This window comes from Pleionea sp. CnH1-48, assembly GCF_024124665.1.
GTDB lineage: Bacteria > Pseudomonadota > Gammaproteobacteria > Enterobacterales > Kangiellaceae > JAMXSB01.
In genome coordinates this window covers 1-115,343 of record NZ_JAMXSB010000008.1, presented here as the reverse complement: position 1 = coordinate 115,343, position 115,343 = coordinate 1, and the positions used below count along the sequence as shown (strand labels likewise).

Below are 115,343 nucleotides of genomic sequence, written 5' to 3'. Positions count from 1 at the left end.
CTCGCTTTACAAGATAAAGATTATCAGAATAAAAACGACTCTCTCGATTTTAAAGGGCAAGATAGCTTGTTGTATAAAGTATCTCTGCCCCAAAATGTTAATAGCAAGAAGTTATCAGTAAAAGCGACGGTTTATAGCCAGTCGATTCCTCCATATTGGTTGAAGCAGCGATTTGAATTAGCTCCTGATGGACTGGCAACGCAACGACTTTATTACTTAACCAGTCATCTTGATTTGTCGGGAACACCCATGGAAAACTGGAAGCTAAAGTTGGTTTCGAAAACGGCAGCGCTTACACCTTGATGTAAGCGCCCTTACTATCACCTGCAACTGATGCCTTGAAAGTTATGAGACGAGGTTCAATATTTACCTAAAAAGCTATCAGAGTGTCGAATAGGCTTCGGGTATAATAGCCGCCATTTAAATGGACGTGTAAATCTAGTTATGAAAATTGAACCCTCTAAATTGACTATTAAATGGATGAACTACCACGAGTATAAGGAGCAAATTCAATCGTTTCGCCAGTCAATTTATGTTGAAGAACAAGGTGTTGCCGAAGGTTTTGTAAATCCAGAAGAAGACAGTGAAGCGCTTCATCTTGGTGCTTTTTATGATGGTGAGCTGGTTTCGAGTATTTCGGCTTTTTTTCTTGATAAAAAAAGCCCGATTGGACAGCAGTATGGGAGTGCATCTGAATGGGGGCGTGCGGTTCGTTACGGTATGCGCATGGAGGCTCCCTCCATAAGAGGCAAAAATCTGAATGGGTTGCTATGTGCTTATCTAGGAAAAACTATCTACGAAATTATTCGACCTGACCGAACATTTGTTTTGCTCATTCCTCAACACCAGCATCTTGCTAAATTCTATATGAACTATTGGGGAAAGCAGTTTTATAAATCGATGTCAGAAGGTGATCTATTGGTGTGTGATGGAGGTGAGGCATTACTTAATCAGTATCTTATATGCCGACGGACACTCTATACTTTGACTCGTCGCACCTACTCTGATGTAGAGCTACCCAGCTTATTAACCTTTTTGCGCGAGAATCACCGTCATGATCTCGTCGCGGCTAAGAAGCTGGCAGAGGAGAACCTTTATGTTGCAGGTGTCGATCTTGAAAGTGAACTGCCTAGATTGTCTCAGCAAGCTGCTGCATTGTTTTCACTACAGTCGCCGATTTATGATTCTGTTCAGAAGCTACCAAACTCAGGTCGCTTACTTGATATTGGGTCGGGAGCCGGCGTCTACCTGAATCTGCTCAGTACCCATGATAAGTTTAAGTCGTTTTCTATCGAGGGGTTGGAAGGCTCGACTGAGCTTTACTTACAAGCTCAGAAAAGTTTCCCTGCCATTGGGTGGCACAACGGGAGTGCCTATCAAACACACCTTGAGTCAAATTATTACGACGTTTTGCATTGTGGTTTCTTATTCATTCATTTAACCAGTCCTGAACTCGCTATCGAAGAGATGGCTCGATTGTTAAAGAAACAAGGCTTGCTCTATGTTGTCGATGTTAATGATGCGACCTTTAAGGGGCCTAAAGCTCTTAGCAATGTGATAAAGGCGCATTGTGATCTGTATCAGGGTGATCGCCAGATAATGACATTGTTACCAGAAATGGCTCGACAAAATGGGCTTAAACTAGAACAGGACTTTTCTGTTCGTGTGGGTGTTCAATCGGGTGATGGTGTGAGGGAGTTAGATGTGGCTTTGAACAAAGAGAGCTTCCTGTCGATGTTTGACTTCGTTGGCCAGCGCGAGGAAGTATCAAAAGATTATTGGTTGGCAAAACAAGATGCAATGGCGTCGTCATTGTCAATGTCTATCAATATCCAGACGTTTGTTTTTGCTAACCGCTAGATTCTAACAGGCATAAAAAAACCAGAAAATCGATTTGATTTTCTGGTTTTTTAGAATGTGGTAGCGGGGGCCGGATTTGAACCAACGACCTTCGGGTTATGAGCCCGACGAGCTACCAGACTGCTCCACCCCGCAACTGGAAATAAGATTAATCACAACTAATCTTATTATTTTCATCGTCTTGTCTCGACGAGGCGCGTATAATACTGACATGACGTTTTGATTGCAAGTAATTTAACTAAATGCCTAAATTTATCATTACCTCTCCACCGGGATTCGAATACCTGCTGGTTGATGAGCTAAAATCCATCGGTGTGGAAGAGGCCAAAGAAGGCTTGACCCAGGTTCGATTCGAGTGTGACTGGGAAACCCTTTATCGTGTCTGCATGTGGAGCCGTCTGGCTAACCGCGTTCTTTATCCTATCGAAGAGTTTGACTGTCCTGATGATAACGCTCTGTATCGAGCGGTTCGAGATATTGATTGGGATCTTCACTTGTCACCAGAACAGACTATGGCCGTTGATTTTGTATCGCGTAAATCGAATATCAATCACGAACGCTATGGCGCTCAGAAAGTGAAAGATGCGGTAGTCGATTATTTTCGTGACGAATATGGCGAGCGACCGGATGTTGATCCCGACCAACCGGATGTGCAGATCCACTGCCGTCTAAACAAAGATAGGGCTACGCTGTGTATTGATCTGTCTGGCGGCAGTCTGCATCAACGTGGTTACCGCCTTAAGACAGGCGATGCGCCGTTGAAAGAAAATCTGGCTGCCTTGTTGCTGTACCGTGCCGGGTGGCCTGAGAAAGCGCAGGAGGGGCAGTGGTTTCTTGATCCTATGTGTGGTTCTGGCACTTTGGCGATAGAGGCGGCTATGATGGCCTACAAAGTTGCACCGGGACTGACTCGTAATTATTGGGGATTCCGTGGCTGGAAGCCTTTCCATCGAAACTTCTGGGAACAAATCGTTGCAGAAGCGATGGATATCAAAGACAGTTTGGTGGCGCCCGAGCATCCATTAATTATTGCCAATGACCAAGACTCTCAAGTGTTGGCTCTGGCTCGTCAAAATGCACAAAACGCAGGACTGGATAAGTTTATCGATTGGCAGGTAGGGCCTTTTCAGAATCTGCAACGCCCAGCCCATGAGGCACCTGGCCTGATCGTTACCAATCCTCCTTATGGAGAAAGATTGGAGCAGAAAGAAAAAGTACGGCATCTGTATCAAGAGTTGGGTAAGTGCCTTAAACAGAGTTTTGTTAATGATACCGCCGCTATTCTTTCGACTGAAAAAGAGCATGGCCATGCCTTAGGTATTCGTGCTCGCAAAATCTATCGGTTAATGAACGGCTCCATCGAATGCGAGTTACTGCGTTTTGAGCTGGATGAAAAGTTCTTCGTTGAGAAAACAAGTAGCCAGGACAGTGATCTACCCTGGGATCATCAGTTGTCCGAAGGGGCACAGATGCTGGCAAACCGAATACAAAAAAATCTCGCCAGCTTAAAAAGCTTTTTGAAACAGCAAAAACTCTCATGCTATCGCATCTATGATGCTGATCTACCTGAATATGCTGCGGCTATCGACGTTTATGATGGGCATTTGCATATCCAGGAATATGCGCCACCCAAAAGCATTAACGAGCATAAAGCCAAGCGCCGTTTACGAGATATAGAGCGTGTGGCTGCTGGTGTATTGGGCATTGCCAAAGATAAAGTCTTTGTTAAGACGCGCAGTAAGCAAAAAGGTAAAGGACAGTACGAAAAACAAAGTACCGAGAAACACGACTTAATTGTTGAAGAGTACCAGGCTCGATTGCTGGTGAACTTGTCCGATTACCTAGATACCGGCGTCTTTCTGGATCATCGTAAAACGCGCCAGATGATTGCCCGTTGGTGTAAAGACGGCCATTTGCTGAATCTTTTCAGCTATACCTCCTCTGCCAGTGTACAAGCGGCACTGGCTGGGGCAAAAACAACCTCGGTTGATATGTCGAATACCTATATTGGCTGGACAAAGCGTAACTTTCAGCTGAACCAGCTGGATTTGTCACAGCATCAGTTTATTCGAGCTAATTGTGTTGAGTGGTTAGAGCAGGCGGCTAAAGTCGGCGAACCTACTTATGATGTGATCTTTATGGATCCGCCAACTTTCTCGAACTCTAAGAAAATGGAGCAGCATTTTGATGTTCAGAAAGATCACATCAACCTGATCCACATGTCACTGAGACTGTTAAAGCCAGGTGGTAAATTAGTGTTCTCGAATAACTTTAAGAAGTTTAAGATGGAATTTAAAGCCACGGACAAAGTGACTTGCCGAGAGATTACCAAAGAAACCACTTCAAGAGACTTTGCCAAGAAGCCTTTGCATCGTTGCTGGGTGATCGAGAAAAAGCCTGCTTAGTCAGTATTTGAATGATTAAACGCCTGCGAGGTTATTCTATCGCAGGTGTTTTTCTACTTGTTTCTTTTGAGTTGTGGAGGTGGTACCCAACCATCGGTTAAGGTTTCCATAAAGGCTACGATTGCCACGACCTCTTCATCGGTCAGTTTGAGATCACCGAGTTCTTCGGTATTGATGTTTTCTGCTACCTCAGGCTGCTTGCCAATATGCTTATCAACATCTCGTTTGTTATAAAAGTCGACAACATCTTTTAAGGTGATCAAAGCGCCGTTGTGCATATAAGGTGCTGTAATAGCGATGTTGCGTAGAGTCGGCACTTTAAACTTTCCTTTTTGTGCCGCAGGGTTTTTGATGCGTGGATTCAGTGCTAATCCCTCGTCGATGTAATTGGGGCCGTCTGGATTAAAAGCTTTATCGACTTTATAAAAAGGTAGATCCCAGGTTTTGGGTGTGCCCAGATTATCGTAGCTAAAGTCGGTGAATAAAGGCGGCGGTGAATTGGGTTCTTGCTGGCTTGGATGGCATGCGGCGCAGTTGCCTTTTTTTTCATCTTCAAATAGCTCTAACCCTTTTTGTTCGAGCGCTGACAATTGTACTTTGCCTTTCAGATAAGCGTCATACTTTGAGCTAAAGCGTGGTGCAAAGGCTTCGCTGGATTGAAAAGCGGCTAATGCATTGGCTATAGCATCAAAGGCGCGGGAGGTATCTTTCCAGATATCAGCACCGTAGATCTTCTCGAAGTGAGTACCGTGGTAACGTCTAACTTTCGAGACAACTTGTGTTGGGCTTTCATTTGCCATTTCGACTGGATTTAAAAACGGACCTTTGGCTTGCTCTTCAAGTGTTAACGCTCGGCCATCCCAAAAGAAGCCGCCAATCCAGGTTTCGTCTTCGTCGTTGTAATGCCATTGCGGTGTGAAGGATGAATAGGTAATGGAAGGCGTATTTCGATTACCAAAACGAGTGACGATGACACCTGCTGTGACATTTAAGTCTCGAGTTGCATAACCGGATTGCGGTTGATGGCAGGTTGCACAGGATTGGCCAGCCGGTTCTGACAGTCGTACATCAAAGAAAAGTTGTTTACCTAATTGGATTTTGGCGTCTTGGTTGGTAGCGTTGGCAGAACTTGTACTGAGTATTAACAAGGATAAACAGCTAACTAGATTCACAGATGACCTTAGCAACAGGTTCATAAAACTTGGTCCAAAAAAATAACGGCCAACACGGGCGTGCTGGCCTTAAGGATTATTTTAAATAGTGAGCCGCCAAAGCGGTGATCGGAGCCGCAGTGGGCGTATCGTGTTGCCAGTTTCCACTTTCTACGCCGCTACCAGCTATATCTACATGGGTGTAAGCGATTGGCTTGCCAGAATGGATTCCGTGCTTGTCGAGTCCTGAAGCCGCAGATAAGAAGGCCATAGGGAACTGGTGACCTCGAGCGATGGAAACTGAAGGGCCGTTATTTGATGACAAAATATCATCGGCCTTACTGCGTGGACGAACCGTGTGCCAATCTTCACGACGTGGACGGCTGATCTCAATGCAGTCTCCCCACTGGTCGCCTTGAGTAGACAACTGTGCCGCCAAATGTTGTGAGCGAGCCTGTTCGTTTTCAATCAAAATCGTATATGGACCAGCAGCCAAAGCAGCGTGTCCTGTTAGCGTAGCGACAGTGAATAACTGAGGATTAGTTTCTTTGACGGCTTGTTCGCGCAGGTGAGACAACAAGTCGACCATAACTAAGCGACCTTCGGCGTCAGTGTTACCGATACGAACGCGCAATCCTGCATGGCTTTTTATTATTTCATCAGCCACGTAGCAATCGGTTCCAATGCTGTTTCTTACCGCTCCAATAGATGCTACGACCTTAATGCCTTCGGGTTGTAGTTCTGCCAGCATTTTCATAAAACCAGCAACTGCAGCACCGCCGCCTTTGTCACGGCTCATACCCGCCATGTGGCCACCCACTTTAATATCCGCTCCACCCGTATCATAAGTGACGGCTTTACCTACTAAGAATAAGGTTTGCTTAATTGGGCCTTTGCCTTCGTATTCAAAATGAATTACACGAGGTTGGTGACGAGTGACCGATTGAGAGGCGCGAGCGACAGCGGCCAAAAGTGGATAGTCTTTTTCAATGCGTGGTTGATCGTCAATAACATCAACTTTGACTGATGAACCAGCCAAGGCTTCTGCACACATATCGGCAAAACGAGGAGGTGCCATTCGTTCGGGTTCTGTTCCACACAAATCGCGAGCGAGACGCTTGCCACTTTCAAGACCGTTTAAAAAGTCAGTGTTCAAAGGTTTCTGGCTTAACAGGGCGATGTGGCTTATAGGCTCCAGGTTTTCATCTAAAGCTTCTCGTGCTTCCAGAGGCTGCCATAGTGCCTGACAGGCGCTTAGATAAGCGACTTCTAATGCATTGTCGTAGGCAGGTGATTGAGGCAAGCCATCAATAATTAAAAGCGGTTTTGTTACGCCTGCGGCACGAGCCTCTAATATGGCTTGGCGAGTCGCGTCACCGACCTGACGAACATCATCGAAATCTCGTGTTAAGTCGCCGCAACTTGAGTGGATAAGTCGTCCACCTGCTACTTTGGGGTGATGGATCACAACGCAACTGTTGCCTAGTCTTTGATCGACCTTTTGAGTTTCCTGGAGTATGGATTGCAGGTTTGCATCAAGTGATAGATTGGCATCAGGTGATACGATAATAACCGCATCATATTGAGTAGAATCTGCGTAAGCCTGAGTAATATCAGACTCGGCGGTTGCAAGTGGAAAAGCCATGCACGCTTCCTCATAATTATTGTCTTTGTTTATGTACCAAAGAAGCTAATCGCTTTGGCGTCAGAATACAAGGGTAAATTGACCTTGGGGGAAGTGGTCTGTCGAATGCTTACTGCGGGTAATGAGAGATATAAAAAAGGGAGAGCAGATGCTCTCCCTTGGCTTTCATAGAAGACTGCGATTATTCTGCAGTTTCAGCAACAGGTGCTTCAGTTGCTGGAGCTTCTTCTTTTGCTACAGGCGCTGCTTTAGCTTTAGCTGCTGCTTTCGCTTCGCGCTCCGCTTTTTTCTTGGCTGCTGCTTCAGCTTTTGCCGCTGCTTTTGCTTCACGGTCAGCTTTTTTCTTAGCTGCTGCTTCAGCTTTTGCCGCTGCTTTCGCTTCACGATCGGCCTTTTTCTTAGCTGCTTCTTTTAATTTAGCTGCTTTAGCCTTCGCTTTGTCTTTTGCTGCCTGCTTTTTTTGCTCTGCAGCTTCTTCTTTCGCTAGTTGCTTGCTGTGTGCTTCTAGGGCTTTCATCTGGCCAGAAACTTTTTTCTGCTCGTCTTTTGCAACTTTGATGTCGCCTTTTGCTGTATCAAGGTTAGCTTTAGCTTCTTTTGCTGCTACTGATAGCTCAGCAACTTTTGCTTTGTTGGTAGCAACGCTTTTTACGGCTGCTGGAGTTTTCTTCTGTTTAACTTTAGCTTGAGCCGCTTTCAGTTTTTCTTTGGCTTTGGCTAGGCGGTCAGCAGTAGCTTTGGCAGCTTTCTCTACTTTAACGATGTTTTTCTCTGCTGTTGCTACTTCTTTCGCTGCAACAGAAGCTAGATTAGCTGCTGCTTTTTCAAATTCTACTTTTGCAAGCTGTAATGCAGATACGTTAGCTGCTTTTTTTACCGCTTTTTTGGCAGCTGCTTTTTTAGGTGCTGCTTTACGAGTTGCTTTTGGAGCTGCTTTCTTAACAGCCTTTTTTGCTACTTTTTTTGGAGCCGTTTTTTTCGCTGCTTTAGGAGCTGCTTTTTTGGCGGCTTTCTTTTTTGCTACTTTCGCTTTTGCCATGGTTTTGAACCTTTATTCATTTGTGATTAAAATTTGCGCGCGGATTATAAAACTACTATAGACAAATGTGAATATGTTTTGTTATAGATGCGCCAGTTTAAATTAAAAATATTTATTTTTTTTGGCGAATTGAGAAAAAATCATGTCGTTTTTACTTTTTTCCACCGAAGGGTGTCATTTATGCGAAGAGGCGAAAGCCATGATTGACTATGCGCAGCAGCATGGTGATATTGATAAAATGTTGTCATTTGAGGTTGTCGATATAGTCGAAGAGCAACAATGGGTGAATAAATATGGCGAAAGAATTCCTGTGATCTTAAGCCAAAAATCTAACCGAGAATTAGGCTGGCCTTTTCAATATGGTGAACTGATTGAGTGGGTTCGTTCTCAAGAGGGTGACCTTTCGTAAATTGTCTCTCAAAGAAGTGTTTAAGACTATTGATTGATATCTCCTCGGGTCTTGAGTTTTTTATAAAGAGCTGAGGGTTTCTTTTGCATTCTTTCTTATCTTTCTAAAAGCGCTGCTGGATAAATCAATTTCGTATAAAAAATATCCTATCTCAACTCTATAATCTAACCCTTAGGCTAGACTTTAGTAAGGGTCGTTGTGCTTGACAAACAGTTGAATTGAACGTATGTTTCAAACACTTGTTTGGATTTTTGATTGAGCTGATGAGTAACCGACAATCTACCAAAGACAAAATTCTGGATGCTGCCGAAGGGCTCTTTGCTGAGCGTGGGTTTGCAGAAACCAGTCTTAGAACCATTACAACACGTGCTGATGTCAATCTAGCGTCTGTTAATTATCACTTTGGTTCCAAAAAGTCGTTGATTCAGGCCGTATTTGACCGGTTTTTACGACGTTTTAGTGATGACCTACAAGTAGAGATGGCTCGTTTGGAGCAACAGGTCGAAAAAGTGACGATTGATCAGGTGTTACATACCGTCGTTAAGCCATTATTGGCTATCGAGGGAATGCGACCCGATGGTTCGTCAGTATTTATGAAGTTGCTGGGCCGGGCTTATGCCGAAACACAGGGGCATTTACGACGATTCATGATGGAGAATTATGCTCCTGTTTTGAGTCGTTTTACCCGTTTGTTGCATAAGGCGTACCCCGAATTGGAACCGAAAGAGATGTTTTGGCGGCTTCATTTTATGTTAGGTACCGTCATATTTACCTTGGCAGGTAGCGATGCTTTGCGTGATATCGCAGCATCGGATTTTGGTGAAACGGTTAATTTATCGCAAACCATGGAACGCTTGTTACCGTTTCTTGGTGCTGGGTTACGAGCCGAAGTTTCTTTTTGATTTAGATATTCTGTTTAAGTTGGAGTGAAGTCATGATCGCGTTAGGGCAGTTGTTAGCACTCATCGCTGTAGTTTGGGTGAGTGGATATAAGCGAATGAGAACGGGTAATGCTCTTGCTATGGCGGCAGTTGCATTAGTTGTTATGGGATTAATCTGGGAATTCACATTAATACCATGGATTCTACTGGGCGCATTTGCTGCTCTGTATTTTCTGGAAGATTTGCGTAAAGATAAAATTACGCAGCCCATCTTCAAGATCTTTAAATCGTTACTTCCTCCTATGAACTCGACAGAGCGCGAAGCGCTTGAAGCGGGTGATGTATGGTGGGACGGTGAGTTATTTAAAGGTAACCCCGACTGGAAACAAATGCTGAGCTATCCTAAGCCAGAATTGTCGAAAGAAGAAAACGACTTTGTTAATCATCAGGTTGAAGAACTGTGTAAGATGGTTAATGACTGGAAAGTGGTTCACGAAGATAAAGATTTACCCCCAGAAGCCTGGGAATACATGAAGAAAGAAGGCTTCTTGGGAATGATTATCCCGAAAGAGTACGGTGGCCTTGGTTTTTCTGCCTTTGCCCACTCTACTGTTGTTTCTAAGTTAGCGACACGCAGTGGTTCATTATCAGTATCGGTTATGGTTCCTAACTCTTTGGGACCTGCTGAGTTACTTCTTCACTACGGTACAGAAGAACAGAAAAATCACTACTTGCCTCGTTTAGCAAAAGGCGAAGAGATTCCCTGCTTTGCATTGACCGGTCCAGAAGCTGGCTCTGATGCGGGCGCTATCCCTGATTTAGGTGTCGTTTGTAAAGGCGAGTTCGAAGGTAAAGAAACTTTAGGTATTCGTTTATCTTGGAACAAACGTTACATCACACTTGCACCTATCGCGACAGTATTAGGTCTGGCCTTCAAACTGCACGATCCAGAGGGCTTGTTGGGTGATGAAGAAGATTTAGGTATTACCTGTGCATTGATTCCTACTGACCACGAAGGCGTAGAAGTTGGTAACCGCCATTACCCAATGGGTCAGGCGTTTATGAATGGACCGACTCATGGTAAAGACGTGTTCATTCCAATTGATTGGATTATCGGTGGTCAAGAATACGCAGGTAAAGGCTGGCGCATGCTGGTTGAATGTCTGTCTGCAGGTCGAGGCATCTCGTTGCCGTCATCAGCCGCTGCGACAGGTAAATTGAGCTACCGCTTAACGGGTGCTTACTCTGTACTACGTCAGCAGTTCAAAACGTCTATCGGTCAATTTGAAGGTGTCGAAGAAGCTCTGGCTCGTGTAGCGGGTGATACTTATCAGCTAGAATCGATGCGTGTTATGACTGCAGGCGCGGTTGACTTGTCGTGCAAGCCTTCGGTTGTGACAGCGATTGCTAAATATCACATGACTGAGTTGGCTCGTAACATCGTAACCGATGCGATGGATATTCATGGTGGCCGTGGCGTTATCATGGGTGACCGGAACTACTTGTCATCTGGCTACATGTCGATGCCGATTTCTATCACAGTAGAAGGCGCGAACATCCTGACTCGTAACTTGATGATCTTTGGTCAAGGTGCTATCCGTTGTCATCCATTTGTTTTCCGCGAAATGCAAGCGGCTAACAACCCTGACGAGCGTGCTGGTCTAAATGAATTTGATTCATTGTTCTTCCGCCATATTGGTTACGGCGTAAGTAACTTTGTTCGTACTTTGAGCTTGAGTTTCACTGCGGGCCGTATTGCGCACAAGCCTACCAGTGGCAAAACCGCTTACTACTATCAGCAGCTGACTCGAATGAGTTCTGCTCTTGCTATGGTATCTGATATCTCCATGATGCTACTGGGCGGTGAGTTGAAGCGTAAAGAGCGATTGTCTGCTCGTTTAGGTGATGTATTAAGTTACCTTTACATGTCTTCTACAGTCCTTAAGTTCTACGAAGATAATGGCCGTCCTCTGTCAGATCTTCCTTATGTTGAGTGGTGTTTGCAGAAGAACTTGTTCTTGACTCAAAAAGCGTTCATGGACTTCTTCGATAACTTACCTGTTAGCTGGTTAGGTGCGACATTGAAGCGTTTGGTATTCCCTTATGGCCGTGCTTATAAAATGCCATCAGATAAGTTAGATCACAAAATTGTTCAGTCCATGCTGACAGATTGTGAGTTGCGTGACCGCTTGACTAACAACATCTTTATTGGTGAAGAGAATGACCCAGCTGGTCGTATCGAACATGCCTTTAAGAAAGTGTTGGCATCTGCTCCACTGGCATTGAAATTACGTGATGCTATGAAAGCGGGTAAGTTGAAAGCTGGCCGCACCAAAGAAGATACTATCGCAACTGCTTTGGCAACGGGGGTTTTCACTCAGGAAGAAGCGAATATGTACGCAGAAGCTGAAGCTGCACGACTTGATGCGATTCAGGTTGATGACTACAGCAAAGAGTACATTGCGACAGGTAAAGAAGGTAAGCCAAAAGCGAAATCAAAAGCTGCCTAATTACTGACTGTATTAAGTCATTCAAAAGCCCGTAAGAGGTGACTCTTACGGGCTTTTTGTATTTGAACTATACCCGTCGCCTTTCAAGATGCAGCGTTGTTTTCAAGTTGCAGCGCTGCGCGCACTCACCCCAATCACTTAGTGTGTCTAAGCTCAGGGGATTCGCTTGCTGGCCGCCTGCCTGCACCTTGAAATACTTTGGGTATATACCCGTCGCCTTTCAAGGTGCAGCGGTGTTGGCTGCGCGCACTCACCCCAATCACTTAGTGTATCTAAGTTCAGGGGATTCGCTTGCTGGCCGCCTACCTGCACCTTGAAATACTTTGGGTATAATTAACCCTAGATGTAAGCGTATTTTTCGAACTGTTGAAATCTCTTAAATGCTCCCCACTTAATACTTAATCTAAAAAATAATCTTGGTTACCACACGGCAATAAAGCCCTAAAAAGGCAGTGCCAAGATTGGCTTAACATAAAGGTATTTTGTGTATCCATTATTGATTATCGGTGTTGTTGCATTAGCGTTGGTGTTATGGGTTGCATTGCGCGGTGTTATAAAAGAAAGGCAACGACAAGGCATTCGCGAACAGCCTTTTCCGGCTGAGTGGCGTAAGATATTACGTCGTCGTATGCCGTATTTTTATTTAATGCCGGCTGATCTTCAATTGCAGCTTAAGCAACATATTCAAGTATTTTTAGCTGAAAAAGATTTTGTTGGATGCGATGGCATTGTGATTGATGATGACATTCGAGTCACCATTGCAGCTCAAGCCTGTTTATTAATTTTAAATCGTAAAACTAACTATTATCCCGCGTTAAAAAGCATCTATGTTTATCCATCGGCATTTGTTGCCCGTCATCAACATACTAGCGCAGGGGGTGTTGTTCATGAGCAGCGTCGGGTACTGTCAGGAGAATCCTGGAGCATAGGTAAAGTGATTGTCTCATGGCAACATACAGTCTCTGGTGCTCAAGAACCGGAGGATGGACAAAATGTTGTTATCCATGAGTTTGCCCATCAATTAGATCATGAAACTGGTGACACTAATGGTGTTCCGTTGCTGAACAAAGACATGAGTTATCAGCAATGGTCTGATGTATTTAATCGTGAGTTTGAGTTATTAAAACGAGAAATAAACAGCGGTATTGATACCTTATTTGATGCCTATGGGGCGACCAATCCAGCTGAGTTTTTTGCGGTGGCGACCGAAGTTTTCTTTGAGCAGTCGCAAGCGATGCTTAATCGACATCCTCAAGTTTATGGTTTGCTTTCGAAATACTTCAAAGTTGATCCGGTAAGCTGGTGCTAAATCAGAGCTTGAAAGGCGACGGGTATAAGTTAGCAACCGTCGAAGGTATGTCCAATCGTTGGCGGATCGCCATTTTCTGGATTGACGTAGTAAACAAAGCATAATTCATTTAGCAAATATCCTTCGGGCCAAACCATCACGGCACGACCAGAAGCCAAAGCACCAATGCCAGGGATGCTACGTCGATTACCAACACCGCAAAAAGCAAATCCAGAACAACGGGTATTTGGGCGGGTAAATCCTGAGGCAGCCGACAGTTCTAACAGATAGCGAAAAGCTCTGTTCCAGTGAGCTTCTGGATAGCCATTGAATAAACTGATGTTACGGCCATTGATATTGATGGTTCCATTGTCGACTTGTTCTAAGCCTGCTTTTAGATGAACCAGATTCGACATGGAATGAATGGAGCTTTCTACAGCAGACAGTGAAGCGCGACGAGCATCGGCTTTAAAGTCGGCATATTTCGCCAGAACGGCCAGTGTCAAAATGCCTAGAATGCTAATGACGACGATCAATTCAATAAGAGTAAATGCGTTGTTTTGAGTTTTTTGCATAACATCATCTTAATGTAAACGATACGGCTTGACCACGCTTAGGTTGATTTTTGATAGAGTCTGTTGGAATGTAGGATTGCAGATTAACTGGGTAGATTGTCTGATGGGTAGCAAAGTAAGTGCCCTTGGGCATAATGTACGCCATCCTGTTGCAGGTTGGTCAGCGCTTCAATGGTTTCTACTGATTTTGCTGTTGTGTGTACGCCGCCCGCTTTAGCTACTTCTACCATCGAATGAACCAGTTTTCTATCGATTGGATCCCAGGCAATATTTTGAGTGAAGAGACCATCGATTTTTATGCCAGTCACAGGTAGCTCTCTTACTTTAGAAAATAAACTAAAGTTGCGACCAAAATTATCAATCAAAATCCCTACCCCTATGTCTGCTAACACTTCTAAGGTGGGTTTGAGTTGATCTCGGTAGTGCAGCAGGTGCTGTTCACCCAACTCGATGTTGATGCGTTTGGCAACATCCTGATCGGCAAACAATCTATCAGCAATGAGTTGTTGTGTATCACTGTCCATTAAAGTGATGGCTGACAAATTAAGGTTAAAGGTGATGTCGTTATCCATCTCTTTTAAGGTTGACAGGGTGTCTTCGATAACCCAGAGGTCGATTTGAGTAATAAGATCGAAGCGCTCCGCATCACTCAGAAAAGCCCGCGGCATAAAGTTAGACCCATCAGTCTGACGGAGGCGAATAAATGCTTCGTATTGAGCAATAGGCAGGTTCGCCTGTAACCAGCTTTGTACGTCTTGTTTTTTGACTTCTGATAATTCACTGAAATCTGCGTTTGTTATATCGTAAACGGGTTGGTACTCAAGATGGAACAGGTTATCTGATAAGCCTTTTTCGATGCGGTGCTTCCAGCCAGAGTCGAGTTCTGAACTGATGGACTTTTTATCGTTATCAGTAAATATATGAACCTGGTTTTTTCCTGTCTGTTTGGCAACTTTACAAGCGTAGTCTGCATGCTCCAAGGCCAGTGACCGGCTTGTTGTTTGATAAGACAGAACATTCACGCCAATACTGCCAGACACTGGGTAGGCTTTGCCGTTGAACTCAAAATGAATATTCTCCAGTACCTCACGATAGTTGTTAGCCAGAGCGTCAAGAGATTCTCGTTTAATATCTCTCAACAAAATGGCAAATTCGTCACCGCCGAGGCGAGCGGCTAAGTCGCTGTGGCGCAGTCGCGAACGAATATGCTCACTGATCATTACCAGCAGTTCGTCGCCTGCACTGTGTCCGGCTTCATCATTAACCATCTTAAAGTTATCAAGATCGATATAAAGTAGTGCCGATAAATTGCTATTGTGTTTGAGTCGCAGTATTTCTTGGCCGAGTTGTTGTTCGAAGGACGAACGGTTCAAAAGTTGGGTAAGGTGATCATGATTGAGCTGCCAATTGAGCTCATCTTCTATGAGCTTTCTCTCTGAGATGTCTTTGAATACGACAACGGCGCCCAGATTTTCGTTGTTGCTGGTAAGCGGCTTGATGGTGCATTCGACATGAATCAGGTTATCTTCTGATGTCCAAAAAACCGTTTCCCAATCGTGTAGGGTATCGGCAAGCAAATAAGCCTGATAGAGATAATTGGTATCTTCGCTGATCGGATTGCCGTGTTCATCTTTGCCATGGAACAACTTATGCGCAGGCTGACCCAAAATACCTGCGTCATTACTGTAGCGTAGAATATGGCTGGCTGCCGGGTTAATAAAAATGAGATTACCTAGGTGATCAACACCATAGATGCCGTCACCTACGGAGGTAAGGATACTTTCAAAGTGGGCTTTTTGCTGAGCGAGATTGCGAGAGTTTCGTACTTGTTTAGCCATGGCTTTAACACGGGCCCGAAATAAGTTCGTTGACTCGTTTTTAAACATGCACTCGTGCGCACCAGCGTTCAGACATTCTTCTATCACATCGTCTTTATAAGTGCCGGTAAGAACACTTTTAATAATTTGGCGATGTCTTGGTGACTGAGAGAGTTTCTGGCATAACATAGCGCCATTTTCTCCCGGCATAAAATAGTCGATGATGGCGAGATCGAAGGATTTCTCCTGTACGATTTGCCAGGCTTGCTCTGCGTCTTCGGCTGTCGTTACATCAAAGTCGAGCTGTTTGAGCAGATTGCCGTATATCTTTCTGACACTTTTAGAGTCGTCCACCAACAAGACATGAATTCTGTCGTCATTGACGGCATCGGTACCTTGGGTTTGCTGAAACTGCAGCAACTGTTGGATCGCCGAAATGCTTTCTTGATAGTTGCGCCACAGCTGAACCAGCGTTTGTGAGCGACTCGAGATAGTGTTGATACCCGATTCTTCCATACTGCGGGCAAAGACCAGCGCTGGAACAGAACTAAGCTGATCCGAGGCGAACAACTCGACAATATGGGCGCGTTCAGACTCGTAGCGATTGGGCCAGCCCACAACCAACAGCTGAGGAGGGGGGCTGTCATTTTGAGAGAAGTGCGCACATAACAAGCGATAGCTATCGAAGCTGGTTACATGATAACCATGCTGCTGTAGCAATCTGTTTAGGCCAAAGCGTAAAGTAGGAGATGGCTCAACTAAAACGACTTCTGTCAAAACGATTCCATTAAAAAATTGTGATTTAGGTCTAATTATAACGAATTGATCAGAATTTGTAGAATGAGTTAGTCAATTTGAGGTCTAGACAATTAGACTGTCATCTACAACAATGAGTTAGGCGCCCGGTTTTGAGTCTTTTTTTGTGGTAAAAAAGCAAGCTTGTTCAGCTCTGAGTCATCTGCGGTGACTAAAATCCGGAGAAAGGTTTGGTTAACCTGGTTTAGCCTTATTAAGATGTTAATTTTGATAAGCTGCCTGAGCCGCAAGTTTAGAGCAATGGATAACAATCTGAGGATAAAAGAATGAAATTATTTAAGCTAACATTGGTTGCTGCCAGCGTTTTTAGTCTTACTGCCTGTAAAACTCTTGATCCTTATACGGGAGAAGAAAAAGTCAGTAACACAGTGAAGTATGGTGCCATTGGTGCTTTTGTGTGTGGGGCAATCGGTTCTCGTAAAAGCGGTAAACGCGCCCGTAATGCAGCGTTAGCCTGTGGTTTAATTGGGGCTGGTATTGGCGCGTATATGGATGCTCAAGAAGCTGATTTGAGAGAGCGCTTGCGTGGATCTGGTGTACAGGTAGCACGAGAAGGCGATAACATTCGCTTAATTATGCCAAATGGCATCACCTTTGCCGTTAATCAGGCGAATTTACAACAGCAGTTTCATGATACGTTAAATTCAGTATCACTGGTCTTAGCAGAATATGACGAAACGAATTTGCAGGTAGCTGGACACACGGATTCTTCCGGTTCAGACAGCTATAACTATGACTTATCGGTTAAGCGAGCGAATACAGTCTCTGGCTATCTACGCCAGCATGGCGTCCAGGGTGGCCGTCTGACCGCTATCGGCTATGGCGAAACTCGTCCGATTGCTGACAATGGTACTAGCGACGGTCGTGCCAAGAACCGCCGTGTTGAGTTGTTGATTACTCCTCAACCAAAATCTTAATGAATATGGGCCCGTTCTGGGCCCTATTGTTTTTCCCTTTAGGTAAATATTGCAATCATCCAACCTCTAGGCGACCTTCCTCTGATATGCTACTTTTAGAAGATACGTATGGTATTGATCCGTTCGGGGTACTTTGGCGGGTGTAAAATTCCAACTATCGCCAAAAATAATCGCTTTGTCTTACAAAAATCGGTTTATCAAAGGAAAGTTAGTAACGTTTTAACCTGTTCTATCTCAATATCATATTACAAACCCATTGATACTCGTCTTTTAGAAGTTCGAATTGAATCAGGATCTAGCAATGAAGAATAAAGTAGCTCTCGCTGTTGCCGCAGCGCTTCTCTCTCCCTATTCACTGTCTGTGCTGGCTGAGTCTGACTCTGGCAATGCTCAGGTTATGCCAGATAAAGGGCGCAAATACTCTGGCAAAGTTCAGCATAACGAGCGTTCAACTTATATGGTAGAGCTTGTTGGTGATCCTTTAGCGAACTATAAAGGTTCGGTTAAAGGTCTAAATGCTGTTCAGTCTTCTGCTAATAAAGTACAACGTGGCAGCCGTCTTATTACTAACTACAAGAGTGCTGCGAGTGTGGCTTATAAACAGCACCTGCTAAAGCAACAAACTCAAGTATTAGTAGAAGCCACTCGCCAGTTTAAGCGCAGTATCTCGCCAAGTTATCAGTATCAATATGCATTCAACGGTTTTGCTGTCGAGTTAACACCCAGCGAAGCGCGCAAATTAGAGCAGTTGCCAGAAGTAAAACAAGTTTCTGTAAGTAAACCCTATCACTTGCATACTGACCGTGGACCCACATTGATTAATGCTCCTTCTGTTTGGGACGGAACTGCAACGGGTGTTGCTGCTAAAGGTGAAGGCATGGTTGTGGGGATCATCGATACGGGTATCAACACCGACCATCCTTCTTTTGCCGAAGTCGATCCGGTAGATGGCTATGTTCATGTGAATCCTTTAGGCGCCAATGTCTTCTTAGGAGAATGTGTTAACGATGCCAGTCTTTGTAATAATAAATTGATTGGTGCCTATAACATGGTGAGTGGTGAAAACTCACCAGAAGACGCTGATGGTCATGGTACGCACGTGGCCTCTACAGCAGCTGGTAACCATTTGAGCTTTGATCTAGGCAATGGGAATTCTTACGATTTATCTGGTGTTGCCCCTCGCGCTAACATCATTGCTTATAAAGTTGAAAACGCACAAGGTACTATCGACCCTCCTGCTTTGGTCGCTGCGATTGATCAAGCGGTTGCTGATAACGTTGATGTGATCAACTACTCCATTGGTGCTTCGGCTCCTTTTGCTAATCCTTGGAATGACAGCGATTCTATCGCGTTTAAAAATGCCCGTAATGCGGGGGTTTTTGTGGCTACTTCAGCAGGTAATGATGGTTCTGGTGCGACTACTGTTGGTTCTCCAGCCAATGCGCCCTGGATTACATCGGTGGCGGCTTCTACTCATGACCGTGGCGATTATCCTGGCAAAAGTATGTCTAACTTCAGTGGTGGCTCGTCAACACCCGGTACTATGAATGGAACCAGTTTAACCGGCTCCATTACGGCATCGATTGTTTATGCTGGTGATTTTGATAACAGTGACCCTAATCCTGAACAGTGTTTGAGTCCTTTCCCTGCCAACACCTTCTCTGGGCAGATTGTTGTGTGTGACCGTGGTGAAATTGCTCGTGTAGAAAAAGCTGTTAATGTTCAGGCTGGTGGTGCAGGTGGTTATGTACTTGCCAACGTATCGGGCGGCAGCACATCATTAAATGATGACATTTATGTTATCCCTGGTATTCATATTAGCTCCGCTGATGGTGACACGCTTAAAAGCTGGTTGAGTTCTGGCGCAGGCCACACAGCAACCATTAACGGCACGACCGGACCTGTTGGGGTTGATGCTGCGGCGGCAGATATAGTTGCTGGCTTCAGTTCTCGTGGTCCGACCGGATTCCCTCAGGGCATTATGAAACCCTCCGTCGCTGCACCGGGTGTCAGTATTTATGCCGCAGATGTAGGACCTGTTGAATACGGCTTTAAGAGTGGTACTTCAATGGCGAGTCCACATGTTGCTGGTGCAGGCGCTCTGTTAAAGCAGTTAAACCCAACTTGGACGCCTGGACAAATTCACTCCGCTCTGATGACCACTGGCATCGTAGCGCTGAAAAAAGAAAATGGTACGACGGATGCCGACGCTAATGATATCGGTGGCGGACGTATTGATATCCCTGCTGCCGCTAAAGCGGGACTGTTGTTGGACGTGACCGATGCACAATTCATGGCCGCTGATCCAGCCGCAAGTGGCGATCCTTCTGCTCTTAACTTACCTGGTTTAGCTGATCACAGCTGTGTGGTGAACTGTAGCTGGACTCGTAACTTGACTGCGGTTGGCGCCAATACCTGGAACGTGAGTTTTGAAAACGGCACGGGTATGACTTTGTCTGCAAATTCAAGCAGCTTTACGTTGGCGCAGAATGCCAGCCAAAGCCTGGATGTGACGGCAAACGTAGTGGGCGTTGATGGTGAGTGGGCATTTGGTTCTGTGTTGTTAACACCAACCAACAATACGCATTCAGTAACGCGATTACCTGTTGCTACACGAATTTCTAACAGTAATTTACCTTCAACCAGTAACCTGTCGGGTCAGCGTGATGGCGGTAGCTTTACTTTTGAAAACATCGAAATTATTGCCGAAAGCACAGTGACTACCACTGGACACCTTGTGGCGGCGAGTACAGTAACGCAAACCATATCGCAAGACTCAGACAACAACTCACCTTATGATGATTTGAATGATGGGGTGTTTTTCCAGACGATTACTGTTCCTGCTTCATCGGAAGGTTTAATTGTTGAAACTCACAACTCAACAGCGGCTGATATGGATCTGTTTGTTGGTTTTGATAGCAACAACGATGGTCAGCCTTCTGAGGGGGAAGAGATTGCTCGCAGTACCACTGGTGATGCTAACGAGCAAATTATTTTGAATAACCCAACTGGCGGTAGCTACTGGATTTTGGTGCAAAACTGGGATGATACTAATGCTTCAGGAGATACGATTTCGATTTCGTCCGGTGCATTAGGAACTGCTGCCAGTAACGCATTAAGCTTCACTGCTCCTAGTTCAAGTGATGGCGCGACACCTGCCGATATCACCATGACATGGAGTGGACTGGATACTGAAGATTCTCGTTACTATGGTAAGTTGTCACTGGGTCGAACAGCGGGTGGCGAGGAGTTAGGTCGTAGCTTGTTCTCCTTTGTTCGTGGCTCTAATGATGTTTCTATTGCAGCGAGTAACACAGCTCCTGCGACAGGCACGGATTTTACTTACACCATTACGCTCGATCATGATGGTTCAGATACTCGTAACTATACCTTAAGTGCAACGATTCCAAATGGCATCACTGTGAATGCGAGCTCTTTAACAAATGGAGCTACATTAAATGGCAGTACCTTGTCATGGAGCGGTGCTGTTGCTGCTGCGGCACAAACGGTTAGCTTTACCGCTCAAGGTGATGCGTCACTTGCTGGTCAAGCTGTTGTACTGAATGTAGAACATGACAATGATGCAACAGGCACTACTGCGGAGACTGCATCTGTTACTGTTAACTTTGCCAGCAGTGGTGGTGGCAATGGTAACGGAAACAATAATAACTCTGGCGGCGGTGGTGGTGGCGCCATGAGCTTACTGTTGTTGCCATTATTATTGTTACGTGGTCGACGTCGTCGTTAATCACGTCTTAATTAAAAGAGCCGGTTTATCCGGCTTTTTTTATGCCTTTAAGTTAACCTTTACGTAAAGGAATACTTTTGAGTTGCTGGTAAGACCAATGTAAAAATTCTTAGGGATGAATGAAAAAACTGGGTTTTTAACGGAAAAAAGCGCTCTCTTATAATCTGTGATTATGAGGTTTGCCTTCTAAACCTGCTTATATCTAAAGATGATTGGCAGGTTTTTTATTAATGGTTAGCATCAAAGGAACTTAAAACTATTTTTAAAAAACAGTTTCATCGAACGGTCATTGCTTACGAGCGGTGATCGGTTTTTTTATTTCGCTCAATTTAGGAGTTTGTATCAATGTCTAACCGAGAGAAGTTAGTGATTTTCGATACGACTTTGCGCGATGGCGAGCAAAGTCCCGGTGCCACCATGTCTGTTACCGATAAAATCGAACTCGCTCTCTTACTCGAAGCTTTAGGTGTTGATGTGATTGAAGCCGGATTTGCAATGGCGAGTCCTGCGGATTTTGACGCAGTAAAAAAAATTGCCGCACAGATCAAAAGTTCTCGTGTGTGCAGTTTATCGCGAGCACGTGTTCAAGATATTGAAGCTGCAGCACAAGCGTTATCTGCTGCTGAGCGTTTTCGTATTCATACGTTTATTGCAACTTCAGATGTTCACATGAAGTACAAGCTCAAAATGTCGCCCGATGAGGTGATTGCTGCAACGGTTAAAGCGGTGCAGTGTGCGCGCAATTTTACTGACGATGTTGAGTTCTCATGTGAAGATGCTGGACGTAGTCGCAGTGACTTTTTGGTACGTGTCATCGAAGCGGCTATTGATGCCGGAGCTACCACGATCAATTTGCCTGATACGGTAGGCTATTCTATGCCACATCAATTTGGGCAGTTGATTGCCGAGATACGACAGCGAGTTATTAATGCAGATAAAGCTATTTTTTCGGTTCACTGTCATAACGATCTGGGTATGGCAACGGCTAATTCTTTGGCTGCGATTGAACAGGGGGCTCGACAGGTAGAGTGCACCATCAACGGGTTAGGAGAAAGAGCGGGCAATGCGGCATTAGAAGAGGTGGTGATGGCTGTGAATACACGTAAAGATGTGTTTCCTGTCTATACCGATATTAAAACCGAGCATCTTGTGCATTTGTCGCAAAAGGTCTCTGAGATTACGCAATTTGCTGTTCAGCCTAACAAAGCGATTGTCGGGCGTAATGCTTTTGCCCATGAAGCAGGAATCCATCAGGATGGCGTCATAAAGCATCGCGAAACTTATGAGATCATGCGCGCCGAAGATGTTGGGTGGAACGGTGAGCAAATGGTGTTAGGCAAGCATTCTGGGCGTCATGCGTTCCGTAGTCGTCTAGATCAGCTAGGCATTGCTTTTGCGTCAGATGAAGAACTCAATTGCGCGTTTAATCGCTTTAAAGAGCGAGCCGACTCGGGTGCGGGCTTGTCCGATAATGAGCTAAAGCAATTGGTTTTATAGAGTCAAAAAATGAGCAGAGTCTGGAGCAAGCTCTGCTTGCTTGAGGTTTTGTAGCATCAGCATTTGTGAAGTGGTTGGATTGAGGTATCATTAGGGACAATGATTATTCGTTCGGTCTATCTATGCAAGAATCTTTACGTTTAGCTTATCTGGATGCAATGGGAGTGCAGTTGTGGGTCCCTGGCGCCAGTGAGCAAGAGGTGCCTGTCGTTGTAACACAAGAGACAGCGCCTGCACAAACTGCTACGACACCTGATGCTCCCTCCGTTGCTGGCTCAAGTACGCCAGGTCGACCTGAAGCGGTTGTTCAGTCTTCTCAACCAGCCGCCGTCTCTAAGCCTGCACCAGTTAAGGAGCCAGTGAGCGAAGAACTTGCTCAACCTGTTAATGTCGAGAAACCTCTTGATCGTGGCTATGCCGTTATACCTCCGGGAACACGCTGGAAAGCGAATGGGATTGGTGTTTTGTGTCGGCACGAAGTGGGGCAGCCTGCTGGCAGTTTCGTTAATCACGGGCGTCCTTCGAAAACTCTGGCTAATCTACTGAATGCTATTGAATACTTTGTAACCGAAGCGGTAGAAGAAGATTATTCTGAATCATTGTTTTACGCTCAGGTGACGGGAGCTGGGTTAAGTGACGCATCGCAAGCCGTTGCTCCGTTGCTTGAAGAGCATCCTCCCAAAGCACTATTGCTGATGGGGGCTGCAACGGCCAATCAGTTGACAGGAGAAGAGCGCTCTCTGGAAGAGTGGCAAAGTCGACAATGGACACTGGCCGATTCTACGCCGTTTATTGTGACCTATCATCCTTATGATATTTACCAGTCTCCATTGCTAAAGAAGCATTTGATGTCGGAGTTAGAGATGCTTCGCAGCATGATTCTTTGAATGGGTAGTTGATCCGTGGACTTGGTTTCTTCATTGTTTTTTCGGCTCGCTGTGGAATCGGATTTGGCTGATGTGGTTGCCAATGAAGAAGCATCCTATGAAGTGCCATGGCGACGGCAGATGTTTCTCGATTGTTTTGCCGAGCAATTCGAATTTTGGGTCATTGAGTATCAAGGACAGGTTGTCGGCCACATCATCTGGCAGCATGTGCTTGATGAGAGTCATTTATTAAATATATGTATTGTGCGTACTCACCAAGGAAAAGGCTGGGGACGTGAAGCCATGAGCTTTTGGTTAGACTCGTCGATTAACGACGATAAGTCTGTGCTACTGTTAGAAGTTCGTTTTTCTAACGAACCAGCCCATAGTCTCTATTTATCGCTGGGGTTTAGAGAGGTTGGGGTGCGCAAAAACTACTATCGACTACCTGATGATGGCAAAGAAGATGGTCGGGTAATGGCGAAAACTCTATGTAGCTCTGAGTCTTCATAGAACAGTTTGGCTAGTGAAAGGAAGCTGTGGCCGGTTTATGCTTCTGGCCTTGGTGAGTTGTGCATGGCTTATGTTAGCTATTTTAATGAGGTCTGATATAATTTCGCCCTTCTCATCATGGCGGATCTGGATTTATACCCGTCGCCTTTCAAGGAGCAGCGGTGTTGGCTGCGCGCACTCACCCCAATCACTTAGTAAAGCTAAGTTCGGGGATTCGCTTGCTGGCCGCTTATCTGCACCTTGAAATACTTTAGGTATATAATACAAAAGATCAGATTGGCTTATAAATCACTGAAATTTTTAGGTATCTCATGTCTCAACAAGCTGCTGAAGTCGCTAAGCGTAGAACCTTTGCGATAATATCCCACCCCGACGCCGGAAAGACCACCATGACCGAAAAGCTGTTGCTTTTGGGGGGGCAGATTCAGGAAGCCGGTACCGTAAAAGGACGCAAAGCTTCAAAGCATGCGACTTCTGACTGGATGGAACTCGAGAAACAGCGTGGTATCTCGGTAACTACCTCGGTCATGCAGTTTCCCTATAACGATAGAATCGTTAACTTGCTGGATACTCCCGGTCACGAAGATTTCTCGGAAGATACTTACCGTACTCTGACAGCAGTAGACTCTGCGGTGATGGTGATTGACAGCAGTAAAGGTGTTGAGCAACGAACGATTAAATTGATGGAAGTTTGTCGCTTGCGCGATACTCCTATCGTTACCTTTATGAATAAGCTGGACCGTGATATTCGTGATCCTATCGAGTTAATGGATGAAGTAGAAGACGTCCTGAAAATTGCCTGTGCGCCTGTTACCTGGCCTATTGGGATGGGTAAAGAATTCAAAGGTATTTATCACATATTACAAGATAAGATTTATCTTTATGAATCGGGTCTTGGTCATACTATTCAAGAAGAAAAAATCATTGAGGGTATTGATAGCCCAGAAGCGGAAGAACAACTGGGCGATTTTCTTGCTGATCTGAAAGATGAGTTAGAGTTGGTACTCGGAGCGAGCCACGAGTTTGAGCTTGAGGCGTTTTTAAAAGGTGAATTAACGCCTGTGTTCTTTGGTACTGCTTTAGGTAACTTTGGCATCACCCAGTTGCTAGATGGCTTTGTTGAGTGGGCACCTGCGCCACAGCCGCGCGCAACGCACACTCGAGATATTGAGGCATCGGAAGAAAAGTTCTCTGGATTTGTATTTAAAATTCAGGCCAATATGGACCCACAACACCGTGACCGTATTGCTTTTATGCGTATCTGTTCTGGCAGCTATAAAAAAGGCATGCGTATGCGTCATGTTCGATTAAAACGAGATGTACAGATATCAAACGCAGTGACCTTTTTGGCGGGTGATCGAAGTAACCTGGAAGAAGCATGGGCTGGCGATATTATTGGCTTGCACAATCACGGTAATTTGCAGATAGGTGATACCTTTTCGGTGGGCGAAGAGTTGAAGTTTACCGGGATCCCTAATTTTGCCCCTGAGCTGTTCCGACGCGTGCGTCTTAAAGATCCATTAAAAGGCAAAGCGTTGCAAAAAGGCCTCATACAGCTGTCCGAAGAGGGCGCAACTCAGGTTTTTCGTCCAATGAATAGCAATGATCTTATTCTGGGCGCTGTAGGTGTGCTACAGTTTGATGTAGTAGCGCATCGTCTTAAGACAGAGTACAACGTCGATTGTATTTACGAGCCTATCAATGTTGCTACGGCCCGTTGGGTTGGTTGTGATGATGAGAAGACGTTGGAAAAACTAAAAAATAAAGCGAGCGATAATTTGGCGCTTGATGGGGGCGATAACTTAACCTATTTGGCACCGTCGATGGTGAACTTGAATTTAACCAAAGAAAGGTTTCCCGACGTTGAGTTTTATGAGACTCGAGAACACTAGATATGACTGATCCAGACCATCAGTATCACTTATTTGATACTCATTGCCATCTCGACTTTCCTGAGTTTAATAGCGATCGCAAGAAGCTACTCAGTGTTGCCGAAGAGCATGGCTTATATGGTATGGTGGTTCCTGGTGTTAAACGCAATGGCTGGCGTTTTATTCGTCAGCTTTCAGCGTTGCATACTAACGTTCATTCTGCGTTAGGATTGCATCCTATGTTCATTGATGAGCATACCGAGCAGGATCTTCACGATCTTGAGCTGGCTCTGTCAGTTGGACCTTTAGCGGCTGTCGGTGAAATTGGATTGGATTATTACAATGGCCGTGACAATCAAACTCGACAAGAGAAGTTTTTTCATCAACAACTGCACATGGCAAAAGATTGTCACTTGCCCGTTATTTTGCATTCTCGCAAAGCCCATGAAGACGTACTGAAACAAATCCGTATGTTAAATTACACCGAAGGTGGGGTTGTGCACGCATTTAATGGTGATCTCAACCAAGCCAAGCGTTATTGCGATGCGGGTTTCAAATTAGGGGTCGGTGGCGCGATTACTTATCAACGCGCTGTTAAACTGAGAGCGATGGTCAAAGAGTTGCCTCTTGATAGCATTGTTTTAGAAACCGATGCGCCAGATATGCCCCCAGCGACATGTAAAACAAAGCGCAATACGCCTTTGCATATTTTTGATAATTTTCGAGCGCTGTGCGCGTTGCGAGAAGAACCTCCGTTGCAGATTGCCGAACAGTCAACGCACAATGCTTACAGTGCATTGAGAATTAAAAACAATCATGAGTGAGCACTTTCACAGTATTGTTTGTGGAATTGCGTTATAACAGCATGCCACTCCGAAGTGAGTGTTAAAAGTGATTGAGAGCTGTTTGGGTAAGCGCTAGAAGTAAATAATACCATTCCTCAATCAATCCGTTTTGGAGTCTACATAGTTTTCAGTAAGCTGTTTAATAAGCAAAGCTTACGATCATTTAAGGGCCAGTGCATGACTGCTGATCGACAAATCATTCCTATTAAGTTTCTAGAAAAAATGTTGGTTGACGGATTGATCGACAAAAAACAGTTTGAAACACTCCGAATTAAACTCCGGACCATGGGCGAAGGTAAGCACCCCATTGCTGGAGTTGCCTCTCTTAACTTAAAACATGCCAGCCAGCCTCACCAAACACTGACGGATGAGTTTTTAACCGAGTGGTTTGCTAACAAATGTGGCATGTCTTATGTTTTTATTGATCCGCTAAAAATTGATGTGGATTCCGTCACTTCTGTGATGTCCAAAGCCTTTGCTCAGCGCCATAAAATCATTGCCTATGATGTTAACGATACCACGGTCACTGTTGCGACAGCAGAACCTGGAGTGAAGGGCTGGATGAACGGCTTGCAACATGCGGTGCGCAAAGACATAAAGCGGGTGATGGCTAGTCCAGTGGCGATTGAGCGTTATCAGCGGGAATTTTATGCTTTGTCTCAATCCATTAAAGGGGCAAAGCAGGAGAATTATCAAGAGTCTAACGTTGGCAATCTGGAGTCTCTGATTGAGCTAGGCAATCTGGGAGAGGTAGATGCTAACGATCAGCACATCGTACAGATTGTTGACTGGCTATTACAGTATGCTTATTCTCAACGAGCCAGTGATATTCATATCGAGCCGCGTCGTGAACAAGGCATTGTTCGGTTTCGTATTGATGGGGTGTTGCATAAGGTTTATGAGTTACCAGCCAATATCACCAGTGCGGTATTAGCGCGTTTTAAAATACTAGGACGAATGGATGTTGCCGAAAGACGCAAACCGTTAGATGGACGTGTTAAAACACGTACTCCCGATAATTTAGAAATCGAACTACGTTTGTCTACATTACCTACTGCCTTTGGCGAAAAGCTGGTGGCGCGTATTTTTGACCCGGTGGTGTTGACGCGTGACTTCTCGCAGTTGGGTATTGATGGGAAGCTGCAACGACAATGGTTATCTATGGTTAGCCAGCCGAATGGGATTGTATTAGTAACAGGCCCAACGGGAAGTGGTAAAACAACCACCTTGTACGCGACTTTGCAATCCATTGCAAAACCCGAAGTGAATGTTTGTACCATTGAAGATCCTATCGAAATGGTAGACCCTAAGTTAAACCAAATGCAGGTTCATCATGATATTGACCTGAGCTTTGCAGCAGGTGTCAGAGCCTTATTACGTCAAGATCCTGATATCATTATGATTGGTGAGATCCGGGATAAAGAAACGGCTGATATGGCAGTTCAGGCCTCGTTAACGGGCCACTTGGTAATCTCTACCTTGCACACCAACGACGCCTCTTCGGCTGTGACTCGATTGATTGATCTGGGCGTTGAACCATTTTTGGTGAATGCGACGTTACTAGGTGTAATGGCTCAACGATTGGTGCGAACACTTTGCCCACACTGTAAGAAAACCACTCGAGTGGATGAGAAAATGTGGAAGTATCTGGTAACGCCTTATGCGCTTCCCGTTCCTAAAAAAGTGTGTGCTCCGGTAGGATGCAATGAATGTCGTCAAACGGGCTATTTAGGACGGCAGGGGATTTATGAATTTTTAACAGCAAATCCAGCCATGAAAAAACTGATTACTCGAAATTGTGATGTGGCTCCGATTCGAGATCAGGCTATCAGCGATGGTATGAATTTGCTGCGCGTCAGCGGTGCTATGAAAGTAGCAGAAGGCTTGACGACGATTGAAGAAGTATTGAGAGTGGCATCTCCAGAAATGGAATCCTAGGTGGCCCCGGTTACAAGACAAGAGGAAGAACCAATGAAATTAAACAATAATAAAAATGTACTGATAACATTAATGAGTTCGCTACTTATTATTTCATGTACAGCCAATGAACCACCTTCATACAATGATGGAGAAAAATTTTTACCAGAACCAGAGTTGATTGAAATCAGCGAGTTAACGGGCAATAAAAGTTGCCAAACGAATGCTGAGTGCAAATCGATAGGATTAGGTGCGCGCCCATGTGGTGGTCCAGATAAATACTTGATTTACTCACAGACAGCAACCGATGTAGATGCTCTTAAAGAGGTTGTTGCTCGATATAATAAGAGAAAGCGCCAAGGTAATGAAAAAAGCGGTGCTGTTGGTATTTGTGTTGTTGCTCCTAAGCCTTTAACAGAGTGCATACAAAACAGGTGTCAAAGTAGTGCAATAGCTAACTCGACTCACTAACTTCTATATAATGCCTCTCTGTTCGAGCATAAGAGAGGCATTTATTCACTACAGCGACTCTTTTGTATGATATGTTCGTAAGTCCTAAATAGCCCCATTACAAATACAATTCCCACGCCATCGGCAACCCAGTCAAGCCAACTAAAACTTCTGTTAGGAAGTTGATGTTGAACTATTTCGATCATTAGTCCAAGTAATAAAAGCGAGCCGAAAAGTTTCAAGGCCGAAATATTTATAAAAGCATTTTTGCACAGCCAGGTAACGCCTGCAAAAGCAATAAAATGATAAAGCTTATCGATATTTTCGATAGCCAGTGATGGGGCTGTTATTGGGGTGAGTGTGAGGTACAACAACAAAAGGATGGATAAAAACGCACCGAGTTTCCAAACTGTGTGTCCTTTCTGGGGGATAAAGTTCAGCATAGTCTTTCCCAAAAGATTTTTTTGATGCGGGCTATTAAGTTGAAGAGGGTTGCATTTTATGAGACTTGAGATGGTATCTCAAATGGATTTTGAAAGCTTGGGGATTATGCCAATGCAAACAATAAGTGGTAGTCATTGGTAGTGTAAAAGGCGTTGGTTTTATTTCGTTTAGTAAAGGCATAGATAACAATGTATTCATACCTTGTTTGTCGTTGTAGGTGATTCTAAAATTGATTGGATCTGAAGTCTTGAAGCTCACAGTGAGTTGTTGGTGTTTTTGCAGTAAAAAGCAACGTTTGTAGTTAAGCGATGAATCAATAGCAACACGCTTCTCTTTGTTTGTAGAATGCGCAGGAGTCGTTAGTGTTGAGCCTAACAATAGTAACGTTAAATAAGCAGGCACCGCTAAAAAATTTGTCATAGCACTATCAACTTTACTCATGAATAGTGAACCACCATAACACTAGACAAATTAGAGTATCGTTTGTTCAAAACTAACAAGAGATGATGACCGGTGCTATTGGTAACCTGCAGATAGTTGTTGAGGAATTGATTGCTCAAAGGTGTCGTTTAGTATTTTAAATTTGGAGTAGTGCTGAGCATCGTGTTCTTTATCGAGAATAAAGTTAATCAGCCGTAAACTTGATACGGAGTTATGTTCGGAAGTACTGGGGGCGGTATAAAGAATACTGAGCGTTAAGGTCGAAGCTTTATAGGAGCAGTTAATTTGAGTGACCTGAGGACAGTATTCGTCTTTGTCGGACAGATAGGTAATTTTTTCTTTGTCATCCGTTGTGAGTAAGTAAGGATGCTTTATCAACAAAAACTGAATGACCATGGCTTCAATATTAAGATCCCAGGCCGTTACATTTCTGTACTCGAGGTTGGTTTTAATCGCATTTACAAATTCATGAAACTTAACAGACATAAAGAGTTCTCCTATCACGAATTATTCAGTTTAGCGGCCTTAATCAAAATAGAAAGAGACTATTTCAGATTGAGAATCAAGGCTTCTAAACGTCATGTTTCAATATAAACGAACTTGATGAACGAAAGAAAATCTGCACCGGCTGATTTTTAGAATTTAATGTTCTTAAAATGTGCGGTGATGAATAAGACAAGCTATCTCTTTGATAATCCTATATAAAAAAACAGCCAGCTTAAGAGCTGGCTGTTCATTGGCTTAACTTAAAAAGTTAATTTTAAGGCTGCCATTCACCACTAAGGGTTACACCTGAGTAGCTGCGGTAGGCCCGGATACTGATATGGTAGGTATCAGCAGTAGGGTTGTTGAAGCTACAGGTTTCATTGTTACCGTTTTTATAAGGACGGCAATCATAGCTTGAAGTGGTTGGTCGAGAGCCACGACGCACATAAAGGTCGGCGTCACCACTTCCACCCGCAATGTTAACTGTAAAGTTAGACATTCCAGCTGGGATATCGACTGTGTAATGTTTCCACGAGTAGATTGAGCCAGACAGGTTAGCTTCGTTAAAGGAGCCGCCGTTACCGCCGCCTCCACCGCCGCCTTCAGTGAAGGAACCGGTTAAGCTGGTGTTAGAGAAGGAAGTATAACCACGAACCATGACATGGTAAGTACCCGCCTGAGCATTGCTAATGTTACAGGTTTCGTTATTACCATTCAGATAAGGACGACAATCATAGCTTGAAGTGGTTGGTTGAGAACCAAAACGTACGTACATATCGGCGTCACCAGAGCCTCCAGACATCTGGAAGTTCAGGCCAGTTGCACCAGCTGGAACGTCGAGAGTGTAGTACTGAAGCGAGCCTTGAGCACCAGAGATACCCGTTTTAGCTACGCCGTTGGTGAGCTCATTGCCACCTCCGCCGCCGCCACCGCCACCACCGCCGTCGCCGTCACAGCCATCAGCGAGGTAGTCGAATGCCGCTTTTGCGCGCACAATACCATAACCATATTGAGTATCACGTCCTACACTGCCACGGTCTTCTGCCGTTGCATTTAAAGCGTTACGGATTTGAGTCGCAGAACAGTCAGTGTAATGACTCCATACTAGCGCAGCCACACCAGCAACATGAGGTGTTGCCATTGAGGTTCCGCTGATAGTGTTATAACCACCGCCAGTCCAAGTTGATTGTACGCCAACACCCGGTGCTGCGATCTCTACTTGCGAGTTATACTGCGAGAAAGATGCGCGGTTTTTGTTGGAGTCTACAGCTGCTACTGACACAACGGAGTTGTAAGAAGCAGGATAAGACATGCTGCTGTTACCACCGTTACCCGCGGCCGCGATTGATAAAACACCTGCGCTTAGTGCGCTGTCAAAGGCGTTTTGCTCGGTTGTGCTTGAAGCACCTCCACCTAAGCTCATGCTGATTACATTGGCACCCGCTGCACGACATTGATTGATTGCAGCAACCAGATCTGAGCCATAACCCCAGTTTCCTGAATTATTAAATACCTTAATGATGTGCAAGCCTAATAAGCCGCTTGGATTAACGCCAACAACACCTTTGCTGTTACCGCCAACCGCAGCAATCGTACCTGCTACGTGTGTACCGTGACCATGGCCGTCTTCGTACCAGTTACCAGTGTCACTTCCTGAACCGTTGTTGTCGTCACCAGTGACACCGTTTGAAATAAGATCTTCGTGAGAACGATCATAACCAGTATCGGTGATACAGACTTTACGGTTACCAGTTAACGAGTCACTTACCTGATTCGCTTGAACCATAGTGATGCCATAAGGAGTACTTTCCGCGCTGATGCGACGAATAGGATCAACCTCAATTGACATGTTTGGTTGCTGCTCTAACGACTTCAACTGACGTTGAGTCATCATTACTGCTACAGATTTCTGCTCAGAAAGAAAACGCTTAATTTCACCAGCTCTGCCTTTTAAAAAACTACTGGCAGCCGCTTTATTGAAAACAGACACTCCCTGTGAATTTTTAGACATGAATTGCTGATCGTTATTAAAAGTAACGATATAACGCTTTTCAGCATATTCTGGTAATTGGATATTGCCATCGAAACCAATTTTGTTCAGTTCTGTTGGCGACTGCGCAAGTACAGCGGAAATTGATCCTGCGATTAAAGTCGTCATTAAAACTTTAGATCGGGTATTTACCATGAGATTTAACCTCATATCTTGTTAATTATTATATTGACTTTTTAATAGGTCCTACGAGCAATCACTTGCTCAATTGCAAAATTGAACATTCACTAAACAAAATCAATGGTAAAATTACCAAAAAATAGTATGTGGGTACTTACTATTTTTAGTGGGATATCACTTTTAAAGTATCTAAGTGTTTAAAAAAATTGAATTTTATGTGAAATATTCACATTTTTGAGATGGCGAGAGATGGGGGGAGGCATTTTCTGACAATTTAATATGCAATCTCCATGCGAGCTAATTTACTTTTAATTGAAAGTGGTTTTTATCTCATTTTGAATTTTAAGGGTTTCTAATTTAGTGATTTCTCATATTAAACAAGGGCTTAAATGTTGTCTAAAATATGTTCAATTTTTGAGGTTTAAAAACTATCTCTAAATGAGTAGTTGATAAGCTGTCTAAATCACTCGAATTAATAATGAAGGTTATTGAAATCTAATCAAAACAGAATTAGAAACTTTGATAATTTGGTCATGTTTTTAGTTTAATCATCTCTATTTTGGAATGGCAAAAGAGAAAGTCTTTTAAAAAATTGCATTATTTTCTAAAGATGGATTTTGCCAGGCCGATGAAACGATATGGCACCGATGATGAAGGAACAACCATCATGATAGAATCTTCTCCATTAAAAGGTCTTGTTCAAGACGGTTCACTGCTGACTCCACAAAATAAAGGGCGTATCGAACCTGGAAGTTTCAGCCAGCCGAGACAAGCCCCAAGTATAAAACCTGACTCTACATCCGGTTTTGAGGTGTTTAACAAAGCGCTCAATGATCGTATTTTGCAGCAAGCGGGTAGTCCTTTTGTTAGTAAGCCTTTTGACTCTCGATTTACATCACCATCCGCTGAACCTTTAAGCTCTGAGCAGGCTGCTAATAATATTCTGAACTTTATCCAAAGCCGTATTCAGGCTGATAAGGCGGCTGGAGCAACAGATGAAGAACTTAATCAGCGTTTAGATGAAGCGCTTGAAGGCTTTAACAAAGGATTTGAAGAAGCTCGAGGCATTATTGAATCCTTGGGATTATTGAATGATGAACTGTCTGCGCAGATTAATGATACCTATGACCGTGTGACCAACGGGATCGATGAATTACGTGACGATATAAATGGCACTCAAATCGCACCAACGGGCAGGCTGGGTATTGCCGAGTCTTATGAAGAAACTCAGTCGTTTGATTTAGAATTGGTGACTCAAGAAGGGGATATTGTTCAAATCTCATTTGCCGAGGCTTTCTCTTCACGCAGTGCTGCTTTTTATGAGAGTTCAGCGGACAAGACTGAGTTTGGCTATACCGAACAGGTTCGCTTTGAAAGCACTTTCGAGTTGTCAGTTCAGGGAGATCTTAATGAGGAAGAGCTGGAAGCTATCAATGCGGTATTGGCCGATGTTGAGAGTTTGGCTCAGGATTTTTATCAGGGCAATTTGGACGAAGCCTTTAATAAAGCGTTAGAGCTGGATATTAATCGTGATGAGTTAAAAAGCCTGGATCTGAATTTACAACAGACACAAACGTATCAGGCCATTGCTGCTTATGAGCAACAAAGTACAGGCAGTAACCGCCCTGCTATTGCAGATATTAATGCTTTGCTTGATCGAGTAGATAAGTTGTTCGACAACGCTGCGCAATTCAGGCAACCGCTAGAGTTGATCGATAATGTGGCGCAGGGTGTTGATGAATTATTGTTTCAAGGTCCTGCTGTGGAACAGGAGCTTTCTTTTGCCGATGCATTAACACAGTTGCTGCGTCAGTTTAGTCAGAATGAAGAAAGCGAGTAGATAAACAAAAGCCACCGATACTTTTAGTAACGGTGGCTTTTTATTGAGCGTTGATTAAGTCAACTACATATTGTCTAACTGAGCTTTTTGTTCTTCCAGTTTAGATAAAACGCCTTCTACTTCGGCCAGTTTTTCTTTCTCTTTGGCAACAACCGCTTCGGGTGCACGATCAACAAAGTTCGGGTTAGACAGTTTGCCAGCCAGGCGAGCTTTTTCTTTACCAATTTTATCCAGCTCTTTGGTTAAGCGTGCCTTTTCTGCTTCAACATCGATTAAGCCTGCCATTGGAATGAGTATTTCCATATCGCCAACCAGTGATGTGGCCGCCATAGGCAACTCATCGTCGGCTTCTGTCCACTGAATAGACTCAATCTTGGCAAGCGTTGACAAGAAAGTTTCGTTTTCTTGTAGGCGTCGTTTGTCTTCGGCATTACCGTTGTGTACTAACAAAGGCACTGTGGTTTTGGGAGAGATGTTCATTTCGCCACGAATGTTTCTCACGCCTTCTACGACCAGCTTAACCCATTCAAGATCGGCAACCGCCGCTGAGTCTACTCGAGACTCATCATAACTTGGGAAGCTCTGTGTCATGATCGTTGAGCCATCGTTACCTGCCAATGGAGCCAGACGTTGCCAAATTTCTTCTGTTAAGAAAGGCATCATTGGGTGCGCTAAGCGTAAGATGTTATCGAGTACGTTCACCAGTGTATGTCGAGTTCCGCGCTTGGCGGCGTCGCTGCTTGCGTCAGAGGATAAAACGGGTTTGGATAACTCGAGATACCAACCACAATATTCATTCCAGATAAAGTCATACAATGAGCTGGATGCCAAATCAAAACGGTATTCAGTGATATGTTTTTCGTAATCAGCGATAGCGGTTTGTAGTCGACCCCAGATCCAGCGATCTGCAAGAGCCAGTTCCATTTCGCCGCCGTTTTGTCCGCAATCTTCACCTTCTGTGTTGCTTAATACAAAGCGTGCAGCATTCCAGATTTTATTACAGAAGTTTCGATAGCCTTCTACGCGGCCCAGATCGAAATTAATATCACGGCTGGTTGAGGCTAGCGCACAGAAAGTAAAGCGCAAAGCGTCGGTGCCGTAAGATTCAATACCGTCAGCAAACTGCTTGCGCGTGCGCTTGGCAATTTTTTCTGCCTTCTGAGGCTGCATCATGCCGCCAGTGCGCTTTTCGACAAGTGACTCCAAATCGATACCGTCAATCAGATCGATAGGATCAAGCACGTTACCTTTAGACTTAGACATTTTCTCGCCGCTTTCGTCGCGGATAAGACCTGTAATGTAAACTTCTTTAAAGGGAACTTTGCCAGTGAACTTCAGCGTCATCATGATCATTCGGGCAACCCAGAAGAAAATGATGTCAAAGCCAGTGACAAGGACCGATGAAGGAACAAAGGTTTCTAGCTCTTTGGTTTCTTCTGGCCAGCCCAGTGTTGCAAATGGCCATAAAGCAGAAGAGAACCAGGTATCCAGTACGTCATTGTCTTGAGAAAGCTCAACACTCTCGTCCAGATTATATTTTTTGCGTACAGAGGCTTCGTCTTCGGCAACATAAACGTTACCTTCGGCATCGTACCAGGCTGGAATTCGGTGACCCCACCACAACTGACGGCTAATACACCAGTCTTGTAGGTTATACATCCACTGGAAGTAGGTTTTGCTCCAGTTTTCTGGCACAAATTTGATATCGCCTTGCTCTACTGCTTCGATAGCTGGTTTCGCCAGGGATTCAACGGCAACGTACCATTGATCCGTTAAGAAGGGCTCTACGACTTCGTTACTACGATCGCCACGTGGTACCTGTAATACGTGATCTTTAATGGAATCCAGTAAACCTTTTTGCTCGAAGTCTGCGATGATTTTTTTACGCGCATCAAAGCGATCCAGGCCAGGGTAGCCTTCAGGTAACCTGCCATCGAAATCTTCTAAAGTTTTGCCTTTATAGTCAAAAGCTTCTGCTGTTGTTCGAATAGAGGCGTCTTTAGAGAAAATATTGACCAAAGCAATGTTGTGACGTTTACCTACATCGTAATCATTGAAGTCATGTGCCGGCGTAATTTTTACACAGCCTGTTCCAAACTCCATATCCACGTAGTCGTCGGCAACGATAGGAATCTCGCGGTTAACAAGAGGTAGCATGACGGATTTGCCAACCAGCTCTTTGTAACGTTCGTCGGCTGGATTGACCGCAACGGCTGTATCACCCAACATGGTTTCTGGACGCGTTGTTGCAACTACAATGTAGTCTTTGCCGTCGGCTGTTTTGGCGCCGTTAGCCAGAGGATAGCGGAAATGCCACAAGAAGCCTTTCTCTTCGTGGTTTTCTACTTCCAGATCAGAAATCGCGGTGTGGAATTTAGGATCCCAGTTAACAAGGCGTTTGCCACGATAGATAATGTCTTCATCAAACAATCGTACAAAGACTTCTTTAACGGCATTGGAGCAATTGTCATCCATGGTAAAGGCTTCGCGACTCCAGTCGGTAGAGTTACCCAGGCGACGCATCTGCTGGGTAATGGTGCCACCTGATTGATGCTTCCACTCCCAGACTTTTTCAATAAACGCATCTCGACCCAAATCCTGACGCTTAATGTTTGCGGCAGCCAACTGGCGCTCTACCACCATCTGTGTGGCGATACCGGCATGGTCTGTTCCTGTTTGCCATAAGGTATTGTCACCTTTCATACGATGGTATCGAGTAAGCGTGTCCATGATGGTGTGTTGAAAAGCATGCCCCATGTGCAGGCTGCCGGTGACATTGGGTGGTGGTATTAGAATGCAATAAGGATTGCCTTCTCCTGATGGAGCGAAGTAATTATTCTTCTCCCAGTTGTCGTACCATTTTTGTTCAATGCTCTGCGGGTTATATGCTTTTTCCATTCTCTTTAGCTCTTAGTGCCGTCGGTGTTATTAGTTCTTCGCCAAGCCAAATGACAGACGAGTCCCCATGTTTATGTCCATCGTCTTTCAATGAACATAGAATACAAGTAGACCGCGTATTCTACGGTTTCCTGCGGCAGCTAGCCAGTGCTAATAGTGAACTATTTTACGTTGAGTTTGTGTTGAGAGAGCGCTGATGGTCTTAGGGATTGAGACGAGGGAAATGAGATTAAAGGTTCGCCAGCGGAGACTGGCGATATTATGAACGATTTTATCCCTGAAAGTGCTGTAGAGGGTAGCCTCGATCACGATAGTATTTAAAACGTTCTCTGGCTTTTGCTTTGGTGTCTTCGTCACCGTGGGCAAATTCGACAACCGTAGCAAATTGACCATGAAATCGTGGGATTTCATCAGACAGGTTAATCAGCACGTCCGGTCGGATTTCGGGTTCCTGTCCATAACCAATTTGGATCGGAGGGAGTAACCCCGAGGCTTCGCCACTGATTAAATGAGGCAAAAAGCTATTGGCTTCGTGAGTCCATAGCAGCTCATCCATGCGTTCAGCGGCACGTTGATCCTGAGTATGAACAAAAACACGCTTGTTGTCGTTGTAAACATTTTGAATAAGCTCTACAGCGCGACGAAAAGCCGCATGGGGCTTTTCGTCCTGTAGAATGTAAAACTCCACTTTCGTCATAAGATATGTCTTAAGCAGATTTACTTTGTGAGCGGTCAATCAGGTATTGGGTCAGTAATGGAACTGGACGTCCAGTAGACCCCTTAGCTTTGCCACTCTTCCAGGCTGTTCCTGCAACATCCAGGTGAGCCCAGTGATACTTCTTGGTATAACGAGCCAGGAAACATCCCGCGGTAATGGTGCCTGCAGGACGTCCACCGATATTAGCCATATCTGCGAAATTGGTGTTGAGTTGTTCCTGGTATTCGTCCCACAGTGGTAAGCGCCATGCGCGATCACCAGCTGCTTCGCCAGCATTAAGCAGATCGTGAGCCAGCGGGTTGTGAGTGCTTAAAAGACCTGAAGCATGAGCACCAAGGGCAATAACGCAAGCACCTGTCAGGGTTGCAACGTCAATCACAACATCTGGGTCGTATTTTTCTACGTAGGTTAGGGTGTCGCAAAGTACCAGACGACCTTCGGCATCGGTGTTTAGAATTTCTACGGTTTGTCCGCTCATGGTGGTGACTACATCACCTGGACGACAAGCGTTTCCGCTCGGCATATTTTCTGCGGCAGCTACTGCCATAACCAGGTTAATCGGCAAATCCAGTTGAGTTGCCGCAACGAAAGCACCGAAGACACCCGCAGAGCCACCCATGTCGAATTTCATTTCGTCCATGCCTTCGCTTGGCTTAATCGAAATACCGCCGCTATCAAAGGTCAGTCCCTTACCAACCAGTACGATAGGTTGTTGGTTCGGATCGGTGGCGCCTTTGTACTCCAGGCAGATCAGTTTGCCTGGTTGTGCGGAGCCTTGGCTGACAGCCAAGAACGCACCCATGCCCAACTCGCGCATATCCTCTTCTTCGAGAATATTGCAATCAATCTTGTCGTTTTCGGCAGCGATTTTTTCTGCTTGCTCGGCCAAGTAGGTGGGATGGCAGATGTTCGGTGGCATATTGCCCAGATCTTTTGCGAACTTTACACCTTCTGCAACGGCCAGCCCTGCGCTAATGGCCTGTTCTCCAAGAGTCAGATCGCGGCGGGTTGTCACATTAAAAATAAGTTTGCGCAGCGGACGTCGCGCGGTGTCGGTCTTGCTCTTTAATGTGTCAAAGGTATAAAGGCAATCTTGAGTCGCTTCAACAGCGTGTTTTACTTTCCAGTAAATATCGCGGCCTTTGACGTTGAGTTCGCTCAAAAAGCATACCGCTTCCATAGAACCCGTTTCGTTTAATGTGGTAATGGCTTTGGCCATTACTTTTTTGTATTGGCTATCACCAAAGTCGCGTTCTTTTCCACAGCCGATCAGCAGTACGCGATCACATAGGGTATTGGGGACATTGTGAAGCAATAATACCTGACCTAGTTTTCCTTCAAGATCGCCACGACGCAAGATATTACTGATGTAGCCTTCGCTGACTTCATCCAGCTGTTCGCCAACCTGGCTAAGCTTGCGTGGTTCAAAAACACCAATGACGATGCAGGCACTACGTTGCTTTTCAGGACTGCCGCTTTTTACACTAAACTCCATGCGAGTTCCTCTAATGTTTACTCGTGAAATAACTTAGAAGCACCTATTTTTTCATGTTATATTAGGTGCTTATTGAACGAATAACGTCTAAAAATACCGATTTTAGACCAAAACCAATGAAAGTTCACCAAAAGTATAAGTTTTATTAGTCTTTTCGACAATGCCTCTAAATTGCCCGGCTAGATAACAGGAGTGGGCTTGGTGAGGGCTGGTGTTTGGTCTTTTCGTGGTGGATTTAATGATATAGGGCAGTTTTCGTGCGACTAAGGCGATATCTTAACAAAGCAGTATTATCTTCTACTCTCTCTATCACATTTATCTTGATGTTGATTTTTTTGAGCCAACGCTTCGTCCGCTTTTTGGGGGATGCCGTTGAGGGCAAAATAGCATCGGATGTGTTGCTGTCATTGGTTGGTTTGCAAGTTCCTGCGCTGATTGGCTTTCTTTTACCTTTGGCGTTTTTTCTGGGGATTTTGTTGGCCTTTGGTCGTTTGTACGTTGATAACGAGCTGGTCGTAACCCGTAGCTTAGGCGTAGGCGATAAAATGCTGGCGCGCTTTATCGCACCGTCCATTATTGGCCTGGCACTGGTCGCATCGGTTTTAACGCTCTTTTTAACGCCCTGGTCGATTCAAACTCAGCAGCAATTGCTCTCGTTGCAAGATTCTGGTTCAGAATTAAGGTTGTTGGGAGCTGGACGTTTTCAGGAAACCGCCGACAAAAAAGGCATTATGTATGTGGCGGAAAATGGTGAAGACGGAGAGTTCAAGCAGGTCTTTTTTGCTCGTTTAGCGGATGAAGAAAAAGAATTACCCTGGGCGTTAGTTAGCGCGGAGCAGGGAAATTATTGGCAGGATGAAAAAACGGGTCAGCATTTTCTGGTGCTTAATAACGGGGTTTCTTATCAAATACCTGGGCAGGGTGGAGAATGGACGCTAACCGAGTTTGCTCGCTACTTTATGAATATCCCAGAGCAAGATAAAAGTCAGCGTCGTCTTAAAGTAAAAGCGGTCGCAACGACAACCTTGTTGCAAGAGCTGTCTGACGAGCATTGGGCCGAAATTCACTGGCGTTTGTCTGTTCCAATCAGTATTCCTTTGTTGGCATTGCTTGCGGTTCCTTTATCCAGAGTTCAACCGCGGCAGGGTAAGTTTGCTCGCATGCTTCCGGCGATTATCATTTATATGTCTTACGCCGTTCTGATGCTGGCAACTCGAGGTGCGATTGAAGATGGCAAGGTGCCTGGCGTTCTTGGTTTTTGGTGGATTCATGGTCTGCTGGCGGTATTCACTTTGTGGCAGTATCGCTCACAACATAAAAAGATAAAGAGGAAGAAGGTGGTGTCTGTGAAGGGAGAGGCTAATGAATAAGTTGTCTATTCTGGATAAGTACATCGCGCGAAATGTGATCACTAGTGTGACCTTTACTTTATTGATACTGGTTGGATTGAGAACCTTGTTTTCTTTGCTGGATGAAACGGGTGATCTCGGCAAGGGCAACTACGAATTTATTGATGCGACCTATTATGTGTTGTTGCTGATCCCAGCACGTATTTATGAGTTGTTTCCGATGTCGGTGTTGATTGGTGGGCTATCTGCGTTGGGTGTTATGTCAAGTCAGTCAGAACTAACGGTAATGCGCGCTATTGGCATTAAAACTCAAAGTATTGTTGGCAGTACACTTAAAGCGACCTTGGTGTTGATGTTTATCATCATTATTGTCGGAGAGTTTATTGCCCCAGTGGCTAGTCGAGAAGCTCAACAGTTGCGTGCGGCAGAAATCAGTGGCGGTCATATCACTCAGTCAAAAACTGGTGTTTGGGCTCGCAGTCAAAATGATATCTTGCATATTAAGCGCATTGTTTCCAGTGATGAATTAGTCGGTGTCACATTATTTCGACTCGATAACAAAGCCCGTTTGCTTGAGATGGTGTCAAGCCCAGAAGCCTTTTTTAATCAGCAAACCTGGGTGTTACAAAATGCTGTTAGTCGAAAGCCGGGTGAAACAGAAATTGAGCAACAGACTCACAGTGTGTACATGTGGGAGGGAGAGCTTGATCCACAGCATGTTGATGTGCTGACGGTAGAGCCTGAGATGTTGAATTTGGCTGGGTTGTTAGAGTATCAGGATTATCTGGAAAATAATCAGCTGGACGCTGGACGTTACCAACTGGCTTTTTGGCGTAAAGTTGCACAACCCATCGCATTGATTGTCATGATGGTGCTTGCCAGCTCATTTATTTTTGGCCCTATGCGTTCAGTCAGTATGGGCGCGCGTTTGATGTCTGGCATTGTCGTAGGTTTTGCATTCCATATTGCCAGCCAGTTTTTTGGTCCCATCAGTTTGGTTTATAACCTGCCTCCGTTTTTAGGGGCGATGATGCCATTATTACTATTTGGCGGCATTGCGATTTTTCTGCTGAAGCGGGCCAGCTAAATTGAAGTGAATGCTTATGGAGTAGCCAACGTGTCGTTGGCTAAATCAATGGCTTCTTTTCTTCGGCAGTTTTTTCCATCTTTGGCAGTTGGACAACGTAGGTGTCCATGATGACATCATGCCATCCTCGGTTTTCACCATCAAAAAACGCCCAGAGATTGGCAATGCCACCGCATGATAGTAAGCCTCGCAAGAAGGCGTCTTTCCAGCTGAGTAATTGACCGTCTGCTCGTACTAACTTAATGCGCCAGGTTCTGTGGCCGACGGTTTGCCCCGCTTTTTGCCAACACCATAGGTAGTAGTAGCTAACGCTGCCTGCAAGATAGAGTATCCATAGTGGATGATTTCTCAAAGCGACAGAGACGTCGTGAAAAGCAACGCCGAATAAATGACCAATCAGGCTAGTGATGGCTAAACCCACAATCATAAATAATACCAATACGCCAAATGCTGGTAATAGGTCATAAACCCACGCAAAGAGACGTTTCCAGGGGCTGGCAGGTGAAACTTGAAGCTTATTAGAGGGTGTTGTCATGAAGTTAGTTGAGTCGCAAAAAAGAATCAGCGTTTTAGTGTATCAAAACGAGCCATTTTCAACCAGAGCGTGGTACAATTCGCGTCATTTCGATAGATAGGTAGGGAAACTACTGGTTAAGCATAAGAAACGATGTTTTTTTAGCCAGTAATGATGTTCTTCTACTTATTACTTAATATCAGCCAGATTTAGGAAGAGAGTATGGCTCACAATAGAAAAGTTTCCGTTGTTGGACTAGGTTATGTTGGATTGCCCGTGGCAGTGGCTTTTGGCAGATCTCAGCAGGTAATTGGCTTCGATGTAAATCAGGAGCGCATTGAAGAGTTAAAAACAGGTCATGATCGCACCTTAGAAGTTGAGTCGAGTGAGCTGAAAGAGGCGGATATCTTATTCTCTTGTCATGCAGAGGATTTGCGTAAGGCGGATTTTCATATTGTTGCTGTACCAACGCCTATCAATGAGGCTCGTCAGCCCGATTTGCGCCCAATGTTAGCGGCTTCTAAAACCGTTGGTGGACAACTGAAGAAAGGAGACATTGTTGTTTTTGAATCGACAGTGTATCCCGGTGCAACTGAAGAAGATTGTGTGCCTATTTTAGAACGTGAATCGGGCCTTAAGTGTGGTGTTGACTTTACCGTAGGTTACTCTCCTGAGCGAATCAATCCTGGTGATAAAGAGCACACCTTTACCAAAATTACCAAAGTCGTATCTGGGATGGATGCAGAGACCTTGGAGATTGTTGCTGATGTCTATTCCAGTGTTGTGACGGCCGGTGTTCATAAGGCGACAACGATCAAAGTGGCAGAAGCCGCTAAAGTGATCGAAAACACTCAGCGAGATCTGAACATTTCTTTGATGAATGAGCTGGCGATTATCTTTGGGCGTATGGATATTGATACGTTAGATGTGTTGGAAGCAGCAGGAACCAAATGGAATTTCTTACCTTTCCGTCCTGGACTGGTTGGTGGACATTGTATCGGTGTCGATCCTTACTACTTAACCCATAAAGCTGAGCTTGTGGGTCATCACCCCGAAGTTATTTTGTCTGGGCGTAGAATCAATGATGGCATGGGTGCTCATATTGCACAGTCAGGAATTAAAAAGTTAATTCTTGATGGCAAAGACATTAACTCTGCCCGTATTGCTGTATTAGGACTTACTTTTAAAGAAGATTGTCCTGACTTAAGAAATTCAAAAGTTATCGATATTATCCATGAGTTGCAGACTTATGGTATTCAGCCTTTGGTGCATGATCCTATGGCTGACAGCGCGGAAGCGAAAGAAGAGTATGGCGTTGAGCTCGTTAATGACGAACAGTTAAAAAATATTGATTTGGCTTTCGTTGCCGTTGCTCATAAAGAGTATCGTGAGTTATCAATGCAAAGTATTAAAAACATGATGGCTGAGACCGGTCATGTTTATGATGTGAAGGGTGTCTTCAGTCGTGAACATTTTGCTGAAACAGCATTAAAATTATGGCGTTTGTAAGAAAAGCATAAGCGAAGGGTTATTCGATGAAAGTTTTAGTTACTGGTGCTGCCGGCTTTATTGGTTCTAATGTAAGTCAGTATTTGTTAAGTCGTGGCGACGAGGTTGTTGGTCTCGATAATATTAATGATTACTACGACGTTCGCTTGAAAGAAGCTCGTCTTGAACGCTTGCAAAAAAATGAACGCTTTTCTTTTGTGAAAATGGATGTTGCCGATAAAGACGGTATGGCAGAGCTATTTAAGAAAGAAGGCTTTGATAACGTTATTCATTTAGCAGCGCAAGCGGGTGTTCGCTACTCATTGGAAAATCCCCATGTGTATATGGAATCCAATATCATTGGAACACTGAATATCCTTGAGGGATGCCGCCACAATAATGTGAATCATCTGGTGTATGCTTCATCGAGTTCGGTGTATGGCGCTAATACCTTACAGCCGTTTTCTGAGCATCATAATGTTGATCATCCTGTCTCATTGTACGCTGCCAGTAAAAAGTCTAATGAGCTGATGGCCCATAGCTACTCTCATTTATATGGTATGAAAACCACGGGGCTGCGCTTCTTCACTGTGTATGGTCCCTGGGGACGTCCCGATATGGCCTTGTTCTTGTTTACCAAGGGAATCATCGAAGGCACGCCTATCGATATTTTCAACAATGGCGATATGATCCGAGATTTCACTTACGTCGATGATATTGTTGAAGGTGTCGTACGTTCTATGGATAATCCTCCTGGAGCAAATCCAGAATGGAGTGGTGATAAACCCGATCCTGCGACTAGCTACTGTAACTATCGCGTATTCAATATCGGCAACAACAACCCGGTTAAATTGATGGATTTTGTTGAAGCCATTGAAGAAGCCGTTGGTAAAAAAGCGATCAAAAACTTGATGCCGATGCAGGCGGGTGATGTACCTTCAACTTGCGCCGATGTATCTGAGCTAGAAAGCGTGACGGGCTTTAGACCGAATACTTCTGTTAAAGAAGGAATTGCGCGCTTTGTGAGCTGGTATCGCGAGTTTTACCAGGTGTAATAAATAAGAAAAAAGTCGTTAAGTAGGTGTTGCATTTAGGTGAGTTATCATTATAATGAGCGCCTCATCTGACGATGAAGCCAGAGTGGTGGAATTGGTAGACACAGGGGATTCAAAATCCCCCGCCTTTGCGGGTGTGACGGTTCGAGTCCGTCCTCTGGTACCAATTTTCTAAAAGGCCCATAACGCAAGTTATGGGCCTTTTTTTATGCTTATAAGTTTGTTTTGTTTATGGCCCTATAAGAGATTCATTGAGAATCCTTGCCTCTGTGTAAAACCTCTGTCTTAGTTGCATCTTAAAATGGAATTTGTGGTTGGTGTCTTAGTGTTACTACATGAGTTTTACTTCTTAACCCTAATGACAACACTGTAAGTATCATCGCGTTTTTCGGTCTCTATGCTCCAGGACATTTCTTCAACTATGCGTTTTACTAAATAATGCCCATGTCCTAACCCTTGATAAAAAGGTTTTGTTTGTTGGCCATCCAGAGCGTTTTCAAAAGATATAAGATTGCCTTCTGCTTTGATAACCATCGTTGAACTGTTGCTATGATAAAATGCATTATTGATTAGGTTTTGACATAAAAGACTGATCAAATGCTTGCTTCCCATCACATAGAAATGATCATCAACACGGATATCCAGATCAAACTTCACCTCAGGATGAATGCTATAAATTTTTAGCAGACACTTTTCTAAGATGGGTGTTAACTTGATTTTGCTAAAGTTAAGGTTCTCTTGTCTAGCGAGAGCTAGAAGCACATCAACGGTTTGCTCCAATTCATTTGATGCATGTTCAATGAGTTCTACTTCTGCCGTTTTCAGCGGCTGCTGGCGACTTAGCTGGATAGTGTTTTTTATAAGAGTCATTGGCGTTCTCAGCTCATGACTGACATCGCGGGTGAACTCTTGCTCTCGTTCTAGAAGCGAGGAGATTTTTTGCAAAGCGGACTCAAAAGAACGACTGAGTATGCCAATTTCATCGCGGCGTTCCGTGGGCAACGAAGGCCGGGCTTCACCGAATTTATATTGTTCAATTTTGTGACTCAACTGTTGTAGTGGTTTGGCACTGCGATTAGATAAAAACCAGGCTGAGAGTAGAGACAATATGAGCACAAGACTGGATATCACCAATAAAAAGCTCCAAATCATCTTGTTTAGTGTAGAAAGACCTTCTAACTTAGATGCGTTCAAAGTTATGTAAAATTGTTTTCCTTCAGGTGTAGCAAAAACTTCAATATGATAATTATCTCCATGAACGTAAAATTCTTTTTCGTATGGATTGTCCTGGAAACCTTGTAACACTTCGGCAGGCAATGCAGACTTAGATAAATAAGTTTGCATATAATCCGCTCGGGCTGGTTTTAATTCGTTGCTCTTGCTGTATTCTCGCAAAATATACTCTGCTTCGGTCGCAAGTAAATGTCTGAGGACTTCATCTTCGGTCACTGCTGCAAACAGCCAGGTCACACCAGTGAATAAAAGGCATATAAATGCAGCGAGACTGCCAAAGGTGATAAATAAGCGGTATTTTATCGTATTAATCATCTAACTTAATCAGTTTGTAGCCAATGTTGCTGATCGTTAGTATCAGTGACTGCTGTGCAACTTGTTGTGTTGCTTTGCGTAATTCATATATATGTGTTTTTAGGGAGTTACTCTCAGGTGGCTCGTCTCCCCATAACAGCTGTAGCAGTTCAGAGCGACTTACTGGATAAGGATATTCATCCAACAGCTTTGACAAAATAACAAAGCTTGTTTTGGTGGTTTTTATGGGTTGCCCATCCCACTCTACCTTAATTGCTTTTTTATCCAATCGCAGCTTACCTCGTTGTACGATAGAGTCTTGATGCAACATAGGCCGTCTTTTCATTGCTTCGCATCTAAGTGCCAACTCGCGTAAATCAAAGGGCTTTGTTAAATAGTCATCCGCGCCTTTGCCAAACCCGTTTGCTTTATCTTGAAATGCATCTCGTGCTGTCAACATAAGAATCGGGGTATTTGAAGTATCTTGCCGCTTGATTTGTTCGCACACGTCTAGCCCATCAATGTCAGGTAAGTTTAAATCTAAGATGATGACGTCAAAATTATTCGCTAACGCTAAATCAACGCCAAGTTTTCCTGTGGCTGCAAAATCCAGCTCCCAACCGTGAGCTTCAAGGAAAGTACTTATTTGTGAGGCAATGGCGTGATTATCTTCAACTAACAAAATGTTCATAGAACCTCTAGCTAGATTTAACAATAAGTAGCGCTGATATTATCAAATGAAAGGTCATTTTAGGGTAAACCCTTTTTCTTTACCCTAAATTGACCATGCTTATTGGATACTGGCATAAATCCGCAAATATGGAAATGATTATGAAACAAATAATCTTAACCTTAATCGCTATTATGACCCTAAGTAGTTGTTCTGTAGTCAACTATATGCGTATGAAGAATGCAAACAATGGCATTGAACCGATACTACCGACATCAGATAGTCGTCATTTTGAACAAAGTATGCAAGCGTTTTACATAGGAGAAAAACCTTACATTCAAGTAAAAATAAACGGAAAAGAGGAGCTTCTTTTTCTTATTGATACTGGCGCTTCATTTACTATACTATTTGACACAGAAAAGGTCTCTAAACTGCAACTTGAGCGAGGTTTCTCTCTCGAAATTGGTGGGTGGGGAGAGGGTGAGAGTTCACCGGCATATCAGACGCTGCTCAAATCAGTTTCTTTTGGTGGCGTGGGTTTTGAAGATGTAAAAGTAGCTTATATTCCTATTTCTACGACTCAGTATTACCTAACTCCCGACGAAGCTATCTATGATGGTGTGCTTGGGCATGACTTGTTAAGACACTTCAATTGGATGTTCGATAAAGAAGCCAGCAAAATAAGTATCGCTAACGCTTCTTTTTCATCGAACTCTAATGATGTGAAGATACCTTTTGATGTTTCTTTCTCAAAACTTAAAATGCCTGTAACAATGCACATTGGCGGAAGAGATTTTGAACAGCAGGTTTCTATAGATACAGGTAGTCGCCATTATTTTAAATTCAATACTGAATACGTTAAGAACCGTGATATTCAACTTCCTGATGTTGCGATTCAAGCTTCAGACTTTGGTCTTAGCGGAGAAGCCAAACACATGCGAATAAGGTTACCCGGTTTAAGTTTGGGTAACTTGAGATTAGAGGGGGTTAAAACTAATGTTATCAAGGCGGATGATGAGGATGATTATTGGGTCATAGGCAGCGCGTTGATGAACCAGTTTATTACTATCATTGATTACCAAAACAATATTATGACCTTTCGACCTTACGAGAAAGTTTCATTTTCTTCTCGATATAATCTTGCCGGACTAGACTTGCGTAAATTAAAAAATGACATGCTGGTAGTTCGTCAGGTTTATCCGGATTTGATTGCGAACCAACAGGGTTTTAAAGTTGGCTCGGTCATCACTTCTATCAATAAGGTGGATGCTCGTGAAATCACAGAGCAAGAATGGTTGGAAATGGTTTCTATACCAAACACATTTGAGTTTTGTTTTAAGCATCTACCCTGCACTAGCATTACCACAAAACATATTGAAGGCTACTCGACTAACTCGCAGATAAAAAGATGAAAGGATGAGGACCCTAAGAGCTAATTGTGCCTGGCTCACGGGAAGAACTCTGATGCTTGCTGGAGTTTAATTCTCCACCCTATGGGAGTGGAGCATTAAGATAAATTGGTTTTGAGTTATCTATTGATAATTAAATGCCTTGAGAGTGATTGCCTTTATATGAGAAGTATTATGAAGCCATTTAAATTACTTATTGTTTTGATATTAAGCTGTTTCTATATGATGGCTTATTCGGAAGATTATTTGAATACCATGCTACAACCAGAGCAAGTAGCTGAGGACCTCAATCAATGGATACAGTTTTTGGATAAAACTCATCCTCAACTTTCGTACACCGTGGATAATGTCGAAGCTTTCTATGGCGACGTAGAAAAACTTAAGTCAAGTATTACTCAGCCTATTTCTGTATTGGAGTTTTGGCGGTTAGTCTCTTCATTTAATCGAGCGTTAAATGATGGCCATACAGTGATCAACTTACCAAAGCTAAGGGAGTTAGCTAACCAACATGTGAGAAGTGGTGGTGGTCTGTTTCCCTACCAAGTGGTTTTCAGTAACAACAGGCTGTTTATCCGCTCTGAGCTTCATGGAAAACCAACGAAGTTTAAAGGGTATGAAATCACCAAGATTAATGGGCAGAACATCCGTGATTTTGTGGAGCCTCTGCTAGAGCGAACTAATGGTGATAGTAAAAGATTCAGGAAAGCTTTATTACAAAGGCGTTTTGCCACGTACATTTGGCTATATTATGGAAACATCAAAACTTTCGATCTGGTGATGAGAAAGTGCGGAGAAGAACAAAAAGTAACGGTTGTTGCGAGTCGAGAAGCATTCGCTCAGGATAAGACATTCTCTGATAACTTTAAATTCGAAATGCTGGATACTAGTAATGCATTGTTAACGATAAATACTTTCAGTTGGGGCGAAGATTATGCAGATGTTATTGAATTTTTGCATTTATCATTCTCCAAGATAGCGAAAAGCAACATACAGCACCTTATCATCGATATACGAGAGAATGGCGGTGGCGATGATAAAATTTGGATTGACGGTATCTTACCTTATATTGCAGATAAAAAATGGAGAACAGGCAGCCACTATAAAGTTAAGGTTATAGAAGGTCGAGCTCGTGAAGGGCAATCTGTCGGTGACGTTATTGAGGGGCAGAATAGCTTTAAAGAAGTTAATTCGGATGTCACTGAGTTTAAGGGAGATGTGTCTGTTTTGATCAGTGACTTTACTTATTCATCGGCAATACTGTTTGCGAATGTTATTCAAGATCATGGCTTTGGACTGTTGGTTGGAGAAGCAACCGGTGGAAAAAGTGGGCAAACAGGGGGGACGCAAGCAACCAGCCTTAAATATTCAAAGTTAAGAGTAATAAGCCCGCGTTTCTACCTCGAAAGACCGAAAGGTGGGAGCAATAACAAATCTGTTAAGCCGGACATTATCATCGACTATGATAAAAATGAGCCCTTTCAATTGGTTAGTGAACTCATCAAACATCGCAGCTTAAATATCAAATCATCTAAATGGCAGACTAAGTAAGAGATTGATTTGTGATGACCGCATTTGCTCAAAGCTTATGTGGGATCATTGATGCACTTGAGCTGTGGCTAGTTTCTTTTGGACCCTATTCAAAATAGGCTCAGCTTGGATGAGCTTTTGATCTGAAACTAACTTTTCAGCCTTATGATAGTTTTCTAAGGCCTTTGTTTGGTTTTGTTTTGATAAATAGAACTCCGCTAGATCCATATACCCTTGAGCAATACCCATAGGGCATTGTATTAATTCTTGGTACTGCATTGCCGAGTTAAAATAAGTAAGTGCTGTCTCATAGTCTTCTTCTAACTGATGAGCTTTACCAAGCATAGAATGTGAGTAGGAGTAATAAAGCCAATCTTTATTGGATTTGGAGCGGCTTTCGGCTTGGATTAGTATTTGTTTGGATTTTTCGACCTCTTTTTTTGCCAGTAATAAGCTGCCTTTAAAATATAAAAATCTGTTTTCATACTGCTCGTAGGCAGGAGAGGTGCTTAAGCTTAAGGCTGTGTTAACCTTTTCTAGCGTTTTATCTACATCTCCTAGTTTTAACATGGTCGTTGATAACAAATATAAGGCGTAAACATTTTGACTATCATTGGCAACGGCACTTTCTAAAAATGCGGCTGCTGATTGGTAGTCGCCCAGCTCTATAAATTGAATTGCTCTGATCATTAAATCGTTTTGAAACTGCGTATTTAGAAACTGTGAATCAATCGATGAGCTCTGGTGTAAAGTCTCCTCAAATACGGATACCAGCTCTGCAATGCCTGCGTTAATGTTCTTGACGTTCACTGCTTTCGTAGCTAACGAATCCGGTCGGTAAATTGAGTAGATAATATTGTAATCACCAGGCACACCCGTTGTGGATGTCTTCAAGATGATGGAGGCGCCCGATTTCTTGAAAATCTTCTCTGCGTTGTCTCGACTTTCCATAGGGAGTCGACTAAGGATATCGATAATATCTTCTAGCTGAAAAACGGTGACATTGCTGTTGGGAGTGAGTTTGTTAATGAGTCCTTCCATAGCACCATAGCGGATCCACTTTTGGGAGCTATCTAATGATTGAACATCAAAAGGTAGAATCAGCACTCCTTTATGAGAACTTCGTTGGGCGAAAAGAGAGGGGCTTTCATCGACTTCTGTTGATGGAGGTGACGGACTCATGCTGAAGTATAAGCCGATCAGTATAACAACTGAAAGCAGAGCTAATAGTACTAGTTGCGGTTTTCTGCTGAAGGTTTTTTTCAAGTTTTGAGGTGGCTGCTTAGGCTCAGGACTCTGCTCAATGGTAGTGTTAGTCAAAGTCCAGCTATAGCCTCGCCGAGGAAATGTCTTTATCGCCTCTGCTATTCCTAGTTCTTTGCGTACTTCATTGACTGACTGAAAAACAACCTGCTCGTCAACGATAGAGCTGCCCCATATAGATTGGAGTATTTCGGCTTTGGAAAAAACAGTGTCCGGCTTTGAGGCTAATAGTAAAAGTAATTCAAAGGATTTTGGCCTAAGTTGCACTATTTGCTCATTGAGGAAGACTTCCCCCTTGTCTGGATAGATAACGCAGCTTACATCTGTAGAAGTCAAAGTTAATCCTGAGAAGTCAATTTTTAGCCATGATTTAGAACATTGTATAACATAACAGTAGTGGTTTGAATTGGAAGAGAAGTTTAAGGATGTCTTTAAAAGCTACTATAAAACAAAAGCTTAAGAGAATTATAGAGAAGTTTTAGGGAAATTTTAGAAGCTCATCATGTCTTTATAGAGGGGGAAGCTCCAACATCATCGGTATCTAACTTGATACCCGAAAGAGAGTCATTTAATAAATAGAGGAGATACCATGGTTAAAGAAAAACTCAGAAGAAAAGTGAAGCGTTTGCTCTCTCTTGTGCTCTCGATGATTGTCTTTCCTGCCATTACCCATGCGAGTGGTGATAAGTCCAACAAACCAATTGATTCCCCCATAACCGCTTTTACTCATGCGAATATTCTGGAGCCAAGTGTGGAGTTGCCAATACTCAATGCCACTATCTTGGTTGCTGAAGGGAAAATTCTTAAAATTCAACCTCACTCGGCACCGATCCCTCACCGTGCGAATGTTAAGGAGCTTGGGGGGAAGTGGGTAATACCTGGGTTGATTGATGGACATGTTCACTTGGCCCAGTCAGGGGGCGCATTTACCCGACCAGATGTTATCGATGCAACAAAAATTGTTCCGTATAAGGAAGAACAGACCTGGTTGTTAAACAATCAAGAAGAGATTCTAAAGGAGTATGTCAAACTAGGGATAACTTCAATTGTTGATTTGGGTGGGCCATCAGAATACACAAGTCAGTATAAAAGCTTCTCAATGAATGCTGAGTTACCACAGATATATTTTTCTGGCCCATTGCTCTCTCCGATGGAAATGCCACAGTTAAACGCCAACGGATTCACATTTTTGCAAGTAAAAAACAAAGAAGAGGCTGTCAATGCCGTTTATCAGCAACTTAAATTGGGAGCCCATATTTTAAAGGTAGTATGGAGCCAAGAAACCGGACTGTCATCGCAGCAATTGGCAGATTTGTATAAACCTGCCATTAAGATAGCTAAAGATAATAAGCTGGTAGTAGCGATCCATGTAGAGGAACTTGATAATGCAAAAAAAGCTGTTGAGGTAGGTGCTGACATTCTGGTTCATGGTGCTCTGAAAGAGCATGTAGACAATGAGTTAATTTCTTTAATGCGCAAGCATGACGTGACTTACATGCCCACCTTAACGGCATATCAACATTATTTTGAGTTTTTTAAAGGGACTTTAAGCTTTAGCCAATTTGAACAGATGCATTCTGTTGATGAAGTGATTCAGAGCTTTGAAGAGTTGAGTAAGAACCAAAGTAAGGCCGATCAGATGTTTCAAATTTTTCTTAAATATATGCCATATGTTGATGAGCATGAAGACGTTATTTCAAATTTGACTCAACAAGAGCAGGGGATCGTTTCGCAGCTGAGAAAAGTATTTTCGTCAAAATATTTAGACATTCAAAAACAGAACTTAAAAAAGCTCGTTGAATCCAGTGTTAAAGTGTCACTTGGTACTGATGCTGGCAACATTGGTACGTTACATGCCTCATCGTTACTCGGCGAAGTTGAAGCCTGGCAAGCGGCAGGCGTATCAAACAAAGATATTTTAAAAGCGATAACGAGTGGAAATGCTTCCGCTTTTCATTTAGATAAAGTTATTGGATCTATCTCGACAGGAAAACAGGCTGACTTCGTAGTTTTGGAAGCGAATCCTTATGAAGATATAACGACTCTGAGCCAACCTGTCCTTGTTGTCAAAAATGGCGTCCCGGTTTTTTCCAGAGAGCAAAAAGATCGTCAACCTTAAATCTTTATTTTCAGAGATACCATTTCGCTTTCTTGCTTTTTCTCTTTATGGTGTTGCCGTCATGTCTGGATGTCGATGGCAGCCAATATACGACGCAGGGAGGCTTTTTTACCCTTATCATTTTTTGCCAATGGATATGTTCGGAGCCCTCTTTAAGTCTGAGGAGAGTCACAGCTGGACAGGCACTTATCTAAATAACAGTAGAGTGTTCTCATAAATCTGAGCCTAAAGCAGAAGTGACATGCTGCTATTTAGGCCCATGTAAGAAAGGCTTATCTAATCAAGCAGCTCCCAATACTTGGAAGTTGACAGCTTACTACGCGCTTTTTCATCGGCGAAGTAGCGGATATAACCGCAATCTTCACAAACCACAGGTACAAACTCAGAATAAAAGGTGAGTCCTGAGCCTAGTTTAGGCAACATGTGGGGTAAGCATTCAGGGTTCGTTTCGATGGTTTTTGTGAATTTATAGATTTTCTCAGAATGGCATTCTGGGCAAGGCGTCATAGGCTTTTCCTCATGATCTAAGTCTTGAACATCAATATCAAAAACCGATGCTAAAGCTTTCTTAGACTGAAGAGATGCTGTGGCCTTCTTTTCAATTCTCTGAACCGTTTTTAAGTTTAGTCCAGAAGCTATTGCTAACTCTTCTTGCGTCCATGAACGCTGTTTTCTAAGTTTACTGACTAACTTTGCATTAATTTTCATTAGATGTTCTCAACTTCATTATGTTGGTGAAGGCAGCCTCAGTATGTGGTTTGGAGTGAGACATCGATACCCGAAATACCCCCTGGAAATGAGACAATCATAGGACAGTTATAGGACACTATCAATCGAAAGGCGATAAAACTCCTTATTTAACGGGGAGTTAAGCAAGCCTGAGTATCTTGTGATTAATAAGTGGTGTGACAATGACAAAAGGAGCAGACTGAGCTGCTCCTTATTAGTTGATGGTTAGTTGATTACTTCAATTGCTTTAAAATTTCATCTGCAACTCCGATGGCTGAGGCTGGATTTTGTCCGGTGATTAACTCACGGTCAACAACCACTTTGGCTTGCCAGTCTTGCTCACTACGCTCATAGTTTCCACCGATAGCACTGAGCGCATCTTGCGGGAAGTAATACATTTCGCCGCCATCCAAATAGTATTTGGTTGCAGTGACTTCCTCGCTGTTGCTGAAGACGGTCATATTATATCCGGCATAGATCCAGTCTATTGATGGCGATACTTTTTTACCTTGTTTCAATCTATCAACGATTTGATCATTATTTGGTAGTGCCGATAGCAAAGCAATAGGACCATGACATACTAGTCCTGTTGGCTTACTGCTTTTGTGAAAGGCTTTTAAAATGCGCCCCAGCTGATCGTCAATCACCAGGTCTTCCATAGGAGCGTGACCACCAGGAGCAAAGAAGGCGTCAAAGTTCTGAATTCCGATTTGTTCCACTCGATCAAAACTGATCACTGGACTGTTTTTAGGGTCCATCAATTTTAAGTCAGACAACAGCTTTTTGTGCTCGTTGTAGTAGTCTTGGTCATTCTTAAAAAGTTGTAAGCTATCAGAGTTCGGGTCCATCGCAGGAGCTACGCCAGAGGGAGTGGCAAAAGTTACCGTGTGTCCTGCATCAATAAAGCGTTTTACAGGCTCCATGAGTTCATTGAAATAAAATCCTGTTTGGTAGGTTTTTCCTGCTTTTAAAGTCATTTCTGCTTTGTCAGACATAACCACGAGAATATTGTCTGCAAAGGTAAGAGGGCTTAATAGCAGTGCCGATACAGCAATGAGTGACTTAAATTTCATAATCTAACTCCTTAAATAGAGGGGATAAATGGTGAGGCGGTGATGGCCTATTCATGGGAAGAAAGTATAAGGAGATAACTAAAATTGAACAATGCTAATAATTTATACTTAATTGTACTAACAATTTATACAATTGGTTGCTAGGTTATTTATTGAACTATTGGTTTTTTGGCATGAATGGCCTCATAAGGAGGAAATCATCGGTTTCGATGACATAAAACGAAATAATTCATCGACTTATAGAAAGTGTATTTTGTATATTTTTTAGCGCGATTTTTGGTCATTTAAACATCTGTCTGCTACAACTAACTTAGGAGAAAATATACAAAATTAGGTAGCATCATGAACAAATATAAGAAAACGCGTATTGCGGGAGCTGTATTGGGAGGATTAGTTGCCATGTCTTCCTTTGCATCAGAAGGCGAGGAAGAGGGATTTGACGATCTGTCACTCGAAGATTTGTTGAGTTTGGAAGTCACCGTTGCTTCCAACTTTAAAGAAACTGAGTTGGAATCAGGGTCGACGGTAGAAGTTATTTTAAAACGCCAATGGAAAGACTATGGAGCAGAGAGTGTCACTGATGCGATAAGCCATTTTCCAGGCACCATGGTGTATCCAGTACCTTGGGGTGGTTCGGCTGTTGCGATTCGGGGTTATGCATCTAACTTATCGGTACGGGGGATCGCAACGGTACTTGATGGCATTCCGATGAATAATTTACGCTCGGGCAGCGCGCTTTATGAGGTGCGCAGTTATGTAGCGGCAAGCCTCGACAGAATAGAGATGATTCGAGGGCCGGGTTCTGCACTCTATGGTTCTGATGCATTTCATGGGGTAATTTCCATGAAAACCTATCGCTCCGATAAAGACAATACCGACTTTGATTTCTTGTTTTCTAGTGAAGGTGGCAAGATTGGTAATGTGAATCACACAACGGTTGTTGGCGAAGGCGTTACCTTTAACGCGACCGCTGGACTTGTTGATCAATCCGCTCAAGATATTCCCTATTCCTATACCATTCCGGGTACTTCTATTGTACGAACATCTAGCCGGGCTAATAGCTATGAGGCGCACACAGGTGTTTTTAAGCTAGATGTTACTCACTCTGATACCTTTAAAACGGAATATGGCGTTTATGTTAAAGAGCATGATTCTATTGAAAGTGTGAGTGGTGGTCAGAACCAGTCGCCTTTTGGGAGTATATTTTTAGATCGCGATATCACCGATGGTTATGAAGATCTGGTGGCTTTTAAAGCGGCCTTCGAAGCGAACTTTGACGACAACATTACTTTTGAAGGTAAAGTGTTTCATTGGGAAAGCGAGGGCGAAACCTTCACAGACACAACCACTATTACGGGAGTGGGGTCTATAGGCCTCTCTGAAGAAAGTCTCACAGGTATTAGCCTTCTTGTTAAGCAGTCAGAAAACTCATGGAATACTCAATGGGCAGTGGGACTCGACCTAAAAACAGGAGCAATAGACAGCGCCAGTACTGAGTTCACAGTAAGTGGTACTGATCGCACTGTTATTGGCCAAATCGTTACAGCCCAGTCTGGTTTTGAGCGGGACGTAGAAGGTCTGGTCGTTTCGGCAAAAACCAAAGTATTAGATGATAGTTTACAATTCGTTTATGGTGGTCGCTACGATAAATACTCAGACTTTGGCAATCAAACAACGCCTCGTTTTGGTGTTATTTATTTACCCGATTCAGAGTCTGCAATTAAGCTACTTTACGGTGAAGCTTTTCGAGCGCCTATCGCAGCAGAAATTTTTGGCGCTGGCATCATAAAAGGCAACCCCAACCTTCAGCCAGAAATTGTAGAGACCACTGAGTTGGTCTATATGCTGCAAAAAGAATCATGGAAATTTAACGCGACTTATTTTCAGAGTGATTGGACAAACGGAATTATTATTGTTCCGACGACTGACCCCAACTTTAATGCAGAATATGCTAACGTTGGTATCAACGAAGCCAGCGGATATGAATTGACTTTCCGTGGGCAAGCTGGCGACTGGCGCTGGGATTTTAGTGGTTCGTGGATTTCTAGTGAAGCGGTCACGGCGAGTGGCAATGTGGATTATGCTGCGTTTCCTGAGCAAATTTACAATATAAACTTCGGTTATGCGATTCCTGATCACGATTTAGATTTGTATGTCACTAATCGAATGCATCGAGGTGCTAAAGAAGGGCCGATTAGTAATAATGTTCCTAATCCACCAGAGCTAAACGGTTACTTTGTAACAGATGCGACCTTGGACTGGTCTATTAACAAACAACTGAATATTCAATTTGGCATCAGAAATCTGTTTGATCGAGAAGCCGTTTTGCCCGCAGTTTGGAATAATGAAAATGGTATCTTGACGATAGAGCGCTATCTGCAGTTTGGTATCAGTTATAAGTTGTAGTGGAGTTTTATTAAAAAGCGGCACTGGCTGGATTCGTCCTGCACAGTGCCCAGTACTTCTTAATTTGTAAACTTATAGGTGAGATCGAAAGGCACCACCATGCTATGGCTAGTGGTATAACTACCAGAAGCAGACAGACCTTTTAAGTCTTCGGATGCTGATTTCTCGAGTAGAGTAAATGTTGAGTTTACTGTTCCTTCGTTATAGGTTCCCTCATGTGAAAGCACAAAGCTTCCAGACTTACCTGCAATACTACCTTCCACACGTTCTAAGCCAATGAAGTCAGCACTTCCATCATCATTGTACGACATCAGGTAGTTTAACTCTCCTTTTCCTTCTAAGGCTCCTCGATAGACTTTTTCTACTTTAACTCTTGCCAGCTTGGTTCCATCAGTATCTTCGAAATAGCTGCTTTCTTCCCAGGAATCTATTGTAAACTCATTGTCTGACATTCTGCTTCTCCTGCCATCATTCTGTTGCATATTCAGTTGATTGTAATCACCTTTATGGTTAGTGTAATAGTATAAACGCGACAACTTTAATTTCGATAGCATCCTTTAATTTTATACCGTTATGAAAATCAATAATAAACCCATAAAAGGGGTATTAAATCGAGCTGCTAGCGAAGGTAAAAGTCAGTTGACGCGGCTTTTTCCTGAAGCGCCTTTTTCTTACTTTATCGAGCAATACTGGCATGTTTCTTGGAATTTGAGCTCTCCTCACACTCAACAAAATCTTCCTCACCCCTGTGTGAACTTGGCTTTTGAACCTGAAGGCACACGTGTTTTGGGGCCTGTTAGCCAGAAGTTTTCTTATCAGATGGAAGGAAGTAACTGGATATTAGGTGTTAAGTTTCACCCTGGAGCTTTCTATTCATGCTTTAAGATCGTTGCTTCAGAAATGACCGACCAATCATTTTCAATAGAAGAGATATGGGGAGAGCAAGGTCGACTTCTGGAGTCTAGGGTACGAGCTACTGATAATGTTAAAAATATGATTGATATTGTTGAAGACTTCTTTAGCTCCACCATTCCGTCGGAGCCGGATGAACAAGTCGGAAAAATCAAAAACATTATTGATACTATTGCAAAAGACAGAGATATTTTGAAAGTGGAAGATTTGCTTGTTCCATTTGACATGAACAAAAGAAAGTTACAGCGACTGTTTGAACGCTATGTTGGCGTGAGTCCTAAGTGGGTCATAAGAAAGTATCGTTTACATGAAGTATTAGAGCGTTTAGAAAACCAAGACGAGGATGTCTATCAGATGATTTACGATCTGGGATACAGTGACCAATCTCATTTCATAAAGGACTTTAAAACTTTTGTGGGCATATCTCCAGGTCAATATATGAAAGACAAGCTCGGTGACTGTTTTTGAAACTTATGCTGCATGATAGATAATAAAAAAGAGAGTGAAAATGAGCTGGAAAAAGAAGTTCAAGCAATTGATGAATGAAAATCCGGAAGCACTGCATCCTGCCTTAAAAGCCTTGCATGAGCAAGAAACTTCTGGCCATGCTTGGGATCGGGCTGACTGGCACTTAGAGGAACATGAGCTCCATGCTCATCGACCTATTATGATTATGCTGTCGTGGCTTGCTAAGAAGGGGTTATTGTCTTCGTATGGACAAGAGTGCTTTCGCAAATACCGAAAGCACCCACAAAACGCTGCCATTACAGACTTAATGGTTGTGCCTATTGCTCATGATTTTCTCAACAAGCATTACGAAGAGTGGTATCGGGCAGACGGAATTAATTGGGCTATCGACATTGCTTTAAAGGATGAGGATTCTTCTATCACCAAGCGGTGGGCGCAATTCAAAACCAGACAAAGTTAGGTTCAGCTGAGACCGTCAACAAAAGAGCCATTGCTCCTGGTTTATGTGTATCTACTATCAATGAACCTGGACTACCGAAAACGGCGAGTATCAAGCTTACTCATTGAGTACTCTGTACAGGTCTCAACAAAAACTGAGGAATGACCGAAAATGAGAAATGGCATAGAGTTTGTGCTGCTGGCTGCAATATGGGGAGCTTCCTTTCTATTTATGCGTATCGCAGCGCCTGAGTTTGGTGTCTTTATGCTTGTTGAGGTGAGGGTGGCATTTGCAACCATGATCCTACTTCCTATACTTATCTATCGAAAAGGATTTTGCTTGTGGGGGCCGCACAGTAAAAAGATTCTTGTAGTGAGCTTAACAAACACAACCATTCCTTATTTGTTATTTTCCTATGCGGTGCTTTATTTATCGGCGGGATATACGTCGGTTATTAATTCCACTTCACCTTTGTGGGGAGCGCTCATCGGATTTGCATTATTTAAAGCCGTTTCTACTTCATCGATGCTCATTGGACTACTGATCGGCTTCGTGGGAGTGGTGGTGCTCACCTACGAAAAAATGATGCTGGGTTCGATGCTCGCGGTGTCCGGTGTACTCGCTGGGTTGGCCGCAACATTCTTGTATGGTATCGCCGTTAATTATACGAAACAGCACTTGCAGGACGTCGATCCACTAACCATCACGACAGAAAGCCAGTTGCAATCGGCTCTGATGTTGTTACCTTTAGCTTTCTTTTATTGGCCACAGCAATCGATATCTGCTCAAGCATGGGGAGCTGCTCTTGCCATGGGGGGACTATGCACAGCATTGGCTCTGCTGTTGTACTTTCGTTTAATTAAAAATATCGGCTCTTCTAAAGCCATTGCTGTGACTTACTTAATCCCTATATTTGGTGTCTTATTTGGTTGGTTGTTGCTTGATGAAGCCATTACTCCATCGATGATCTTGGGGATGATGTTGATATTAACGGGCACAGCACTCACCATGGAGTTTATAAAACTGCCTCGGTTGAGTCGTTAGCTCATGTTGCCCAGTTATTTTTTTGTGCTGGTATCATGAAACGCTGCTCGCTTCCAACCAGAGGGTTCTCGTATCCACAGATGAGTGAAGCGTATATCATGTTGAAAGGGTTGCCCTTTGTTCATTCCTTCCGCGATATTTCTTCCTGTGACCACGGCACTGTCACCGTACACTTGAATCGATAGTTCTTCCGTCGAATAGTTTTTGTAGTGGAAAAGTTTATCTTGGAGCGCTTGCTTGCGTGTCTTCAACCAGTTTAACCAGGCTGTCTTTCCAAAGGGTTTTGAGCCTGAGTTGGTGTGAACGTAATTTGATGTGAGCAAGGTATTGAGGGTTTGAGTATCGGCGTCCATAAATGCCTGATTAAATCTTTCTAATGCCTGCTTTATTTCACTGGTTGAGTCTGCCTGCAAGTGAGAGGAGTGAGCGGCGATTAAAATGGATAGAAAGAGCAATGTTCGAGAAATCATTTTGTTTTGTCCTACCGAAACCTTAACAATCATTATGGAGGGAGAGACGAAAAATGACATGGATTATCCGGCGAGTCGAAGGTTTGCGTCGATAATTGAAATTTTTTAAGCGATATCGTATTTGGGAAATCACACACAGTCGTGTAGCAATACTACCTTGGACCATAACTGTTGCCAGCGACTCAGCTTTTCTTCCGCAGAAAGCTGTTGCGGTGAAACGCTGATGGACGGCCTTAATTTGTCATGCTCTATCAGTAGTTGTGCATTAAGAGAGCCTATTCGCATAACATCATTCTTAAAGGTTGCTGCAATAACGGTCTTGCATTGCGGACATGCTAAAAAGTCAGCCTGCTGGGAACCTTGGTGTAATGTATCGAGTGGCGTGTCTGCGCTAATCTCAATCAAGCCTGTCGGCGCAGAAAGGTAACTGATGTTTCTTGAGACGCAAAAGTCACAGTCGCAACGCCGTGGCTCATAATGATCAAGTGGTTGTGGCAAATGCAAAGCAATCTGAGTATATCCACAGTGACAATGTCCCCTATAAAGCATGCGTATTCCTCGTCAATTTGCTTGGTCTTATTCTGGCAAGTATTCGATGAGAAGTATAGCGGTTGATATGAACATTGGACGATATTTGCCGATCCGTAAATCTCCATATTGTCTTGGTGTTGTACAAGTCTTTAAAATGTCGCTTTGTGTACCTGTATATGCAAGCCTGCCATGTTGCTGGCTTTTGAGGATGACTTTTTGACTTCTATACAACGCTTTGTGCCTGCGCTGGTCGCTATTATGGTGGCCATACTTTTATATAACTTTGTTGCCCGCTTCTATCAGCAATCCAGCGCGGCAGATCAACAGCATCAGGCAAGTCTTGTTCAATTACATGAAAAACTGGAGAAGTTAAAAGCCCTGGAAGAACCTGCGGCTGCGCAAGTTAAGGCGATAGCTCACCTGGAAAAGCTTATTCAACGTTTTGACAAGAAAACAGAGCAGCGGGGATCTTATGTTAGCCAGATGATGATTCGATTTATATCCTTGTTTATTCCACTGGCACTGATCTCCCTGGCGGTTTATTTTTCTTCTCGTCGTAGAGTCATTCCTGAGTCGAATATTCGGAGCTTTCCTCAGCCAGAACATTTCCCATCAAGCTTAAGTAAAGCTGAGGGAAGCTCTATAGCAAGCTTTGCGACTCATAGAATGCTGCGCAAGGAGGGGGCTATTGTATTTGCCCCATCATCCTCTCTGATTTGTTTCATTTTGTCCTTCTTTGCTGTTGGAGTTGCTGGACCTGTTTTGCGTCTTTTGTTTCAGCCTGGTTGGGAAAACGCCATTCATAGTGTCAACGTCATTTTTTTGATTGTCGCTCTCGTCATTTTTGTTCTCTACTATCGACACATAACCATCAGGGGCCTGATGCTTGAGGAGAAGGCGATTTTACAACCTTCGTCTAAGATAAAGCTCCGCTATCTGCAAATCCTTAAGGTGTCAGGTGCTAGTGGCTCACATCGACGAATCTCCGGTTATCAGCTCAACGGAATCGATGATAACTATCAGCGTGTTCGAGTGACTCAATCGCCGGACCGTGAGCTATTGCTCCATTACGCAGAAGCCATTGTCCAGGGGACTGATATTGAGCTGGTGGAACCTTAGATTGATATAGCAGAGAGAGTTTTTTATGGCTTTTTATTCTGCTGAGCAACAAAAAAGGGGGCTCTTATCCAGCTAGCGGCCTTTTTGCGGCGATTAAAGAAATTCAAGATGATCGTTGCCATGATTCTCTTTATATTTAGATAAAAGGATCGGTGGAGATAAATGCATGCGGCGATTAAATCGGATAGCGAGTATAGCTTTAGCCTTTGGGATGCTGGGAGCAAGCGCACAGCAAACCGTATCGGATCAAAAACTGAGAGAACTGGCTGAGCGTAGTGATATGCAACAATATGTTGAGCGCATCGATAAGCTGGTAAAAAGCAACGAAGTGATCTCTGTCAGTCATGTTCACCTCAAACGACAACAGTGGTCATTGCTGGAGCAGCGCTACATTCGTTACCAGACCTTATTGCGCCTGAGTCAGCTGGCGGCTACGGAAGAAGCCGAAAACTTTCTTAACCAGCAAGTGTCGATAGAGCCAGAGTTTTATCGGCATTTAAAAGATGGTGCTTACGCAATTCCTGTTCCTGTTTTTCCTATTGCAGCGAGAGCAAAAAACATATTAAACCGCTGGGTTGTTGAGCGCTACAGCCATGAGATTCGTCACCTGATTAGTAAGCAAAATTGGTCGTTGGCCCTCTCTTATAGTCAACACTCTAAACTGCACCATGAGGCTTTGCTAGATGCGATTGACTCGAGTCCTATTTATCTTCTCTCATCATTTGAGCAGCAAGTAAAGTCGGTGAGCGAGCCTATGGTGGCAGAGGCTGCTTTGGCCATCGGTCTTAAGTTGGGTGAGCATCGGCTGGTAAAAAAAGCTTTTATGGCTGCCAGGCCTGTCTTTTCCGTTCATCAGGTTGCTCTGGTTCGACAAACATTTGATGCCGATTTGAGTTTTAATATTTTGGCAAGTCTTCTTGAGTCTCCTCATTTGTTTTCTGTTGCAGCAGAAGAGATGACCAATATCGATAGGGATGACTCGGTGGTTACTATTTTGTTGCCCTATTTATCAGATAGACGCTTAGGTGGTGCGGCAGCCTTTTCTTTAAGAAAGATACTAGGTCATGAGCATCTGGATATGCTCTCGTCATCTTTTGATAAAACGCCTGACCGTCTGTTTCACAAACGGCTTATCTGGATCTTAAAACATTCCGAGCAACCTGCTTTAACTCGTTTGGCAAAATCTCTTACCGAACGCTCTCCCTACAAAAAAGAACTTAAGGAGGCATCGTTATGATACGAATTTTGTCACTGTTTTTTTTAACTGCCTTTCAGGCGGGAGTGTTAGCTACATTAGTTGATTACACCGAAAATGATTCAAGTAATGGTAATTTAGCACTGGGTTATCCGGTGCCAGTTCCAGTTGCTTCAACATTGCCTGTTGATGGTTTTCGTACTTTTAATAGTTTGCATGCTCGCCATCAGGACATGGCATTAGTGAGTCAACATATTAATGGCCAGATTATTGGGCAAACGTTTTTGGGCAGAGATATCTGGGCTTATGTGTTGAGCGATGGCGATAATGTGACACATGAAGGCATGATCATCGAAGGGGCTATGCTGCAAAATGGTGGTATTCATGCTCGAGAGTGGCAGTCTCCTGAAGTCGTCACAGGCATTATTGAACGTTTTTTTGATAACGAACAAGACCAAGGATTTTATCAGTACTTACTTGAGAACACCTCCGTTATCATTATACCTGTGTTAAATATTGATGGTTTTACTCAAACACAACGTTCTCCTACGCGAGTGATGCTGTCGACTTTTTCTGGTGACTCATCAACGACACCTAGAGATGGCCGTATGCGCCGCAAAAATATGCGTGGTGTAGATACTGATATCGCTACCGAAGCCGACAATCTTTTTGGCGTTGATCTTAATCGTAACAACAATCCTTATTGGGCGAGTTCAAATCGGTCATCATCTGATAATCAGTCTCTCGTTCATCACGGCTCGGGGCCAGCTTCTGAGCCAGAAACTCAAGCTTTGCAAGCCGCCGCAAATTTGGGGCCGGCTAATCGATTGCGTTTTTATATCGATACGCATTCGTTCACAAAAATTTATTTTACCCCCATGACCAGTAACACTCGTCGCAATGCGATTACAGAAAACTTAGCGACGGCAATGCGAGCAGTAAACAATAACACTTATGACTATGGTCCCTCTCAGCCGGGTGGTGGTATCGGTTCTACCGATGAGTATTTTGCGAATACTTATCAAATTCCTTCTTATACCTTAGAAACGGAACCGTCATCTAATGGCGGTGCTGATTATGGCGGAACGGGGGTGACTCATGACGGTTTCATTTTGCCAGACTCGCAGATTACTCGAGTGAGAAGTGAGTTGGCAAATGCCTCGATACTGGGCTACTTTCGACAAGCCGGGCCACCAGCGGTTACTGGGATCAGGATAGAAAGAGCTGACAATTCTGAAGTTGTTTTTGCCGGGCAGTGGCAAGCAACCTCTGCAATGGCTCGTCAATGGAATGAGTCAACCAATTTAGGGCTTGTTAACGATGTCGAATATCGCCTTAAAATAACGTTTAATAAACCGATGCGTTGGCGTAATGCTCAAGACCAAACAATTCAGTATCCTGGTTTATCGGTGACCTTACAGCCAAGTGTTGCGCTTGAAGGAAAAGACGCGAGTGGTAATGGTTTCTCTTTACCACTCAGTACTACATCGGGTACTTGGTTGAATGTACCGGGAGGAGGGATGGAACATTTCTCTCGTTACAAAAGCGATGCTTTTCTGTTTAATTTTACAGTGCCTGCTTCGACAAATATGAACGGTGCTCAGTTGCTGCAATTTGCTATCCAAACTCAAGACCTTTCTGGCGCTTCCCTCGACGCATCACCTGCAACGGTAGTCGACTGGTCAAATGGTGCCTGGAGTCGATATGAGTCAACGAATGGAAGCCAGGCCGATAGTGGTGGTTTGGATCGTACTGTGCGATTGGTAAATGATGGTTCGGCTGGTTTTATCGATCCTACGGCAACGGGAGGTGGCGGCAATGGCAATTCGGGCGGCGGTTCTGGTGGCGGTGCTTTAAGTCTTTGGATGTTATTGGCTTTAGGGCTTGTAAGACGAAATAAGAAACGTTAGCAGGGTAACTGTTACTGAATTTGTGTCACCAGATGGCTAATGCCTTTAGGCAGCGTTAGCCGATCACCACGATCCCAGATAAACCAACAATACTCACAAGAATCGCTCGCGTTTTTAACAAAACGTGGGCGTGGCACAATAATAGACACTTTATCGGGCAGTCCGACCTCTTGCCAAAAAGGAATGCGCGTTTTCGAGCCTAGAAAATTTAATCTCTGCAAATAGATCATGGTGCCATCATCCGTCAGTTCACTTAATGATTTGCGGATAAATTCTACCGTTAAAGAAAATGGCGGATTGGTAATGATCACATCTTTGGGTGAGAAGGAAGTATTTAGATAATCAATGCCTTCACGAATTTCTGCATAGGCTTTTTGCTGCTCTGGCAACGGAACCTTATCAAAAATAGCACCATCACCACGACAAGGCTCAAGAAACTGATCCTCTGGCTTTAAATTCAGGTGGCGAATAAGCGTATCAACCACAGCATCAGGAGTTGGATAAAACTCGCTAGGTAGCACTTTGCGGTGGGTTGAGCTCATTAGAAAACACCTTAGTTTGGGATGATTGGTTGTAAAGTGAGCGCAACGGCCAAAGGTATTACGCGACAAATTGCGTAATATACCGAGCATAGGTTGGATTGCAAGTTTTCTATTACGAAAGGAAAGGATTGAAAAAAGAGGGTCGAAACCCTCAAAAAGGGTGGAGAGTCAACTTTTGTTATGGTTATAAAATGGCTGTTTTCCCTGCAACCACTGTTGATGAGGTTTGGCAATGGGATTCAGTAAAATGACTTTGAGTGATTCTTCTGCCTGCATAATGTCTGGCAATGGCGTTTTGATGGTCTTTACCGAACTCCGCTTACGACAAAAGTCGGGCTTGTTGCGTAACAGTTCGATTTCAAAAGCGTTCAGTTGAGTGATCTTATAACTCAAAGTAAAATCTTTCGATTTGGTGCAGCCGTTACTTTTTACTTTAAACTGGATGCTGTTTTCTCGGACCTGGATGCCATAAACGGTTTCTGGTGTTCGCGCTTTATCGGTAGGCTGAGGCTGGCTTTGCGCTTGAAAACTGCAAGCGGAAACCAAAATGATTAGTGCAGAAAAAGAAACAATAAGCTTCATATTTAATACTCCGTTAGAAGACAGAAGCCGTATCAACGGCCTCTGTTTCAATGTTTATCGAGCTTTTCGATATCTTGCTAGTAAACCCAGCCCCATCAATAAACCCAGGGTCGTGCTGCCACCGCCAGATTCTTTCTTATTTTTAACTTTGACGGATACCTTGGCTTCTGCTGAACCACCTTTGCCGTCGGTTACGGTGACTTTAAAGACAAGAGTTTCATCTTTTGTGACCGAAGGCGCTTTAAAAGTTGCTTTTGCAGCATTAGCCTGACTTAGCGTGACATTGGGGCCTGATACCTGAGTCCAGCTATAACTGAGTGAATCGCCATCTGGGTCACTGCTGGTCGAAGCATCAAGAGTGACATTGGCGCCTTCGTCGAGTTCCAGACTCGCTTGTGCAACCGCTGCGCTTGGTGCGCGGTTATTCAATGTGACTGCGACTTTATCGAGATACACGGTGTCATCATTTTCGCTGACTTCTTGATCTTTCTGATAGATAAAGGCAATGCGATTTTTGTTGCCTGTTAATTCAAGCGTTTTGTTTTCAAATGCGCTCATGGCACCTGATTTACCAAAAACGGTTTTGCCATTTACCTGAACAATAAAGAAGTCGTAATTTTCTTCTGTCGATGCTTTATAGTCGAAGCTGAGTTTATTAGCATTTTCTACAACCGCCAAAAGAATGCTCGCCTCATTATCGTTAATATCGCCGTTAGCAACCGCAGTTGATCCCGCACTGGTATGAGTTGACTGAGTTCCCCAAGCGACTGTTCCACCGTTAGACCACCGAATGTTGCTGCTGTCGACGGCTGCATTCACATCAAAACCTGCGTCAGGTAACGCTGCAAAAAATGTTTGCCCCGATACTTCTCCGGCAACGCTGTTATCTGTGGTTACTTTAATGGCAAACTTGGCGTTACCATTATTAGGCCCTTTTACTTTAACCTTAACTGAACAGGAACTATTAACCGCTAAACTTTTGCCACTACATTGATCATCTACTTTTGTGTAGCTAGAGAGGTTTTCTGCATCTACTAGCTCAACAGAAGCTATGTTGAAAGGTGCGGTGGTGAAGTTAGTAACTTCATAGGAATAGTCATCATTAAAGCCCGCTTCGACAAAGCCTAATTGGTGAGATTGACGTAAACTGACACCTTCGACTTTTTTAGCGACCCAGTCTGGGTACAATGAAACTTTTGCATAGACACCAGCTTTTCCTGCTGCGCCACAACCGTCACCCCAACTGACAACACCCATCTGGTACCATTCGTTATTATGCTTCACAACCAGTGGTCCGCCACTGTCGCCCTGACAAGAGTCTTTACCGCCTTCCGGTATACCCGCGCAAAGCATCTGGTCGGTAACACGGTCGCCATAGTTTTGTTTACACTGAGCGTCAGAAAAAAGATTAACGTTTACCTGGTGTAAAGTGGCTGGATAATCAGTGCTGGTGGTTGAACGATTACCCCAACCCATAACTGTCAATTTTGTTCCTGCAGCAATTTGTTGTGCTATGGCAGGCGTCATGATTTTTACGGGTGTGACGCCTGTGACTTCTTTTTCTAATTCGAGTATGGCGATGTCGTTGTTTATCTCGACAGGCTTGCTATAGGATTCATGCATGTAGATATTGCGTACCTTGATGCGTTGACCTTCGTTAGCTTCCTGTTTGAGATCATGAATACCTATAATGACATCAAAGTCTTCTGCGCTGGCGTTTTCTACACAGTGAGATGCCGTCAGAACGTAGCGACGGCCAATAAATGAGGCTCCACAGGCTTGACCATTAAAGGCATCTCGACCTCGACTTACGAGTGCCGTCATAAAAGGCCAGGCATTTTTAGCTGACTCTTCACCACCAATAATTCGTATTGTCGACTGTGCTTTATCTGATGCAGCATAACTAAGAGATGCAACGCTTGCTAAACAAATGACTCCTGCTTTAATGAAAAAGTTTTTCATTGACTTTTACCTTGTCGTTTACTTTGAATGCCTTTGTTTTTATCACGAGCGTTTTTGTGTTGAGTATTGAAGGTTTGTATCGGTATGTTGAATTCTTGATGCATTAAGAGTGAAAAAGAATTTCAATGTTTGCTTAATGAATAAAGCTATTGGCTAATTGGTAGTAAAAGAACACGTTTTTTAATTGAGTAGAGATTTGATTTTTATAGGGTTTTTTATACTTTGTTTTTTGTCTCTTATTTTTAACCGAAAGATGTTCGGGGAGTGATTTTATGTAGCAAAATAGCTACAACAGAAAATTTAATGGTAATATTTCTTTGTTATATCTAAGAGATAAGCGCCGAATCCCTGGCCTGAAATCACTCTTCTCTGCTATGAGGCTTTTAATGAACGATATTCCAAATATTGTCGATAAAGCTCACCATAGTCGTGAGTGAGTTCTTCACCTGGATGGATATCTTGCAGTATGTCAATAATTCCTTCCCCTCGAATACAGATGTTGGGGTCATCATGGTGGCGTATGAATTTGAACTCACAAGTAATCAGCAAAGGGTTCTGTCTGTTTTCGTCCCATAAAATATCTGGATTGGTTAGCTCCCAGTCTTCAATGTAGTGATAGTCATAAAAGAGTTGCGTGCCTTGTTTAATGGTTTGGGTGGCGACAACTAAATCATCGATAATTTGATACATAAACAGCTCCTAAGATAGAACGGCTAATAGTCAATTAAAAAAGATTCTCCTGAGTAAGGAGTGTTGTGCTTTACGTCGTGAGGATGTTTATTATAAGTGAGTGTGGCGACAGCAAGTGTCGTAATACGGTGTGTTTGTTATCTTGCTTTTGAGATTATCTCAAGGTTGGTTTTTTTGTTGGTTTCAGAGATTGCTCAAAGGGTTTCAGAGATTATCCATTGCTTGATGGTTAACTTTTCGACTATGTTGAAAATGACTGCTTGGAGCACTTAACTTGATAAAAGGGAGATTTTTATCATGAAATCTATACGTAATCTGATGTTGAATCTGGTTGTAATTTTCGTTTCGGTTGTCAGCTATGCTGATCCCATCGAAGACATGTCAATGAAAAACTATAAGGCGGGATGGTATCCCAACTTCATTCAGGGCAATGGACCTATGACGTGTCCTAAGACTTGTGATGCTTGGGTAGGTGCGCGTGCCGAACAGGAGAAAAGCAATGATGTTGAACCCGAAAGCGAGCGCGCTGCGGTGTGTAAAGTGACACGGGATAAATCCATCATTTATGAAGGTATCAATGATCCTTCTTCTCATTGGATTTATGGTAATCAATACGATGACGAACCTGTATGTTATGTTGCGCGGAGAAATAATTTGGTGAAACGCAGCGAATACTTTATGTGTCTGTGTGTGGAACCAGATGAGTGCAGAAAAGCAGACTTAATTGTTAGCAAAATTCATGATCCTGTTTGGGATCATGGTGCTGGACAATCGATTGTTAAAGTTGATGTTACTAACATTGGCGCGTCAGCAGCTGGGTTATTTTATACTCGCTTGCTAGATCCCGGAACAGGAGCGGCTTCGACCCAAGGCGTTGCAGGTCTAGCGGCGGGCGCTACAGTGACTTTGACGTTTTATTTTTCTTACTGGGTATTTGATCCTGATGCTTCATTAACAGCAACGGCAGATATCTATAACCAACAAGCTGAGTGTGACGAAGGCAATAATACTTTGTCATACTTCAAGCAAGGGTAACTATTGAACTAAATCGTTAAATAAATGAGTGCTTTGAGCAGCATGGACCCATGCTGCTCTTAATACTTTTATAAGACGGACATTGTAATTTTGAGTGAATAACTATTTCTTGTCTTAGTGACGACTAGCTAAACATAATCTCGCGGTTATTCATAATGGCATTGACTGCCTGGTCGGCTTTTCGAGTGGTCTCTGGAAGTCGGTAGCGAGGCGTTAACTTAAGAATCCAATCTATGGCCGTAGGCAGCGAAATGCGGTGGCCTACAGATACATAAACGGGCTTAACATTTTTTTGCGTTCTTAACGCTGCTCCGATGATTTGATCATTATCTATTAGATGCGCAAAGTCACCGCGTTCGTCATCACAATCATCATGCTCACCGCACAGTCGAGTTTTTCCACAACCTATTGTTGGTCGGTCAAGTAGCACTCCCAGATGACTAGCCAGTCCAAAGCGTCGAGGATGAGCGATGCCTTGCCCGTCACAAACAATGAGATCGGGTACATGTTGTAAACTTTTAAAGGCTTTTAATAGGGGAGGTATTTCTCGAAAAGAAAACAGGCCTGGTATATAGGGAAAGCTTATTTTATCTCTAGCGGTTGCTACTTCTAGAACATCGAGAGTGCTTGCATCCATTACTACGACAGCAGAGACGATTTCTTGCCCATCTTTTTCGTAGGCGACATCAGTGCCAGCGATGGTTTTTATCGATGTAAACTGGTCACTTTGGACGATTTTTTGTGCCAGAGTGTGCTGCATTTTTAATGCGTCTTCTTCACTGAGTCCAGATAACTGTGATGGATCGGGTATCATCTTAGAGTGGGTCGCGTATAATTTAATCAAGTTAAACGTGCGAAACATTCTACCGGATTTTGAGCCTGGGCAGTAACTATGGTTAAAACGACCGTTATATTTTTGATTGGAGCGATGGGCTTTTTTGGCAATATCGGTGAAGCAGCACAGATATATAAGTGGCGAGACAAGGACGGCAAGTTGCATTACAGTGATAAGCCTCCTGCTGAGCAGAAGGTTGAAGAAGTCGAACTGGGGCCTGTTAACACTTATACCAATGTGAGCACTTCGAAAGCCAGTCGCTATTTTCAACAGATGACCAAGCAGCATAAGGTGATTATGTACAGCGCCGAGTGGTGTGGTGTCTGCAAGAAAGCGCGGCGCTACTTTAAGCAGAATAATATTGCTTTTACAGAACTGGATATCGATAAATCAAAACAGGCTCGGCGGGACTATAAGCGACTTAATGCTCGCGGTGTGCCCGTTATTTTAGTAGGCAGGCAACGGATGAATGGATTTTCTAAGGCTGGATTTGAGCAAATTTATAAGAAAGGGAAAGAGTAGAACTGAAAAAATCTGCTTGAGTAATGTACAAATAGTGTCCTAATTGTCACCAAGAGATGTCTTTATTTAATTGAACTTTCAATGAAAATATTGAATCTGGCAAAGAGATTATTCTCCTCGTTAAATTACCACGTTTTTAACCTGTTGATTTTTAAAGTTATTATCGTCTTTGTCGGTTCTGTTCGAAGATCTGTCGTTTTATTGCTATCGCAAATATTCAATTTTATCAATGATGACTGCGGACCAAATCAATCTCGTTTTAATTTTGCTCCCAATTAAATTAATTCGAGTAGTAAACAGCTCATTAGCATGGCTACTATTCAAACTAAACAATAACAAAATAGTGCTCTGCTAATTAAAATATAGGGGTAGGTAAATGTTTAATATGAAGTCTGTCGCGACGGCAACTGCATTGGCTTTAGGCCTAACGGCATCAGTAGAAGCGGCTAACGGTAAAGTTGATGTTATTGTAACTTTAAAATCTGAATTTTCAGTAGGTAACCATGCTAACAATAAGGGCAAAGCGAAAGGCATCGCCGCTAGCCTGGGTTTATCTCCTAAGCATACTTATGGTAGTGCTTTATTTGGATTTGCTGCTTCGGTTCCAGAAGCGCGACTGGCTTCATTACGTAATCATCCCCAAGTGGCAAGTGTAGAAATTGACGTCATCCACAAGGTACCAGAGCCTGAAATTCAGAAAGGCAAGCCTGGTAATGGCGGTGGTGGATCTAATCCACAAACGACTCCTTGGGGAGTTTCTCGAGTTGGTGCTGACAACAACAGTAACGAAGGTGCAGGGATGCACGTTTATGTTCTAGATACCGGTGTCGATTCTGATCACGCCGATATTGCGGGCAACTTAGGTAATGGGTTTGCAGCACAAAAATGTAAAGGTCGCTCCTGTAATCAAAATTGGGATGATGACCATGGTCATGGTACCCACGTAGCGGGTTCAATCGCAGCTATCGATAATGGTATTGATGTTGTGGGTGTGGCCTCAGAAGTAACCATTCACCCCGTGAAGATATGTTCAAGTCGTGGCTCTTGTCCTTCTTCTTCGACAATTGCAGGTTTGGATTGGGTGGTGAGTGAAGTACAGGCTCGTGGGCAAGCTGCCGTTGCTAACTTGAGTATTGGCGGTGCTGGTTCTGTGAATGGTAATTGTACCAACTCAGGCCATAGCGGAAACGATGCTTACTACGAAGCTTATTGTAATGCTCGCAACGCTGGTGTAGTAGTAGTAGTTGCGGCTGGTAACAGCAGTGCGGACGCTCAAAACTACACACCTGCTGGTTTCTCTGACGCTGTAATCACAGTGAGTTCTGCTAAGCAGGGCGACGACTGGAATGGTTTCTCTAACTGGGGTAATAACAGCGCTAACTGGACAAGCAACCAATCTGCTCCAGTAGCGATTGCGGCACCAGGTGGTAGCATCCTGTCATTACGAGCAGGTGGTGGAACTACGACCATGAGTGGTACATCAATGGCTTCTCCACACGTTGCGGGTGCGGCAGCTTTGTATATGGCTTCTAATCCTCAGTCTATGGACTCCAGTGCCTTCTTTAATGTGCGTTCTGCTTTGCTTAACGCCGCAGAGAGCACGGCTAATTGGAACAACACATCAGGCTATCCTCATGACGAAGATTTCCTGAATGTTCAAGGGATGTAAATCCTCGCTTTTATAAGCTATTGTTATAATAAAGTGCTTTCTGATGACATCAGGAAGCACTTTTGCTTTGTGGTTCAGTGCAAGGTTTTGGTCTTTTAATCTCTTGGTGGTATATTCAAGGAGCATTGGTAGTCTGATAAGCTCGTCGAGAAGCAAAATATAGTGGATTATCTACCTGCGAGAATGCCTTGGCATTTTGACCTTGCAGCGGGTCGCGCTGAGTTTATTTGTAGTCATTTTATAAGGGGGCAAAGATGGCTTTGGATTCTGGGAAGTTAAGTCGGCTAGGTACAGGCTTATTGCTGTTAGTTTGTACATTGTATTTCCTTTTATTTTATGGCCACGTAAGCAAAGACAAAACTCAGAGCTATATTATTCCTTTGACTCATTCAGCCGCGTCTGAATACTTAAAGCAACACAAGATTGTTGTTTCTCACCAACTGCCTATTATCCAATCGGTAGCCGCTGAGCTGACTGCACAGCAATATCAAGATTTAATTCAACTGTCTGTCGAACTGTTTCCTAATGCCAGTGTTCAGTCGAGTGGCATTGCATGGGGACAAAGGATCGGTTTTTCTCCTGCGACGGCTTCTCAAGTTACCGGCGCGGGACAGCTGCATGCTGCAGGGATATTGGGCAGTGGTGTTACCGTTGCAGTATTAGACAGCGGCTTCAAATCCATTAACGGATTACGTCACGATGCTTATGGTCGCAACCGTGTGTACGGAACCTATGATGCGATCCGCAATAAAGTGGTTATGAATGATAGTGATGACAGTGGACATGGCACTCATGTCACCAGTGTCGTTGCGAATAGCGAAAGAGATGCCTACGGGCGATTTTATGGTTTAGCACCCAATGTAAGATTGATGAATGTAAAAGCGTTTACTCAAGCTGGGGCTGGTAACTATGCTGATGTTATTCGTGGTATTCAGTGGTTAGTGCAATACCGAGAGCTATTTAATATCAAAGTTCTAAACTTATCTTTCAGCGCAACTCCTCGTTCCTATTATTGGCAAGATCCTCTTAATCGAGCGGTGATGGCAGCGTGGCAGTCAGGTATTACGGTTGTAACCTCAGCTGGTAATCAAGGACCAGATCCTATGACCATCGGTGTTCCTGGTAATAATCCTTATGTCATAACCGTTGGTGCAGTTTCCGATAACTCAACCGATACTAATAATAACGATGATTTTTTAGCGAATTTTTCTTCAGCGGGACCGACTCATGAGCGGTTTATTAAACCTGAAGTTGTTGCATTGGGTTCTCGATTAATGGGCGTGATGGAATCGAATACACACATAGCTTCTGAGCACCCTGAATATCACGACGGTGGTAAGTACTTTATGATGTCGGGGACTTCTCAGTCTGCGGCAGTGGTAAGTGGTATTGCTGCGTTGATGTTGAGTGATGACTCGTCTCTTACCCCTGATAATGTTAAGTGCCGTTTAATGGCTACCGCGCAAGCCGCAAAAAAATCAACAGGAGAGTTGGCTTACAGTGTCTTTCAGCAAGGCGCTGGTCAGGTGAATGCATTTGAAGCCGTTCAAAATCGCTTAAATGGATGCGCAAATGTTGGCTTAAACATCGCACAGGATTTAAATGGTTCTCAACATTTTTCTGGCAAAGCCATGCGAGCACAAAATGGTGATTACTATATTCGTGCGGCAGAAAGTTTATTATGGAATGGTCTCCTTGACCGGTCTGGTCGATTTGCCTGGCAAGATGCGACGACATGGCAAGACGCAACCACGTGGCAGGATGCGACCACATGGCAAGATGCCACGACGTGGCAGGATGCAACAATATGGCAAGATGCAACAACATGGCAAGATGCTACAATTTGGCAGGATTTGAATCAGGTATTCATTGCTATCAATGCATGGGTGACTGAAGAATAAACTTGCTAAGTTTCGGTCTACCGAACTACTATAAAGCCGAGGTATTTCCCTCGGCTTTTTTCTTACTATAACGATAACAATGAAAATAATTCGCGTTTTTTACTTCTTAGTTTTGTTGTGGAGTAGCAATGCTTTGGCGCAAGCATTGGACATTCATAGTATTCGGTTTGATCATCTCTATCCTCAACATGGTTTATCACAAAAAACAGCTCAAGTGATCTATCAGGAGCGTTCTGGATTTATCTGGATTGGTACACAAGAAGGATTAAATCGATATGACGGCAAAACATTTACTGTCTATCGACATAATCCTCAAGACGCCTATACGCTTTCTCACGATGTCATCCGCGACATCATCGAAGATGAGCAAGGTAACCTCTGGGTTGCCACTTTTAAAGGACTCAATGTTCGTAGAAGTAATAGCAGTGTTTTTCAGCCGGTTGTTCTAAAAAGTGAGGGGCAAGAGCTTTCATCCATTCGTTTAAATAAGCTTTTTATAGATAGCAAGCAGCGCTTGTGGATTGGTGCCGAACAAGGGGGAGTTTATCTTCTCGATTTACCTGAAAGTCAGGGCTCTGGTACGCAAATAGATGTTAAGGCCTTGAAGTTAATCAAAGAGCTGAGTGTTACTGAAATTAAAGAAGACTCTCGAGGTAGGTTTTGGGTCGGCACAGACGGCGATGGCATTCTTTTGCTCAGTGCCAACTTTGATGAAGAAGAGCGATTTAAGTTTGATAAATCGAATCCTCAATCCTTATCGCATAATCGTATACGAAGCATCATTGAAGATGTCCGAGGAAGAATGTGGATAGCGACACGTGGGGGCGGAGTTAATCGTTTCGATGAATTAACACATCATTTTCGTCACTATAAACATGATGTGAATGATGAGACCAGTCTTACACACAATCGTGTTTATCAACTTTACCAGGATACTCATCGACGACTATGGGTTGCGACTGATGCTGGCATCAGTTTGTATCGTGAGAAAGATGATGATTTTGCCAGACTATCTTATTTGCCTTCGCAAAAAGAAGGTCTTAGTGCGAATCGAGTTTTATCTATCATGGAAGATGTCGGTGGAAACATGTGGTTTGGGACTATTCAGGGCATCGATCGCTGGAATCCTGTGACGGCGGCTTTCTCTCATTACAAGCACGTTCCCGAACGAGCTAATAGTCTTAAGCATAGCCTGGTCACCGATTTTTCTGAGGATAAGAGTGGGCTGATTTACATTGCTACTTTTGGTGGTGGCATCAATATACTGGATCCCAAAGAGCAACGCTTTTCTTCTCTTGACTTATCATCCAACCAATTGGATATATCAAAAGCCAGAATTACTGCATTACTTGTCAATGACCAACAAGAATTGTTTTTTAGTATTCGTGGTAAAGGCTTGTATATTTATTCTATAGAAAAACAAACGCTTCAGCATTTTGTCCATTCTGAAGACAACGAAAAAAGCTTAAGCGCTAATGGTATTACTGACATTTATCAAGACCGTGCTGGGCGTATATGGATAGCTACTTATGGCGGTGGTTTGAATAAGCTCAACGCAGATGATATGAGTTTTGAGCGTTATGTTCATAATAAGGGGGATGACACTAGCATATCATCTAACAAAGTCTTTCAGGTGATTCAGGATGACGACGGTTATGTGTGGGTGGCGACGGATGGTGGCGGTATCGCTCGTTTAAACAAAGACGGAAAGTCTTTTAGTCGCTTTATTAATCAACCGGGTGATGAGAATAGTTTGTCTGGTAATACTGCCTGGGTTATTTTGCAAGATGTGGCTGGCAACTTCTGGATTGGGACTCAGGCAAACGGTTTGAATTTTTGGTCTGCCAAAGATCGCCGTTTAGGAAGAGGAAACTTTAAACATTACTCGATTCATAATGGATTAAACAGCAGTACCGTGAATGGTATTCTACAACAAAATGATGACAAGCTTTGGATCAGTACCAATCGCGGTGTCAGCGTTCTTGAACCCAGAAGTGGCCAGTTTCAACACTATAATCTGGCTATCGAGTGGCACAAAAACGAATTTAATCAAGGTGCTTATCTTAAAGCATCGGATGGGCGCCTTTATTTTGGTGGATTAAATGGTGTTTCGACCTTTTATCCTGAAAACATAGTGACTAACCAGCATGTTCCAGAAATTGTACTGGCCAAAGTGTTGGTACAAAATGACCCTGTCGCTCTCGATAATCGACCAGAAAAAATTGATTCTCTTATCTTCACTCATAATGACTATTTAATTGCCTTTGAATACCTGGCTCTTGACTATGCTGCACCTCAAAAGAATCAATATCAATATTTTTTAGAAGGATTTGATTCTGACTGGATCGACAGCGGAGAGCTTAATCGAGCGACCTACACCAATTTACCTTCAGGCAATTACCGAATGCACTTTAGGGGAAGCAATAATGATGGTGTCTGGAACGAAGAAGGGATCTCTATTGATATTAAGGTGCTTCCTGCTCCATGGCTTTCTTGGTGGGCTTTTCTGCTTTATGGTTTGATCTCTATCATATCCTTAGTGTTATTTATTCGAGTGCAAGCTAGAAAAATTGCCCAGCAAGATTACTTTCACAATGAGGTTCATCATAGAGTTGAACATGAAACCCAAGCGTTGAAATTGCTCAATAATGAACTTGAAAAAAAGCTTAGTTATCTGAAAGCACACTCTGGACGAGATCAAGAAACGGGACTGCCAGGTCAGTGGATATTGACAGAGTTTATGGGGGCCTATAAAGAATGTGTGGCGATGCTTTCTAAGTCAGATAGTACATCTGATAATCGACTCAAAATGTGTGTCTCTATTCTTCGTATTCCTGCATTAGAAAGTTTACGGAGGAAAGACGAGGGGGCTGCATCAAGAGTCTTACTTAACTTTATTCAAAAGTTGCAACAGCAGAGCCATCAGTATCAGTTGATTTGCCGGTGGAGTGATAATGAAATTGCCATTATTCGCTTTGTTCAAAACCGCGGTGATATTGACGCGATGTTAAATCAGTTTTCCAACTTGTCCCGTCAACTTAGTTATGGTGATACGCAACTGGAAGGGCAGTCCATCATCTTGAAAGTAGGCTACTCGCTCTATCCATTTGATAGCAACAGTTCTTATGATCTAGGGTGGGAGCAGTCTTTGATGCTAACGGAGTTAGCCGTTCAGAGCTGTTGTCTTTATGAAGAATGCCAATGGCTAGGAATCTTAGAGATCAAGCAATCCATCAGTGCGAGCGTATTACAAACAGTCATTGCTCATGGTGATATCCGACAATATGCTGAGACCTTTGAGTTAGATGTGAGTGAGAGCTAAGCATTTGGGCTTAGCTCATTACTATTGCTTTTGATAGTCTCGCGGAGACATACCGTATTTTTCTTTAAAACACCGCCCAAAATAGGTTTGTGAAGAAAAACCACACTCCTGAGCGACATGACCTATCTGTTTGGTCGTAGTTAATAATTTTTTTGCTTCGCTTAATCGATGGTTTCTGAGAAAGTCATTAGGACTAAAGCCTAGCAAAGCTTTTACTTTTCGTTGTAACTGCCTTTCACTCATTGCTAGTTCAGAGGCGATGAAGCTCATCGACAGCTCTGAGTTTTTGTAATGAGTTTCTACCTGTTTATGCAGTTTTTTTAAGAACTGATTTTCATTTTGAGTGAAGGTGGTTTCGGGCTGACCAGAAGATTCCCATTGTTGAGCTAGTTTTTGTTGCAATCTTTGACGGGATTGAATCTGGTTTTGGATACGCAATAGAAGCTCTTGAGCATTGAAAGGTTTGGTTTGGTAATCATCGGCTTCGGATTCCAGTCCCTCTATCTTGCTCTTTGAATCCCCTTTGGCTGTTAACATAATAACAGGGATATGAGCTGTCATTTCTGTTTGCTTCAGCGTTCTTAACACCTCAAAACCGTTAATGCCGGGCATCATGACATCACATAAAATAATGTCTGGTACATAGTTGATGGCCATCTCAATGCCTTCTTCACCATTAGACGCTAATAAGCAATGATGCTGTTCTGCTAAAATGCTTTGCAGATGAGCTTGCATATCAAAATTATCTTCTATAACGAGGACTGAATGACGACTATCAGAGCGCTGTTGTCGTTGATTGTGGAGATCAACCTCGCTTAATTCTGTGGCAATGTTTACATCAAACAGGGTGGAGTCTGTTAGTTTTTCGCCACTCCAGTCATTGGTAGTGCTCATGCTTTGAGGCATGAAAATAGAAAAACAGGTACCGACGTTAAGTTCTGATTGAAGATCCATTTTCCACTTATGTATGGATATAAGCTCGTCTACCAAACTTAGCCCTATTCCTACACCTTGAATATGACGAGTTTCTTGCCTGTCAATTCGGTGGAAGCGGTTAAATATTTTATCTTGTTGTTCTTTTGAAAGACCAATCCCACTGTCTTGTATCGTCAGGCAGTAGTTGTTTCCTTGTTGCGATAAGCTAACTGATACTTGACCATCTTGTGGTGTATATTTAAAAGCGTTAGATAGAAGATTAAACAATATTTTTTCTATAGCGGATGGATTGGCTTTTAGCCACACATCCATATTGATGCGGTACTCGTATTCAATTTTTGACTTTTGTGCTACCACAACGAATGCTTCGCATATTTGAGTGAGCAAAGAACGAGCGTTAAAGTTAGAAAAAGTTAAGACTTGGTCTCGAATTCTAGATAACTCTAACAGTTGTTCTACCATACGAATCATTCTTAGGCTATTGCGTTTTGCCGATTGTAACTGAGATTTATCTTGTTCTTTTTGAGTGTTAGTCAGCTGATTATCGATGACACCATTGATAATGGTGAGGGGCGTTCTAAACTCGTGTGATATGTTGGCAATAAACTCGTCTTTCAATCTCAGAACTTCTTGCTCAACCTGCTTTTGCTGAGAGATGTTGGTGATGGAAATAATCACCATTTGTTGAAGTTCTGATTGATATTCAGAGAATGACACATGGATGTAAATTTCTTCTTTCGACTTAGTCAGTCCTATCGACTCTCTTTCTAAACCCTGCGGTGAGCGAATCAAGGTTTGCTTAAAACTTTGAAAGTTAAAAATATGCGCCAGTTCTTCTTCCGGTTTGATTAACATCGAAAATCCCTGCCCAATAAGTTGTTCTTCGGAGTAACCAAAGAGCCTTATGGTCGCAGAGTTACAGGTCAATATATTGCCAAAATGGTCAACGGTCAGAATGGGGTTATGAGTGTTCTCCAGTATGGCATCCTGGATTGCAGACTTCTCTTTAACGGATTGATGTTGGTGCGTTAACTCTGAACTTAGCTGATGATTATCGAGTGTCAGTTTTTCCACTTCAAGGAGTTTAAGCGTGGCGGCTTTTCTATCGTACCGAGTTTGCAGATAGAGCAAGAGTAAGGCGACCGACAAAATCAAAAGTAGAGAAAGGGATTTTAAATCGGGCAAAACGAGAGCTGGTTCGTGTGACATTACCAGTGCTATTTGCCAGATGATTATTATGCTAATCAGACTGAAAGCATTGATAGAAAGCTTTCTTTGACGACTGGTAGATCTATTGTAACTGTCTGAGTCGTTCAATGCTGGCAGTAGCAGTAAACTGATGATGAATAAAAAGAAGCCTGTTGAAATGAGCAGTGTCGACTGGCCATTGATCATCCATTGCAAAGCTGGTTGTTCCATTGAATAGAAAGACAAAGCCCAACAAAGAAATGCTAACCCTGCGAAAGTCGGTGCGATAGAACGTTGATGCCATGCCTGCTCAAACCACTGCACGGCCAGGTAACTCAGCATAATGATATGAAACAACTGGGCAGATTGTTGGCTATCTTGCTCGATGTTGGTGGATTGATAATTGGCAAGTGCGAAATAGATAAAAAGTCCAAAGGTAAAAAGCAGAGTAGTGGAAGAACGGATAATGCTGCTGGTTGTTAGTAATTCTCTTGCTCTGCGGTATTGCTTGATTTCGATAGCACCAATCAGCAGGGTATAAAACAAAAAATAACAAAACTGGATAAACACATTAGGGAGTAATGGTCGCTCAGACATCGTTTGATCGATAAATGCCAGAGCAAGGATAAAACCAGTGAGAAACGCTGTCCCGTTAATTAGCCAAAATAAGGGTTCTATGCCGTGAGCGTTGGATTTTGAATGATAAAACGTGATGCCTATAAGCATCAGCTGAAATAGGCCAATACCAAAGGCCAGTTGCACCTCGAATGGCGGTAGAGTATCAAAAAGGTAGTGGCTGGTATTGAGCCATAAGAAAAGAATAGATGCTGTAGAGATAATCCCTATCTGCCATCGAGAAAAGTGAGTCATTAAGATAGCGTCATCAATGTAGGGCTACAGCCCTTTAGAGTTATTATTGTAAGACTCAAAATTAACACGTCTTCTGTGTCAAATGAATCGGTTTTGCCTTTCTTTCTAAGAGGTAAGCGTTGTTGAGAGAATATTGTCTTGACTTTTAAGACGACCGGTCATATATTTGTCACTATGGGACGCATAGGACACTGTAGACAACACATATTGGCCGCTGGCACCGAAGTTTTGTACCAAAAAGGGTACAACGGTACTGGCGTGAAAGAGATTACCACGGCAGCAGGTGTGCCGAAAGGTTCTTTTTATAACCACTTCGAGAGTAAAGAAGCTTTTGTTATTGAGGCCCTTGAAGCGGTGGCTGCGCAACATGAGGAACACAGTCGTGCCGTGTTAATGGGTTCTGACCTTAGTCCTAAACAACGCATTTTGAACTTTTTTGATGGTATCCATCAGGACTACAAAAGTGAAGAGTTCAATGGCGGGTGTATTATAGGCAATCTCTGCTTAGAGATGGCGGATGAAAACGAAGGGATCCGAGCAACTGTTGATAAGCTATTTAATAAACAGGTGTCGCTTATTGCAGATTGTTTAAGAGCGGCACAAGATTGCGGTGAATTATGTTGTGAGCATTGCAATTGTGCTGAGTTGGCTGAGTTTATTCATTGTGCCTGGGAAGGGGCTGTGATGCGCATGAAAGCATCACGTAACTGTCAGCCATTTACTATTTTCCGAAATCAATTAGAGCAGTTTTTTGTTTAAGATTTTGTTGTAGAAAAAAATTTTGGCTTGAAATAAGACGACCGGTCATATATTTTGCTGGTTTAAAGACGACTGGTCATATAAATAGAGGTAAACAGAGTGGTTCGTAATCGATGGTTGAATGCATTGGTCATTTCGACTGTATTTTCAGTCGGGGCATTGGCCAATGTTAAAGACAGTGAAGCACCAATGGTGCCCGCAGCAAATCTCGTTGATCAAAGTGAAGAGAAAGCGGTTGATGTTAAGGCGGCTGCTTTATTTGGTAGTGTGAATAGCGAAAAGAACCCTCATCGTGGCTGGATTTGGGATACTGACGAAGAGCCATGGGATACGGGCTGGGCTCTGTATTTTGATAATGATCTTTTTGCATTGCGCAGTTCTGATCAGGATTATACGGGAGGGCTGTCGGTCACATTGGCTGGGCGACGCGCAACGGAATATTGGTTTTCGTTAGATCCATTATTGACGCAAGTGAATAATGTCACCGGATTAACTCAGCGTCACAGCGGTCATGATCGACAGCTACACAGCTTTGAAGTGGGCTTTACGGTGTTCACTCCAGAAGACATTAAGAGTACTGCCGCGCAAATGAATGATCGGCCTTACGCTAGCTTGTTGTATCTTTCTAATACCCACGAGTCGATTGATTTTGAAAATGACAGTGCCTGGGTTTCTACCTTAACTCTGGGTGTTTTAGGTGCGCCGGTTGTGAGTAATATTCAGAGTGGTTTACATAAGGTTTTAGGAGGCGACAAGCCTGTTGGCTGGGATAACCAAATCAGCGAAGGTGGAGAGTTAACTTTTCGTTATAGTGTGGCAAGACAAAATCTCTTTTATGGGGATTATGACGAAACCAGCAATGTTGAGCTGAGTACAGCCACTCAGGCAAGTGTCGGTTATATTTCTGAGATCTCCTGGGGGTTGGCGGGGCGTGTTGGTCAGTTTAATTCTCCCTGGTACAGCTTTCGTCCGCAATTTAACGACTACTCAGAAAAATCTGCGAGCTTGGTCGGTGTCAATCAAAGTTCGGAAGAATTTTATTTCTGGGGAGGATTTAATTTGCACTTAAGAGCTTACAATTCTTTTTTACAAGGGCAATTTAAAGACAGTCCAGTAACCTATTCGTCACACGATGTTCGCCCTATCATCGCTGATGTATGGGCTGGCGTGACTCGACAATTTGAGAGTGGCTGGCGCTTTAGCTACCTGTTACGTATGCAATCATCGGAGGTTAAATCCGGTAAGGCGGATCGTAATGTGGTTTGGGGTGGTTTTATTGTTAGCAATCATTGGTAAGACAAACTAAGCACGGCCGGGTCCGAGCTTAGTTTACTTGGTATCTAAACGTGCTTTCCACGCTCCCAGCTGGTGTTACCCAGGTAGGTTTTTCCTGCATCAACGGCACCGTCTTCCATGGTAGTTCCCATGCTGTCGTTCCAGCGGTTCAAATAACCAAAGAGAGAGATGACACCAAGAATTTCGACAATTTCATCATCGTTCCAGTACTCATGAAGATTTGCGCTGATGTCTTCATTAACGGCATTAGGAATCGATGAGGCGGCCAGAGCAAACTCAAAGGCTGCTTTTTCAGCGTCAGAGTAGAGCGAGCTATCCCGAAAATCCCAGATGTTTTGCAAGCGCTCATCGCTGCCGCCGTAACGATGGGCGGCGAGAATGGTGTGTGCTTCACAGTAACGGCAGCCAGTATTGGCACTGGTAATGTAACCAATTAAACGTTTTTGTTCGCTAGTGACGGAACCATGATTTTCCATAACGGCTTTATTTAATTGAATAAAGGCTTTGGCAATCGCAGGACGGCGCTGCATGGTCAGCACGCTGTTAGGGCAAAATCCTAGAGTTTCATTAAAAAAGCGTGCTAATTCGACAACTTCTTGATCATGGTTTTGAGATAAAGGGGTGACTAAAGGCATGATAGTTTATTCCCAATCGAAAACATTTTACCATGCTAGGTGAAACTATTTGAAAATTCAACTAAATAAGCGCTAGCCTTCTTGATTTAATAATAATTCAGCGTGGTTTTGCAGTTTTTCTATTAATTCAAGCAGCAAAATGGCTTCTCCTTCGCTAAGAGCCTGACGATAGTGTTGTCCAGAAGCCTGCATCTTCGGCATCAGCAGTTCAAACTTGTCTTTGCCTTTATCGGTAAGGGTTAACAGAGTGCTACGGCCATCATTAGGATTTGGTGTTTTTTGCACGAAGCCCAATTCGATTAAACGCGCATTGGCTCTGGTAATTGTGGCTGCATCCATTCCTGTAAGTTCTTTAATTCTTACAGAAGTGACTGGACTGCTTATACCTATAATAGCCAGGACTCTCCATTCTCTTGGCGACATTCCTGTGCCTTTTACAAAAACATCGGTCGTTGTTTGGCGGATAGTATTAGAGAGCACTGCTAATTTATAAGGGATATGTTTATTTAGGTCGAGCATATTGCGTAATCCTGTGCATCGAGAAGAGCATTGCAAACCTCTTGAAAAAAGCTAATTGCTTGAACTTTCAAGATCATGGTGGCGTGGCGATAATTGTAACGTTAATGACGTTATTTTAGAACGGATTCTACAAAAAACTAAGTTAAATCTCTGTCTATCATTTAATCTGTTTTATTGAATTATGCAAAATTGTTATAGCAAAAAATAACTCTTTCTGGGTATCTAAGTGCTTGTTTTATTTATAGTCTCAACATAATATGGTTAGGTTGATGTCGTTGATTCATCAACTAAGGAACCGACGCTTTCTCTAACGCATCAGTCGATTGAGTGGTGAGACTGATAAGCCGTCATACTGTGAGGGACAAATGCCGGCGACAATTATTCAGACATTCATAAACATTCTCATATTAACCATGTTGGTGAATATCATCTGGTATTTTCCGGTTTTGGTCTGGGCGCATCAGTATGATCAGAAGTTGGTGGTGGATGAAGTCTCACAGGGCACCGTTAATGGTACTGAGTTTCCGGTCTATATATGGGTTGATGAGTCTGGCGGCGTGCAATTAACGCCGACGCGGCCTGCACCGGGTATCGATTATACGACGTCTGTCGTCTCTGCCACCGATGTCTCCGCTCAATCCATTTTTGAACAGGCAATGGATTCACAAAAAGAGGAGCCTGATCAGCTAGCCTTAGTTGCAGGCGAACCGCAAACCGGTCTATCGACAGGAGTGTCCAAAAGTGAGCTTTTGACGCGTGAGGAGGCGGTGAAGCGAGAGTCTTCACCGAGCTGCCGCTGGTTGGTGTCGAGAGTATTTGAATTAACCGCGATTATTGAGCGCCGTGATAGCCGTAACAAAAGCAGTTTCTGCAAAGAGCTGGCAAGTCGAGTGAATGAACTTAAGACCAATCGATGTGCTGTTGCTGGTACGGCTTATGGACGTATTTGCTGATAATTCCTAACTTATTGATCGCAGTAGCTGTGGGCGACCGGTGTACGGGTTTCACCATGGCGGTCTTGTTGAACATAAACACAATCGCCTTCAAGAGTTTTCAGGTAGTAGCTTTTTGGTAATGGTGCTTGTGGTGGAGCTTCTGGCTCATCGTCTTTGCTGGCTTCATGGATAACGTGTCCAATAATAGCGCCTGCTGCCAGAATACCCAGGGCTTTTGCGGCGCGGCCGTGACCATGTACATGAACTGAGGTGTGGCCATGGTAGCCATGATGATGACCGTGTCTGACGTGGTGGCGACTATGAATAGAACAACCAGTCAGTGCTATCAGCGTGACTGCAACAACGGAAATTTTAACTACCGAAAGAGATCTCATGGCTTAACCTGAAACGTTTTTGACTATGAGATGTATTCTAGTGGAATGAGTCTGAACAAATACTGAATGCTTGATAACCACCTTCTTTCAAATGGCATGGATGACTCGATGGAAAGAGGGCCGTTATATATTGGCTGGCATTGCGCCAGCCAAATTGGGTTATGGCATCTGGATTTGGCTGCCACCACCACCGCCAGCACCAGGAACAACGATAGAAGATGACTGCTGACGACGCAGTTCTTTGAGTTCTTCCATGGTTTTTTCCATGGCTTGTTGCGCGCCTTTAGCAAATTCTTCAATCGCTGCGGCAAGGCTGTCTGCTTCAATTTCGAAGTTCAATGGCAGTGCACCGGCAGGAGTCAACATTTGCGTTTGACCCAGGTAAGTCACTTTGCGTGATTCGTCGACTGCGCCATCAACCGTAATAGGCGTTAAAATTCTAATCGTTCCGATTTTTTGATCGGTAACGACTTCTTCTTTAAAAAGTGAGCTAGTGTCCATCTGCAATTCAGATGATTGGATAGAATCCATGATATGGCCTCAAAATTGATTGAATGTCTATACTCGTCGCCTTTTAAGGTGTAGCCATGTTAGCTGCATTTCGAAAGACTTTGGGTATATGTAAATGATCTTTAAGTGAAGGCCTTGGGTCGTCACCTGAGCGACAACACATTTTCGTTCCGTTGAAAGTGAAAAAGGCAAAAAATCTAAGTGGGATTCATGCATCTGTCGACAATCAAAAAGTCTTCACTCAAAGACCTCTTGGCGTTGATTCTACCTTATTTTAAAAAGGAGTTGGAATATCCTTACAAAATCAATCTGGTTGGAGGTCTTCAGCGTAATTAATTCTATACACTAGCGCGCTGAGACAAACTTCTGGGAAGACATTGAGTGCGGTACGCAGAAATTACCGGGTGGGGAAAATGCATGCCCCCGGCAACACTAACGAATGATGATTTATCCACGATTATGGATACCTCTGACGAATGGATTTTCTCTCGTACGGGGATGAAAGAACGTCGTATCTCTCATGTGAATGCTGATGAGTTGGCTTATGTTGCTGCGGCTCGAGCAATTGCCGCAGCAGGACTCGAAGTCAATGATATTGACGGTATTCTTTTTGGTTCTATGACGCCTACTACGCTCATGCCTAATTGCTCTTCTTATGTGCAAAAACGACTGGGCAATAAAGTGGCGGCCTGTATGGATCTCAACAGCGCCTGTTGCAGTTTTTTATATGCCATCAGCACGGCAACTTCATTGATACAGGCCGGTGTCATGAACAAGGTCGTTGTGATTGGTGCCGAAAAACTGTCATGGTTTTTGGATTGGACCAACCGCAATGTTTCCGTTTTGTTCGGTGATGGGGCGGGGGCTGTTGTGTTAGAAGCTACCAGTGAGCCTGTTGGTGTGTTATCGAGCAAGTTGGGGTGCTATGGAGATATGCGAGATACTCTGGCCACCGATAATTTTGGTTCAGGAGCGAATCGCGGTCTAGATAGCTATGCGCATATTTCCTGGGAGTTTGATGGACAGGAAATTTTTAAGCGGGCAACTCGCGGTATGGTACTAGCCACTCAGGGTGCATTAGCGGATGCCAATGTCGATGTTGAAGAAGTTGACTGGGTGATTCCGCATCAGGCCAATCGCCGTATTATTGAAGCCGTTGCCAAGCGCATGAACATTGATATGGACAGAGTTGCCATTACTGTAGATCGTTATGCCAATACATCTGCCGCAACGATTCCTGTCACTTTAACAGAGATACTGGAACAAAAACGTATACAGCCTTATGACAAGATTGTGATGCCGGCTTTTGGGGCTGGATTGACCTGGGGAGCTGCTTACTTGCGTTGGGGAGCTCGAGTAGAGCCTATTGCTGAGGCTGCTGTGGAGTTACCACCCTGCGACAAAACGGCGCTGGAATTGATAGAGCCTTTATTGGAAATTAATCGACGCCATAAGGTGGTGGTGTCGGCATAGCACGAAAGAAAAATCAGAAAAGAAAAAGTGCAATGCCCAAGGCGGGCGCTGCACTTTTAGAAGGATGTTGGCTTAGTGCTCGTGGCCGCCTACACCGTGAACGTGACCATGAGCAATTTCTTCCTCAGTTGCTTCACGAACTTCGATAACTTCTACAGAGAAGTTTAACGTTGAACCTGCCAAAGGATGGTTTCCGTCAACAGTAACGAATTGATCGTCAATGGCTGTTACTTCTACCAAGTGTGGACCTTGCTCAGTTTGAGCTTCGAAGTGCATACCTACTTCGATGTTATCAATGCCCTGGAACTGCTCTCTTGGTACCTGTTGAACCATTTCTTCCTGAACTTCGCCGTAGCCTTCTTCTGGGCTGACGGTGGTTTCTAGCTTGTCGCCAGTTGTTTTGCCTTCCAGGGCTTTTTCTAGACCTACAACGATGTTGCGATATCCATGCAAATAAGCCAATGGATCTTTACCTTCAGAAGAGTCGATAAGTTCACCAGCGTCATTTTTTACGGTGTAATGGATGTAAACAACTTTTTTATGCTCGATTTGCATGGATTGGTTCCTATATGCGTGTAGCGATGGATACGGTTTACTCTCTCGTGGAGAGGTAAAAAGAAAGTCCGATTATAATAGAGATAATGGTCACTCGTTAAGAAAAGTTTGGTTTTGCTGTGGCTTCTGAGGGTATTTCGTACTTTTTGTCTCCGCAAGGGCTTTAAAATGGCCTTAATTACCACCATTTTAGCAAACTAGTTATTGAATTTAGGATAATCATTTTGCAGGAAACGCAGATACCGGAGCAGTGTGAGCTGTGTTGTCGTGAGACCCATTTAACAAAACATCACCTGATCCCCAAAACATTGCATAACAGAAAGTCGATTCGTAAGCGTTTTTCTCGCGACGAGCGGCTATTCAAAGTCGCCTGGTTGTGTCGGTGCTGTCACGACCATATTCACCGACTATTTTCCGAAAAAGAGCTGGCATTTCATTATTACGATATGGATAAGTTACGTGCTGTGGAAGAGGTGGCTCGGTATGCTGACTGGATTAAGACGAAACCCCCTGGGTTTAAACCCAAGGGTGTTTCGTGGAAAAAGACACGCCTGTCGCGATTAGATTGAAATGGTAACGCTTGGTTTAGCGGTTCCCGTACTATCGATTTTTACATTGCATGCCAATAGTCGTTGCGCAGCGATCTTGTGGGTGGCTGTTAAATATTGAACTGCTGACTTCTGTCGTTGATCCGCCAGATTGGTCAGTAGTTTGATTTCTTCTTTGGTCAATGGTGGTAATTTTGCACCCTCTGCAACGGGTTGAGCGGGAGGAGGGAGATCGTCTCTTCCAGCCTGACCACAGAGTACGAGTGTAATTTTGGGTTTTTCGTTTAACAAGGGTGCCAGCTTGTCTAATTGCTGCTTGGCGGTATCGTTTAAGTCTTTCGATTGCGCCGCATAAGGCACCGGATCAAAACTCAGGCCCGTAGCCAGATCAAGTACTCCGCCTGCTAATGTCAGTAATCCAAAAGGAGAGTACTGATAAATAACAGCGGTTTTTATGGCTTTAATACTCACGGTTGTAATGACGTCGTTAATCGAAAAGTCGGGGTTGTTAACATCACCTTTTAGAGGAATCGAGAGCTCGATATTGTCATCACTGTCACGCAAAAGGTTTAAAGCTAGAGGCAAAGGCACACCAAGTTCTGCGGTGAGTTCGTTTTTCTCATGCTGCTCCAGATCTCCCAGCTCAAACTTGTTGAAAGAAAAGTTCACTTCGCTGTCGAGTTGGTCTGATTTTAGATTAAAGTCGATGTCGGTATTGAGCTGACCCTGATCAATTCGGTAGCCAATAAATTTGGCGGCATAAGGTGAGTAGGCGGCCAAATTCAATCCTGACAAATTGCCTTTTACGACAACATCTGGACTTTTGGCTGTTTGGGTTAATTGTCCATCGGCTTTTAAAATGCCAGTCTGGTTAATCAAAGTTTCAAAAGTAAAGTCACTGACACGTTGCTCACTGTTTAAATCTTTAACAGTCAGGTTTAGTTTTTCTAGCTGATGTTTTGAAACTGGATGCACACTATGATCAATGACCTGTAAGGTCTGACTATCGATAATAGAAAGCTGTTTTATTGTATAGTGAACAGAGGTTTCTTCTTGCGTTTCTGCCTCGGGTTTCATTTCTGCTTCAGCTTCTGTCGATGCGGCTGATTCATCGGAGGCCTCACTAGCTGGGAACCATTGCGCTAAATTAAACTGTGCATCGGGTAGAATTTCTGCGTACAAAAAGGTGCCCTTATTGAGCACTTCGTCGATAACCAGCGTGTTGTTTTGCCAGTCGATATGGTTGATCGTCAGATTAGCAAAACCTGCGTGATAGTTTTCGTCTGCCTGAGGCTCAAGGCTCACGACGGATTGATCCAGCGCTTTAAATTCGGATAATTCCAATGCCTCCACTTTGCTGGAAGTCGGCTGGTGAAAAACGTTTTTCACCACAATACTGCTTAAAGAAGCTAGTGGATGTAGTTGTTGATCTTTGGCAGTCGCCCACGTCTTGATGTTGTTACTGATAAATTCGTTAAGTTCGACGGTTGTGGTGTCTGGCGCAAAAGATAGGTTTTTTAAAGCGAGTTCATCAATTGAGCCAGCCAGCTTGGCCATACTATGAGGAGATTGTGCCTGCTTATCCCACATAAAATAAGGCTGTTGCCAGTCGATTTGATCCAGTTTGATGGCTTCGGGTGTTAGACGCAATTGGTCCAGTATCAACTGTTGATGAGATAGCAACGACATTTGATTCAGTTGCAAATCGAACAACGATGATAAAAATTTACCTTCAACAGAATAATCCACCTGTTGGCCCGCAATAATCTTTACGTCACCTAACCATTGCAGTTGCGTTTTTAAACACAATTGATTCGCTGGTGCATCAGGGTGTACTAACGCTTCAAACATGGGCTTTATGGCATCGCTGTCTTTCCAGCAAACTGCTTTTAATCCAAGCTCCAGATTGGTCAGGTTTATTTTCCATTCTGCAGGTGTGGCTGATTCATCTGGTGGTGTATCGTTGCTTGGTGCTGGAGGGACAATAGAGCCGATTTGTTGCACCACTTTTTGCTGGGTAACCAGGTCGAGTGTTAAGCCTTGTAGTTCAAACTCGTCAATGACAACCTGATTTTCAAAGAGTGGAGACCAGCGCCAGTCGAGTACTAAATCATCAAAGCTTAAAGTTTGCTGCTGTTGGCTGGAATTAAATTGCTTTATATGAAGGCGAGAATTGAACAGTGATAAATCGAGCTCTTCGATGGTGATCTCTGCACCTTGTTGTTCAAACCAGTGTGTTACAGCAAACTTAACGACATAAGAACTAAGCGCAACAATAAGAGCAAGCAGCAGCAATAAACTGAATAAGATGGCTCGAATTGGATGTTTACGAAAATTAACAAACGGCATTGATATTCCCTGAGTGATACGGCATTTTCCGCTATTGTAAATCAAGTCACCCGTATCGTGAAACGCTGATACTCGGTGCTGAAGCAAAATGGTTGTAAGGTCATAGCCAAACTGTATTAGTAGTCTAACTTAAAACTATGAATAATCTTTAATGAGCACCAACAGCGAAAGAAAAGGTGGATATTTATCCGTTGTTTGAGTGTTTTTTGAGCGTATGATAGGTGTGTCGGTTATTAGAATGGGCTGTTTAGTTAGCAAAGAGGAGCAGTAAGTGGCGAAAGTGATGGTGTTTCAACATGTGCCTTATGAACCATTGGGGACCTTAGATCCCTTGATTCGGGCGGCACGGCATCGTATTCGCTACGTTAATTTTGGCCGTGACCCAAATGAACAACCTTCTCTTAGAGGCTACGATGGGTTGGTTGTATTAGGCGGGCCTATGAATATTGGCCAAGAAGCCAACTACCCACATTTGGACGTTGAAAAGGCATTGATTAGAGAAGCTATTGAGCTTGGGATCCCTATTCTTGGTATTTGCCTCGGTGCTCAATTGATTGCTTCTTCGATGGGAGCTGATGTGCGTCAGATGGATGAACGAGAGGTAGGATGGACCGAGTTAGCGCCGACCCCTGCTGGTGGTGCCGATAAGGTTATCCAGCACTTCGGGTCATCAGAGATGGTGTTTCAGTGGCATGAGTACACATTTGAGCTTCCTTCTGGTGCGGAGCTCCTCGTGAGTGGGCAACAATGCCACAATCAGGCTTTTCGTCTAAATGACAATGTTTATGGGTTTCAATTTCATCTGGAAGCTAATCTCCCATTAATTCAACGCTGGTTGCGGTTACCTCAGCACTTAGAAGAGCTGGGATTGGAGCAAGCTGAAGCTCGAATTGAGTCTATTTGGGCGCAGACTCTTTATCAAATGGATCGTTCACTGGCGCTAAGCCATCAGGTTTTCAGTCAATTTTTGTCTTTATTGCCTGCGGTCAAGGCGCAGCAGGTGTTCTTTCACCGCTAAATAGGCCGTCAGTAGCGGTATAAGCTATACTCTCTGTAGATATTGTGACTTTTTATCGTTGTAGGAGAGAGGCGTTATGGCAATGGAGGGAGCATCGCAAGAATTACGTTCGGAAGCTCGTCTGGCAGTTCAGCGAGAGGCATTTATTCGCTATAAGTTCACCCAGTTAGATGGTGCCGAGAAGTTGCACGCCAGTCGCATTCGTGATATCTCTTTATCTGGAATCAAGATAGTTTGTCACGAACCCGTTCCGATTGGTCAAATCCTCGATTTAAATGTAATATTTTCTGATGACGAAAGAGTGTTTGTGCTGATAGGCCGAGTTCAATGGTGCCTTGAGTTAGATAATACGCCAACCTATTCTGCTGGGGTTTGCTTGATCGATAAAGAATCATCCGATTTTAGTGATTGGAAGACCTTATTTGATCAAGAGGACACATCGAGTGGATGAAGAGAGAAAAAATGAGTAATGAAATTCAGATCGATAGTGAGACGTCACAAGATCTGCGTAAAGAAAATCGCTATCGTCGCGAAGAGTTGGTTTTCATTGAGGTGCTGTCTTCTTCTGCTGAGCAACACGACGGACTTATTGTTAAATGCTCAACTCGTGATATTTCCGCTACAGGGCTTAAAGTTCAGTCCAGCTATCCTCTTAAAGTAAACAGTTTGTTGGAGCTTTTGGTTGAGTTTAAGGATGACTCTAGTCGTTTTCTATTAACGGGCGAAGTGCGTTGGTGCGATCAAATCGACGATATGCCTACCTACCTTTGTGGCTTCGAGATTATTGAAGCAGAACATTCTGATATTCATTCCTGGCGTACACAATTCCCTTAAGCATTGTTGCGACCTGTTCGAAGCCGCCAGGTGACTATTGATAAACTATTTAATCGCTTTGTGATATCTTTATTTGGAGATTATTCAGTATCCGTTACAATCTAGATATCGATTGTACTTAACGCTTTTGGGCAAGGTTTATTGTATGAAGCAAGTATTGTTAATTCTGTTGATTTTGGCATTAATCATTGGTCGTGTGTTATGGGTAAAAGAAGCACACCCTGGCCAGTGGTCTATCGTTTTCGATAACTATCAAGATACTGAATCTGTTGGTGAGCTTGTTGCCGAGACTATCTCTGTGTTTCGTGGCATCCGAGTGTCCAGAGCACCCATGTCAGTTCGCGAAGCCAATAAAGTGATTTATAAATGGACTGATAAATACGGCCAGGTTCACATGAATTATCAGTTACCCCCTGATGTTAAGGACTACGAAACGGTTCGCTTGGGCGATTTGAAGTTTGATATTGATAAATCTCTTTCGAAAGAAGAGAAAGAGGCTTTGTTAAAAGGCGGCCAATAAATACACTAGCGACAGTATGAGGGCTTGGAGCTGAACATACTGTCGACGGCTAGCGCCGAAAAGACTCTCTGTTTATATGCCGTTTGTTTTCTGATTTCTTTAATAATACGTAAACTGAACCGGTGCCGCCATGTTTTGGCTGAGCCGAGTGGAAGGCCATCACTTCTGGAATTTGGTGTAGCCAGTAGTTAACGTAGCTTTTTAGTTTAGCAGGCGGGTTACTACGTTCTCCTTTGCCATGAGTGATTAGTATCGTGCGGCATTCCAGCTTGAGGCTGGTTTTAATAAATCTAAACAGGGCTTGACGTGCTTCTTCTACGGTATGTCGATGCAAATCTAAATGAGCATCCAATGTGTATTTGCCAAGGCGCATTTTCTTGTAAACACCTTCCTGCAAACCATCCATTTTTTTGTAGATAATATCTAAGGGATCGACCATCGGGATATCAGCATCAGAGAGGAAATTCTCGTCTCTACGTTGATCATTCAAAGCGGCATGCCGTCTGACGGAGACTGACACATCGGCCTTTTCGTTAGGCTTAATAATGACTTTATCTTGCTTTAACGGCTTGACGCCATCGGTCATTTCGGCAAAAAGAGATTCTTCGTCAGACATGGTTATCGGTACATCAATACAACTTAACCTGAGTTTATCAATGATTGGGCGTTATACGTAAGTCTTTTGTGCTGGAATTGGGCTGCGCCAGAACTATTAATATCACTAATTTAACCGCTCAAAGCTCTGTTTTCGCTGGTTATTGGGACAAAACTATTGAATCGTCTAAACTTATAAAAATTAATGTGGATATGAACCATGCCTCGAAACTCGACCACAAAATCTGCTGCTATTCGTGCTGATGTTGAAGTGAAGACTAACATTATGGGTACTGTCATGGCCACGACCAGCGAATTATCAGATAGTGGCGCTTTTATTCAGTCCAATATTTTAACCGAATTACCACCGGGCACTTTTATTACGGTTCAGGCCATTGGATTTCCTGAGCCTATGCCTGTTGTTGAGGCCGTGGTAGTTGATGTGGGCAAAGAGGGTATTTCTATCAAGTTTGTGATGTAACTCTTTGTAACTAGATGATTTTTTTATAGCAAGCTGGTATTATTTGATAACCTGTATAATACGCTAACAGAGTTTTGAGTGGCTTATGATTGATGGAAAATTTAATATCGTATTCTCTGGTCGCGTTGTGCCTAACGCCGATCTGGACGAAGTGAAGCTAAATCTGGCCAAATTGTTTAAGACCAATGTTGAGCAGATGGAACGTTTGTTTACTGGCGAAGCCAATGTCATTAAAAAAGGCCTGGATTACCCAACCGCCATGAAATACCAGTCAGCGCTTAAGCAAGCTGGTGCTATGGTCTTAATTCAGAAAATTGAGACCGAAGAAGCTGTCGCTGAAACGCCGACTCAGGCTGCAAAACCTGTTTCTGAGCCTCCTGTACAGGCAGAACCTGTTGCTCAACAACCTGCTCCACCAGCAGAGGCCGTGCCAGCGCCCGTCGCTGCGCAAGCGAATGAAGATTCACCCGAAGGTGGTGATTGGAGTGTTGCTAATGCCGGTGAAAGACTCGTCAAAGAAAAGGTCTATGAGCAGCGAGAAGTGGATACTTCTGCGTTATCTTTAGCCGGAACAGGCGAAAGAATCTTACCCGAGACAGAAAAGAATGAACCTCCTCCGCCAGATACTAGCCATCTAAAACTGGTTTAGGGTTACCTTATTGTTGCAGTTCTTCCGTTGATATTGCTTCAAACTTAAACTCGAAAGAATGCTCTGCGGTTACAGTCTGGTACACGGGAGCATCTGGGGCTATTTGGTGGAATTGCTGTTGCAGTTGCGCCAGTTTATCTTTGGGCATCAATGGGCCTGCATAGAGCGCTCTAATATTTTGCTCGTTAAAAGGATGCCACGGTTTGGCATCGCTATCTAACGGGCTCACATAACGCCATTCTTTCTGACTTTTAAACAGCTTGTTTTGCACGAGAAGCAACTCGATTGGCTTAAGCTCTATTTCATTAAGCTCTCCAAGCATGAGCTGAATACAAGAGTTAAGAGCCAGCACTTTAGCTGGAGTGGTGGGATAGTTAGCAGGATGCAATTGAGACATAAAGGATTCGTCATCAGAAAAGTCAAAACGAATGACCGCACCTGTATAGTGCTGAGCTTCTGAATTCCACAGCTGTATGTCATTCAGATTATCAAAAAAGCGTACAATTCTTTGGTTTTCGATGTATTGCCGCAAATCTTCGTAATAGGTTTCTGCCTGGTGATAATTTTGCTCAACAACTGTTGGCAACAGGCTTTCTAGTGCTGTTCTTATATCTTTTTCACTTTCAAACCGTTCTTCGCTGCGCCAACGACGAATGACCTTTTGCATTGGATGGTTAGGGTTTCCTTTAGGAGAGCTCTTGCTGAGAATCAATCCCACCATGCGGCGGATGGTGCTTTCGAGCATCTCGGTACGATTAAATTCAATCGTCATTGTTTTGGTTGGAATAAAGGGATCTTTTAGCTGATGGGATTCGTACAGAGGCAACGCAGACAGTTTGAGTATCTGGTTTATCTGTGCGAAAGAGCCAAAAAAATTCAATGCCGTCGGTTGCGGATTCACGTTGGTTGATTACCTCTTATTTTTAACTTAGTTATAGTACAAAACTGATTTTCAGCACAAAAAGAAAGCGGACAATTTTAAGAAAAACTTGCAATCTACTTAAATAAGTAGTATTAATTTGTTTGGTAATCAGAACACTAGGATAATTTTTTATGAGTAGAGAACTGACCATGCGTCAGCAGCATGTGCTGGACGTATTAAGAGACTTTATTGAAGAAAATGGAATTGCGCCGACTCATGCAGAGCTCGCTCGTTTACTTGATGTCAGCTCGACAAAAGCTGCTGCCGATCATTTGAAAGCGCTGGCAAAAAAAGGCGCAATTCGGTTGCACAGTGAGAAAACGCGCGGGATCCAGATTCTTGCCAGCGAGGTTGATGAGCTGCCTTTGTTGGGATCCGTTGCTGCCGGTCTACCCATTGAAGCGGTAGAGAATATTGAGCGTTATGTAACGATTCCTGAGATTTTAAGACGCAAAAAGCCGACTTTCCTGTTACGTGTTCGTGGCGACAGTATGAAGGATGCCGGTATTCTTGATGGTGATTTGATTGCCGTACGCAAATCTCAGACAGCTGATATTGGACAAATTGTCGTCGCAAGAATCGAAGACGAAGTGACGGTAAAACGTTTAGGCAAAGAAAACGGTAATCCAGTTCTGTATCCTGAAAACTCTGACTTCCAACCTATTGAGGTGGCTCCCGATCAACTGATTATTGAAGGTCAGTTTGTTGGCTTGATTAGGGCGTAACCGCCTTTCTGATATCTTATCCTATTGTTCTAGTCCCATGAATACAGCCGTTATAGCCAAAGCATTTGAAAGACGACGGGGATATTCATGGGATTTTGCTTATATTCATGCTTTAAACTGTGTAATACCTCGTGTTTGAGGTAAAATATTCTTTTCTGTTCGAAGCATTTATTACTATCTCCTATGAAACTCGTCGTTAAGCTGTTCCATGAAATTGTTGTCAAAAGCAAACCTGTTCGAAAGCTGTTTGTTACCCAGTTACGCCGCAATTTAACCAAATTGATTCAGGAAATTGTGCCTGAAGCCAAGGTTTTTAGCCGCTGGGATAAGATCGAGGTAGAAATGCCTGATATTGATAGCACGACCTGGGAAGTCTTAAAAGAACGATTACAGTGCACGCCCGGAATCGACTTTGTCTACCGTGTAGACAGCCACGAGTTCAATGAGTTGGACGATGTCGCGCAATTGTGTATTCGTCACTATGCCGAAGACGTGAAAGACAAGAGCTTTTGCGTGCGTATTAAGCGTAAAGGTAAGCACTCTTTCACCTCGAGTGAAGCTGAGCGCCAGATAGGTGGTGCCATACTACACAATACCGAAGCGCGTCAGGTGGATCTTCACAATCCAGAATACTTACTGCAACTGGAAATCATCGATCAAACTGTGGCACTGGTCAGAGAGAAGATTGAAGGTTTAGGTGGATATCCTTTAGGACAGCAAGAGGCTGTCTTGTCACTGATCTCCGGCGGGTTTGATTCAACCGTATCGAGTTATCTGATGACTCGTCGTGGTATTTTAACGCACTTCTGCTTTTTCAATTTGGGTGGCTTAGCTCATGAGATTGGTGTTAAACAGGTTGCATCTTACTTGTGGCAAAAGTACGGCAGTACCCAACGAGTGAAATTTGTTTCGGTACCTTTTGAAGAGGTTGTGAATGAAATTCTGCAGAAGGTAGATTCCTCTTTGATGGGAGTCGTTCTTAAACGCATGATGTTGCGAGCGGCCGAAAAGGTAGCAGAAGATTTGGCTTTGCCTGCAATCGTTACTGGAGAGGCTGTAGGTCAAGTTTCAAGCCAAACTCTAACCAACTTAAATGTCATTAACGAATGTTCAAATGCTACGGTTTTACGCCCTCTTATTTCGATGGACAAACAAGATATTATTGCCATCGCCCGTGACATTGGTACCGAAGATTTTGCCGCCAGCATGCCAGAGTATTGTGGCGTTATTTCTCGCAAACCAACAACGCGAGCAAAATTAGATAAAGTGTTAGAGACAGAAAGTGACTTCGACTTTTCTGTTCTCGACAACGCCATCGCAGAGAAAAAAATAGTCAGTATTCATCAAGTTCTGGAAGGTGTTGTCACTGATACTAACGTAGAGGTCATCGCCACACCTGATGTGAACGATGTTATTATTGATGTTAGACATCCCGACGAAGAAAGCTTATCGCCGTTGATGTTAACCAATAATAAAATTCTCAAGATTCCATTTTATTCCATTAGCAATCGTCTCGAAGAGTTAGATAAAAACACGCGTTACCTACTGTATTGCGATAAAGGCGTGATGAGCCAAGTTCAGGCTCACCAACTCACTCTGCAAGGCTTCGATAATATCAAGGTATTTCGCAATTAGAGCTCATCCCATTTTCGCTTAATTGCGAAAATGGGATTCAAATTTAGGCGCAGTTCAACGCGCGTCCGCTTCGGGTTTCGTGATAGCCATCGTTGTTACTATCTTTCGAAGGGGCTACTCGTCCTGTTTTGGCTAGAAAGATAGCGCGTGCGTGACGCGGCTTTTCTTTTAGACAAAACGTAAAAGTTCCATTGTTGTGCCAGGTTATACCTGTTGGTGCAAAGGTAATTGGGCTATCTCCTTTGAATGAGCGCCACTGAATGCTTAACTTTTTATTTTGTGGCTTATGAAAAAACAACACTTCATCCTTGTCGGTGAGTTGTTGATCTTTATCCTCATCAACAAAAACAAGAAAACCTTTTGTCCAATTCCCACCGCAACTATTTGGAGAGGCTTGAGCGCACACGGCTACATGCTTTTGATATTTAATGGCGTACTCTCTGGCAAGCTGTAATCCGTTTGCTAATTTGGCCGCTTCGGTGTTGACGATGGTCCGGTTATACAGGTGACCAAAACTTGGGATGGCGCCCGTTATAAGTATGCCTGCAATGCCAGTGGCTACAAGCATCTCTGTTAATGTAAAACCTTTTGATTTCATAGTTATCCTTAAAGTAAAAAATTCGGGTGCTGTCGTTTCCATAGAGAGTGCCCGATAATGAATCGCGGTCAGTGTGCCTCAATCAATAGGCTATTCGAAGCTGCAATCACGCAGATTGTTGTGAGAGATTGACTAGGTGCGAAGTGGGAGATCTTTGGAAAATCGTCGAAGTGTGAATGTGCAACTTGATAGTGATCAAATCAAATGTTTTGATACTAGTAATAGGCTGGTTTTGATGATCTCTTATCTTTAAGGTTGTTACCTGAAGATTTTTTGAGCAAGCTTCAGGTAACGGGAAGGGTTACTCAAGGCCGAGCTTTTTTAATCGGTAACGCATAGCTCTAAAGCTAATTCCAAGTAGATGAGCCGCTGCTGTTTTATTGCCTTTGGTTTCAGCCAATGCTTCCATAATCGTGTTTTTTTCTACTTCTTCCAAGAATTCTTCTAGTGGTTTGTTCCCACGTCTGGGCAGAGAGGGTATGTCCTCAACCGTCGTTTCCTGAGGAATGTGATAGGACTCAGATTGATCGATTTTAATATCTGCTACATCGATGCTGGCATCTACCGACAGGGTAACAGCGCGTTCTAACATGTTTTCTAACTCGCGAATATTTCCCGGAAACGAGTAGCTTTTTAACTTGGCCAAAGCAGCTTCTGTAATGCTAGGTTTGGTTGTATTGTTGCGTTCTGCCAGTCGTTCTAAAAAGTAATTGGTCAGTTCTGGAATATCATCTCTGCGTTCTCTGAGTGCAGGCACATCAACCTCAATAACATTCACTCGATAAAACAAATCCTGACGAAAGTGACCATCTTTGACCAGGGCTTTGAGATCTTTATGAGAGGCAGAAATAATTCGTATATCGACATTAACCTCTTGATCGGAACCAATAGAACGAATAGCTCGTTCTTGAATGGCTCTTAGCAGCTTCACTTGCATCGATAATGACAGATCAGCGATCTCATCCAGAAAGAGAGTTCCTCCGTTGGCAGCCTGAAAAAGCCCTTCTTTGTCTTGGGAAGCACCAGTGAAGGAGCCTTTTTTATGACCAAAGAATTCGCTCTCTACCAACTCTGAAGGGATGGCACCACAGTTAACCGCAATAAAAGGGCCATCAGTTCGGGGGCCATTTTTATGAATCAAGCGGGCAACCATTTCTTTTCCTGTACCGGATTCGCCATGCACATAAATAGGAGCCTGACTTTTGGCAACTTTTAGAATGGTTTGTTTGAGGCGTTGAACACAATCCGTTGACCCTATAAATTGGCGACCTCCAGCAAACTGATTTTGTTTGGATTGAGAACTGTTAACTTTGAGTGCTCGTGTCACCAGATTTCGCAGGTTAGATAAATCAACCGGTTTGGAGACAAAGTCAAAAGCGCCTAACTTCATCGCTTCGATCGCTGTTTCCATATTGCCATGTGCCGTCAGTACGGCGACCGGAATTTCTTGAGGAAGATGCTGGATTTTCTCGACGATTTCGAGCCCACTGCCATCGGGCAGTCTCATATCAGTTAAACAAAAGTCGTAGGTGTTTTTTTCTAGTTTTTGATTGGCTTCAGAAACGTTGCTGGCGGTATGGCAATTAATCCCCATTCGCAGCAAAGTCATGGAAAGTAGTTCCAATATATCGGGTTCGTCGTCGATCAATAATGCAGTCGGTTCTGTCATTCGATATGTTCTCTTGCAAATGTCACTCTAAAGCAGCTTCCACCAGATGGAACTGGAATATAATCCAGGCTGGCGCGATTGGCTTCACATAATTCTTTTGATATATAGAGCCCTAAACCTGTACCTGTGGGGCTGGTGGTAAAGAATGGCTCAAAAATCTTCTCGGCTTTTTCAGGTTCTATCCCTTCGCCTTTATCAATGATTTCGAGGAAGCACCGGCTTCTTGCCAGATCAAAGCCCGCGGTTAATCTGAGCTGGTACTTTTGTGTGTTCTGAAAACTATACCTTAGACCATTTTCTACCAAATTATTAACCACTTGCATTAATTGGCTACGGTCAAAAGGTACTTTTAACGTATCGGGCATTACATCAATAACGACCATAAGTTTTGCGTCGGCCGCTTTTTTCCTCTCTTCGATAAGTTGTGTCAGAAAAGGCAGCATCTCGACTCTTTCGGTCGTTGGCGCTCGACGCTGGGATAGCTGCATGACGTTTTCAATAATGGTGTTCATTCTCACCGCGTTTTTCTGAATGATACTCAGCAACTTAATGTCTGAAGCTGGTAAGTCTTGTGACTCTTCCAGCAGTTGGGTGGCATGGCTGAGGGCACCCAAAGGGTTTCTTATTTCATGAGCGATACTGGCCGTTAATCGGCCTAATGAAGCCAGCTTTAAATTTTGTGCCTGTTGCGTAATCTCTGTCGTGTCTTCCAGAAACAACAAGCGTGCATTGTTTGAGTCTTTAATAACCGATTGCGTGATCTGAATTCTCGGTCCGGTAGGACTATGACGAAAGCTGGATATTCTTGCGGGTTGGTTTTCGTTAGAGGAAAGCACTTTTTCCAGTTCTTCGCTCACTTCATGCAATGGCCTGCCTTCTACATGATCGGGCATTTCCAGTAGTTCCCAGGCGGCAGTATTAATAAATTGAACATACATGCGGCTATCGAGTGCGATAACGCCTGTTTTCATAAATTGAATAATAGACTCGTTCAACTTTTCCATGCTGGCCAGATCGGCACTGGTGGCTTCTGCCTCCAGTTCACTTTGTTTTAAGCGCTGTGCTGTAAGCAATGCAAACAAAGAGGTCGCGAAGAAAGTCGCACCGAGCAGACCTGCCTGAGTAATATGGTCAGATTTATCGCCAGTCAGTTTTAACAGTACGGCTTCACCAATCACAACTGCGGTGGCTATGGCCGCAAATGATAAAGAAGAGCTTTTGGCCAATAACAAACAGGCCGTGGTGACCGAGACGGCCATCAACATGCCCAGACCCGTGGCTACTCCGCCGCTGGCATGCATCAAAAGGGCGATTAAAATGATGTCCAGAAAAACTTGCAGTTCAACCTGGGCATGAAAGGGAATTCGAGTGATTCGGGATAAAGCAAAAAAGGATACGCTGGTCAGAAAGTAAGCTATTGAAGTCCAGTGAAACAGTATCTCGTCATTTTGGCCCAAAAAGACGTCATCGGCTTTGAGCTGAAAAAGCACCAATAAAAAGCCAGATACGACAATTCGATACAGGGTGTATATCTGTAATGCGCGCCATGCTGTTACTTCATGTGCAGCCTTTAAGTCTTTCATTTACTGTATTTTATTGGAGTCTTCACTGGCTAAGGTCATAGTATGAGTGTAACTCATTACTCAAGGCTAGTGAAAACTCCATGGAGAAAAGGAAAAGAAGAGGTATTCGCATAAAACTTAGCCGCTTTTGCGAGTTTGAAGCTTTTCGTTCGCCTGGAGCGGATTTTTTTGCGCAAGACTGATAAATGCGGGAAAATAGCAGCATAGTGTATGTTGAATATTTAAAGAGTGGCTATGCGTATTGTTCTTGCCCAAATCAATCCTATTGTTGGCGATATTTCTGGAAATGCTTCATTGATTATTGAAGCTATCCGTCGTGCTAAAGATGAACTGCAACCGGACGTTATTGTTTTTCCTGAGCTAGCCGTATGTGGCTATCCGCCAGAAGATTTGTTATTACGCCAGGACCTGTTTGATTGTGTGGCTTCGGCTATCCATCAGATCACCGTCGAAACGAAAGGGGTGGCTATTGTCTTAGGACACCCTGATAAACATCAAAATGAAGTGTATAACGCGGCTTCTTTTATTGCTGATGGGGCCATTCTTCATACCTATCATAAACAGATGCTGCCTAATTATTCAGTATTTGATGAGAAGCGCTATTTTGCCTGTGGTGATCGTTCATGTGTCTTTGAATATCAAGGGAAAAAGTTAGGACTCGTCGTTTGCGAAGACTTATGGTTTGAAGAGCCTGTTGCTAAAGCAAAGGCAGAAGGAGCCGAGATCATTCTGTCGCCTAATGCTTCTCCTTACCATCATGCTCACCGTGAGGATCGCCTTCTTCAGGTTACTCAGCGGGCTAAAGACAATAACCTTCCTGTTATTTATGTTAATCAGGTTGGCGGACAGGATGAACTGGTATTTGATGGTCGTTCGCTGGTGATTGATGCATCGGGTGATGTTGTATATGAAGTCGAAGCTTTTGATACGGCACTTGCCTGTGTCGAGTGGAACGACAATGGATGGAAGGTTGTTAGCAACGAGGCTAGCCTGCCACAAAATTCAGAGGAAGAAATGTACCGCGCTTTGGTTCTTGGTGTTAAAGACTATGTCACCAAGAATGGGTTTAAAGGTGCTGTGATTGGTTTATCGGGTGGCATTGATTCGGCTTTAACTCTGGCGGTTGCTGTTGATGCGCTTGGTGCTGAGAATGTCGAAGCGGTGATGATGCCATTCCGTTATACCGCCGATATGAGCATTGAAGATGCACAAAAAGAAGCTGAGTTGTTAGGAGTCGACTTTGATGTTGTGTCGATTGAACCTATGTATGAAGCCTTTATGCAAGGTTTAGCAAGTCGCTTTGAAGGCACATTGGTAGATACGACCGAGCAGAATCTTCAAGCGCGTTGCCGAGGAACATTGCTGATGGCCATTTCGAACAAAAGTGGACGCATTGTTTTAACCACTGGTAATAAATCCGAGGTCGCAGTGGGATATTCTACTTTGTATGGTGATATGGCTGGTGGATTTGATGTTTTAAAGGACGTACCTAAAATATGGGTTTATCGTTTATCCAGATATCGAAATACACTTTCAGAAGTTATTCCTGAGCGAGTGATTACAAGAGCACCTTCGGCAGAATTAGCGCCGGATCAAAAAGATGAAGATAGTTTGCCTCCCTACGAGATATTAGATGCTATCCTTGAAGCTTATGTTGTTGAAGATAAAAGTGTTGCGGATATCGTTGCGCTAGGTTTCGAAGAAGATACCATTCGTCATGTTATGAAAATGGTGGATCGAAATGAATACAAGCGCCGTCAATCGGCTCCGGGTGTGCGTATCAGCCGTCGCGCCTTTGGACGTGATCGACGTTACCCGATTACATCCGGCTTTTTTCGCCAACTATGATATGCTGATTTCATTCAATAAGAGCCAGAGAAGCTCCACAATGAGAACCTGTCAATGAAAAAAATCGAAGCAATTATTAAACCCTTTAAGCTTGATGATGTACGCGAAGCATTAGGAGATTTGGGAGTCGCAGGAATGACAGTCACCGAAGTGAAAGGTTTCGGTCGTCAAAAAGGGCATACCGAGTTGTATCGTGGTGCAGAATATATGGTTGATTTTTTGCCTAAGGTAAAAGTTGAAGTTGTGGTCAGTGATGAACTGGTTGATGCGAGCATTGAAAGCATTTTGGAAGTTGCTCGTACCGGCAAAATTGGCGATGGAAAAATCTTTGTTTCTGATGTCGAAAAAGTGATTCGTATTCGAACGGGAGAAGAAAACGAAAGCGCCATTTAATGCATCGATGAGCGCCCATAAAAAAAGCCGCTAATCAGCGGCTTTTTTTATGGGCTGCACAAACTCAATTATATATCGAGTTGTTTGGCATGCTCAGGGTAATTCAGTAGCAACAGTCTACGTGCTTTCTCTTTTAACTCAGGCAGACCCAACAAATCATAAGCCGTTGTCATAATGACCAGAGCTTCTGGAATGGCAGGCGTTTTAGGGTAGTTTTCTACAATATACTGCGCACGATTGGCAGCACCCGTATAAGCCTGGCGCTCCATATAGTAGCGAGCCACGTGTAATTCATGCTCGGCAAGTAGATTGCGTAAAAATACCATGCGTTGGCGAGCATCTTTAGAATAGCGGCTCTTAGGGTGTTTTCTGACCAGGTCGGCAAAGTTTTTAAAGGCCGTTCGAGCCGCTTCTGCATCACGCTTAGAAAGGCTTGCTGATAGCAGTTCTTTGATAAAGCCTGATTCATCATTAAAAGCGACTAAGCCTTTCATGTAATAGACATAGTCAACGTCAGGATGATTGGGGTTTTGGCGAATAAAGCGATCAGCAGCAGCTGTTGCTAGTGCACTGTCACCAATCTTGTAGTAAGAGTATATAAGTGACAATTGAGCCTTATGTGAAGATGGGCCAAATGGATAAAGACTGTCCAGCTTTTCTAAGTACTGGATAGCACTACGATAATTACCTGCCCGCATAGCAATTTCTGCTTTTTCATGGAGGCTAACACCGGGATCATTTGCTGGCGTATCATTGTCATCATTGCCCGTTGTGGCGCAAGCCTGTAGCATTAAAGCTAGAATTACTAAAAATAAAATACGAAAATTCTTCATACGCTCAAAAATATCGTTAAAATCTACTTGAATCGTTATGGGTTGGTCATTCTACCCAAGGTTAGGATAGAGGCCAATGTTTTTTGACTTAATTGCAATTGTTCAGTCTGTGTTTAACAAACGGCAACCTCGTCTATAAAGGGTTGAGAGGCTGAAAATAACAAAAGGTTCCCTGAAAATTTAGTTTTTATGAGCACAAAAACCAGTTATCAACAGACGTTTGAAGTTACCGAAAAAGATTATGGTCACCGACTTGATCAGGTTTTAGCCGCTTACTGTGAGGGTATCTCACGTTCGCGCCTACAAGATTGGGTGAAAAATGGTCAGGTGCTAGTGAATGAACAGCCTGTTACCAAGACTCGCTATAAGATTCAGGGCAATGAAACCATTACGGTAGACGCAGAGATTGAGCAGGCGGGTACCTGGGAACCTGAAGATATCCCGCTTGATATCGTGTATGAAGATGAAGCCATATTGGTGATTAATAAACCGGCGGGATTGGTGGTTCATCCTGCTGCGGGCAATTACAGCGGAACCATGGTCAATGCCCTGCTAAATCATGATGAATCGCTGATTCAATTGCCTCGAGCAGGTATTGTTCATCGTCTGGACAAAGACACTACTGGGCTTTTAGTTGTCGCCCGGACCTTAGAGGCACACACCCATCTAGTGGCCCAGTTGCAAGAGCGAGCCTTTGAGCGGGAATATCAGTGTATTGTCCATGGTCAGTTTGTATCAGGTGGAACCATTGATGCGCCCATTGGCCGACATCCTACGAGCCGTTTGAAGATGGCTGTGGTCAATAATGGAAAAGAAGCGATCACTCACTATCGATTAAAAGATAAGTTTACTCACTTTACGCATTTGCAAGTGAATCTTGAAACTGGTCGAACTCACCAGATCCGCGTTCACATGGCTCATGCTCGTTACCCTCTGGTTGGAGATTTGGCCTACGGTAAGAAAAACTACGCACCTTCTGGCAGCTCTGATGCGCTAAGAACTGCGCTCAGAGAGTTTCGTCGTCAGGCCCTCCATGCTCGCAAATTAGGGTTAATGCACCCAGAGAAAGATGAGTTTATGAGCTGGGAAGCGGATGTACCCAGTGATTACGCCCATCTACTTGACGTTATTCGAGCTGAAGATTAATGAATCTGGCTGTCATTAAGCCTGATTGGCCTGCTCCCGAGTGGGTTCAGGCGGCATCAACTTGCCGTTCCGGTGGGGTGAGCCAAGGCGTTTATCAAGCAATGAATGTGGGCGATCATGTTGGCGATGATGCTGAGCATGTAGCCACTAACCGCCAGCGGCTAGTTGAGGCATTAGCATTACCCTCAGAACCTTTCTGGCTGAATCAAACTCATAGCACGGATGTTGTGCCTGTAACTTCTCTGTCTGAAACACCTATAGAGGCCGATGCCAGCTATAGTGAGCAACCATCTCAGGTATGTGCGGTAATGACCGCTGACTGTTTGCCTGTCTTGTTCACCGACAAGAAAGGGCAATGGGTTGCAGCGGCTCATGCAGGTTGGCGTGGGCTGGCTAATGGCATCTTATTGAAGACGATGGATTCCTATCAGGGCGAAAAAGAAGATTGCCTGGCTTGGTTAGGGCCTGCGATAAGTTCGAAGGCCTTTGAGGTTGGGGATGATGTGAAGCAGGCTTTTTGTGCTCAATCTTCCTCGTTTGACCGTTTTTTTCAGGCTCGTGATAAAAAAGGTAAATACCTGGCTGATCTTTATGGTATTGCGCGAGAACAACTCTCTGCTCTGGGTGTACAGATATACGGTGGTGATTTTTGCACCTATTCTGATCCTGAACAATTTTTCTCCTATCGCAGAGATGGCGTAACGGGCCGAATGGCATCACTAATTTGGTTGAGTTCTGGAGCACAATAGCCAATGACATTTCTTTTTGTGGCTTCTGTAGCCGTTCTTTTGTTTATGGGCGGATTGGCGATTGGTATTAAAAACAAAGGGGCCGACTGGGGCTTCTTGTTAGCCAATGCCGTTGATGGATGGGCGCGAATATATTGCCGCCGTTTCCATCACATTAACCCTATTAATCTATCAATTCCTTCAGATAGGGGGAGTATTGTTGTCTCAAATCATATCTCTGGGCTGGATCCTCTCCTGCTGATTGCTGCGTGCGACAGACCTTTGCGTTTTTTGATTGCGAAAGAGGAATACGAACGCTTTGGTTTAACTTGGTTGTTTAAGCGAGCAGGGTGTATTCCTGTTGACCGGGATGGCCGAGTCGATGGTGCTTTTCGAGAAGCTATCCGACAGTTAGAGTTAGGTGAAGTGGTTGCTTTGTTCCCTCATGGCAGGATCCACCTTGATGATGAAAAGCGCACTAAGTTGAAACCTGGATTGCGCAAGCTAGTAACGAAAGTTCCCTGTACAGTTTTTCCCCTTCGTCTGGAAGGCGTCCGAGCTCAAGGATCGGTTTTTACCTCCTTGCTATTGAGAGCGGATATTAATATTCAGCAGTTTCCATCCATTGATTCTCAAGCTTTTGAAGACAAGTGTATCGACGATCGTTTAGGCGAATTGTTGTTAGGTCGTACTGACTCACTTGAAAAAAAATCGACGACCCCCCATCTATAAACTAAATCGGTTGTTGCAGTCGCCAGTCTATACCCGTAGCACTATGAAATACTTTGGGTATGAATAACCAGTAACTAAAGTTGCTTATTTGTCACTAGCGGCTATCAATAACTCTGGTGTTTGATCTTTTTGCTTATTTGCCTGAGGGGGCCAACTCCATGAGAATGGATAAATTTACCAGTAAGTTTCAACTTGCGATAGCGGATGCGCAATCGCTGGCCGTTGGACGTGATCATCAGTTTATTGAACCATTACATTTAATGATGGCTTTGTTAAATCAGGATGGCGGTACGGTTCGTCCTCTACTGGTAAAAGCGAATGTTAATGTTCATGCATTACGTTCTCAAATTGCTGAAGCTCTCGATCAATTGCCGCAGGTAGAAGGCAGTGATGGCGATGTCCAAATATCCAATGAGTCAGTGCGGCTGTTGAATCTGTGTGACAAACTGTCTCAACATCGAAAAGATCAGTACATTTCTTCTGAACTGCTTGTATTAGCCGCTCTAAGTGACAAAAGTACACTAGGGCGTATCTTAAAAAGTCTTGGAGCAACGCCTGCCACAATTGAACAAGCTATTAATGATGTGCGTGGCGGAGAAACAATCAATGATCCTAATGCCGAAGAACAACGTCAGGCACTCGAAAAGTTTACCGTTGATTTAACCGAACGAGCGGAGCAAGGTAAGCTCGACCCCGTTATAGGTCGTGATGATGAAATCCGTCGTACGATTCAGGTATTGCAGCGTCGTTCGAAAAATAATCCTGTTTTGATTGGTGAGCCCGGCGTTGGTAAAACCGCTATCGTTGAAGGTTTAGCTCAACGAATTATTAATGGCGAAGTACCAGAAGGTTTAAAAAATAAACGCGTTCTGTCTCTTGATATGGGAGCTTTGATCGCGGGCGCTAAATTTCGTGGAGAATTTGAAGAGCGTTTAAAAGCTGTACTGAACGATCTGTCGAAGCAGGAAGGCCGTATCATTCTTTTCATCGACGAACTTCATACTATGGTTGGCGCCGGAAAAGCTGATGGTGCGATGGACGCCGGCAATATGCTCAAACCCGCATTGGCTCGTGGAGAATTGCATTGTGTAGGAGCGACGACTCTTGATGAGTATCGTAAGTATGTCGAAAAAGACGCTGCCTTAGAGCGTCGTTTTCAAAAAGTGCAGGTGGATGAGCCTACAGTAGAAGATACCATCGCTATTTTGCGAGGATTAAAAGAGCGCTACGAAGTGCATCATGGTGTCGATATTACCGACCCCGCTATCGTTGGTGCTGCGACACTATCTCATCGTTATATTTCCGATCGGCAGCTGCCAGATAAGGCGATTGATCTGATTGATGAAGCGGCCAGTCGGATCCGTATGGAAATCGACTCCAAACCTGAACAAATGGATAAGTTAGAAAGACGTTTAATTCAGCTAAAGATCCAACGAGAAGCGTTACGCAAAGAAACCGACGAAAGCTCCAAAAAGCGTTTGCAGGCATTAGAGAGCGAGATCACTGAGTTAGAAAGAGATTTTGCTGAACTGAATGAAGTCTGGACCGCAGAAAAAGCAGCGCTCCAAGGGACCACACATATTAAAACTGAGTTAGAGCGGGCTCGCCTTGATTTGGATGCGGCGCATCGAGCGGGTGATCTGGCGCGTATGTCTGAGCTGCAGTACGGAAAAATTCCTGAACTCGAAAAACAACTCGACATGGCGGCTCAGGCAGAAATGCAAGATATGACTCTATTAAGAAATAAAGTCACTGATAACGAAATTGCCGAAGTCGTTTCTAAGTGGACAGGCATTCCTGTTAATAAAATGCTAGAAGGCGAGCGCGATAAGTTGTTAAAGATCGAAGACGGATTGCATCAGCGAGTGGTTGGGCAAAACGAAGCGGTTACTGCTGTTGCAAACGCTATTCGGCGTGCGCGAGCTGGATTATCTGAACCAGATCGACCTAATGGTTCTTTTTTATTCTTAGGACCAACAGGTGTTGGTAAAACTGAGCTCTGCAAAGCCTTGGCCGAATTTTTATTCGATAGTGAAGAATCCATGATTCGCGTTGATATGTCTGAGTTTATGGAAAAACACGCTGTTGCACGATTAATTGGCGCGCCTCCAGGCTATGTTGGCTATGACGAAGGTGGTTATTTAACCGAAGCCGTTCGACGCAAACCTTATTCTGTTATTCTGTTGGATGAGGTCGAAAAGGCCCACCCTGATGTATTTAATGTTTTGTTGCAGGTTCTTGAAGATGGTCGTTTGACGGATGGTCAAGGTCGAACCGTTGATTTTCGTAATACCGTTGTTGTTATGACATCTAATTTAGGATCCGATGTTATCTCTGAACACAGAGAAGAAGAGCATGGCGTTCTAAAAGATAAGATTATGGAAGTCATTGGTCAGTTCTTTAGACCTGAATTTATCAACCGTGTTGACGAAACGGTGGTTTTCCATTCGTTGCCACGAGATGCTGTTAAAGCCATTGCCCGAATTCAATTGGCAAACTTAACACGTCGAGTTGAAGATAATGATCTATCTATTGAATTTGATGAAGAAGCTTTAAGCCTTATTGCCGAACGAGGATTTGATCCGGTTTATGGTGCTCGTCCATTAAAGCGGGCGATTCAGCAATGGATAGAAAACCCATTGGCTCAACGTATCTTGGAGGGGCAATATCACAGTGGCGAGATGATTCAGGTAACAGTAGAAGAGAAGGAAATTGTCTTTCGATAAAGAATGGTTAAATAGAGCACCTATCGTCGGTGCTCTATTTAGTAAAGCTAGCCTTTCTTGATGCAGTAACGATCAATCTGCTTTTGAGTTTCTTCCATTTTCTTCGCTTTTTCTTCTGCGGTAATTAAGCGGCGTCCGCCTTGGCCGTCATCGACACCAATTCGAGAAGCTGTTTTAAGCGTTTCCATGTTAATTTTTGCAACGCGACAACCTTCATCAATGCGTTCTTTTGCTTTACGCAACTCATTATGTAATGAATTGTCTTCGGCTTGCTGAGAAGTGTCAGTTTGAGTGGCTGCTGGCTTAGCACTTGCTCGGGAGTTTTTCTTACCTGAGTGAATCTTTATAATTTCGTACTTTACGCCTTTGGGAGGCCGCTCGCCGTACTGCACGTTGCCTTCAGAGTCTTTCCACTTGTAATAGGGTTTTTTCTCTGCGGTACTTAGTGTGCAAAAGATGGCCAAGAGTGTGCCAATCAAAAGAGTGCTTTTCTTCATACTTTGTTCCTTAATTACTGCTTTGCAGCTCATAAGTAATAATATAGCGCTAAATTGGGGGTAAAGTCAGTAGGCTAGAGGTTGAAACTGGCGCTTATTTATCCTCTATTCTCGATTGAAGTTTATTTTCGTGAACAAATCCCATTACATAAGTGAACATTTCTTCCTGTTCTTGCTGCAAACGATGGTCTACTACAACACATTTTACGCCATCAATGACGGCGGGTCTTAGTAATGGGGAGTAATACATTCTGCGGTTACGAAATGTACAAAGGCTACCGCACAGGCGTTCTGCCCAGTCAGACGGGCGAAATTTTTGCCCCTCTTCATTCAACCCTATTATGGTGAGTTTCTGATTTTCCTCTAGTAGCATTCGTAGTCGCCAAGTTCAATATTATGTTGAGTTGCGCGGCGTATGTTGACATAACATAATTCGATGTCAACCTGTTGGGGCTGTTAACAGACCCTAATCATTGATTTTCAAGCTTTTAACAAGACCTAAAAGCGGGTTAAACTAGTCTGCTTTGAATAGAAGTCTAGCAGAGCCAGCTCTTAAAGCTATTTATTTGAGTATTTCATCTATGCCAAACCAAAATACAGAAAACAAGAATCCTCGCCGAGGAATCTACTTATTGCCTAACTTGCTGACGACGGGGGGGCTATTTGCCGGTTTTTTTGCCATCGTTGCGTCTATGGGAGGTCGATTTGAAGTCGCTGCTGTGGCGATATTCATTGCCATGATCATGGATGGCCTGGATGGTCGAGTCGCGCGTATGACCAATACTCAATCAGCATTTGGTGCCGAATACGACAGCATGGCTGACATAGTGTCATTTGGTGTCGCTCCCGCGTTAGTTACTTACAATTGGGCGTTAACGGAGCAGGGCAAGTTAGGTTGGTTAGCTGCATTTATCTTTGTTGCTGCGGGAGCGCTGCGATTAGCCCGGTTTAATACCCAAGTTGAGACAGCCGACAAAAGCTATTTTCAGGGGCTAGCTATACCATCTGCCGCAGCAATTTTAGCGGGTATGGTCTGGCTTGGTGTGGATTCAGACTATCCATCGGGTACGCAGTTTGGATTGCCTGTTGCGATTATTACCATTTGTCTGGGTTTATTAATGGTGAGTAATTTCCGTTATTCCAGCTTTAAAGAAGTGAACTGGCGTGGCAAAGTCCCCTTTATTGCTATTCTGGTTTCAGTTCTGATTCTGGTTCTTATTGCTTATGATCCTCCCATTGTTTTATTTATTGGGTTTTCGATTTATGCCTTATCAGGACCTGTGCTAACGGTGGTTAGAATGCGGTCTCTTAAGGATAAGCGCGGCAAAACAGAGGCTGAAGCAGAAGAAGAAAATAGTAACAAACCAACCGAATAATTCCCTTCTTATTTCTGGCGCACTCTGCGGTTCATGGCAAAGTGCGCTAACAGCTTCGGGCTGTTCTATATTTATACTCTGTCTAAATCAGAAAATGATGTGTAACAGTGCTGACCACTAATGGTCTTATTGGTAACAGCATTGAGGAGTGACAGATGTTAATCAAGAATACCCGTTCAAAACCTGATTTTAATTGCCCAGAATACGAAATTACTGATGAGTCTGCGTTTATTAATCGACGTCAGTTGATTAAAGGAATGGCTGCATCAGGTGCGCTATCCAGTTTGCCTATTTTGGCGGGTAAAGCCTCTCCTTACTCCACTTCTGAACAAAAGACATCAGAGTATTCTATTACTCATTACAATAACTTCTACGAGTTTTCTTTGAGTAAAGAAGAGCCTGCGAAAAAGGCCAAGAACTTTGTCACCAATAACTGGCAGGTCGCTGTAGAAGGGGAAGTAGAAAGTCCGGGCGTGTATGATTTTGAAGATATTCTCAAATGGGTGCAGCAAGAAGAGCGTATTTATCGATTACGCTGTGTCGAAGCATGGTCTATGGTTGTTCCCTGGTATGGTTTTGAGCTACGACAATTGATAAAACGACTAAAGCCGACCAGCAAAGCAAAGTATGTTCAGTTTGAAACGCTTTATGATCCCGAAAGGATGCCAGGGCAACGTCGCGGAGTTTTTAATTTTTCATCTCTCGACTGGCCTTATGTTGAAGGTTTACGTATGGATGAAGCCATGAACCCTCTCACTTTAATGGTGACAGGTCTCTACGGTAAGAATATCCCGCCACAAAACGGCGCTCCTTTACGCCTGATTGTGCCTTGGAAATACGGGTTTAAAAGTATCAAGTCCATCGTAAAAATAAAGTTTGTTGAAAAGCAGCCTGTGAATACCTGGCAAAAGACCGCACCCAAAGAATATGGCTTTTATGCCAATGTTAATCCTGATGTTCCTCACCCTAGATGGAGCCAGGCCAAAGAAAGACGAATTTTGAGCGAATCACTTTTTAGTGGAACCCGACGCATTAAAACAGAATTTCTCAATGGCTATGCTGAGCATGTTGCTCATTTGTATAAAGGTATGGATCTTAGCCGTCACTTTTAAATGCTCAAGTTGTAGGTTTTTGCTGAATGTTTTGGTCTAAATTGCTTGTACACATTTTATCGCTCACTCCATTGGGTTTGTTAGTTTGGGGAACGGTAACGAATGATCTTGGCCCTGATCCCCAGGAAACATTACTTAATACTACTGGGATCTGGGCGTTACGTTTATTACTAATCACTCTGGCCCTGTCACCGATTCGTTATCTCTCGGGTTGGGGAAAAGCGATTCGCTACCGCCGAATGTTAGGACTCTATGCAGCTTTCTATCTTTTGCTACACCTTATAACCTTTCTATGGTTTTTTCTGGGATGGGATCTGTCGCAACTTTTCGACGAAATTATTGAGCGTCCTTATATTACAGTAGGGATGGGAGCCTTTGTGATTATGTTGTTCTTAAGCATTACATCAACCAAAGCGATGCAAAAGAGATTGGGTAAGCGATGGAAAGCACTGCACAAGTGGGTATATGTCGCGGGTGTTTTAGCGGTTGTTCACTTTATTTGGCAAAGTAAACTCGATTTGAACCAGCCCCTGCTTTACGCGTTCATTCTGAGCGCATTATTGGGAGTTCGCTTTTGGTGGTTTTTTATACGAAAGCCAGTGCAAAACGCTTGATTTTGATTGGTATTTGAGCTTTGGCAAAAATATTCGTTTTTTTTCGAAATAGTGCTTGTCATCGCCGAAATTCTCTATATAATCTCGCTCCACATTGAGGCACACGCCTCACTAAGTTCAAACAGCGAGACTGATTTGAACATGTTCTTTGACAATCAGGATAAAGTAATCTGTGTGGGCACTCAGATAGGATAAGCGTCAATAACGACATTATCGATTTGAGTGTTGAAAGAAAGAGATATTCAATATCTGTTAATTCAAGATTT

At 43.6% G+C, this 115,343-nt stretch carries 98 protein-coding genes, 2 tRNA genes and 1 pseudogene (1 of these 101 running past the window's edge); 59 read left to right on the top strand and 42 right to left on the bottom strand.

Annotation, left to right across the window (positions count from 1 at the left end; genetic code table 11):
* Together NH399_RS13870 and NH399_RS13865 are read left to right on the top strand one after the other, a co-directional pair.
* Window positions 1-303 carry the end of a hypothetical protein gene (locus tag NH399_RS13870; RefSeq protein WP_253041051.1) on the top strand. The gene continues 2,844 nt to the left of window position 1, outside the view, so the window shows 303 of its 3,147 coding nt (coding positions 2,845-3,147); the start codon falls outside the window, past its left edge; its stop codon occupies window positions 301-303.
* Between the two features lie 141 nt (window positions 304-444).
* Window positions 445-1,860 carry a class I SAM-dependent methyltransferase gene (locus NH399_RS13865; protein ID WP_253041049.1) on the top strand — a complete coding sequence of 472 codons (1,416 nt, stop codon included), beginning with the start codon at window positions 445-447 and terminating at the stop codon, window positions 1,858-1,860.
* Between the two features lie 58 nt (window positions 1,861-1,918).
* Here the strand turns inward: NH399_RS13865 and NH399_RS13860 are convergent.
* Window positions 1,919-1,995 (bottom strand) — tRNA-Met (locus NH399_RS13860).
* Between the two features lie 107 nt (window positions 1,996-2,102).
* On the opposite strand from NH399_RS13860, the gene rlmKL reads away from it, so the two are divergent.
* Window positions 2,103-4,265, top strand: a complete 2,163-nt coding sequence (rlmKL, locus tag NH399_RS13855) for a bifunctional 23S rRNA (guanine(2069)-N(7))-methyltransferase RlmK/23S rRNA (guanine(2445)-N(2))-methyltransferase RlmL (RefSeq protein WP_253041047.1) — start codon at window positions 2,103-2,105, stop codon at window positions 4,263-4,265.
* A 53-nt stretch (window positions 4,266-4,318) separates the two neighbouring features.
* Here rlmKL and NH399_RS13850 read toward each other — a convergent pair whose 3' ends face one another.
* From NH399_RS13850 to NH399_RS13840, 3 genes are all read right to left on the bottom strand, one after another.
* Entirely contained in the window at window positions 4,319-5,437 is a 1,119-nt protein-coding gene (locus NH399_RS13850; RefSeq protein WP_253041045.1) for a cytochrome c peroxidase, read from the bottom strand.
* 76 nt (window positions 5,438-5,513) lie between these two features.
* Complete coding sequence (locus tag NH399_RS13845; RefSeq protein WP_253041043.1) at window positions 5,514-7,061, bottom strand: leucyl aminopeptidase family protein; 1,548 nt, start codon at window positions 7,059-7,061, stop codon at window positions 5,514-5,516.
* 181 nt (window positions 7,062-7,242) lie between these two features.
* The gene (locus NH399_RS13840) at window positions 7,243-8,100 is read right to left on the bottom strand and encodes a hypothetical protein (RefSeq protein ID WP_253041041.1); all 858 of its coding nucleotides are present in this window, start codon (window positions 8,098-8,100) and stop codon (window positions 7,243-7,245) included.
* A 142-nt stretch (window positions 8,101-8,242) separates the two neighbouring features.
* Between NH399_RS13840 and NH399_RS13835 the strand changes: the two genes are divergently transcribed.
* From NH399_RS13835 to NH399_RS13820, 4 genes are all read left to right on the top strand, one after another.
* Window positions 8,243-8,509 carry a glutaredoxin family protein gene (locus NH399_RS13835; RefSeq protein ID WP_253041039.1) on the top strand — a complete coding sequence of 89 codons (267 nt, stop codon included), beginning with the start codon at window positions 8,243-8,245 and terminating at the stop codon, window positions 8,507-8,509.
* A gap of 263 nt (window positions 8,510-8,772) precedes the next feature.
* A complete protein-coding gene (locus tag NH399_RS13830; protein ID WP_253041037.1) occupies window positions 8,773-9,411 on the top strand; it encodes a TetR/AcrR family transcriptional regulator in 639 nt (212 codons plus the stop codon).
* A gap of 119 nt (window positions 9,412-9,530) precedes the next feature.
* On the top strand, window positions 9,531-11,900 hold the full coding sequence (locus NH399_RS13825) for an acyl-CoA dehydrogenase (RefSeq protein ID WP_371876081.1): 2,370 nt from the start codon (window positions 9,531-9,533) through the stop codon (window positions 11,898-11,900).
* A gap of 484 nt (window positions 11,901-12,384) precedes the next feature.
* Window positions 12,385-13,209, top strand: a complete 825-nt coding sequence (locus tag NH399_RS13820) for a zinc-dependent peptidase (RefSeq protein ID WP_253041033.1) — start codon at window positions 12,385-12,387, stop codon at window positions 13,207-13,209.
* Between the two features lie 29 nt (window positions 13,210-13,238).
* Here NH399_RS13820 and NH399_RS13815 read toward each other — a convergent pair whose 3' ends face one another.
* A complete protein-coding gene (locus NH399_RS13815) occupies window positions 13,239-13,763 on the bottom strand; it encodes a type II secretion system protein (protein WP_253041031.1) in 525 nt (174 codons plus the stop codon).
* An 83-nt stretch (window positions 13,764-13,846) separates the two neighbouring features.
* Entirely contained in the window at window positions 13,847-16,357 is a 2,511-nt protein-coding gene (locus NH399_RS13810; protein WP_253041029.1) for a GGDEF domain-containing response regulator, read from the bottom strand.
* A gap of 305 nt (window positions 16,358-16,662) precedes the next feature.
* On the opposite strand from NH399_RS13810, the gene NH399_RS13805 reads away from it, so the two are divergent.
* The 9 genes and pseudogenes from NH399_RS13805 to NH399_RS13765 all read left to right on the top strand — a co-directional run bounded on the left by NH399_RS13805 (window position 16,663) and on the right by NH399_RS13765 (window position 29,041).
* Window positions 16,663-17,313 (top strand): OmpA family protein, encoded by a 651-nt coding sequence (locus tag NH399_RS13805; protein ID WP_253041027.1) that lies wholly within the window; start codon window positions 16,663-16,665, stop codon window positions 17,311-17,313.
* 301 nt (window positions 17,314-17,614) lie between these two features.
* The gene (locus NH399_RS13800) at window positions 17,615-21,061 is read left to right on the top strand and encodes a S8 family serine peptidase (protein WP_253041025.1); all 3,447 of its coding nucleotides are present in this window, start codon (window positions 17,615-17,617) and stop codon (window positions 21,059-21,061) included.
* A gap of 345 nt (window positions 21,062-21,406) precedes the next feature.
* Window positions 21,407-22,552 (top strand): annotated as a pseudogene (locus NH399_RS13795) (2-isopropylmalate synthase); the annotation flags it as partial.
* Between the two features lie 128 nt (window positions 22,553-22,680).
* On the top strand, window positions 22,681-23,445 hold the full coding sequence (locus NH399_RS13790; protein WP_253041023.1) for a hypothetical protein: 765 nt from the start codon (window positions 22,681-22,683) through the stop codon (window positions 23,443-23,445).
* Window positions 23,446-23,460: 15 nt separating this feature from the next.
* Window positions 23,461-23,937, top strand: a complete 477-nt coding sequence (gene rimI, locus NH399_RS13785; protein ID WP_253041021.1) for a ribosomal protein S18-alanine N-acetyltransferase — start codon at window positions 23,461-23,463, stop codon at window positions 23,935-23,937.
* 311 nt (window positions 23,938-24,248) lie between these two features.
* Window positions 24,249-25,829, top strand: a complete 1,581-nt coding sequence (gene prfC / locus NH399_RS13780; RefSeq protein WP_253041019.1) for a peptide chain release factor 3 — start codon at window positions 24,249-24,251, stop codon at window positions 25,827-25,829.
* Window positions 25,830-25,831: 2 nt separating this feature from the next.
* Complete coding sequence (locus tag NH399_RS13775; protein ID WP_253041017.1) at window positions 25,832-26,632, top strand: TatD family hydrolase; 801 nt, start codon at window positions 25,832-25,834, stop codon at window positions 26,630-26,632.
* 198 nt (window positions 26,633-26,830) lie between these two features.
* Window positions 26,831-28,591: a GspE/PulE family protein gene (locus NH399_RS13770; RefSeq protein WP_253041015.1), complete on the top strand. Its 1,761-nt coding sequence runs from the start codon at window positions 26,831-26,833 to the stop codon at window positions 28,589-28,591.
* 33 nt (window positions 28,592-28,624) lie between these two features.
* Entirely contained in the window at window positions 28,625-29,041 is a 417-nt protein-coding gene (locus NH399_RS13765) for a hypothetical protein (protein ID WP_253041013.1), read from the top strand.
* 41 nt (window positions 29,042-29,082) lie between these two features.
* On the opposite strand, the gene NH399_RS13760 is transcribed toward NH399_RS13765, so the two are convergent.
* The 4 genes from NH399_RS13760 to NH399_RS13745 all read right to left on the bottom strand — a co-directional run bounded on the left by NH399_RS13760 (window position 29,083) and on the right by NH399_RS13745 (window position 32,576).
* Window positions 29,083-29,463, bottom strand: a complete 381-nt coding sequence (locus NH399_RS13760; protein WP_253041011.1) for a VanZ family protein — start codon at window positions 29,461-29,463, stop codon at window positions 29,083-29,085.
* A 34-nt stretch (window positions 29,464-29,497) separates the two neighbouring features.
* Complete coding sequence (locus NH399_RS13755) at window positions 29,498-29,905, bottom strand: hypothetical protein (protein WP_253041009.1); 408 nt, start codon at window positions 29,903-29,905, stop codon at window positions 29,498-29,500.
* A gap of 75 nt (window positions 29,906-29,980) precedes the next feature.
* A complete protein-coding gene (locus NH399_RS13750) occupies window positions 29,981-30,391 on the bottom strand; it encodes a hypothetical protein (protein ID WP_253041007.1) in 411 nt (136 codons plus the stop codon).
* Window positions 30,392-30,665: 274 nt separating this feature from the next.
* Window positions 30,666-32,576 (bottom strand): S8 family serine peptidase, encoded by a 1,911-nt coding sequence (locus NH399_RS13745; protein ID WP_253041005.1) that lies wholly within the window; start codon window positions 32,574-32,576, stop codon window positions 30,666-30,668.
* Window positions 32,577-33,189: 613 nt separating this feature from the next.
* Between NH399_RS13745 and NH399_RS13740 the strand changes: the two genes are divergently transcribed.
* On the top strand, window positions 33,190-34,401 hold the full coding sequence (locus tag NH399_RS13740; RefSeq protein WP_253041003.1) for a DUF5610 domain-containing protein: 1,212 nt from the start codon (window positions 33,190-33,192) through the stop codon (window positions 34,399-34,401).
* Between the two features lie 63 nt (window positions 34,402-34,464).
* Here the strand turns inward: NH399_RS13740 and NH399_RS13735 are convergent, their stop codons facing one another.
* The 3 genes from NH399_RS13735 to pepA form a co-directional block, all read right to left on the bottom strand.
* Window positions 34,465-37,299: a valine--tRNA ligase gene (locus NH399_RS13735; RefSeq protein WP_253041001.1), complete on the bottom strand. Its 2,835-nt coding sequence runs from the start codon at window positions 37,297-37,299 to the stop codon at window positions 34,465-34,467.
* Between the two features lie 271 nt (window positions 37,300-37,570).
* Window positions 37,571-37,996, bottom strand: a complete 426-nt coding sequence (locus NH399_RS13730) for a DNA polymerase III subunit chi (RefSeq protein ID WP_253040999.1) — start codon at window positions 37,994-37,996, stop codon at window positions 37,571-37,573.
* Between the two features lie 10 nt (window positions 37,997-38,006).
* On the bottom strand, window positions 38,007-39,512 hold the full coding sequence (gene pepA, locus NH399_RS13725) for a leucyl aminopeptidase (protein ID WP_253040997.1): 1,506 nt from the start codon (window positions 39,510-39,512) through the stop codon (window positions 38,007-38,009).
* A 257-nt stretch (window positions 39,513-39,769) separates the two neighbouring features.
* On the opposite strand from pepA, the gene lptF reads away from it, so the two are divergent.
* Window positions 39,770-40,882: an LPS export ABC transporter permease LptF gene (gene lptF / locus NH399_RS13720; protein WP_253040995.1), complete on the top strand. Its 1,113-nt coding sequence runs from the start codon at window positions 39,770-39,772 to the stop codon at window positions 40,880-40,882.
* On the top strand, window positions 40,875-41,948 hold the full coding sequence (lptG, locus tag NH399_RS13715) for an LPS export ABC transporter permease LptG (protein WP_253040993.1): 1,074 nt from the start codon (window positions 40,875-40,877) through the stop codon (window positions 41,946-41,948). Before lptF ends, lptG begins: the two co-directional genes overlap by 8 nt.
* Before the next feature lie 40 nt (window positions 41,949-41,988).
* On the opposite strand, the gene NH399_RS13710 is transcribed toward lptG, so the two are convergent.
* Window positions 41,989-42,483, bottom strand: coding sequence for an RDD family protein (locus tag NH399_RS13710; protein ID WP_253040991.1), 495 nt, complete (start codon window positions 42,481-42,483; stop codon window positions 41,989-41,991).
* A gap of 201 nt (window positions 42,484-42,684) precedes the next feature.
* Between NH399_RS13710 and NH399_RS13705 the strand changes: the two genes are divergently transcribed.
* The 3 genes from NH399_RS13705 (at window position 42,685) to NH399_RS13695 (ending at window position 45,171) form a co-directional block, all read left to right on the top strand.
* Window positions 42,685-43,971, top strand: coding sequence for a nucleotide sugar dehydrogenase (locus NH399_RS13705; protein WP_253040989.1), 1,287 nt, complete (start codon window positions 42,685-42,687; stop codon window positions 43,969-43,971).
* Window positions 43,972-43,997: 26 nt separating this feature from the next.
* The gene (locus NH399_RS13700) at window positions 43,998-45,005 is read left to right on the top strand and encodes an NAD-dependent epimerase (protein ID WP_253040987.1); all 1,008 of its coding nucleotides are present in this window, start codon (window positions 43,998-44,000) and stop codon (window positions 45,003-45,005) included.
* 79 nt (window positions 45,006-45,084) lie between these two features.
* Window positions 45,085-45,171, top strand: a tRNA-Leu gene (locus NH399_RS13695).
* Between the two features lie 176 nt (window positions 45,172-45,347).
* Here the strand turns inward: NH399_RS13695 and NH399_RS13690 are convergent.
* Window positions 45,348-46,553: a HAMP domain-containing sensor histidine kinase gene (locus NH399_RS13690; protein WP_253040985.1), complete on the bottom strand. Its 1,206-nt coding sequence runs from the start codon at window positions 46,551-46,553 to the stop codon at window positions 45,348-45,350.
* Window positions 46,546-47,223 (bottom strand): response regulator transcription factor, encoded by a 678-nt coding sequence (locus tag NH399_RS13685; RefSeq protein ID WP_253040983.1) that lies wholly within the window; start codon window positions 47,221-47,223, stop codon window positions 46,546-46,548. Before NH399_RS13685 ends, NH399_RS13690 begins: the two co-directional genes overlap by 8 nt.
* Before the next feature lie 140 nt (window positions 47,224-47,363).
* Here NH399_RS13685 and NH399_RS13680 point away from each other — a divergent pair, with 140 nt between their 5' ends.
* Window positions 47,364-48,614: an aspartyl protease family protein gene (locus NH399_RS13680; RefSeq protein WP_253040981.1), complete on the top strand. Its 1,251-nt coding sequence runs from the start codon at window positions 47,364-47,366 to the stop codon at window positions 48,612-48,614.
* Between the two features lie 171 nt (window positions 48,615-48,785).
* Window positions 48,786-50,159 (top strand): S41 family peptidase, encoded by a 1,374-nt coding sequence (locus NH399_RS13675; protein WP_253040980.1) that lies wholly within the window; start codon window positions 48,786-48,788, stop codon window positions 50,157-50,159.
* 45 nt (window positions 50,160-50,204) lie between these two features.
* Here the strand turns inward: NH399_RS13675 and NH399_RS13670 are convergent, their stop codons facing one another.
* On the bottom strand, window positions 50,205-51,737 hold the full coding sequence (locus tag NH399_RS13670; protein ID WP_253040978.1) for a winged helix-turn-helix domain-containing protein: 1,533 nt from the start codon (window positions 51,735-51,737) through the stop codon (window positions 50,205-50,207).
* A 253-nt stretch (window positions 51,738-51,990) separates the two neighbouring features.
* Here NH399_RS13670 and NH399_RS13665 point away from each other — a divergent pair, with 253 nt between their 5' ends.
* Window positions 51,991-53,520 carry an amidohydrolase family protein gene (locus NH399_RS13665; protein ID WP_253040976.1) on the top strand — a complete coding sequence of 510 codons (1,530 nt, stop codon included), beginning with the start codon at window positions 51,991-51,993 and terminating at the stop codon, window positions 53,518-53,520.
* A gap of 276 nt (window positions 53,521-53,796) precedes the next feature.
* Here NH399_RS13665 and NH399_RS13660 read toward each other — a convergent pair whose 3' ends face one another.
* Complete coding sequence (locus NH399_RS13660; protein ID WP_253040974.1) at window positions 53,797-54,228, bottom strand: helix-turn-helix transcriptional regulator; 432 nt, start codon at window positions 54,226-54,228, stop codon at window positions 53,797-53,799.
* Between the two features lie 254 nt (window positions 54,229-54,482).
* Window positions 54,483-55,322 carry a type 1 glutamine amidotransferase domain-containing protein gene (locus NH399_RS13655; protein ID WP_253040972.1) on the bottom strand — a complete coding sequence of 280 codons (840 nt, stop codon included), beginning with the start codon at window positions 55,320-55,322 and terminating at the stop codon, window positions 54,483-54,485.
* Window positions 55,323-55,664: 342 nt separating this feature from the next.
* On the opposite strand from NH399_RS13655, the gene NH399_RS13650 reads away from it, so the two are divergent.
* The gene (locus NH399_RS13650) at window positions 55,665-57,728 is read left to right on the top strand and encodes a TonB-dependent siderophore receptor (protein ID WP_253040970.1); all 2,064 of its coding nucleotides are present in this window, start codon (window positions 55,665-55,667) and stop codon (window positions 57,726-57,728) included.
* 59 nt (window positions 57,729-57,787) lie between these two features.
* On the opposite strand, the gene NH399_RS13645 is transcribed toward NH399_RS13650, so the two are convergent.
* On the bottom strand, window positions 57,788-58,180 hold the full coding sequence (locus tag NH399_RS13645) for a DUF3224 domain-containing protein (protein WP_253040968.1): 393 nt from the start codon (window positions 58,178-58,180) through the stop codon (window positions 57,788-57,790).
* Between the two features lie 121 nt (window positions 58,181-58,301).
* On the opposite strand from NH399_RS13645, the gene NH399_RS13640 reads away from it, so the two are divergent.
* The 3 genes from NH399_RS13640 to NH399_RS13630 all read left to right on the top strand — a co-directional run bounded on the left by NH399_RS13640 (window position 58,302) and on the right by NH399_RS13630 (window position 60,591).
* A complete protein-coding gene (locus NH399_RS13640) occupies window positions 58,302-59,108 on the top strand; it encodes a helix-turn-helix domain-containing protein (RefSeq protein ID WP_253040966.1) in 807 nt (268 codons plus the stop codon).
* A 40-nt stretch (window positions 59,109-59,148) separates the two neighbouring features.
* Window positions 59,149-59,568 (top strand): hypothetical protein, encoded by a 420-nt coding sequence (locus NH399_RS13635; protein ID WP_253040964.1) that lies wholly within the window; start codon window positions 59,149-59,151, stop codon window positions 59,566-59,568.
* A gap of 150 nt (window positions 59,569-59,718) precedes the next feature.
* The gene (locus NH399_RS13630; protein ID WP_253040962.1) at window positions 59,719-60,591 is read left to right on the top strand and encodes a DMT family transporter; all 873 of its coding nucleotides are present in this window, start codon (window positions 59,719-59,721) and stop codon (window positions 60,589-60,591) included.
* A 14-nt stretch (window positions 60,592-60,605) separates the two neighbouring features.
* On the opposite strand, the gene NH399_RS13625 is transcribed toward NH399_RS13630, so the two are convergent.
* Both NH399_RS13625 and NH399_RS13620 read right to left on the bottom strand, forming a co-directional pair.
* The gene (locus tag NH399_RS13625) at window positions 60,606-61,061 is read right to left on the bottom strand and encodes a nuclear transport factor 2 family protein (protein WP_253040960.1); all 456 of its coding nucleotides are present in this window, start codon (window positions 61,059-61,061) and stop codon (window positions 60,606-60,608) included.
* 129 nt (window positions 61,062-61,190) lie between these two features.
* A complete protein-coding gene (locus NH399_RS13620) occupies window positions 61,191-61,610 on the bottom strand; it encodes a hypothetical protein (protein WP_253040958.1) in 420 nt (139 codons plus the stop codon).
* Window positions 61,611-61,808: 198 nt separating this feature from the next.
* Here NH399_RS13620 and NH399_RS13615 point away from each other — a divergent pair, with 198 nt between their 5' ends.
* The 3 genes from NH399_RS13615 (at window position 61,809) to NH399_RS13605 (ending at window position 65,816) form a co-directional block, all read left to right on the top strand.
* Window positions 61,809-62,711 (top strand): hypothetical protein, encoded by a 903-nt coding sequence (locus tag NH399_RS13615; RefSeq protein WP_253040956.1) that lies wholly within the window; start codon window positions 61,809-61,811, stop codon window positions 62,709-62,711.
* Between the two features lie 166 nt (window positions 62,712-62,877).
* Entirely contained in the window at window positions 62,878-63,948 is a 1,071-nt protein-coding gene (locus NH399_RS13610) for a hypothetical protein (RefSeq protein ID WP_253040954.1), read from the top strand.
* Window positions 63,945-65,816: a M14 family zinc carboxypeptidase gene (locus tag NH399_RS13605; RefSeq protein ID WP_253040952.1), complete on the top strand. Its 1,872-nt coding sequence runs from the start codon at window positions 63,945-63,947 to the stop codon at window positions 65,814-65,816. Before NH399_RS13610 ends, NH399_RS13605 begins: the two co-directional genes overlap by 4 nt.
* An 11-nt stretch (window positions 65,817-65,827) precedes the next feature.
* Here NH399_RS13605 and NH399_RS13600 read toward each other — a convergent pair whose 3' ends face one another.
* From NH399_RS13600 to NH399_RS13585, 4 genes are all read right to left on the bottom strand, one after another.
* On the bottom strand, window positions 65,828-66,358 hold the full coding sequence (locus tag NH399_RS13600) for an adenine-specific methyltransferase EcoRI family protein (protein ID WP_253040950.1): 531 nt from the start codon (window positions 66,356-66,358) through the stop codon (window positions 65,828-65,830).
* A gap of 168 nt (window positions 66,359-66,526) precedes the next feature.
* Complete coding sequence (locus NH399_RS13595) at window positions 66,527-66,940, bottom strand: hypothetical protein (RefSeq protein ID WP_253040948.1); 414 nt, start codon at window positions 66,938-66,940, stop codon at window positions 66,527-66,529.
* A gap of 54 nt (window positions 66,941-66,994) precedes the next feature.
* Entirely contained in the window at window positions 66,995-68,902 is a 1,908-nt protein-coding gene (locus NH399_RS13590; protein WP_253040946.1) for a trypsin-like serine protease, read from the bottom strand.
* Between the two features lie 372 nt (window positions 68,903-69,274).
* The gene (locus tag NH399_RS13585) at window positions 69,275-69,592 is read right to left on the bottom strand and encodes an SET domain-containing protein-lysine N-methyltransferase (RefSeq protein WP_253040944.1); all 318 of its coding nucleotides are present in this window, start codon (window positions 69,590-69,592) and stop codon (window positions 69,275-69,277) included.
* A 297-nt stretch (window positions 69,593-69,889) separates the two neighbouring features.
* On the opposite strand from NH399_RS13585, the gene NH399_RS13580 reads away from it, so the two are divergent.
* Window positions 69,890-70,627 carry a CARDB domain-containing protein gene (locus tag NH399_RS13580; protein ID WP_253040942.1) on the top strand — a complete coding sequence of 246 codons (738 nt, stop codon included), beginning with the start codon at window positions 69,890-69,892 and terminating at the stop codon, window positions 70,625-70,627.
* A 124-nt stretch (window positions 70,628-70,751) separates the two neighbouring features.
* Here the strand turns inward: NH399_RS13580 and nfi are convergent, their stop codons facing one another.
* A complete protein-coding gene (gene nfi, locus NH399_RS13575) occupies window positions 70,752-71,471 on the bottom strand; it encodes a deoxyribonuclease V (protein WP_253040940.1) in 720 nt (239 codons plus the stop codon).
* A gap of 48 nt (window positions 71,472-71,519) precedes the next feature.
* Here nfi and NH399_RS13570 point away from each other — a divergent pair, with 48 nt between their 5' ends.
* The 4 genes from NH399_RS13570 to NH399_RS13555 all read left to right on the top strand — a co-directional run bounded on the left by NH399_RS13570 (window position 71,520) and on the right by NH399_RS13555 (window position 78,876).
* Window positions 71,520-71,984, top strand: a complete 465-nt coding sequence (locus NH399_RS13570) for a glutaredoxin family protein (protein ID WP_253040938.1) — start codon at window positions 71,520-71,522, stop codon at window positions 71,982-71,984.
* Window positions 71,985-72,360: 376 nt separating this feature from the next.
* The gene (locus tag NH399_RS13565; RefSeq protein ID WP_253040936.1) at window positions 72,361-73,653 is read left to right on the top strand and encodes a S8 family serine peptidase; all 1,293 of its coding nucleotides are present in this window, start codon (window positions 72,361-72,363) and stop codon (window positions 73,651-73,653) included.
* Between the two features lie 254 nt (window positions 73,654-73,907).
* On the top strand, window positions 73,908-75,554 hold the full coding sequence (locus NH399_RS13560) for a S8 family peptidase (RefSeq protein WP_253040934.1): 1,647 nt from the start codon (window positions 73,908-73,910) through the stop codon (window positions 75,552-75,554).
* Window positions 75,555-75,633: 79 nt separating this feature from the next.
* Window positions 75,634-78,876 carry a two-component regulator propeller domain-containing protein gene (locus NH399_RS13555; RefSeq protein WP_253040932.1) on the top strand — a complete coding sequence of 1,081 codons (3,243 nt, stop codon included), beginning with the start codon at window positions 75,634-75,636 and terminating at the stop codon, window positions 78,874-78,876.
* Window positions 78,877-78,897: 21 nt separating this feature from the next.
* Here the strand turns inward: NH399_RS13555 and NH399_RS13550 are convergent, their stop codons facing one another.
* Window positions 78,898-81,870, bottom strand: a complete 2,973-nt coding sequence (locus tag NH399_RS13550; RefSeq protein ID WP_253040930.1) for a response regulator — start codon at window positions 81,868-81,870, stop codon at window positions 78,898-78,900.
* 138 nt (window positions 81,871-82,008) lie between these two features.
* On the opposite strand from NH399_RS13550, the gene NH399_RS13545 reads away from it, so the two are divergent.
* Together NH399_RS13545 and NH399_RS13540 are read left to right on the top strand one after the other, a co-directional pair.
* Window positions 82,009-82,629, top strand: coding sequence for a TetR/AcrR family transcriptional regulator (locus tag NH399_RS13545; protein ID WP_253040928.1), 621 nt, complete (start codon window positions 82,009-82,011; stop codon window positions 82,627-82,629).
* 99 nt (window positions 82,630-82,728) lie between these two features.
* Entirely contained in the window at window positions 82,729-83,925 is a 1,197-nt protein-coding gene (locus NH399_RS13540) for a lipid A-modifier LpxR family protein (RefSeq protein WP_253040926.1), read from the top strand.
* Window positions 83,926-83,969: 44 nt separating this feature from the next.
* Here the strand turns inward: NH399_RS13540 and NH399_RS13535 are convergent, their stop codons facing one another.
* The gene (locus NH399_RS13535; protein WP_253040924.1) at window positions 83,970-84,560 is read right to left on the bottom strand and encodes a carboxymuconolactone decarboxylase family protein; all 591 of its coding nucleotides are present in this window, start codon (window positions 84,558-84,560) and stop codon (window positions 83,970-83,972) included.
* A gap of 72 nt (window positions 84,561-84,632) precedes the next feature.
* Window positions 84,633-85,079, bottom strand: coding sequence for a MarR family winged helix-turn-helix transcriptional regulator (locus NH399_RS13530; RefSeq protein ID WP_253040922.1), 447 nt, complete (start codon window positions 85,077-85,079; stop codon window positions 84,633-84,635).
* Between the two features lie 365 nt (window positions 85,080-85,444).
* On the opposite strand from NH399_RS13530, the gene NH399_RS13525 reads away from it, so the two are divergent.
* On the top strand, window positions 85,445-86,032 hold the full coding sequence (locus NH399_RS13525; protein ID WP_253040920.1) for a hypothetical protein: 588 nt from the start codon (window positions 85,445-85,447) through the stop codon (window positions 86,030-86,032).
* Between the two features lie 11 nt (window positions 86,033-86,043).
* Here NH399_RS13525 and NH399_RS13520 read toward each other — a convergent pair whose 3' ends face one another.
* Window positions 86,044-86,409, bottom strand: a complete 366-nt coding sequence (locus NH399_RS13520; RefSeq protein WP_253040918.1) for a hypothetical protein — start codon at window positions 86,407-86,409, stop codon at window positions 86,044-86,046.
* A gap of 159 nt (window positions 86,410-86,568) precedes the next feature.
* Window positions 86,569-86,940: a hypothetical protein gene (locus NH399_RS13515; protein ID WP_253040916.1), complete on the bottom strand. Its 372-nt coding sequence runs from the start codon at window positions 86,938-86,940 to the stop codon at window positions 86,569-86,571.
* A gap of 360 nt (window positions 86,941-87,300) precedes the next feature.
* Between NH399_RS13515 and NH399_RS13510 the strand changes: the two genes are divergently transcribed.
* Entirely contained in the window at window positions 87,301-88,392 is a 1,092-nt protein-coding gene (locus NH399_RS13510) for a ketoacyl-ACP synthase III (protein WP_371876079.1), read from the top strand.
* 72 nt (window positions 88,393-88,464) lie between these two features.
* Here the strand turns inward: NH399_RS13510 and slyD are convergent, their stop codons facing one another.
* A complete protein-coding gene (gene slyD / locus NH399_RS13505; protein ID WP_253040912.1) occupies window positions 88,465-88,947 on the bottom strand; it encodes a peptidylprolyl isomerase in 483 nt (160 codons plus the stop codon).
* 224 nt (window positions 88,948-89,171) lie between these two features.
* On the opposite strand from slyD, the gene NH399_RS13500 reads away from it, so the two are divergent.
* On the top strand, window positions 89,172-89,516 hold the full coding sequence (locus NH399_RS13500; RefSeq protein WP_253040909.1) for a hypothetical protein: 345 nt from the start codon (window positions 89,172-89,174) through the stop codon (window positions 89,514-89,516).
* Here NH399_RS13500 and NH399_RS13495 read toward each other — a convergent pair.
* Complete coding sequence (locus NH399_RS13495; RefSeq protein ID WP_253040907.1) at window positions 89,508-91,844, bottom strand: DUF748 domain-containing protein; 2,337 nt, start codon at window positions 91,842-91,844, stop codon at window positions 89,508-89,510. The two genes, NH399_RS13500 and NH399_RS13495, sit on opposite strands and share 9 nt — an antisense overlap.
* Window positions 91,845-92,115: 271 nt before the next feature.
* Between NH399_RS13495 and NH399_RS13490 the strand changes: the two genes are divergently transcribed.
* The 4 genes from NH399_RS13490 (at window position 92,116) to NH399_RS13475 (ending at window position 94,216) form a co-directional block, all read left to right on the top strand.
* Window positions 92,116-92,862, top strand: coding sequence for a gamma-glutamyl-gamma-aminobutyrate hydrolase family protein (locus NH399_RS13490; RefSeq protein ID WP_253040905.1), 747 nt, complete (start codon window positions 92,116-92,118; stop codon window positions 92,860-92,862).
* A gap of 76 nt (window positions 92,863-92,938) precedes the next feature.
* On the top strand, window positions 92,939-93,313 hold the full coding sequence (locus tag NH399_RS13485; RefSeq protein ID WP_253040903.1) for a PilZ domain-containing protein: 375 nt from the start codon (window positions 92,939-92,941) through the stop codon (window positions 93,311-93,313).
* A gap of 11 nt (window positions 93,314-93,324) precedes the next feature.
* Window positions 93,325-93,696, top strand: a complete 372-nt coding sequence (locus NH399_RS13480) for a PilZ domain-containing protein (protein ID WP_253040901.1) — start codon at window positions 93,325-93,327, stop codon at window positions 93,694-93,696.
* A 145-nt stretch (window positions 93,697-93,841) separates the two neighbouring features.
* Window positions 93,842-94,216: a DUF4124 domain-containing protein gene (locus tag NH399_RS13475; protein WP_253040899.1), complete on the top strand. Its 375-nt coding sequence runs from the start codon at window positions 93,842-93,844 to the stop codon at window positions 94,214-94,216.
* A gap of 49 nt (window positions 94,217-94,265) precedes the next feature.
* Here the strand turns inward: NH399_RS13475 and smrA are convergent, their stop codons facing one another.
* Window positions 94,266-94,832, bottom strand: coding sequence for a DNA endonuclease SmrA (gene smrA, locus NH399_RS13470; RefSeq protein ID WP_253040897.1), 567 nt, complete (start codon window positions 94,830-94,832; stop codon window positions 94,266-94,268).
* A gap of 198 nt (window positions 94,833-95,030) precedes the next feature.
* On the opposite strand from smrA, the gene NH399_RS13465 reads away from it, so the two are divergent.
* A complete protein-coding gene (locus NH399_RS13465) occupies window positions 95,031-95,291 on the top strand; it encodes a hypothetical protein (RefSeq protein WP_253040895.1) in 261 nt (86 codons plus the stop codon).
* An 85-nt stretch (window positions 95,292-95,376) separates the two neighbouring features.
* The gene (locus NH399_RS13460; protein ID WP_253040893.1) at window positions 95,377-95,940 is read left to right on the top strand and encodes a hypothetical protein; all 564 of its coding nucleotides are present in this window, start codon (window positions 95,377-95,379) and stop codon (window positions 95,938-95,940) included.
* A gap of 7 nt (window positions 95,941-95,947) precedes the next feature.
* On the opposite strand, the gene NH399_RS13455 is transcribed toward NH399_RS13460, so the two are convergent.
* Window positions 95,948-96,841, bottom strand: coding sequence for a hypothetical protein (locus NH399_RS13455; RefSeq protein ID WP_253040891.1), 894 nt, complete (start codon window positions 96,839-96,841; stop codon window positions 95,948-95,950).
* Window positions 96,842-96,993: 152 nt separating this feature from the next.
* Here NH399_RS13455 and lexA point away from each other — a divergent pair, with 152 nt between their 5' ends.
* The gene (gene lexA / locus NH399_RS13450) at window positions 96,994-97,587 is read left to right on the top strand and encodes a transcriptional repressor LexA (protein ID WP_253040889.1); all 594 of its coding nucleotides are present in this window, start codon (window positions 96,994-96,996) and stop codon (window positions 97,585-97,587) included.
* A gap of 183 nt (window positions 97,588-97,770) precedes the next feature.
* Complete coding sequence (thiI, locus tag NH399_RS13445; RefSeq protein WP_253040887.1) at window positions 97,771-99,222, top strand: tRNA uracil 4-sulfurtransferase ThiI; 1,452 nt, start codon at window positions 97,771-97,773, stop codon at window positions 99,220-99,222.
* Window positions 99,223-99,265: 43 nt separating this feature from the next.
* On the opposite strand, the gene NH399_RS13440 is transcribed toward thiI, so the two are convergent.
* The 3 genes from NH399_RS13440 to NH399_RS13430 form a co-directional block, all read right to left on the bottom strand.
* Window positions 99,266-99,862: a GspH/FimT family pseudopilin gene (locus tag NH399_RS13440; RefSeq protein ID WP_253040885.1), complete on the bottom strand. Its 597-nt coding sequence runs from the start codon at window positions 99,860-99,862 to the stop codon at window positions 99,266-99,268.
* A 259-nt stretch (window positions 99,863-100,121) separates the two neighbouring features.
* The gene (locus tag NH399_RS13435; protein ID WP_253040883.1) at window positions 100,122-101,489 is read right to left on the bottom strand and encodes a sigma-54 dependent transcriptional regulator; all 1,368 of its coding nucleotides are present in this window, start codon (window positions 101,487-101,489) and stop codon (window positions 100,122-100,124) included.
* A complete protein-coding gene (locus NH399_RS13430; RefSeq protein ID WP_253040881.1) occupies window positions 101,486-103,072 on the bottom strand; it encodes a nitrogen regulation protein NR(II) in 1,587 nt (528 codons plus the stop codon). Before NH399_RS13430 ends, NH399_RS13435 begins: the two co-directional genes overlap by 4 nt.
* Before the next feature lie 234 nt (window positions 103,073-103,306).
* Here NH399_RS13430 and NH399_RS13425 point away from each other — a divergent pair, with 234 nt between their 5' ends.
* Both NH399_RS13425 and NH399_RS13420 read left to right on the top strand, forming a co-directional pair.
* Window positions 103,307-104,920, top strand: a complete 1,614-nt coding sequence (locus NH399_RS13425; RefSeq protein WP_253040879.1) for an NAD+ synthase — start codon at window positions 103,307-103,309, stop codon at window positions 104,918-104,920.
* A gap of 54 nt (window positions 104,921-104,974) precedes the next feature.
* Entirely contained in the window at window positions 104,975-105,313 is a 339-nt protein-coding gene (locus NH399_RS13420; RefSeq protein ID WP_253040877.1) for a P-II family nitrogen regulator, read from the top strand.
* Between the two features lie 68 nt (window positions 105,314-105,381).
* Here the strand turns inward: NH399_RS13420 and NH399_RS13415 are convergent, their stop codons facing one another.
* Window positions 105,382-106,146 carry an outer membrane protein assembly factor BamD gene (locus NH399_RS13415; RefSeq protein ID WP_253040875.1) on the bottom strand — a complete coding sequence of 255 codons (765 nt, stop codon included), beginning with the start codon at window positions 106,144-106,146 and terminating at the stop codon, window positions 105,382-105,384.
* 189 nt (window positions 106,147-106,335) lie between these two features.
* On the opposite strand from NH399_RS13415, the gene rluD reads away from it, so the two are divergent.
* The 4 genes from rluD (at window position 106,336) to clpB (ending at window position 111,478) form a co-directional block, all read left to right on the top strand.
* A complete protein-coding gene (gene rluD, locus NH399_RS13410) occupies window positions 106,336-107,292 on the top strand; it encodes a 23S rRNA pseudouridine(1911/1915/1917) synthase RluD (RefSeq protein ID WP_253040873.1) in 957 nt (318 codons plus the stop codon).
* Window positions 107,292-108,041, top strand: a complete 750-nt coding sequence (gene pgeF / locus NH399_RS13405; protein ID WP_253040871.1) for a peptidoglycan editing factor PgeF — start codon at window positions 107,292-107,294, stop codon at window positions 108,039-108,041. Before rluD ends, pgeF begins: the two co-directional genes overlap by 1 nt.
* A 3-nt stretch (window positions 108,042-108,044) precedes the next feature.
* Window positions 108,045-108,752, top strand: coding sequence for a lysophospholipid acyltransferase family protein (locus tag NH399_RS13400; RefSeq protein ID WP_253040869.1), 708 nt, complete (start codon window positions 108,045-108,047; stop codon window positions 108,750-108,752).
* 158 nt (window positions 108,753-108,910) lie between these two features.
* Window positions 108,911-111,478, top strand: a complete 2,568-nt coding sequence (gene clpB, locus NH399_RS13395) for an ATP-dependent chaperone ClpB (protein ID WP_253040866.1) — start codon at window positions 108,911-108,913, stop codon at window positions 111,476-111,478.
* Between the two features lie 47 nt (window positions 111,479-111,525).
* On the opposite strand, the gene NH399_RS13390 is transcribed toward clpB, so the two are convergent.
* Together NH399_RS13390 and NH399_RS13385 are read right to left on the bottom strand one after the other, a co-directional pair.
* The gene (locus NH399_RS13390) at window positions 111,526-111,975 is read right to left on the bottom strand and encodes a DUF4124 domain-containing protein (protein ID WP_253040864.1); all 450 of its coding nucleotides are present in this window, start codon (window positions 111,973-111,975) and stop codon (window positions 111,526-111,528) included.
* A 94-nt stretch (window positions 111,976-112,069) separates the two neighbouring features.
* A complete protein-coding gene (locus NH399_RS13385; protein ID WP_253040862.1) occupies window positions 112,070-112,348 on the bottom strand; it encodes a DUF3579 domain-containing protein in 279 nt (92 codons plus the stop codon).
* Between the two features lie 208 nt (window positions 112,349-112,556).
* Between NH399_RS13385 and pssA the strand changes: the two genes are divergently transcribed.
* The 3 genes from pssA to NH399_RS13370 all read left to right on the top strand — a co-directional run bounded on the left by pssA (window position 112,557) and on the right by NH399_RS13370 (window position 115,077).
* Window positions 112,557-113,351: a CDP-diacylglycerol--serine O-phosphatidyltransferase gene (pssA, locus tag NH399_RS13380; RefSeq protein ID WP_253040860.1), complete on the top strand. Its 795-nt coding sequence runs from the start codon at window positions 112,557-112,559 to the stop codon at window positions 113,349-113,351.
* Between the two features lie 155 nt (window positions 113,352-113,506).
* The gene (msrP, locus tag NH399_RS13375) at window positions 113,507-114,463 is read left to right on the top strand and encodes a protein-methionine-sulfoxide reductase catalytic subunit MsrP (RefSeq protein WP_253040858.1); all 957 of its coding nucleotides are present in this window, start codon (window positions 113,507-113,509) and stop codon (window positions 114,461-114,463) included.
* Window positions 114,464-114,489: 26 nt separating this feature from the next.
* Window positions 114,490-115,077, top strand: a complete 588-nt coding sequence (locus tag NH399_RS13370; RefSeq protein ID WP_253040856.1) for a sulfite oxidase heme-binding subunit YedZ — start codon at window positions 114,490-114,492, stop codon at window positions 115,075-115,077.
* Window positions 115,078-115,343 lie beyond the last annotated feature (266 nt).

Excerpts from the sequence above, each read along its gene's own strand:
- NH399_RS13765 (WP_253041013.1), top strand. The coding sequence starts at position 28,625 with ATGAAATTAAACAATAATAAAAATGTACTGATAACATTAATGAGTTCG.
- NH399_RS13425 (WP_253040879.1), top strand. The coding sequence starts at position 103,307 with ATGCGTATTGTTCTTGCCCAAATCAATCCTATTGTTGGCGATATTTCT.
- NH399_RS13800 (WP_253041025.1), top strand. The coding sequence starts at position 17,615 with ATGAAGAATAAAGTAGCTCTCGCTGTTGCCGCAGCGCTTCTCTCTCCC.
- NH399_RS13675 (WP_253040980.1), top strand. The coding sequence starts at position 48,786 with ATGAAGCCATTTAAATTACTTATTGTTTTGATATTAAGCTGTTTCTAT.
- NH399_RS13465 (WP_253040895.1), top strand. The coding sequence starts at position 95,031 with ATGCCTCGAAACTCGACCACAAAATCTGCTGCTATTCGTGCTGATGTT.
- rlmKL (WP_253041047.1), top strand. The coding sequence starts at position 2,103 with ATGCCTAAATTTATCATTACCTCTCCACCGGGATTCGAATACCTGCTG.
- NH399_RS13805 (WP_253041027.1), top strand. The coding sequence starts at position 16,663 with ATGAAATTATTTAAGCTAACATTGGTTGCTGCCAGCGTTTTTAGTCTT.
- NH399_RS13385 (WP_253040862.1), bottom strand. The coding sequence starts at position 112,348 with ATGCTACTAGAGGAAAATCAGAAACTCACCATAATAGGGTTGAATGAA.
- NH399_RS13755 (WP_253041009.1), bottom strand. The coding sequence starts at position 29,905 with ATGAGTAAAGTTGATAGTGCTATGACAAATTTTTTAGCGGTGCCTGCT.
- NH399_RS13495 (WP_253040907.1), bottom strand. The coding sequence starts at position 91,844 with ATGCCGTTTGTTAATTTTCGTAAACATCCAATTCGAGCCATCTTATTC.
- pssA (WP_253040860.1), top strand. The coding sequence starts at position 112,557 with ATGCCAAACCAAAATACAGAAAACAAGAATCCTCGCCGAGGAATCTAC.
- NH399_RS13565 (WP_253040936.1), top strand. The coding sequence starts at position 72,361 with ATGTTTAATATGAAGTCTGTCGCGACGGCAACTGCATTGGCTTTAGGC.
- NH399_RS13835 (WP_253041039.1), top strand. The coding sequence starts at position 8,243 with ATGTCGTTTTTACTTTTTTCCACCGAAGGGTGTCATTTATGCGAAGAG.
- NH399_RS13845 (WP_253041043.1), bottom strand. The coding sequence starts at position 7,061 with ATGGCTTTTCCACTTGCAACCGCCGAGTCTGATATTACTCAGGCTTAC.
- NH399_RS13865 (WP_253041049.1), top strand. The coding sequence starts at position 445 with ATGAAAATTGAACCCTCTAAATTGACTATTAAATGGATGAACTACCAC.
- NH399_RS13815 (WP_253041031.1), bottom strand. The coding sequence starts at position 13,763 with ATGCAAAAAACTCAAAACAACGCATTTACTCTTATTGAATTGATCGTC.
- NH399_RS13710 (WP_253040991.1), bottom strand. The coding sequence starts at position 42,483 with ATGACAACACCCTCTAATAAGCTTCAAGTTTCACCTGCCAGCCCCTGG.
- NH399_RS13435 (WP_253040883.1), bottom strand. The coding sequence starts at position 101,489 with ATGACAGAACCGACTGCATTATTGATCGACGACGAACCCGATATATTG.
- lptG (WP_253040993.1), top strand. The coding sequence starts at position 40,875 with ATGAATAAGTTGTCTATTCTGGATAAGTACATCGCGCGAAATGTGATC.
- NH399_RS13745 (WP_253041005.1), bottom strand. The coding sequence starts at position 32,576 with ATGGTAAATACCCGATCTAAAGTTTTAATGACGACTTTAATCGCAGGA.
- NH399_RS13740 (WP_253041003.1), top strand. The coding sequence starts at position 33,190 with ATGAAACGATATGGCACCGATGATGAAGGAACAACCATCATGATAGAA.
- NH399_RS13390 (WP_253040864.1), bottom strand. The coding sequence starts at position 111,975 with ATGAAGAAAAGCACTCTTTTGATTGGCACACTCTTGGCCATCTTTTGC.
- NH399_RS13580 (WP_253040942.1), top strand. The coding sequence starts at position 69,890 with ATGAAATCTATACGTAATCTGATGTTGAATCTGGTTGTAATTTTCGTT.
- NH399_RS13625 (WP_253040960.1), bottom strand. The coding sequence starts at position 61,061 with ATGATTTCTCGAACATTGCTCTTTCTATCCATTTTAATCGCCGCTCAC.
- NH399_RS13460 (WP_253040893.1), top strand. The coding sequence starts at position 95,377 with ATGATTGATGGAAAATTTAATATCGTATTCTCTGGTCGCGTTGTGCCT.
- smrA (WP_253040897.1), bottom strand. The coding sequence starts at position 94,832 with ATGTCTGACGAAGAATCTCTTTTTGCCGAAATGACCGATGGCGTCAAG.
- NH399_RS13655 (WP_253040972.1), bottom strand. The coding sequence starts at position 55,322 with ATGAAATTTAAGTCACTCATTGCTGTATCGGCACTGCTATTAAGCCCT.
- NH399_RS13620 (WP_253040958.1), bottom strand. The coding sequence starts at position 61,610 with ATGCTTTATAGGGGACATTGTCACTGTGGATATACTCAGATTGCTTTG.
- NH399_RS13700 (WP_253040987.1), top strand. The coding sequence starts at position 43,998 with ATGAAAGTTTTAGTTACTGGTGCTGCCGGCTTTATTGGTTCTAATGTA.
- NH399_RS13570 (WP_253040938.1), top strand. The coding sequence starts at position 71,520 with ATGGTTAAAACGACCGTTATATTTTTGATTGGAGCGATGGGCTTTTTT.
- NH399_RS13480 (WP_253040901.1), top strand. The coding sequence starts at position 93,325 with ATGAGTAATGAAATTCAGATCGATAGTGAGACGTCACAAGATCTGCGT.
- pgeF (WP_253040871.1), top strand. The coding sequence starts at position 107,292 with ATGAATCTGGCTGTCATTAAGCCTGATTGGCCTGCTCCCGAGTGGGTT.
- NH399_RS13640 (WP_253040966.1), top strand. The coding sequence starts at position 58,302 with ATGAAAATCAATAATAAACCCATAAAAGGGGTATTAAATCGAGCTGCT.
- NH399_RS13585 (WP_253040944.1), bottom strand. The coding sequence starts at position 69,592 with ATGTATCAAATTATCGATGATTTAGTTGTCGCCACCCAAACCATTAAA.
- NH399_RS13770 (WP_253041015.1), top strand. The coding sequence starts at position 26,831 with ATGACTGCTGATCGACAAATCATTCCTATTAAGTTTCTAGAAAAAATG.
- prfC (WP_253041019.1), top strand. The coding sequence starts at position 24,249 with ATGTCTCAACAAGCTGCTGAAGTCGCTAAGCGTAGAACCTTTGCGATA.
- NH399_RS13705 (WP_253040989.1), top strand. The coding sequence starts at position 42,685 with ATGGCTCACAATAGAAAAGTTTCCGTTGTTGGACTAGGTTATGTTGGA.
- NH399_RS13775 (WP_253041017.1), top strand. The coding sequence starts at position 25,832 with ATGACTGATCCAGACCATCAGTATCACTTATTTGATACTCATTGCCAT.
- NH399_RS13555 (WP_253040932.1), top strand. The coding sequence starts at position 75,634 with ATGAAAATAATTCGCGTTTTTTACTTCTTAGTTTTGTTGTGGAGTAGC.
- NH399_RS13685 (WP_253040983.1), bottom strand. The coding sequence starts at position 47,223 with ATGAACATTTTGTTAGTTGAAGATAATCACGCCATTGCCTCACAAATA.
- NH399_RS13660 (WP_253040974.1), bottom strand. The coding sequence starts at position 54,228 with ATGAAAATTAATGCAAAGTTAGTCAGTAAACTTAGAAAACAGCGTTCA.
- NH399_RS13420 (WP_253040877.1), top strand. The coding sequence starts at position 104,975 with ATGAAAAAAATCGAAGCAATTATTAAACCCTTTAAGCTTGATGATGTA.
- NH399_RS13665 (WP_253040976.1), top strand. The coding sequence starts at position 51,991 with ATGGTTAAAGAAAAACTCAGAAGAAAAGTGAAGCGTTTGCTCTCTCTT.
- NH399_RS13735 (WP_253041001.1), bottom strand. The coding sequence starts at position 37,299 with ATGGAAAAAGCATATAACCCGCAGAGCATTGAACAAAAATGGTACGAC.
- NH399_RS13590 (WP_253040946.1), bottom strand. The coding sequence starts at position 68,902 with ATGAAAAACTTTTTCATTAAAGCAGGAGTCATTTGTTTAGCAAGCGTT.
- NH399_RS13750 (WP_253041007.1), bottom strand. The coding sequence starts at position 30,391 with ATGTCTGTTAAGTTTCATGAATTTGTAAATGCGATTAAAACCAACCTC.
- NH399_RS13595 (WP_253040948.1), bottom strand. The coding sequence starts at position 66,940 with ATGAAGCTTATTGTTTCTTTTTCTGCACTAATCATTTTGGTTTCCGCT.
- NH399_RS13475 (WP_253040899.1), top strand. The coding sequence starts at position 93,842 with ATGAAGCAAGTATTGTTAATTCTGTTGATTTTGGCATTAATCATTGGT.
- NH399_RS13370 (WP_253040856.1), top strand. The coding sequence starts at position 114,490 with ATGTTTTGGTCTAAATTGCTTGTACACATTTTATCGCTCACTCCATTG.
- NH399_RS13560 (WP_253040934.1), top strand. The coding sequence starts at position 73,908 with ATGGCTTTGGATTCTGGGAAGTTAAGTCGGCTAGGTACAGGCTTATTG.
- NH399_RS13610 (WP_253040954.1), top strand. The coding sequence starts at position 62,878 with ATGCGGCGATTAAATCGGATAGCGAGTATAGCTTTAGCCTTTGGGATG.
- NH399_RS13515 (WP_253040916.1), bottom strand. The coding sequence starts at position 86,940 with ATGGATTCTATCCAATCATCTGAATTGCAGATGGACACTAGCTCACTT.
- NH399_RS13535 (WP_253040924.1), bottom strand. The coding sequence starts at position 84,560 with ATGCCTTTAGTCACCCCTTTATCTCAAAACCATGATCAAGAAGTTGTC.
- NH399_RS13530 (WP_253040922.1), bottom strand. The coding sequence starts at position 85,079 with ATGCTCGACCTAAATAAACATATCCCTTATAAATTAGCAGTGCTCTCT.
- NH399_RS13550 (WP_253040930.1), bottom strand. The coding sequence starts at position 81,870 with ATGACTCACTTTTCTCGATGGCAGATAGGGATTATCTCTACAGCATCT.
- slyD (WP_253040912.1), bottom strand. The coding sequence starts at position 88,947 with ATGCAAATCGAGCATAAAAAAGTTGTTTACATCCATTACACCGTAAAA.
- NH399_RS13830 (WP_253041037.1), top strand. The coding sequence starts at position 8,773 with ATGAGTAACCGACAATCTACCAAAGACAAAATTCTGGATGCTGCCGAA.
- NH399_RS13605 (WP_253040952.1), top strand. The coding sequence starts at position 63,945 with ATGATACGAATTTTGTCACTGTTTTTTTTAACTGCCTTTCAGGCGGGA.
- thiI (WP_253040887.1), top strand. The coding sequence starts at position 97,771 with ATGAAACTCGTCGTTAAGCTGTTCCATGAAATTGTTGTCAAAAGCAAA.
- rluD (WP_253040873.1), top strand. The coding sequence starts at position 106,336 with ATGAGCACAAAAACCAGTTATCAACAGACGTTTGAAGTTACCGAAAAA.
- msrP (WP_253040858.1), top strand. The coding sequence starts at position 113,507 with ATGTTAATCAAGAATACCCGTTCAAAACCTGATTTTAATTGCCCAGAA.
- NH399_RS13400 (WP_253040869.1), top strand. The coding sequence starts at position 108,045 with ATGACATTTCTTTTTGTGGCTTCTGTAGCCGTTCTTTTGTTTATGGGC.
- lexA (WP_253040889.1), top strand. The coding sequence starts at position 96,994 with ATGAGTAGAGAACTGACCATGCGTCAGCAGCATGTGCTGGACGTATTA.
- NH399_RS13690 (WP_253040985.1), bottom strand. The coding sequence starts at position 46,553 with ATGATTAATACGATAAAATACCGCTTATTTATCACCTTTGGCAGTCTC.
- NH399_RS13415 (WP_253040875.1), bottom strand. The coding sequence starts at position 106,146 with ATGAAGAATTTTCGTATTTTATTTTTAGTAATTCTAGCTTTAATGCTA.
- NH399_RS13525 (WP_253040920.1), top strand. The coding sequence starts at position 85,445 with ATGCCGGCGACAATTATTCAGACATTCATAAACATTCTCATATTAACC.
- NH399_RS13485 (WP_253040903.1), top strand. The coding sequence starts at position 92,939 with ATGGCAATGGAGGGAGCATCGCAAGAATTACGTTCGGAAGCTCGTCTG.
- NH399_RS13600 (WP_253040950.1), bottom strand. The coding sequence starts at position 66,358 with ATGAGCTCAACCCACCGCAAAGTGCTACCTAGCGAGTTTTATCCAACT.
- NH399_RS13680 (WP_253040981.1), top strand. The coding sequence starts at position 47,364 with ATGAAACAAATAATCTTAACCTTAATCGCTATTATGACCCTAAGTAGT.
- NH399_RS13825 (WP_371876081.1), top strand. The coding sequence starts at position 9,531 with ATGGCGGCAGTTGCATTAGTTGTTATGGGATTAATCTGGGAATTCACA.
- NH399_RS13730 (WP_253040999.1), bottom strand. The coding sequence starts at position 37,996 with ATGACGAAAGTGGAGTTTTACATTCTACAGGACGAAAAGCCCCATGCG.
- NH399_RS13840 (WP_253041041.1), bottom strand. The coding sequence starts at position 8,100 with ATGGCAAAAGCGAAAGTAGCAAAAAAGAAAGCCGCCAAAAAAGCAGCT.
- NH399_RS13520 (WP_253040918.1), bottom strand. The coding sequence starts at position 86,409 with ATGAGATCTCTTTCGGTAGTTAAAATTTCCGTTGTTGCAGTCACGCTG.
- NH399_RS13630 (WP_253040962.1), top strand. The coding sequence starts at position 59,719 with ATGAGAAATGGCATAGAGTTTGTGCTGCTGGCTGCAATATGGGGAGCT.
- clpB (WP_253040866.1), top strand. The coding sequence starts at position 108,911 with ATGAGAATGGATAAATTTACCAGTAAGTTTCAACTTGCGATAGCGGAT.
- NH399_RS13790 (WP_253041023.1), top strand. The coding sequence starts at position 22,681 with ATGCAAGAATCTTTACGTTTAGCTTATCTGGATGCAATGGGAGTGCAG.
- NH399_RS13645 (WP_253040968.1), bottom strand. The coding sequence starts at position 58,180 with ATGTCAGACAATGAGTTTACAATAGATTCCTGGGAAGAAAGCAGCTAT.
- NH399_RS13760 (WP_253041011.1), bottom strand. The coding sequence starts at position 29,463 with ATGCTGAACTTTATCCCCCAGAAAGGACACACAGTTTGGAAACTCGGT.
- pepA (WP_253040997.1), bottom strand. The coding sequence starts at position 39,512 with ATGGAGTTTAGTGTAAAAAGCGGCAGTCCTGAAAAGCAACGTAGTGCC.
- NH399_RS13440 (WP_253040885.1), bottom strand. The coding sequence starts at position 99,862 with ATGGAAACGACAGCACCCGAATTTTTTACTTTAAGGATAACTATGAAA.
- NH399_RS13650 (WP_253040970.1), top strand. The coding sequence starts at position 55,665 with ATGAACAAATATAAGAAAACGCGTATTGCGGGAGCTGTATTGGGAGGA.
- NH399_RS13430 (WP_253040881.1), bottom strand. The coding sequence starts at position 103,072 with ATGAAAGACTTAAAGGCTGCACATGAAGTAACAGCATGGCGCGCATTA.
- NH399_RS13635 (WP_253040964.1), top strand. The coding sequence starts at position 59,149 with ATGAGCTGGAAAAAGAAGTTCAAGCAATTGATGAATGAAAATCCGGAA.